The 109,806-nt window shown below is 58.2% G+C and carries 110 protein-coding genes, 3 tRNA genes, 2 pseudogenes and 1 riboswitch (2 of these 116 running past the window's edge); of the genes and pseudogenes, 64 read left to right on the top strand and 51 right to left on the bottom strand.

What is annotated here, in order from left to right:
- From miaB to trmB, 8 genes are all read left to right on the top strand, one after another.
- On the top strand, positions 1-1,180 hold the 3' portion of the coding sequence (gene miaB / locus ACTJKV_RS01100) for a tRNA (N6-isopentenyl adenosine(37)-C2)-methylthiotransferase MiaB (protein ID WP_440598391.1). Its footprint begins 218 nt before the window's first position; only the last 1,180 of its 1,398 coding nucleotides appear in the window; its start codon lies beyond the left edge, outside the window; the stop codon is at positions 1,178-1,180.
- A 47-nt stretch (positions 1,181-1,227) separates the two neighbouring features.
- A complete protein-coding gene (locus tag ACTJKV_RS01105; RefSeq protein WP_062427103.1) occupies positions 1,228-2,286 on the top strand; it encodes a PhoH family protein in 1,059 nt (352 codons plus the stop codon).
- Between the two features lie 10 nt (positions 2,287-2,296).
- On the top strand, positions 2,297-2,803 hold the full coding sequence (gene ybeY / locus ACTJKV_RS01110) for an rRNA maturation RNase YbeY (protein ID WP_062442992.1): 507 nt from the start codon (positions 2,297-2,299) through the stop codon (positions 2,801-2,803).
- 17 nt (positions 2,804-2,820) lie between these two features.
- Positions 2,821-3,957, top strand: coding sequence for a hemolysin family protein (locus ACTJKV_RS01115; protein WP_440598392.1), 1,137 nt, complete (start codon positions 2,821-2,823; stop codon positions 3,955-3,957).
- A 290-nt stretch (positions 3,958-4,247) separates the two neighbouring features.
- On the top strand, positions 4,248-5,840 hold the full coding sequence (gene lnt, locus ACTJKV_RS01120) for an apolipoprotein N-acyltransferase (protein WP_440598393.1): 1,593 nt from the start codon (positions 4,248-4,250) through the stop codon (positions 5,838-5,840).
- Positions 5,841-5,980: 140 nt separating this feature from the next.
- Complete coding sequence (locus ACTJKV_RS01125) at positions 5,981-6,400, top strand: helix-turn-helix domain-containing protein (RefSeq protein WP_062427100.1); 420 nt, start codon at positions 5,981-5,983, stop codon at positions 6,398-6,400.
- Between the two features lie 173 nt (positions 6,401-6,573).
- A complete protein-coding gene (metK, locus tag ACTJKV_RS01130) occupies positions 6,574-7,839 on the top strand; it encodes a methionine adenosyltransferase (protein WP_062427099.1) in 1,266 nt (421 codons plus the stop codon).
- A 149-nt stretch (positions 7,840-7,988) separates the two neighbouring features.
- On the top strand, positions 7,989-8,687 hold the full coding sequence (gene trmB / locus ACTJKV_RS01135; RefSeq protein WP_440598394.1) for a tRNA (guanosine(46)-N7)-methyltransferase TrmB: 699 nt from the start codon (positions 7,989-7,991) through the stop codon (positions 8,685-8,687).
- A gap of 2 nt (positions 8,688-8,689) precedes the next feature.
- Here trmB and ACTJKV_RS01140 read toward each other — a convergent pair whose 3' ends face one another.
- Positions 8,690-9,445, bottom strand: coding sequence for a DeoR/GlpR family DNA-binding transcription regulator (locus ACTJKV_RS01140; RefSeq protein ID WP_440598395.1), 756 nt, complete (start codon positions 9,443-9,445; stop codon positions 8,690-8,692).
- Between the two features lie 99 nt (positions 9,446-9,544).
- On the opposite strand from ACTJKV_RS01140, the gene ACTJKV_RS01145 reads away from it, so the two are divergent.
- Positions 9,545-10,132: an NUDIX domain-containing protein gene (locus ACTJKV_RS01145; RefSeq protein WP_274100981.1), complete on the top strand. Its 588-nt coding sequence runs from the start codon at positions 9,545-9,547 to the stop codon at positions 10,130-10,132.
- 32 nt (positions 10,133-10,164) lie between these two features.
- On the opposite strand, the gene ACTJKV_RS01150 is transcribed toward ACTJKV_RS01145, so the two are convergent.
- Positions 10,165-11,064, bottom strand: coding sequence for a ribokinase (locus ACTJKV_RS01150; protein WP_062599212.1), 900 nt, complete (start codon positions 11,062-11,064; stop codon positions 10,165-10,167).
- Positions 11,065-11,288: 224 nt separating this feature from the next.
- Positions 11,289-12,485, bottom strand: a complete 1,197-nt coding sequence (locus ACTJKV_RS01155) for a DNA recombination protein RmuC (protein WP_274100980.1) — start codon at positions 12,483-12,485, stop codon at positions 11,289-11,291.
- Between the two features lie 140 nt (positions 12,486-12,625).
- On the opposite strand from ACTJKV_RS01155, the gene def reads away from it, so the two are divergent.
- Genes def through truA form a run of 3 tightly spaced genes read left to right on the top strand, consistent with a single transcriptional unit; the run spans position 12,626 to position 14,926 of the window.
- Complete coding sequence (def, locus tag ACTJKV_RS01160) at positions 12,626-13,138, top strand: peptide deformylase (protein ID WP_112520001.1); 513 nt, start codon at positions 12,626-12,628, stop codon at positions 13,136-13,138.
- Positions 13,139-13,189: 51 nt separating this feature from the next.
- On the top strand, positions 13,190-14,122 hold the full coding sequence (gene fmt / locus ACTJKV_RS01165) for a methionyl-tRNA formyltransferase (RefSeq protein ID WP_274100979.1): 933 nt from the start codon (positions 13,190-13,192) through the stop codon (positions 14,120-14,122).
- 3 nt (positions 14,123-14,125) lie between these two features.
- Entirely contained in the window at positions 14,126-14,926 is an 801-nt protein-coding gene (truA, locus tag ACTJKV_RS01170) for a tRNA pseudouridine(38-40) synthase TruA (RefSeq protein ID WP_274100978.1), read from the top strand.
- A 17-nt stretch (positions 14,927-14,943) separates the two neighbouring features.
- Here the strand turns inward: truA and ACTJKV_RS01175 are convergent, their stop codons facing one another.
- The 3 genes from ACTJKV_RS01175 to dapD form a co-directional block, all read right to left on the bottom strand.
- The gene (locus ACTJKV_RS01175; RefSeq protein ID WP_274100977.1) at positions 14,944-15,540 is read right to left on the bottom strand and encodes a hypothetical protein; all 597 of its coding nucleotides are present in this window, start codon (positions 15,538-15,540) and stop codon (positions 14,944-14,946) included.
- Positions 15,524-16,720 carry a succinyl-diaminopimelate desuccinylase gene (dapE, locus tag ACTJKV_RS01180; protein ID WP_274100976.1) on the bottom strand — a complete coding sequence of 399 codons (1,197 nt, stop codon included), beginning with the start codon at positions 16,718-16,720 and terminating at the stop codon, positions 15,524-15,526. The genes ACTJKV_RS01175 and dapE overlap by 17 nt, the downstream gene beginning before the upstream one ends.
- A 152-nt stretch (positions 16,721-16,872) precedes the next feature.
- Positions 16,873-17,727 (bottom strand): 2,3,4,5-tetrahydropyridine-2,6-dicarboxylate N-succinyltransferase, encoded by an 855-nt coding sequence (gene dapD, locus ACTJKV_RS01185; protein ID WP_112358667.1) that lies wholly within the window; start codon positions 17,725-17,727, stop codon positions 16,873-16,875.
- A gap of 146 nt (positions 17,728-17,873) precedes the next feature.
- Between dapD and ACTJKV_RS01190 the strand changes: the two genes are divergently transcribed.
- Complete coding sequence (locus tag ACTJKV_RS01190) at positions 17,874-18,734, top strand: LOG family protein (RefSeq protein ID WP_082546507.1); 861 nt, start codon at positions 17,874-17,876, stop codon at positions 18,732-18,734.
- Between the two features lie 89 nt (positions 18,735-18,823).
- Here the strand turns inward: ACTJKV_RS01190 and ACTJKV_RS01195 are convergent, their stop codons facing one another.
- The gene (locus ACTJKV_RS01195; protein WP_112358712.1) at positions 18,824-19,768 is read right to left on the bottom strand and encodes a nucleoside hydrolase; all 945 of its coding nucleotides are present in this window, start codon (positions 19,766-19,768) and stop codon (positions 18,824-18,826) included.
- On the opposite strand from ACTJKV_RS01195, the gene ACTJKV_RS01200 reads away from it, so the two are divergent.
- The 3 genes from ACTJKV_RS01200 (at position 19,746) to ACTJKV_RS01210 (ending at position 20,930) form a co-directional block, all read left to right on the top strand.
- Positions 19,746-20,003: a hypothetical protein gene (locus tag ACTJKV_RS01200; RefSeq protein WP_440598396.1), complete on the top strand. Its 258-nt coding sequence runs from the start codon at positions 19,746-19,748 to the stop codon at positions 20,001-20,003. The two genes, ACTJKV_RS01195 and ACTJKV_RS01200, sit on opposite strands and share 23 nt — an antisense overlap.
- Before the next feature lie 76 nt (positions 20,004-20,079).
- Positions 20,080-20,505 carry an Hsp20 family protein gene (locus ACTJKV_RS01205; RefSeq protein ID WP_274100975.1) on the top strand — a complete coding sequence of 142 codons (426 nt, stop codon included), beginning with the start codon at positions 20,080-20,082 and terminating at the stop codon, positions 20,503-20,505.
- Positions 20,506-20,672: 167 nt separating this feature from the next.
- Complete coding sequence (locus ACTJKV_RS01210; protein ID WP_274100974.1) at positions 20,673-20,930, top strand: DUF1150 family protein; 258 nt, start codon at positions 20,673-20,675, stop codon at positions 20,928-20,930.
- Between the two features lie 199 nt (positions 20,931-21,129).
- Here the strand turns inward: ACTJKV_RS01210 and ACTJKV_RS01215 are convergent, their stop codons facing one another.
- Entirely contained in the window at positions 21,130-21,723 is a 594-nt protein-coding gene (locus ACTJKV_RS01215) for an EF-hand domain-containing protein (protein ID WP_274100973.1), read from the bottom strand.
- A 109-nt stretch (positions 21,724-21,832) separates the two neighbouring features.
- Positions 21,833-22,552 (bottom strand): pyrimidine 5'-nucleotidase, encoded by a 720-nt coding sequence (locus ACTJKV_RS01220; protein WP_274100972.1) that lies wholly within the window; start codon positions 22,550-22,552, stop codon positions 21,833-21,835.
- Positions 22,553-22,655: 103 nt separating this feature from the next.
- Between ACTJKV_RS01220 and ACTJKV_RS01225 the strand changes: the two genes are divergently transcribed.
- Positions 22,656-23,573 carry a DMT family transporter gene (locus tag ACTJKV_RS01225; RefSeq protein WP_062445740.1) on the top strand — a complete coding sequence of 306 codons (918 nt, stop codon included), beginning with the start codon at positions 22,656-22,658 and terminating at the stop codon, positions 23,571-23,573.
- A 21-nt stretch (positions 23,574-23,594) separates the two neighbouring features.
- On the opposite strand, the gene argB is transcribed toward ACTJKV_RS01225, so the two are convergent.
- Complete coding sequence (gene argB, locus ACTJKV_RS01230; protein ID WP_062427083.1) at positions 23,595-24,479, bottom strand: acetylglutamate kinase; 885 nt, start codon at positions 24,477-24,479, stop codon at positions 23,595-23,597.
- 239 nt (positions 24,480-24,718) lie between these two features.
- Between argB and ACTJKV_RS01235 the strand changes: the two genes are divergently transcribed.
- Positions 24,719-25,096: a hypothetical protein gene (locus ACTJKV_RS01235; RefSeq protein WP_062427082.1), complete on the top strand. Its 378-nt coding sequence runs from the start codon at positions 24,719-24,721 to the stop codon at positions 25,094-25,096.
- 19 nt (positions 25,097-25,115) lie between these two features.
- Here the strand turns inward: ACTJKV_RS01235 and yihA are convergent, their stop codons facing one another.
- The 4 genes from yihA to rpmH are packed head-to-tail and all read right to left on the bottom strand — an operon-like array spanning position 25,116 to position 28,126.
- On the bottom strand, positions 25,116-25,763 hold the full coding sequence (gene yihA / locus ACTJKV_RS01240; RefSeq protein WP_274100968.1) for a ribosome biogenesis GTP-binding protein YihA/YsxC: 648 nt from the start codon (positions 25,761-25,763) through the stop codon (positions 25,116-25,118).
- Positions 25,760-27,574 (bottom strand): membrane protein insertase YidC, encoded by a 1,815-nt coding sequence (yidC, locus tag ACTJKV_RS01245; protein WP_274100967.1) that lies wholly within the window; start codon positions 27,572-27,574, stop codon positions 25,760-25,762. Before yidC ends, yihA begins: the two co-directional genes overlap by 4 nt.
- A complete protein-coding gene (gene rnpA, locus ACTJKV_RS01250; protein WP_062427079.1) occupies positions 27,574-27,957 on the bottom strand; it encodes a ribonuclease P protein component in 384 nt (127 codons plus the stop codon). Before rnpA ends, yidC begins: the two co-directional genes overlap by 1 nt.
- 31 nt (positions 27,958-27,988) lie before the next feature.
- Positions 27,989-28,126 carry a 50S ribosomal protein L34 gene (gene rpmH, locus ACTJKV_RS01255; RefSeq protein WP_010972613.1) on the bottom strand — a complete coding sequence of 46 codons (138 nt, stop codon included), beginning with the start codon at positions 28,124-28,126 and terminating at the stop codon, positions 27,989-27,991.
- 366 nt (positions 28,127-28,492) lie between these two features.
- Here rpmH and ACTJKV_RS01260 point away from each other — a divergent pair, with 366 nt between their 5' ends.
- The 13 genes and pseudogenes from ACTJKV_RS01260 (at position 28,493) to ACTJKV_RS01320 (ending at position 43,109) form a co-directional block, all read left to right on the top strand.
- Positions 28,493-30,502: a methyl-accepting chemotaxis protein gene (locus ACTJKV_RS01260; RefSeq protein WP_274100966.1), complete on the top strand. Its 2,010-nt coding sequence runs from the start codon at positions 28,493-28,495 to the stop codon at positions 30,500-30,502.
- Positions 30,503-30,775: 273 nt separating this feature from the next.
- Positions 30,776-32,197 (top strand): sensor histidine kinase, encoded by a 1,422-nt coding sequence (locus ACTJKV_RS01265; RefSeq protein WP_274101085.1) that lies wholly within the window; start codon positions 30,776-30,778, stop codon positions 32,195-32,197.
- A 217-nt stretch (positions 32,198-32,414) separates the two neighbouring features.
- Positions 32,415-32,491 (top strand) — tRNA-Arg (locus ACTJKV_RS01270).
- A 538-nt stretch (positions 32,492-33,029) separates the two neighbouring features.
- Positions 33,030-33,797: pseudogene (locus tag ACTJKV_RS01275) on the top strand (STM4504/CBY_0614 family protein); the annotation flags it as partial.
- On the top strand, positions 33,794-34,252 hold the full coding sequence (locus ACTJKV_RS01280; RefSeq protein ID WP_274100964.1) for a hypothetical protein: 459 nt from the start codon (positions 33,794-33,796) through the stop codon (positions 34,250-34,252). The pseudogene ACTJKV_RS01275 and the gene ACTJKV_RS01280, both read left to right, overlap by 4 nt.
- Before the next feature lie 349 nt (positions 34,253-34,601).
- Complete coding sequence (locus ACTJKV_RS01285) at positions 34,602-36,143, top strand: hypothetical protein (RefSeq protein ID WP_274100963.1); 1,542 nt, start codon at positions 34,602-34,604, stop codon at positions 36,141-36,143.
- A 41-nt stretch (positions 36,144-36,184) separates the two neighbouring features.
- Positions 36,185-36,964 (top strand): class I SAM-dependent methyltransferase, encoded by a 780-nt coding sequence (locus ACTJKV_RS01290; protein ID WP_062599229.1) that lies wholly within the window; start codon positions 36,185-36,187, stop codon positions 36,962-36,964.
- Positions 36,965-37,220: 256 nt separating this feature from the next.
- Entirely contained in the window at positions 37,221-38,552 is a 1,332-nt protein-coding gene (locus tag ACTJKV_RS01295; RefSeq protein ID WP_274100962.1) for an alpha/beta hydrolase, read from the top strand.
- Between the two features lie 68 nt (positions 38,553-38,620).
- Positions 38,621-39,673, top strand: coding sequence for a 4-hydroxyproline epimerase (locus ACTJKV_RS01300; RefSeq protein ID WP_274100961.1), 1,053 nt, complete (start codon positions 38,621-38,623; stop codon positions 39,671-39,673).
- 135 nt (positions 39,674-39,808) lie between these two features.
- Positions 39,809-40,849, top strand: coding sequence for a dihydroorotase (gene pyrC, locus ACTJKV_RS01305; protein WP_440598397.1), 1,041 nt, complete (start codon positions 39,809-39,811; stop codon positions 40,847-40,849).
- Between the two features lie 65 nt (positions 40,850-40,914).
- On the top strand, positions 40,915-41,613 hold the full coding sequence (locus ACTJKV_RS01310) for an orotate phosphoribosyltransferase (protein ID WP_440598398.1): 699 nt from the start codon (positions 40,915-40,917) through the stop codon (positions 41,611-41,613).
- 85 nt (positions 41,614-41,698) lie between these two features.
- Entirely contained in the window at positions 41,699-42,625 is a 927-nt protein-coding gene (locus tag ACTJKV_RS01315) for a carbohydrate kinase family protein (protein WP_440598399.1), read from the top strand.
- A 13-nt stretch (positions 42,626-42,638) separates the two neighbouring features.
- Positions 42,639-43,109: an N-acetyltransferase family protein gene (locus ACTJKV_RS01320; protein WP_440598400.1), complete on the top strand. Its 471-nt coding sequence runs from the start codon at positions 42,639-42,641 to the stop codon at positions 43,107-43,109.
- A gap of 20 nt (positions 43,110-43,129) precedes the next feature.
- On the opposite strand, the pseudogene ACTJKV_RS01325 reads toward ACTJKV_RS01320, so the two are convergent.
- The 3 genes and pseudogenes from ACTJKV_RS01325 to ACTJKV_RS01335 all read right to left on the bottom strand — a co-directional run.
- A pseudogene (locus tag ACTJKV_RS01325) lies at positions 43,130-43,213 on the bottom strand (Lrp/AsnC family transcriptional regulator); the annotation flags it as partial.
- A gap of 39 nt (positions 43,214-43,252) precedes the next feature.
- Complete coding sequence (locus ACTJKV_RS01330; protein WP_440598401.1) at positions 43,253-43,891, bottom strand: CatB-related O-acetyltransferase; 639 nt, start codon at positions 43,889-43,891, stop codon at positions 43,253-43,255.
- A 119-nt stretch (positions 43,892-44,010) separates the two neighbouring features.
- A complete protein-coding gene (locus tag ACTJKV_RS01335) occupies positions 44,011-44,463 on the bottom strand; it encodes an Lrp/AsnC family transcriptional regulator (RefSeq protein WP_113272865.1) in 453 nt (150 codons plus the stop codon).
- 116 nt (positions 44,464-44,579) lie between these two features.
- Between ACTJKV_RS01335 and ACTJKV_RS01340 the strand changes: the two genes are divergently transcribed.
- Positions 44,580-45,548, top strand: a complete 969-nt coding sequence (locus ACTJKV_RS01340) for a nucleoside recognition domain-containing protein (protein ID WP_440598402.1) — start codon at positions 44,580-44,582, stop codon at positions 45,546-45,548.
- 140 nt (positions 45,549-45,688) lie between these two features.
- Positions 45,689-47,044, top strand: a complete 1,356-nt coding sequence (locus tag ACTJKV_RS01345) for a dicarboxylate/amino acid:cation symporter (protein WP_440598403.1) — start codon at positions 45,689-45,691, stop codon at positions 47,042-47,044.
- A gap of 66 nt (positions 47,045-47,110) precedes the next feature.
- Here ACTJKV_RS01345 and ACTJKV_RS01350 read toward each other — a convergent pair whose 3' ends face one another.
- On the bottom strand, positions 47,111-48,085 hold the full coding sequence (locus ACTJKV_RS01350; RefSeq protein WP_130977203.1) for an AraC family transcriptional regulator: 975 nt from the start codon (positions 48,083-48,085) through the stop codon (positions 47,111-47,113).
- A 77-nt stretch (positions 48,086-48,162) separates the two neighbouring features.
- Between ACTJKV_RS01350 and ACTJKV_RS01355 the strand changes: the two genes are divergently transcribed.
- Positions 48,163-49,365, top strand: coding sequence for an MFS transporter (locus ACTJKV_RS01355; protein ID WP_440598404.1), 1,203 nt, complete (start codon positions 48,163-48,165; stop codon positions 49,363-49,365).
- Between the two features lie 132 nt (positions 49,366-49,497).
- Here ACTJKV_RS01355 and ACTJKV_RS01360 read toward each other — a convergent pair whose 3' ends face one another.
- A complete protein-coding gene (locus ACTJKV_RS01360) occupies positions 49,498-50,541 on the bottom strand; it encodes a LacI family DNA-binding transcriptional regulator (protein WP_440598405.1) in 1,044 nt (347 codons plus the stop codon).
- A 164-nt stretch (positions 50,542-50,705) separates the two neighbouring features.
- Here ACTJKV_RS01360 and ACTJKV_RS01365 point away from each other — a divergent pair, with 164 nt between their 5' ends.
- A complete protein-coding gene (locus ACTJKV_RS01365) occupies positions 50,706-51,653 on the top strand; it encodes a dihydrodipicolinate synthase family protein (protein ID WP_440598406.1) in 948 nt (315 codons plus the stop codon).
- Positions 51,654-51,824: 171 nt separating this feature from the next.
- Positions 51,825-53,210 carry an MFS transporter gene (locus tag ACTJKV_RS01370; protein WP_440598407.1) on the top strand — a complete coding sequence of 462 codons (1,386 nt, stop codon included), beginning with the start codon at positions 51,825-51,827 and terminating at the stop codon, positions 53,208-53,210.
- Between the two features lie 74 nt (positions 53,211-53,284).
- On the opposite strand, the gene pgi is transcribed toward ACTJKV_RS01370, so the two are convergent.
- The gene (gene pgi, locus ACTJKV_RS01375; protein WP_440598408.1) at positions 53,285-54,913 is read right to left on the bottom strand and encodes a glucose-6-phosphate isomerase; all 1,629 of its coding nucleotides are present in this window, start codon (positions 54,911-54,913) and stop codon (positions 53,285-53,287) included.
- 98 nt (positions 54,914-55,011) lie between these two features.
- Positions 55,012-56,724, bottom strand: a complete 1,713-nt coding sequence (locus tag ACTJKV_RS01380; protein ID WP_440598409.1) for a long-chain fatty acid--CoA ligase — start codon at positions 56,722-56,724, stop codon at positions 55,012-55,014.
- Positions 56,725-56,986: 262 nt separating this feature from the next.
- On the opposite strand from ACTJKV_RS01380, the gene ACTJKV_RS01385 reads away from it, so the two are divergent.
- The 4 genes from ACTJKV_RS01385 (at position 56,987) to ACTJKV_RS01400 (ending at position 61,522) form a co-directional block, all read left to right on the top strand.
- Complete coding sequence (locus ACTJKV_RS01385) at positions 56,987-58,045, top strand: ABC transporter ATP-binding protein (protein ID WP_440598410.1); 1,059 nt, start codon at positions 56,987-56,989, stop codon at positions 58,043-58,045.
- 143 nt (positions 58,046-58,188) lie between these two features.
- A complete protein-coding gene (locus ACTJKV_RS01390) occupies positions 58,189-59,214 on the top strand; it encodes a Fe(3+) ABC transporter substrate-binding protein (RefSeq protein WP_440598411.1) in 1,026 nt (341 codons plus the stop codon).
- 118 nt (positions 59,215-59,332) lie between these two features.
- On the top strand, positions 59,333-61,024 hold the full coding sequence (locus ACTJKV_RS01395; RefSeq protein ID WP_440598412.1) for an ABC transporter permease: 1,692 nt from the start codon (positions 59,333-59,335) through the stop codon (positions 61,022-61,024).
- 105 nt (positions 61,025-61,129) lie between these two features.
- Positions 61,130-61,522, top strand: a complete 393-nt coding sequence (locus ACTJKV_RS01400) for a PRC-barrel domain-containing protein (RefSeq protein ID WP_062445660.1) — start codon at positions 61,130-61,132, stop codon at positions 61,520-61,522.
- Between the two features lie 224 nt (positions 61,523-61,746).
- Here the strand turns inward: ACTJKV_RS01400 and ACTJKV_RS01405 are convergent, their stop codons facing one another.
- The 4 genes from ACTJKV_RS01405 to ACTJKV_RS01420 all read right to left on the bottom strand — a co-directional run bounded on the left by ACTJKV_RS01405 (position 61,747) and on the right by ACTJKV_RS01420 (position 65,697).
- On the bottom strand, positions 61,747-61,992 hold the full coding sequence (locus ACTJKV_RS01405; RefSeq protein ID WP_062427057.1) for a DUF982 domain-containing protein: 246 nt from the start codon (positions 61,990-61,992) through the stop codon (positions 61,747-61,749).
- 304 nt (positions 61,993-62,296) lie between these two features.
- Positions 62,297-63,511: a class I SAM-dependent methyltransferase gene (locus ACTJKV_RS01410; RefSeq protein WP_440598413.1), complete on the bottom strand. Its 1,215-nt coding sequence runs from the start codon at positions 63,509-63,511 to the stop codon at positions 62,297-62,299.
- A gap of 3 nt (positions 63,512-63,514) precedes the next feature.
- Positions 63,515-64,324, bottom strand: a complete 810-nt coding sequence (locus tag ACTJKV_RS01415; protein ID WP_274100945.1) for a DUF1365 domain-containing protein — start codon at positions 64,322-64,324, stop codon at positions 63,515-63,517.
- Positions 64,324-65,697: an NAD(P)/FAD-dependent oxidoreductase gene (locus tag ACTJKV_RS01420; RefSeq protein WP_274101083.1), complete on the bottom strand. Its 1,374-nt coding sequence runs from the start codon at positions 65,695-65,697 to the stop codon at positions 64,324-64,326. Before ACTJKV_RS01420 ends, ACTJKV_RS01415 begins: the two co-directional genes overlap by 1 nt.
- A gap of 224 nt (positions 65,698-65,921) precedes the next feature.
- Between ACTJKV_RS01420 and ACTJKV_RS01425 the strand changes: the two genes are divergently transcribed.
- Genes ACTJKV_RS01425 through ACTJKV_RS01435 form a run of 3 tightly spaced genes read left to right on the top strand, consistent with a single transcriptional unit; the run spans position 65,922 to position 67,577 of the window.
- The gene (locus tag ACTJKV_RS01425; protein ID WP_062427054.1) at positions 65,922-66,491 is read left to right on the top strand and encodes a sigma-70 family RNA polymerase sigma factor; all 570 of its coding nucleotides are present in this window, start codon (positions 65,922-65,924) and stop codon (positions 66,489-66,491) included.
- On the top strand, positions 66,488-67,150 hold the full coding sequence (locus ACTJKV_RS01430) for a ChrR family anti-sigma-E factor (protein ID WP_274100944.1): 663 nt from the start codon (positions 66,488-66,490) through the stop codon (positions 67,148-67,150). The genes ACTJKV_RS01425 and ACTJKV_RS01430 overlap by 4 nt, the downstream gene beginning before the upstream one ends.
- Before the next feature lie 28 nt (positions 67,151-67,178).
- The gene (locus ACTJKV_RS01435) at positions 67,179-67,577 is read left to right on the top strand and encodes a DUF2177 family protein (RefSeq protein WP_062427052.1); all 399 of its coding nucleotides are present in this window, start codon (positions 67,179-67,181) and stop codon (positions 67,575-67,577) included.
- 50 nt (positions 67,578-67,627) lie between these two features.
- On the opposite strand, the gene ACTJKV_RS01440 is transcribed toward ACTJKV_RS01435, so the two are convergent.
- The gene (locus ACTJKV_RS01440; RefSeq protein WP_082447281.1) at positions 67,628-67,786 is read right to left on the bottom strand and encodes a YqaE/Pmp3 family membrane protein; all 159 of its coding nucleotides are present in this window, start codon (positions 67,784-67,786) and stop codon (positions 67,628-67,630) included.
- Between the two features lie 275 nt (positions 67,787-68,061).
- Between ACTJKV_RS01440 and ACTJKV_RS01445 the strand changes: the two genes are divergently transcribed.
- Complete coding sequence (locus tag ACTJKV_RS01445) at positions 68,062-68,244, top strand: hypothetical protein (protein WP_062427051.1); 183 nt, start codon at positions 68,062-68,064, stop codon at positions 68,242-68,244.
- A 93-nt stretch (positions 68,245-68,337) separates the two neighbouring features.
- On the opposite strand, the gene ACTJKV_RS01450 is transcribed toward ACTJKV_RS01445, so the two are convergent.
- The 6 genes from ACTJKV_RS01450 to ACTJKV_RS01475 form a co-directional block, all read right to left on the bottom strand.
- Complete coding sequence (locus tag ACTJKV_RS01450; protein ID WP_274100943.1) at positions 68,338-68,646, bottom strand: hypothetical protein; 309 nt, start codon at positions 68,644-68,646, stop codon at positions 68,338-68,340.
- 445 nt (positions 68,647-69,091) lie between these two features.
- Entirely contained in the window at positions 69,092-69,742 is a 651-nt protein-coding gene (locus ACTJKV_RS01455) for a hypothetical protein (RefSeq protein ID WP_274100942.1), read from the bottom strand.
- 3 nt (positions 69,743-69,745) lie between these two features.
- The gene (locus ACTJKV_RS01460; RefSeq protein WP_162723119.1) at positions 69,746-70,204 is read right to left on the bottom strand and encodes a hypothetical protein; all 459 of its coding nucleotides are present in this window, start codon (positions 70,202-70,204) and stop codon (positions 69,746-69,748) included.
- 42 nt (positions 70,205-70,246) lie between these two features.
- Complete coding sequence (locus tag ACTJKV_RS01465) at positions 70,247-71,062, bottom strand: hypothetical protein (protein WP_112955607.1); 816 nt, start codon at positions 71,060-71,062, stop codon at positions 70,247-70,249.
- Between the two features lie 237 nt (positions 71,063-71,299).
- Positions 71,300-71,375: transfer RNA gene (locus ACTJKV_RS01470), tRNA-Thr, on the bottom strand.
- A gap of 123 nt (positions 71,376-71,498) precedes the next feature.
- Positions 71,499-72,458 carry an NAD(P)H-dependent flavin oxidoreductase gene (locus ACTJKV_RS01475; RefSeq protein ID WP_274100940.1) on the bottom strand — a complete coding sequence of 320 codons (960 nt, stop codon included), beginning with the start codon at positions 72,456-72,458 and terminating at the stop codon, positions 71,499-71,501.
- Positions 72,459-72,766: 308 nt separating this feature from the next.
- Between ACTJKV_RS01475 and ACTJKV_RS01480 the strand changes: the two genes are divergently transcribed.
- Positions 72,767-73,981, top strand: coding sequence for a hypothetical protein (locus ACTJKV_RS01480; protein WP_274100939.1), 1,215 nt, complete (start codon positions 72,767-72,769; stop codon positions 73,979-73,981).
- Positions 73,982-74,084: 103 nt separating this feature from the next.
- Here the strand turns inward: ACTJKV_RS01480 and ppk2 are convergent, their stop codons facing one another.
- Positions 74,085-74,966, bottom strand: a complete 882-nt coding sequence (gene ppk2 / locus ACTJKV_RS01485) for a polyphosphate kinase 2 (RefSeq protein ID WP_274100938.1) — start codon at positions 74,964-74,966, stop codon at positions 74,085-74,087.
- Between the two features lie 242 nt (positions 74,967-75,208).
- Between ppk2 and phoR the strand changes: the two genes are divergently transcribed.
- From phoR to phoB, 7 genes are all read left to right on the top strand, one after another.
- The gene (gene phoR / locus ACTJKV_RS01490) at positions 75,209-76,450 is read left to right on the top strand and encodes a phosphate regulon sensor histidine kinase PhoR (protein ID WP_440598414.1); all 1,242 of its coding nucleotides are present in this window, start codon (positions 75,209-75,211) and stop codon (positions 76,448-76,450) included.
- Between the two features lie 216 nt (positions 76,451-76,666).
- A complete protein-coding gene (locus tag ACTJKV_RS01495; protein ID WP_062445559.1) occupies positions 76,667-77,701 on the top strand; it encodes a substrate-binding domain-containing protein in 1,035 nt (344 codons plus the stop codon).
- A gap of 265 nt (positions 77,702-77,966) precedes the next feature.
- Entirely contained in the window at positions 77,967-79,451 is a 1,485-nt protein-coding gene (gene pstC, locus ACTJKV_RS01500; protein WP_274100937.1) for a phosphate ABC transporter permease subunit PstC, read from the top strand.
- Positions 79,448-80,770 carry a phosphate ABC transporter permease PstA gene (gene pstA, locus ACTJKV_RS01505; RefSeq protein ID WP_274100936.1) on the top strand — a complete coding sequence of 441 codons (1,323 nt, stop codon included), beginning with the start codon at positions 79,448-79,450 and terminating at the stop codon, positions 80,768-80,770. The genes pstC and pstA overlap by 4 nt, the downstream gene beginning before the upstream one ends.
- A 71-nt stretch (positions 80,771-80,841) precedes the next feature.
- A complete protein-coding gene (gene pstB / locus ACTJKV_RS01510; RefSeq protein WP_062427043.1) occupies positions 80,842-81,657 on the top strand; it encodes a phosphate ABC transporter ATP-binding protein PstB in 816 nt (271 codons plus the stop codon).
- Between the two features lie 91 nt (positions 81,658-81,748).
- Positions 81,749-82,465, top strand: a complete 717-nt coding sequence (phoU, locus tag ACTJKV_RS01515; protein ID WP_062427042.1) for a phosphate signaling complex protein PhoU — start codon at positions 81,749-81,751, stop codon at positions 82,463-82,465.
- A 22-nt stretch (positions 82,466-82,487) separates the two neighbouring features.
- On the top strand, positions 82,488-83,171 hold the full coding sequence (phoB, locus tag ACTJKV_RS01520; RefSeq protein WP_027676016.1) for a phosphate regulon transcriptional regulator PhoB: 684 nt from the start codon (positions 82,488-82,490) through the stop codon (positions 83,169-83,171).
- A 74-nt stretch (positions 83,172-83,245) separates the two neighbouring features.
- Here the strand turns inward: phoB and ACTJKV_RS01525 are convergent, their stop codons facing one another.
- On the bottom strand, positions 83,246-83,713 hold the full coding sequence (locus tag ACTJKV_RS01525; RefSeq protein WP_274100935.1) for a hypothetical protein: 468 nt from the start codon (positions 83,711-83,713) through the stop codon (positions 83,246-83,248).
- Between the two features lie 119 nt (positions 83,714-83,832).
- Positions 83,833-84,369 (bottom strand): GcrA family cell cycle regulator, encoded by a 537-nt coding sequence (locus tag ACTJKV_RS01530; RefSeq protein WP_062427040.1) that lies wholly within the window; start codon positions 84,367-84,369, stop codon positions 83,833-83,835.
- A 452-nt stretch (positions 84,370-84,821) separates the two neighbouring features.
- Between ACTJKV_RS01530 and ACTJKV_RS01535 the strand changes: the two genes are divergently transcribed.
- The 3 genes from ACTJKV_RS01535 to ACTJKV_RS01545 all read left to right on the top strand — a co-directional run bounded on the left by ACTJKV_RS01535 (position 84,822) and on the right by ACTJKV_RS01545 (position 88,245).
- A complete protein-coding gene (locus ACTJKV_RS01535) occupies positions 84,822-86,030 on the top strand; it encodes an aspartate aminotransferase family protein (RefSeq protein ID WP_153312162.1) in 1,209 nt (402 codons plus the stop codon).
- 56 nt (positions 86,031-86,086) lie between these two features.
- Entirely contained in the window at positions 86,087-86,998 is a 912-nt protein-coding gene (gene argF, locus ACTJKV_RS01540) for an ornithine carbamoyltransferase (RefSeq protein WP_440598415.1), read from the top strand.
- Between the two features lie 260 nt (positions 86,999-87,258).
- Positions 87,259-88,245 carry an Hsp33 family molecular chaperone gene (locus ACTJKV_RS01545; protein WP_111849994.1) on the top strand — a complete coding sequence of 329 codons (987 nt, stop codon included), beginning with the start codon at positions 87,259-87,261 and terminating at the stop codon, positions 88,243-88,245.
- Positions 88,246-88,272: 27 nt separating this feature from the next.
- On the opposite strand, the gene apaG is transcribed toward ACTJKV_RS01545, so the two are convergent.
- On the bottom strand, positions 88,273-88,665 hold the full coding sequence (apaG, locus tag ACTJKV_RS01550; RefSeq protein ID WP_062427036.1) for a Co2+/Mg2+ efflux protein ApaG: 393 nt from the start codon (positions 88,663-88,665) through the stop codon (positions 88,273-88,275).
- Between the two features lie 287 nt (positions 88,666-88,952).
- A complete protein-coding gene (locus ACTJKV_RS01555) occupies positions 88,953-90,137 on the bottom strand; it encodes an O-succinylhomoserine sulfhydrylase (protein ID WP_112358895.1) in 1,185 nt (394 codons plus the stop codon).
- Between the two features lie 42 nt (positions 90,138-90,179).
- A riboswitch (SAM riboswitch) is annotated at positions 90,180-90,258 on the bottom strand.
- A 74-nt stretch (positions 90,259-90,332) separates the two neighbouring features.
- Between ACTJKV_RS01555 and ACTJKV_RS01560 the strand changes: the two genes are divergently transcribed.
- A complete protein-coding gene (locus ACTJKV_RS01560; protein ID WP_274100934.1) occupies positions 90,333-91,430 on the top strand; it encodes a 2'-deoxycytidine 5'-triphosphate deaminase in 1,098 nt (365 codons plus the stop codon).
- 84 nt (positions 91,431-91,514) lie between these two features.
- Positions 91,515-91,588: transfer RNA gene (locus ACTJKV_RS01565), tRNA-Gly, on the top strand.
- A gap of 90 nt (positions 91,589-91,678) precedes the next feature.
- On the opposite strand, the gene ACTJKV_RS01570 is transcribed toward ACTJKV_RS01565, so the two are convergent.
- From ACTJKV_RS01570 to ACTJKV_RS01610, 9 genes are all read right to left on the bottom strand, one after another.
- Entirely contained in the window at positions 91,679-91,954 is a 276-nt protein-coding gene (locus ACTJKV_RS01570) for a hypothetical protein (RefSeq protein WP_062427033.1), read from the bottom strand.
- 242 nt (positions 91,955-92,196) lie between these two features.
- The gene (locus tag ACTJKV_RS01575) at positions 92,197-92,442 is read right to left on the bottom strand and encodes a hypothetical protein (RefSeq protein WP_062445542.1); all 246 of its coding nucleotides are present in this window, start codon (positions 92,440-92,442) and stop codon (positions 92,197-92,199) included.
- A gap of 121 nt (positions 92,443-92,563) precedes the next feature.
- Complete coding sequence (locus ACTJKV_RS01580; RefSeq protein ID WP_034806062.1) at positions 92,564-92,773, bottom strand: cold-shock protein; 210 nt, start codon at positions 92,771-92,773, stop codon at positions 92,564-92,566.
- A gap of 429 nt (positions 92,774-93,202) precedes the next feature.
- Entirely contained in the window at positions 93,203-93,766 is a 564-nt protein-coding gene (locus tag ACTJKV_RS01585) for an NAD(P)H oxidoreductase (protein WP_274100933.1), read from the bottom strand.
- Between the two features lie 201 nt (positions 93,767-93,967).
- Complete coding sequence (locus tag ACTJKV_RS01590; RefSeq protein WP_274100932.1) at positions 93,968-94,873, bottom strand: sugar phosphate isomerase/epimerase family protein; 906 nt, start codon at positions 94,871-94,873, stop codon at positions 93,968-93,970.
- A gap of 39 nt (positions 94,874-94,912) precedes the next feature.
- Complete coding sequence (gene ugpC, locus ACTJKV_RS01595; protein ID WP_440598416.1) at positions 94,913-96,043, bottom strand: sn-glycerol-3-phosphate ABC transporter ATP-binding protein UgpC; 1,131 nt, start codon at positions 96,041-96,043, stop codon at positions 94,913-94,915.
- Between the two features lie 26 nt (positions 96,044-96,069).
- A complete protein-coding gene (locus ACTJKV_RS01600) occupies positions 96,070-96,957 on the bottom strand; it encodes an ABC transporter permease subunit (RefSeq protein WP_440598417.1) in 888 nt (295 codons plus the stop codon).
- A gap of 7 nt (positions 96,958-96,964) precedes the next feature.
- On the bottom strand, positions 96,965-97,855 hold the full coding sequence (locus tag ACTJKV_RS01605; RefSeq protein ID WP_112955722.1) for a carbohydrate ABC transporter permease: 891 nt from the start codon (positions 97,853-97,855) through the stop codon (positions 96,965-96,967).
- Positions 97,856-97,921: 66 nt separating this feature from the next.
- Entirely contained in the window at positions 97,922-99,265 is a 1,344-nt protein-coding gene (locus ACTJKV_RS01610) for an extracellular solute-binding protein (protein WP_111849979.1), read from the bottom strand.
- A gap of 441 nt (positions 99,266-99,706) precedes the next feature.
- Between ACTJKV_RS01610 and ACTJKV_RS01615 the strand changes: the two genes are divergently transcribed.
- The gene (locus tag ACTJKV_RS01615; RefSeq protein WP_062427295.1) at positions 99,707-100,471 is read left to right on the top strand and encodes a transporter substrate-binding domain-containing protein; all 765 of its coding nucleotides are present in this window, start codon (positions 99,707-99,709) and stop codon (positions 100,469-100,471) included.
- A 32-nt stretch (positions 100,472-100,503) separates the two neighbouring features.
- Here ACTJKV_RS01615 and ACTJKV_RS01620 read toward each other — a convergent pair whose 3' ends face one another.
- Entirely contained in the window at positions 100,504-101,154 is a 651-nt protein-coding gene (locus ACTJKV_RS01620; RefSeq protein ID WP_062445526.1) for a response regulator transcription factor, read from the bottom strand.
- A 213-nt stretch (positions 101,155-101,367) separates the two neighbouring features.
- On the opposite strand from ACTJKV_RS01620, the gene ACTJKV_RS01625 reads away from it, so the two are divergent.
- Positions 101,368-101,718: a DUF952 domain-containing protein gene (locus tag ACTJKV_RS01625; RefSeq protein ID WP_113178634.1), complete on the top strand. Its 351-nt coding sequence runs from the start codon at positions 101,368-101,370 to the stop codon at positions 101,716-101,718.
- 2 nt (positions 101,719-101,720) lie between these two features.
- Positions 101,721-102,809, top strand: a complete 1,089-nt coding sequence (locus ACTJKV_RS01630) for a quinone-dependent dihydroorotate dehydrogenase (RefSeq protein ID WP_274100928.1) — start codon at positions 101,721-101,723, stop codon at positions 102,807-102,809.
- A 103-nt stretch (positions 102,810-102,912) separates the two neighbouring features.
- Here ACTJKV_RS01630 and ACTJKV_RS01635 read toward each other — a convergent pair whose 3' ends face one another.
- The gene (locus ACTJKV_RS01635) at positions 102,913-103,410 is read right to left on the bottom strand and encodes a CAP domain-containing protein (RefSeq protein WP_274100927.1); all 498 of its coding nucleotides are present in this window, start codon (positions 103,408-103,410) and stop codon (positions 102,913-102,915) included.
- Between the two features lies 1 nt (position 103,411).
- The gene (locus ACTJKV_RS01640) at positions 103,412-103,675 is read right to left on the bottom strand and encodes a DUF6460 domain-containing protein (protein WP_274100926.1); all 264 of its coding nucleotides are present in this window, start codon (positions 103,673-103,675) and stop codon (positions 103,412-103,414) included.
- A gap of 214 nt (positions 103,676-103,889) precedes the next feature.
- Between ACTJKV_RS01640 and ACTJKV_RS01645 the strand changes: the two genes are divergently transcribed.
- From ACTJKV_RS01645 to ACTJKV_RS01655, 3 genes are all read left to right on the top strand, one after another.
- Complete coding sequence (locus tag ACTJKV_RS01645) at positions 103,890-104,834, top strand: class I SAM-dependent DNA methyltransferase (RefSeq protein WP_274100925.1); 945 nt, start codon at positions 103,890-103,892, stop codon at positions 104,832-104,834.
- Positions 104,835-105,025: 191 nt separating this feature from the next.
- The gene (locus tag ACTJKV_RS01650; protein ID WP_062427294.1) at positions 105,026-105,637 is read left to right on the top strand and encodes a YitT family protein; all 612 of its coding nucleotides are present in this window, start codon (positions 105,026-105,028) and stop codon (positions 105,635-105,637) included.
- Between the two features lie 67 nt (positions 105,638-105,704).
- Positions 105,705-106,337: a YitT family protein gene (locus ACTJKV_RS01655; RefSeq protein WP_062445513.1), complete on the top strand. Its 633-nt coding sequence runs from the start codon at positions 105,705-105,707 to the stop codon at positions 106,335-106,337.
- Positions 106,338-106,358: 21 nt separating this feature from the next.
- Here ACTJKV_RS01655 and ACTJKV_RS01660 read toward each other — a convergent pair whose 3' ends face one another.
- Together ACTJKV_RS01660 and ACTJKV_RS01665 are read right to left on the bottom strand one after the other, a co-directional pair.
- Positions 106,359-106,820 (bottom strand): carboxymuconolactone decarboxylase family protein, encoded by a 462-nt coding sequence (locus ACTJKV_RS01660; protein ID WP_062427018.1) that lies wholly within the window; start codon positions 106,818-106,820, stop codon positions 106,359-106,361.
- Positions 106,821-106,909: 89 nt separating this feature from the next.
- A complete protein-coding gene (locus tag ACTJKV_RS01665) occupies positions 106,910-107,410 on the bottom strand; it encodes an RrF2 family transcriptional regulator (RefSeq protein ID WP_274100924.1) in 501 nt (166 codons plus the stop codon).
- A gap of 41 nt (positions 107,411-107,451) precedes the next feature.
- On the opposite strand from ACTJKV_RS01665, the gene ACTJKV_RS01670 reads away from it, so the two are divergent.
- A protein-coding gene (locus tag ACTJKV_RS01670) for a ligase-associated DNA damage response DEXH box helicase (protein WP_274100923.1) crosses the window boundary here: on the top strand, positions 107,452-109,806 show its 5' portion. Its footprint extends 231 nt past the window's final position; only the first 2,355 of its 2,586 coding nucleotides appear in the window; its start codon is at positions 107,452-107,454; its stop codon lies beyond the right edge, outside the window.

Below are 109,806 nucleotides of genomic sequence, written 5' to 3' on the forward strand. Positions count from 1 at the left end.
GGCGGAAAAGGTCTATTCTGCGCTCGGTCGTCTGCGCGACATGAAGAAGCTGCGCGAGGAAGAGGGCCGCGAATTCGTCATTGGCGTCGCCGGTTGTGTGGCCCAGGCCGAAGGCGAAGAGATACTGCGCCGTGCGCCCGCCGTCGATGTCGTCATCGGCCCGCAGACCTATCACCGCCTGCCGCAGGCGCTGGCCCGCGTTCGCGATGGCGAGCGGGTGATCGAGACTGATTACGCAGTCGAAGACAAGTTCGAGCATCTGCCGGTAGCCGAAAAGGCAAAGCTGCGCTCGCGTGGCGTGACGGCCTTTCTTACTGTTCAGGAAGGCTGTGACAAGTTTTGCACCTTTTGCGTCGTGCCCTACACGCGCGGATCCGAAGTTTCCCGGCCCGTCAGCCAGATCCTCGACGAGGCGATGAAGCTCGTCGATGCCGGCGTGCGCGAGATCACGCTGCTTGGTCAGAATGTCAATGCCTGGCGCTCGACGGGTCCGAAGGGCGAAGAATGGGGGCTCGCGGAGCTTCTTTATCGCCTGGCCGAAATCCCTGGCCTCGCACGTCTCCGCTATACGACAAGCCATCCGCGCGACATGGATGATCGCCTGATCGAGGCGCATCGCGAGCTGCGCGCGCTGATGCCCTATCTGCATCTGCCGGTCCAAGCCGGCTCCGACCGCATTTTGAAAGCCATGAACCGCCGCCATACGGGCGAGGAATATTTGAGGCTTATCGAACGAATCCGTGACGCCCGCCCTGATATTGCCATGTCCGGGGATTTTATTGTCGGCTTCCCCGGCGAGACGGATCAGGACTTCGAAGACACGCTCGCAATCGTGGAAGCGGTGAAATACGCACAGGCCTTTTCGTTCAAATATTCGACGCGTCCAGGGACGCCCGGCGCCGATTTGACCGATCAGGTGCCGGAAGATGTCAAGGCCGAACGGCTGGAGAGACTGCAGGCGCTGCTGTTGAAACAGCAGAACGACTTTGCCCAGTCGCTGGTTGGAAAGACCATGGATGTGTTGCTGGAAAAGCCCGGTCGCATGCCCGGACAGCTGATTGGTCGTTCTCCTTGGCTGCAGTCTGTGAATCTTGATGCAAAGAAGATGAAAATCGGTGACATTATTCATGTACGAATCACCGCGACCGGTCCAAACAGCTTGTTTGCCGAGGTGGCATAGAGTTAGAGTTGGGAACCGGAACTGACCTCGGACAGGAGCCTGACCGCTTGAACGCACACGAATTGGTCTCACCATCATCGCGCCAGCCACGTTCACCCGCGACCGACGCCAATCACTTCGTCCTCACGTTCGAGAATAACAGAATAGCCGGAGAGCTATTCGGTCAGTTCGATCAAAACCTGAAATTGCTGGAGCAGAAGCTCAACATCGATGCCCGCCCACGCGGCAATTCGGTGGCGATCACCGGCGACATGGTTGCGACCAACCAGGCCCGCCGCGCTCTGGATTTCCTCTATCAGCGTCTGCTGAAGGGTGGCACAGCCGAACTTTCCGACGTCGAAGGCGCAATCCGCATGGCGGTCGCGGCAGATGACCAACTGACCCTGCCGACAATGGAGCGCAAAGCCAAGGTGTCGATGGCCCAGATTTCTACCCGCAAGAAGACCATTGCCGCCCGCACACCGACACAGGATGTCTATATGCGGGCGCTGGAACAGTCGGAACTCGTTTTCGGTGTCGGGCCAGCGGGTACCGGCAAGACCTATCTGGCAGTCGCCCATGCTGCCCAGCTTCTGGAGCGCGGTGCGGTGGATCGTATCGTTCTTTCTCGTCCCGCCGTCGAAGCGGGAGAGCGTCTGGGCTTCTTGCCCGGCGACATGAAGGAAAAGGTCGATCCCTATCTGCGTCCGCTCTATGATGCGCTTTACGACATGATGCCGGGCGACAAGGTGGAGCGTGCCATTCAGGCAGGCGTTATCGAGATTGCGCCACTCGCCTTTATGCGTGGCCGCACACTCGCAAACGCTGCCGTCATTCTCGACGAGGCGCAGAACACCACGACCATGCAGATGAAGATGTTCCTGACCCGCTTGGGCGAGAATGGCCGCATGATCGTGACGGGCGACCCCAGCCAGGTCGACCTTCCGCGTGGGGTGAAATCCGGTCTGGTCGAGGCCTTGCAGATCCTGGGCGACGTTGAAGGCGTTTCCGTGGTTCGCTTCAAGGACGTCGACGTCGTGCGTCACCCGATGGTGGCGCGTATCGTCAAGGCCTACGAATCCCACACGGCCGTGCCGGATGAGAGCCTTCCAAGACAAGGTTACTGAAGCCGAGACGATGACGGTTCTGGATATTCAAATCTCTGTCGAGGCCGATGACTGGTCCTCGGAGGAAGAGCTTTTGGCCTTCAGCACGAAAGTGCTGGAGGCCACTGTTTCCTATCTGAAAGACGAAGAGCAGCAGCCGTTCCCCGCCATGCCGGTGGAACTGTCGCTGGTTTTCACCGATGACGCTGCCATCAAGGAGATAAATGCGGAATGGCGTAATAAGGACAAGGCGACGAATGTCCTGTCTTTTCCGGCCTTTCCGCTGGAGCCGGGAGGCATGCCGGGTCCGATGCTGGGCGATATTGTCATTGCGCATGAAACTGTCATGCGCGAAGCTCTTGATCTCGAGAAGAGTTTCGAGGATCATTTGACCCATCTGCTGGTGCATGGATGTCTGCATCTTTTCGGTTATGACCATATGGAAACCGAAGAGGCGGAAGAAATGGAGGGGCTTGAGACTCGCATTTTGGCGACTCTTGGCCTATCTGATCCCTATGCGGGTCAGGACCCGCTTTGATCGAACTGTTTGGGACAATGAACGAACATTCTGCAAGACCGCCCCAAGAGGGCAAGGACGCCGGGGAACAATCCTCATCGGAGGAGGGCAGTAGTCCGTTACGACAGGACTATCAAGCAAAGCCCCGCTCGACCATCTGGTCGAGAATTTCCCGGATCTTGAAGCCATCGCAGGGCGAGCGCCTTCGTGAAGATCTGACCGACGCGCTGATGACCGATACGGATATCGGCGCCGCCTTCACGCCCGACGAGCGGGCGATGCTCAACAATATTCTCCGCTTCAGAGAAGTCACGGTCGAGGACATCATGATCCCTCGCGTCGATATTGACGGGCTCGATCAGGAGACCACGATTGGTGAAGCGATGATCCGCTTCGAGGCGACCGGACGCTCGCGCATGCCGGTCTATGACGAGACGCTCGACGATCCCAAGGGCATGATCCATATTCGCGACCTGTTGTCCTATGTGGGCAAGCAGGCGCGCAACAAGCGCAGAAGCGGTACACGCGCGCCGGCCAATGGCGAGGCGAAGGCGCCGCGCACACCGCGCTCGAATTTCGACCTCGCCCGCGTCGATCTCGAAACGACGCTGGCCGAAGCCGGAATCATCCGCAAGATCCTGTTTGCGCCGCCCTCCATGCTCGCATCCGATCTCTTGAAAACCATGCAGGCGCAGCGCACCCAGCTTGCGGTAATCATTGACGAATATGGCGGCACCGACGGGCTTGTGTCCCACGAGGACATCGTGGAGATGGTCATTGGCGACATCGACGATGAGCATGACAAGGACGAGGCGATGTTCGTTCGCGTGTCGTCCGACGTCCTCATCGCGGATGCGCGCATCGAACTGGCGGAACTTGCCCAGGCGATCGGTCCGGATTTCGATGTTCGAGAGCATGCCGAGGAGATCGACACGCTGGGCGGTCTCGTCTTCTTTGCGCTTGGCCGCATTCCGTCAAAGGGTGAGGTGGTCCGTGCGGTGCCGGGATTCGAATTCCAGATTCTCGATGCCGACAATCGCCGCATCAAGCGTGTCCGCATCCTTCGCGACGAGTCTTCCACGGGCGAGGATGACCAGGCGCCGGCACCCGTCGTCACCAGTGAGATGATCGCGCTTCCCGCCCCTCCCGACAGCACGGACAAGGCTGCCGTTTGATAGGCTTAAGTCCCGGGCGAAAGGGTCCGGGATTTCTTCGTTTCCAACAACCGATAGATGAGGCCGCTGCAATTGGCGGATTGCACAGACACGCCATCGCTGTCCTGTGGACGTTCTATTTTTTTTACAGTAAGTCGGAAGGGCATGCCGCATAACTATTCGGCGTTCGGCAGCCGAAACACGATCGGTGGTCTCTCCGACTGCGCGCGTTTCGATGGCAAGTCAGGTTCTGGTATCCGCTTTCCGGTTTTGCGTTGCTGAACGGTGCCCCTCAAGGAGATTGATACTGTATGGAGCGGCTCGCGGGCACGATCATGTTGAGCGGTGGCTTCAGCCGCGTTCTCATCGCATTTCTGGCCGGCGCTATCGGTGCGCTCGCGCTGCCGCCGATCGGGTTCTTCGCCAGCCTCTTCGTTTCCTTCACGCTTCTGGTCTGGTTGATCGATGGCACCACGGGAAGCCCCGATGGTGGCGTCGTGTCTCGCGCCTTCAGAGCGTTTCTGCTCGGCTGGATTTTCGGCTTTGGCTATTTCGTTGCGGGCCTCTGGTGGCTCGGAAATGCGCTGCTGCTGGAGGCTGATGAGTTTGCCTGGGCTCTGCCGCTGGCAATTCTGGGCCTGCCCGCTTTTCTCGCGCTTTTCTACGGTCTTGCCGTGATGCTGGCAAACAGCCTCTGGTCGGATGGCTGGGGCAGGCTTGCAGCCCTCTCTGCAGCCTTTGGACTGGTGGAATGGTTGCGCAGTTTCGTCGCCACCGGATTTCCCTGGAACGCGATCGGTTACGGGATGATGCCGGTTCCGTTGATGATGCAGAGCTCCAACCTGATCGGCATCTTCGGCATGTCGATGCTGGCGGTCTTCGTTTTTTCCAGCCCGGCGCTTTTTGGAACCCGCCGTGGCATGGTGCCGGGCCTGACGCTTGCTGTTCTGCTGCTGGCAGGCCATGTGGGATACGGATTTTATCGTCAGCATCGGCCGTTGCCGGAGCCAGCGGCGGATGCAATCACGGTGCGCATCGTGCAGCCCGGCATCGATCAGTCGCGCAAGATGCTGAATGCCGATCGTGCCGAGATATTCCAGGAGCATCTTCGCCTATCGGCCCTTCCGCCGACGCCAGGCAAGAAGCGGCCCGATATCATCGTCTGGCCGGAAACATCCGTTCCCTTCATTTTGACCCAGAATCCGGATGCGCTGGAAGAAATCGCCAAGACGCTGGAGGATGGTCAGATCTTGCTGACGGGGGCGGTGCGCATGGAGGATGCGGGGGCAGGGCATCCGCCGCGCTACTACAACTCAGTCTACGCCGTGGATGACCAGGGCCAGATTATTGGTGCGACCGACAAGGTGCATCTCGTGCCCTTCGGCGAGTATGTGCCTTTCGAAGACGTGCTGCGGCGTTTCGACATTGAGAATATCGTCAACCTGCCGGGAGGTTTCTCACCGGCGGCAAGCCGGACACCCATCATTCTTCCATCCGGCAAGAAGCTCTACTCCTTCATTTGCTATGAGATCATCTTCCCCGATGAAGTGCCGGCCGATATCTCCTCGTCGGAGGCGATCCTGAATGTCACCAATGATGGCTGGTTCGGCGACACACCCGGCCCCTATCAGCACTTCCAGCAGGCACGTGTGCGCGCTGTGGAAACTGGCTTGCCAGTGATTCGAGCAGCCAACACTGGCATTTCCGCCATCATTGATCCGTTAGGTGGCATTGAGGCTGGTCTTGACTATGGTCAAAAGGGTATAATCGACGCTACTCTAAGTAGTAAGGCAGGCGACGTCCTGAGCAGCGATGCCCGTAAAACGAACTTTTGGTTGTTGTTTATAACAATGTTGATCGTGGCGCTGTTTTCTAGGTATGGTTTAGTCAGCCGCAAGAATTGACCGAAAACCCCTGAAATTGCATAGTGAGATTGTAGGGTTGTACAACGCAAGTGATATGAAGGACTGTTGCACTGATCCGACCTCTACGGTTTTGCGTTAATGTGTAACAATCACCGACAACAGGATGTCAGGACTAACATATGACCGAAAATAAGAAGAAGCCGAACCCAATCGACATTCATGTCGGAAGCCGCATCCGGCTGCGCCGCACCATGCTGGGCATGAGCCAGGAAAAGCTGGGTGAAAGCCTTGGAATTACCTTCCAGCAGATCCAGAAATATGAAAAGGGCACCAACCGCGTTGGCGCCAGCCGTCTTCAGAACATCTCCGCCATTCTGAACGTTCCGGTTTCCTTCTTCTTCGAAGATGCGCCGGGCGCCGAGCCAGCCTCCGCTTCCGGCTCTGCCGAAGCGTCGAGCTCCAATTACGTCGTGGATTTTCTCTCCTCGTCGGAGGGACTGCAGCTCAACCGCGCCTTCGTCAAGATCAACGATCCCAAGGTCCGCCGCCGTATCGTTGACTTGGTAAAGGCGCTGGCTGCGGAAGGCGACGCCGAGTAGACGACCGAAAATCGGTCGAATACCCACTTGAACGGCCTTTCGGGGCCGTTTTTTGTTGCGCGCTTGCAGAAATGAAATTCCGATATAAAGATATATTTATGTCGTTCTGTCCTTGTTTTTTCCGATGAAATGAATAACAAACGCACAGACCTGTTCTTTGAGGGGAATCCCGCATGCGCGCCAACTACCTGTTCACCAGCGAATCCGTTGCTGAAGGTCATCCTGACAAGGTTTGCGACCGAATTTCCGATGAAATCGTCGATCTGATTTATCGTGAAGCGTCCAAGACCGGCGTCGACCCATGGACCGTCCGCATCGCTTGCGAAACGCTCGCAACCACCAACCGCGTGATCATTGCTGGCGAAGTGCGCGTTCCTGATACGCTGCTGAAAAAGGACAAGGACGGCAATGTCCTTAAGGATGCCGCTGGCCATCCGGTGATCAACCCATCCAAGTTCAAGTCCGCGGCGCGCAAGGCCATCCGCGACATCGGCTACGAGCAGGACGGCTTCCACTGGAAGACCGCAAAGATCGACGTGCTCTTGCACCCGCAGTCGGCCGATATCGCACAGGGCGTCGATAACGCCTCTGACAAGCAGGGCGACGAAGGGGCAGGTGACCAGGGCATCATGTTCGGTTACGCCTGCAAGGAAACGCCGGACCTGATGCCGGCGCCGATCTACTATTCTCACCGCATTCTTCAGCTGCTTGCCAATGCTCGCAAGAGCGGCGAAGGCGAAGCCGCCAAGCTCGGCCCCGATGCCAAGAGCCAGGTGACCGTTCGCTATGTTGATGGCAAGGCGTCTGAGGCCGTTTCCATCGTGCTGTCCACCCAGCATCTGGACGCAAGCTGGGATTCCAAGAAGGTTCGCGCGGTCGTCGAACCTTACATCCGCGAAGCGCTTGGCGACCTGAAGATTGCCGATGATTGCAAGTGGTACATCAACCCGACGGGCAAGTTCGTGATCGGCGGTCCTGATGGCGATGCCGGCCTGACCGGCCGCAAGATCATCGTCGACACCTATGGTGGTGCAGCTCCGCACGGCGGTGGCGCATTCTCCGGTAAGGACACCACGAAGGTGGACCGTTCCGCAGCTTACGCCGCTCGCTATCTGGCAAAGAACGTGGTTGCCGCAGGTCTTGCCGACCGTTGCACCATCCAGCTGTCCTACGCCATCGGCGTTGCACAGCCGCTGTCGGTCTATGTCGATCTGCATCAGACGGGCAAGGTCAGCGAAGACGAAGTGGAAGCCGCGATCCGCAAGGTCATGGACCTGTCGCCATCGGGCATCCGTCGTCACCTCGACCTCAACAAGCCGATCTATGCCAAGACTGCATCCTACGGCCATTTCGGCCGTAAGGCCGGCCGCGACGGATCCTTCTCCTGGGAGAAGATCGATCTCGTCAAGCCGCTGAAGGACGCGCTGAAGGCCGCTTAAGGTCATCGGCTCGAAACATAGCCCTCTCCTCCACTCCGGTCTTGCCATGGGCGACCGTTTGGGGGATAGGGTCTGAAAACATGAAACCCGCGCAATACCGATGAAACGGTAAGGTGCGGGTTCATCTATTTTGCTTGAGAGAGTTCACGATGACGGAAGAGCGGCGTTCACGATCGACGGAAGCGTTCTATGGCAGGCGCAAGGGCAAGCCTTTGCGCAACCAGCAGGTGGAAAGCATCGAGAGCCTTTTGCCGCTGTTGAAAGTCGATCTTGAAACACCGGCGCCGAAGCCCCTCGCCGCACTTTTCCCGGCCGACGTCAAATCCATCCGCCTGGAAATCGGTTTTGGCGGTGGCGAACATCTGGTTCATCGTGCCGCCGAAAATCCATCGACGGGCTTCATCGGCGTGGAGCCCTTCGTCAATTCCATGGCGAAGCTTCTTGGCGCCGTCAAAGAGCGCGAGTTGATGAATATTCGCCTCTACGACGACGACGCGACGCAATTGCTGGACTGGCTTCCCGATGAATGCATCGATCACATCGATCTGCTTTATCCGGACCCCTGGCCGAAGAAGAAGCATTGGAAGCGCCGCTTCGTGTCGGACGTCAATCTTGCCCGCTTTCACCGCGTGCTGAAGCCGGGCGGCAAGTTCTGCTTTGCTTCCGATATTGATACCTACATCAACTGGACGCTGCAGCACTGCGCCCGCCATGGCAGCTTCAAGTGGATGGCCAAGACGTCGGCCGACTGGCTGACGCCCTATGACAACTGGCCGGGGACCCGCTACGAGAACAAGGCCAAACGCGAGGGGCGGAACTCCGCCTATCTCACCTTCCTCAAAGTCTGACGTCAGACCTTCACGATTGCCGGTCCTGCTGCCCTGTAGGGCTTCAGCAGCGTGTCCGGCAGGTCGGCATCCACGACCAGAGTGGCAAGCTTGCCAAGGGGCAGGATGAGATAGGGCGAAGCAGCGCCGATCTTGTCCTCGGTCGCAACCAGGATCGTCTCGGCGCATTGGTGAGCGATCAACTTTTTGATTGCTGCTTCTTCGCGGTTCCCAGTGGTCGCGCCGGTCTCTGGATGGACGCCGGTTGCGCCAAGGAAGAACAGCTCAGCATGGATGCCCGAAATGGCCTCGACACTCACAGCACCCATCGAAACGATCGAGTGCTTGAAAAGCCGCCCGCCGATCAACTCCACCTCGACGGACGGATGATGCGCGAGTTCCACGGCGATGCTTGGACTATGGGTGATGATGGTCGCTTGTAGGGTCTGCGGCAGATGGCGGGCAAGCTGGAGATTGGTGGTGCCGCCGTCGAGGAAGACGATTTGTCCCGGCTTGATCAACGTGGCTGCTGCGCGGGCAAGCTTTTCCTTTGCCGAGGACGCCATCTGTTCGCGCACACGGTAGTCGGCAACTGCCGGCGAGGATGGCAGCGCGCCACCGTGAACCCTCTGCAACAGACCGTCCTTTGCAAGTTCGCGCAGATCGCGGCGTATCGTGTCTTCGGAGACGCCGAGTTCTTCGGCGAAGCTCTTCGCAACAATTCGTCCGTCCCTTTGCAGGACCTGCTGAATGAGCGTCTTTCTTTCCGATGTCAGCATCCACCCAATCCTCTGCACGAATTTTCTTGACTCTGAATGAAATTGCACGAAATTGCGCGTATGTCCACGACCGGTCAGCTCCAGCCACAGGGAAGTTTCATGAGTATCGCGCATCGCATCAGCATCGAGGACGTCAAGGTTCTCTCAAACGACTGGTACCTTCTGAAGAAGACCACCTTTTCCTTTCTCCGGGAGGATGGCACCTGGCAAAAGCAATCGCGCGAAACCTATGATCGCGGCAATGGCGCGACGATCCTGCTTTATGACAAGGAGCGCCGCACGGTGATCCTGACGAGACAGTTCCGCTATCCCGCATTCGTCAACGGCCATGACGACCTTCTGATCGAAACGCCGGCGGGTCTTCTGGATAATGCCGAACCGGAAGCGCGCATCCGGGCGGAGACGGAGGAGGAAACCGGCTTCAAGCTACGCGCTGTGCGCCAGGTCTTCGATGCCTTCATGAGCCCTGGTTCCGTCACCGAGAGGCTGCACTTCTTCGTCGGCGAGTATCAGCCCGACGACAGAACCTCGGCCGGAGGAGGAAATGAAGACGAGGGCGAGGATATTGCCGTCATGGAAATCGGGATCGATGAGGCGATGAGCATGATCGCCTCAGGGGTCATTCGCGACGGCAAGACGATCATGCTTTTGCAATATGCCGCCCTCAATCTGTTCAAGGGTGCTTGATCGGGTTGAGGACGGGACGAGACTTTATAGTCTCAGAGCTTTGCATCCACATCAGCAGCGGTGGGGATAGACGGCTGGGCACCCTCTCGGGTGCAGGCCAGCGAACCAGCGACAGCGGCACGGCGCAGCGCCTTCTCGAAGTCCATTCCGGCATCGAGGCTTGCGGCGAGATAGCCGCAGAAGGTGTCGCCAGCGCCCACCGTATCGACCGGCTCTATCTTCAGGCCCATGGCCTTGAAGAGCTTGCCATTGCGAATAGCGATCACGCCGTCCGCACCGAGCGTGACAATCAGTGTCTGCCCAGTCTCCGCGTGAAGCGCGCTCAACTCCTTCTCCCGATCGGAAGATGACAGCCCGTTCTTGCCGATCAACAACTCGAACTCGGTCTCATTGGCGATAACGATATTGGCAAGCTTGGAAAGGCGGGCCGCATCCGCGGTGAGGGGAGCCGTGTTGATGATCGTTGTGACACGCTTGGCTTTGGCGGCCTTCAAAGAGGCCTCGATCGCATCGGCCGGAATTTCAAATTGCAGCATCAGCGTGTCGCCCTCGGCCATCTCCGAGACGGCGCGCTCTGCATCCTGCGGCGAGACCGTGCCATTGGCCGCGGGAATAACCGAGATCATGTTCTCGCCACCCTCGCCAATCAGGATCACGGCCGTTCCAGTCGGTTCGGCCACCGTCTTCAGCAGCGACAGATCGGTCCGGGCGTCACGCAGCAGCGTGAGTGCGGGGGCTGCAAAGGTGTCGTCACCAATCGCACCTGCCATCTTGACGTCCGCTCCGGCGCGACGTGCGGCCAGCGCCTGATTGGCACCTTTGCCACCAGCCGCCGTGGAAAAGCTTTTGCCGGTCACCGTCTCGCCTGGCTTCGGAAGACGGTCAGAGGTGGCGACGAGATCCATGTTGATGGAGCCGAAAACAGTAATCATGCGAGGCTGATCCAAAAGGCAAAGACGTTAACAATGCCGATAGTGCTACAGCATCGGCCCGAAAATCGGAATCGATTTTTGGAAAGCACGATGCGTAGATTGAAAGAAGATAGAGCGTCCTTTGTGCGTCTAAAAAGACACACGGCGCTCTAGCGCATCGGGATCGAAATCGGAAATCAATTTTTGCAATGGCGGCGACGTTCGTTTGCTTTCAGCGCGACCGCCTACTCGTCATCCACCACGCGCAGCTTGGCTGCACCCGCGCGTGCATCTGCAATGCGGCGCATATGCTCCACCTCCGAATGCGGGATCTCCTTGGTGCTTGTGGAAAAATCGAGGCTTTCGATCTTGTCGCCACGCGCGAGAACCTTTTCCGACGACGTCAGCATCATCTCGACATCGCGCTGCGCCTGGCCGAAATGCGTCTGCAGCTTGCGGGTACGCTCATCCAGACGCCGCACATCGTCCATCAACAGCGCCACTTCACCCTGGATCAGATGGGCCTGCTCCCGCATTCGTTGATCCTTCAGGACCGACTGGATAACCTGGATCGAAAGCATCAATAGCGATGGTGAAACAATCACCACCCGGGAGCGGTGAGCACGCTGCACCAGAAATTCGAAATGCTGGTGAATATCGGCGAAGATCGATTCCGACGGCACGAAGATGAAGGCGGTATCCTGCGTCTCGCCAGGAATGAGATACTTCTCCGACACATCGCGAATATGCACTTCCATGTCCCGGCGGAACTGCTGGGTCGCAGTGCGCTTGGCTTCCGGAGATTCATCCGCCTTCAGGGCATTCCAGGCTTCCAGCGGAAACTTGGCGTCGATCACCAGCACCGGCGCATTGTTCGGCATCTTGATCGTGCAGTCCGGCCGAAAGCCGTTCGAAAGTGTGGGTTGAAGCTGGTAGGTGCCAGAGGGCAGCGCATCGGCAATCAGCGCTTCCATGCGGGCCTGGCCGAAGGCGCCACGGGTCTGCTTGTTCGAAAGGATCGCCTGCAGCCCGATCACATCCTTGGCAAGATCCTGGATGTTGCCTTGAGCAGCATCGATGACGGCAAGGCGCTCCTGCAGCTTGCTGAGGTTCTCATGGGTCGACCGGGTCTGTTCCGTCAGCGTCGTGCCGAGCCGCTGCGACATGCCGTCCAATCGCTCGTTCAGCGTCTGGCTCATCTCGTTCTGGCGCGCGGAAAAGGCATCCGCCATGGCGGCGATACGGCCTTGCAACTCGGTCTGGGTCTTCAGAAGTTCGGTAAGCTCTTCCCGTGGCTGATCCGGCGCTGCCGGTTTACGCAGAAGAAAGAGGACGGCCAGCAGCCCGGCAAAGGCCAGAAAGAAAAGGAGCGCGCCGACAGAAATGTTAAGCGTTCCAACGCTGAAAGCCGTTTGACCGAGGCCATTGAGATCGATGTTCATGACGCAATCTAACAGAGTTATTCTGATTCGTACAAAACAAGAACATGTCCGCGGCAAAAATGAGTCGGCTATCCAGTAGCAGCGTTGAATCGACCGTATTTTTTCATTTCCTCGGCTGATGAGATGGGTTATGGGAAGCCATGACGATCAAGCCTCTTATCATTTTGCCCGATCCACTGCTGCGCCAGCAATCCAAGCCTGTCGAGACGGTGGATTCGGAAATCCAGCGCCTGGCAGACGACATGCTGGAGACCATGTATGACGCGCCGGGCATCGGTCTGGCCGCGATCCAGATTGGCGTTGCGCGCCGTATGCTGGTGATCGACCTTTCGCGCGACGATGAGGAAAACAAGCCGCAGGTTTTCATCAATCCGGAAATCCTCAAAGTATCGGACGATGTCTCGACCTATGAAGAGGGCTGCCTCTCCATCCCCGATTACTACGCCGAAGTCGAACGTCCGGCCTCTTTGACGGTTGGATATGTGGACCGCGACGGCAAGCAGCAGACGATCGAGGCCGATGGTCTTCTTGCCACCTGCCTGCAGCATGAAATCGACCATCTGAACGGCGTGCTCTTCATCGACCACATCTCGCGGCTGAAGCGTGACATGGTCATCAAGAAATTCACCAAGCTGGCCCGCGCCAAGGTCTGATCCGGCTGGCCGATAGGCCGCCCGGTACCAGCAGCAGGGCAGGGGGCAACAATGGCTCTTCGCATCATATTCATGGGAACGCCGGAGTTTTCGGTCCCAACGCTGCGCGCGCTGAAAGAGGCGGGCCATCATGTCGTGGCGGTCTATACGCAGCCGCCGCGCCCAGGCGGTCGTCGTGGACTGGACCTGCAAAAATCCCCCGTGCATCAGGCTGCAGAGCTTTTGGGAATTCCGGTTCTGACCCCGTTGAATTTCAAGGCGAACGAAGATCGACAGCAATTTGCCGCGTTCGATGCCGATGTCGCGGTGGTCGTTGCCTATGGTCTTCTACTGCCTGAGGCCATTTTGAATGGCACACGCCTTGGCTGCTACAACGGCCACGCATCCCTTCTGCCCCGCTGGCGCGGTGCGGCGCCCATCCAGCGCGCCATCATGGCGGGCGATGCCGAAACAGGCATGATGGTGATGAAGATGGAAAAGGGGCTGGACACCGGCCCCGTGGCGCTGACAGCTCGCGTTCCCATCGATGAGAACATGACGGCCGGCGAGTTGCATGATGCGCTGATGCTGAAAGGCGCCCGGTTGATGCGTGACGCCATGGCAAAGCTCGAGAACGACGATCTGCCGCTGACGGTGCAGGCCGAGGAGGGCGTTCTCTACGCCGCCAAGATCGACAAAGCGGAGACGCGGATCGATTTCTCCCGCCCATCGCAGGACGTACACAACCACATTCGTGGGCTGGCACCCTTGCCCGGTGCCTGGTTCGAACTGGAGATCGGCGGCAAGCCGGAACGCGTCAAGGTCTTGGCAAGCGAGCGGGCCGAGGGAATGGGCGAGGCAGGCTCCGTTCTTGACGACCAATTGACGATTGCTTGCGCCAGCGGTGCAGTGCGTCTCCTAAAGTTGCAGAAGGCAGGCGGCAAGCCGATGCTGGCTGCGGACTTCCTGCGCGGAACGCCCGTTGCCATCGGAACGAGGCTGTAGCCGATGCCGCGTTTTCGCATGAGCGTCGAATATGACGGTACGTCCTATGTTGGCTGGCAGAGGCAGGACAATGGCAGGTCGGTTCAGGGCGCACTCGAAGCGGCCGTCCTGTCGCTGACGGGCGAGAAGGTCGGTATTCGTGGGGCTGGCAGAACCGACTCCGGCGTGCATGCGGTGGGTCAGGTCACCCATGTGGATCTAGCGCGCGACTGGCAGCCCTACAAGCTTCGCAATGCGCTGAATGCCCATCTGGCAATGGCAGGCGACGCAGTCTCGGTGCTCGACGTAGCAGCCGTGACGGAGGATTTCGACGCCCGCTTTTCTGCGATCCGTCGCCATTATCTCTACCGCATCATCTCGCGCAAATCACGCCTGGCGCTGGAGCACAAGCGCGCCTGGTGGGTGTCGAAAGACCTCGACCATGAGAGAATGCATGCGGCCGCGCAGATGCTGGTTGGGCGGCATGACTTCACCACTTTCCGCTCAGTGAATTGCCAGGCCAACAGTCCCGTGCGCACGCTGGACAGGCTTGATGTGACACGCACTGGCGACCTGATTGAGATCCGCGCAACGGCGCAGAGCTTCCTGCACAACCAGATCCGCTCCTTCGCCGGAACGCTGAAGCTGGCAGGCGAGGGCGCGATGACGCCCGATGATGTCCGCGCTGCACTTGAGGCGCGGGACCGCAAGGCCTGCGGCCCGGTCGCGCCGCCGGAAGGCCTCTACTTCATGCAGGTGGATTATCCCGACGTCATACCGCCGCGGCAGCCGCGGACAGGTGCGGCAGAGGGCAGCGAAGTCTGACTTTCAGCCTCCGATGATCAGGTCGGGTAAACGCCAAGAAAGCGCTGCAGCAGTTCCGACAGGATCATCCCGGGTACAAGCAGGGTCATGACCAATGCCGTTACCAGAAGCGGCTGGTCGCGCACGAAAAACCGCACGATCCTCGAGAAGGTGAAGACGAGCGTCAGCAGCAGCGCAAACCAGAGGATTGCGACAAGCCCGTGCAACGCGGGCAGGAGCAGCGCAATCAGGATCAGCAACGAATAGGCGTAGGAGAATGGCACCGACAACCAGTTTGCTACCACGATAATCGCTTGAAACTTGCCTCTCGCTCCAAAGGCATAAAGCAGCACGCCGATCAGGATCAGCGGCACCATCCAGCAGATCGCTTCGACGATGGCGAGACGGATGAAGAAGATCGCGCCCGTATGAACGCCTTCCGGCAGTCCGGATAGATAGGCTTCATGCCACCAGTACCAAGAAAGCGCCATGGAAGGCAGGCACCAGAGCGCGGCGTAGAAGGAGCGAAGCAAGCCGCGATCAGTGATGTCCAGAAGTCGCAGGCCTTCCTTGTTGCCGAGAAACAGCAACGACAACCCGCGCAGATAAATGGCGACTTCACTCAGTGGCGGCATGGCCGAACCAGCGTTCGATGAAGGTTTCATAGATGCGTGTCAGCGTTTCGAGGTCCGCTACGGCGACACTCTCATCGACCATATGCATCGTTTTCCCGACGAGACCGAACTCCACCACGGGGCAGTAATCCTTGATGAAGCGCGCATCGGAGGTGCCGCCGGTGGTCGAAAGCTTCGGCTCCAGACCCGTGACCTCGGCCACCGCGCCCGAAAGTGAGGAGATCAGCGCATTGTTGCGCGTCAGGAACACGTGGCTCGGCCGATCAGCCCAGACGATCTCGTAATTGACGGGTGTCCGATCCGGACGAAGCGCGCCGTCAGCGGCAGCCGCATCCAGACGACGGATGATCTCGGCCCGCAAAGTCTCTGCCGTCCAGGTGTCGTTGAAACGGATATTGAAGGACGCCGTCGCTCTGGCCGGAATGACGTTGGTTGCGGCGTTACCCGTATCGATGGTCGTTACTTCCAGATTGGAGGGCTGGAAATTGTCGGTGCCGTTGTCGAAAGGCGGGTCCATCAGCGCTTGCGTCAATTGCAGCACGCCGCGAATGGGGTTGTCGGCAAGATGCGGATAGGCAGCATGGCCTTGCACGCCATGCACGGTGATGCGGCCGGAGAGCGAACCCCGGCGGCCGATCTTGATCATGTCGCCGAGCTGGTCCGGGTTGGTCGGCTCGCCGACGACGCAGGCATCCCAGCGCTCTCCCTTGGCGGCGGCCCATTCCAGAAGCTTCGAGGTGCCGTTGATCGACGGACCTTCCTCATCGCCGGTAATCAGGAAGGATACCGAGCCCTGCGGCTTGCCATGCTTTTCGATGTGACGGGCAATCGCTGCGACGAAGCAGGCAATACCGCCCTTCATGTCGACAGCGCCGCGACCATACATCTCGCCGCCGGCAATCTCAGCGGCAAAGGGCGGATGGCTCCAGGAAGCTTCATCGCCCACCGGTACGACATCGGTATGACCGGCAAACATCAGAAGCGGTCCATCGGTACCAAGGCGGGCGTAGAGATTTTCCACGTCCGGCGTGCCATCTTCGGTCGCGACCATTCGGTCCACCGCAAAGCCGAGCGGCGAGAGCAGGTTATCGAGCAGGCTGAGCGCCCCGCCTTCTGCAGGCGTGACCGAAGGGCAGCGGATGAGTGCGGCAAGATTGGAGACGGGATCGGTGGCGTTCATGGGCTGTCTACTCTCTGCCGCTTCTACTCTTAAAGCGTGTCGCGATCTTTCAGATTCGCTCCCTACGCTTTAAGTCCTTGTTTTGTCGCATGTCGTTACCGCAAAACCGCTGCACACTTTTGCGCGACATGCTTTAGCGGGTCTTCTTGAGTTCAATCGCGCAGCAGTTCGTTGATACCGGTCTTGGAGCGCGTCTTTTCGTCGACGGTCTTGACGATGACGGCGCAGTAGAGGCCAGGGCCCGGCTCGCCATTCGGGAAGGGCTTGCCAGGCATGGTGCCGGCCACCACGACGGAGTAGGGCGGGACTTCGCCGTAGAAGATTTCGCCGGTCGCGCGGTTCACGATCTTGGTGGACTTTCCGATATAGACGCCCATGCCAAGCACCGAGCCCTCACGGATGATGCAGCCTTCGACGACTTCGGAGCGCGCGCCGATGAAGCAATTGTCTTCGATGATGGTGGGGCCAGCCTGGAGCGGCTCGAGCACGCCGCCAATGCCGACGCCGCCGGAAAGATGGACGTGCTTGCCGATCTGGGCGCAGGAGCCGACGGTTGCCCACGTATCGACCATGGTGCCTTCATCGACATAGGCACCGAGATTGACGAAGGACGGCATCAGCACGACGTTCTTCGCCACATAGGCGGAGCGACGAACCACGGCATTCGGCACAGCGCGGAAGCCGGCAGCGCGAAACTGGTTTTCACCCCAGTTTTCGAACTTGGAGGGCACCTTGTCCCACCAGGTGGATTCGCCTGGGCCACCGGTCACGATTTCCATGTCGTTGAGGCGGAAGGAGAGCAGGACGGCTTTCTTCAGCCACTGGTTCACCTTCCAGTTTCCATTGGCCTCACGCTCGGCCACGCGGGCCTCGCCGGCGTCGAGAAGATTGAGCGAGGTCTCGACCGCATCGCGAACTTCACCCTTCGTGGAGGTGTTCACGCCGTCGCGGTTTTCGAATGCGGTTTCGATGATGCTTTCGAGGGTGCCGAGATCCGAGCTGCTCATGAGAATTCCTTAAACTTCGCTGACTATCGTCATTTCAGGGAAACATCCGCACCGCTGGCCGGACACGGTCAATTGCTCTAAGCGAGTGTTTCAAGTGCGTCAATGCGATTTGGGCGATTTGACGCAAGCATCGGAAAGGCATGGAAATGGCGAAACTGAAAAACGGCAAGCTGCGGCGCAAAGATGGTGTTTGGGACCCGCTGAAAAACAGTTCGGACGACAAGCACCAGGCCGAAGTTATCCCTAAGACACCGCAAAGCGCCTCGCCCTCCTATCGCCTTGCCTATACCGATACCGACTTCCTATGCCGGGAAGAATTGCGCCCGATCCGCCTTCAACTCGAACTGTTGAAACCGGAGATGATCCTGTCTGAACGCGGCATCAAATCGACGGTGGTGATGTTCGGCGGTGCGCGTATTCCTGAGCCGGGAGCCGCCGCTTGGGCGGCGCGCAACGAGACCCAGAAGAAGAACCTCGAAGCAGCCTCGGTCTATTACGATGAGGCACGCAAATTCGCGCAGCTCTGTGCTGTCGAAGCGGAGAAATTCGATCACCGCGAATATGTTGTCATGACCGGAGGCGGCCCGGGTGTGATGGAAGCGGGCAACAGGGGAGCATCAGAAGCAGGCGCTCCCTCGATCGGCCTCAACATCCTGCTGCCACATGAACAGGCGCCGAACCCCTATGTGACGCCGGAGCTCAGCTTCAACTTCCACTATTTCGCCATCCGCAAGATGCACTTCCTCATGCGGGCCAAGGCCGTGGTCGTCTTCCCCGGCGGCTTCGGTACCATGGACGAACTGTTCGAAACCGTGACGCTGATCCAGACCAAGCGCATGGCACCAATCCCGCTCATCCTTTTCGGCAGGGATTTCTGGCACTCTATCATCAATTTCAAGGCATTGGCGGATTTCGGCACCATCGCGCCGGACGATATCGACCTGTTTCACTTCGCCGAGACAGCCGAAGAAGCCTGGAAGATCGTCGCCGATTTCTATGAGCTATAAAGGCTGCCGTTTCTCGACGGGATAACATCGCACAAAAATGCCCGGGCTCGATCGTCTCTGAGCCCGGGCATTTTTGTGAGAAGCGGTGATCAGAGCCTTGCGAAGCGCTCGGTGAGCAGCGCGAAAAAGCCATCGGCATCCACATCTCGGAAAACCTTGGCATTGACGGGACGCTCCGTCACCTTCCACCAATCGACCACGGTCATGCCCATGGTCAGGTCAGACGACGTCTCGATTTCCACATTGCAATCGCGTCCAGCGAAAAGCTCAGGCTTGATCAGGTAGGCAATCACGGTCGGATCATGCAGCGGCCCGCCATCGGAGCCGTACTTCTCCACGTCGAATCGCTCAAAGAACTCCAGCATTTCCGCCATGGCGATGGCCGGGTGCGTGCCGATATCACGGATGCGGGCAACGCGCGCCTTGGTCGTCAACAGCTTGTGCGTCACATCCAGCGGCATCATCACGAGCGGAATGCCGGAGCGGAAGACGATCTCGGCGGCATGCGGATCGACATAGATGTTGAACTCGGCCGCTGGCGTGATGTTGCCACCCTCGAAGAAGCCGCCGCCCATCAGCACCAGTTCTTTCACCCGCGGCGCGATATCCGGTGCTTTTTGCAGAGCGGTCGCGACATTGGTGAGCGCGCCGAGCGTGCAGAGCGTCACCGTGCCTTCCGGCTCGCGACGAAGGGTGTCGATGATGAAATCCACCGCGTGCTGGGACTGTGCAGCCAGTGTGGGTTCCGGTAGCGTCGGGCCGTCGAGGCCAGTGCTGCCATGCACATGCTCGGCCGTGATCGGTGCGCGCACTAGCGGACGTTCGCAACCCTCATAGACCGGCACTTCAGGACGGTTGCACAGTTCCAGAATGATGCGGATGTTGCGGCTTGTCAGCTTGAGCGGCACATTGCCTGCCACGGCGCACAGCCCGAGAATTTCGATCTCGTCGGGGCTTGCAAGTGCGAGCATGATCGCGGCTGCGTCATCCTGCCCGGGATCGGTGTCGATAATGATTTTTCTGCGCTCGGCCATGGTCATCCTGTCTGTCCAGAGCGCCCTGCGTTCTTTTGGACGCACAAAGGAAGCTCTTACTCTTTCAATCCACGCATCGTCCTTTTCCAAAAATCGAGTCCGATTTTCGGCCGATGCTGTAAGTCATGTCTTTTCAAGCTGGTTTGACCGGCTTGTCAATGGGCTGCCGAAGACCGGTGGTTTTGCCGATGCGGCGTTCTTGCGTTTCGGGCACCATGTTACCATATGGCAATGAGCTGCCGAAACGGGGCTGGGCGCCGCATCACCACGTGCGCCACAAGATCGTCGCTTGGATGCAAGGACACGGGACTATGAGCCGCATGACACCCTTCACAAACCCCTTGATGCTGGGATTCGATGCCATGGAAAAAACGCTGGAGCGTATGGCAAAATCGAATGACGGCTATCCGCCATACAATATCGAGCGGCTGGCGGCGGAAGACTCAAGCCCTGAGCGACTGCGCATCACCATTGCGGTTGCCGGATTTTCCGAAGACGATCTCGAGGTCACGACGGCGGATAATCAGCTGGTGATCCGTGGGCGCCAGCAGGATCAGGAAAAGCGCGACTACCTCTATCGCGGTATCGCCGCGCGGCAGTTCCAGCGCGTTTTCGTGCTGGCTGACGGTATGCAGGTGCACACTGCGCGCCTGAAGAACGGTCTGCTCTCCATCGAACTCACCCGTCCGGAAATCTACAACGTGGTGAAGAAAATTAACATTTCCGTCTCACAGTAAGACTCTGGCCCCGTAGACTGATTCCGTTCAGTCTCCTGGTCAAAGACCAACGCATCGGCGCAAGGATCCGGAGGATCTTCGCAACGGACTGCGCGTCGACTTGAAATTCTGAGCGACCGGATACGTCTTCAAAGGACGCAACAACGGCGCTCGATGGAGGCTGAAACATGCTTTTAAAAGAAGCGCATGCGCGCCTGACCAAATCCCAGCTGGCCCATCTTGGTGCCGGCGAAGTGGGCTACATCCGCAAGATGCGAGCCGAACAGGTGATGAAGTGCTTTCCCGAGGCGCCCGAGATCGATGCCGGTCTTGATCTTTGGGCTCTTTTCGGCGCCGACGGCACACCCATCCTTCTGACCGACAACCGATCCAGCACCTTCTTCAAGGCTGCCGAAGACGAGTTGCGGACCATCAGCCTGCACTAAAGCGCGTTGCGATCTTTAAGATTTGCGTCCGGCGCTTAGGTCTCGGTTTTGTCGCATGTCGTTATCGCAAAACCGGTGACCACCTTTGCGCGGCGTGATTTAGCACTAGTTCGTGAGTGACCGGTCCGGTTCTGGAGCAATTGGCCGATAAAAAAGGCCCACCCTGAAACAGGGCGGGCCTTCAGTCATCGAGATGGCCTTAGAGCCAGGGGCGATCCGGCATGTCGTCCACGCTGATAACGCCGTCATTGTTGCGGTCTAGACGCGTGAAGATCTTTTCGCCAGCGGCCATGAACTCAGGCTTGCTGAGCTGACCGTTGCCGTCCGTATCGGCTGAGGCGAACATGCCGCTCATCTTGCCTTTACGGTCCTTGCCCTTGCGCTCTTCGCGAGCTTCACGGCGCTTTTCGCGCTCACCATCCTTCTTGTCGCCCTCGGCCTTTTTCTGGTCAGCCTCGGCTGCGGCTTTTTCCGGACGCGGATTGGCTTCCCGCCAGGCTTCCATTTTCGTCCGGCGATAGTCTCGCATTTCCTTCGGCGTGATGGAGCCGTCCTTGTCGGCGTCGATCTCGGTGAAGAGTGCCTCCTGGCGGGCGTTGAACTCTTCCTTGGTGATCTTGCCGTCCTTGTTGGTATCGGCCACCTTCAAGAGGTGAACGAACATCGGCTCAGGGCGCATGCGCGGACCTTCACGGTCGGCGCCGCCACGTGGAGCCGCCATCGTCATGGACGCAGTGGTGCTGAGCATCAGGGCAGCGCCAAGCGCGGTGATGGCGATCTTCCGTTTTAGCATATCAAAACCTTTCCGTTGGTGTCCCTCGTAAGACGCTATAGGCGACGCTTCGTTCCCACCAGTTAAACATCCGTAATGCATATGAAATATCCGTAATATATGGATTGCTCTAAGCTCGGCTGTCTTGGAGTCCTACCAAAAATTCCGATAGGTTATCGGTAATGTAATCGATGTGATCATCCGTCTCGGCCGGGATTTCCCAGCGCTCCATCACGACGCCTTCGAGATTGCGCGGAACGAGAAGCACCGTCTTCATACCCATCGCTCGGGGTGCCACGAGATTACGCGGCAGGTCCTCGAACATCGCAGCCCTTTTGGTATCGAGCTGTTTCAGCGCGGCAAATTTTTCGTAGGTCTGGCCCGCGGGCTTCGGCAGGTAACCCGCAGCGACGATGTCGAAGATATCTTCGAAGTGATCGAGGATTCCCAGCGCACCGGCAGCGGCCTGAGCATGCTTGACGCTGCCATTGGTCAGAATGAATTTGCGGCCAGGCAGAGCCTTGATGGCCTCTCCCAACTCCGGATCTGGAAGCAAGGCGGAATAGTCGATCGCATGTGCCTTCTCCAGGAAGTCGTTAGGATCGATACCGTAGTGGATCATCAGTCCTTGAAGCGTCGTTCCATGCTCGTGGTAGTAGCGCTTCTGAAGAACGCGCGCATCTTCCGGATCGAGCTGCAACAGTTCCGCCACATAGGCGGTCATGTTGCGGTCGATCTGCGAGAAGAGATTGATGTGATGCGGGTAGAGCGTGTTGTCGAGATCGAAGACCCACTCCGTCACATGGGCGAAATCGGCTGGCTCTGCGGTGTTCTTGGGCTTTGTGTTCATGCAACGCTTATGCCCGTTTCGCTGGTCAAATAAAATCGAAAACGCGCCGCCAGTGACGAAAACCGTCCTTGGCGGCAAACCTGCGCCAATGCTAATCCAAGGCATGGAATTGTGGATCGGCATCACTCTGGTCAGCGCCTTCTTGCAGAATCTGCGCTCGACCTTTCAAAAACATCTGAAGAAGAGCATGGGGACCACGGGCGCCACCTTCGTGCGCTTCGGCTTCGGCATGCCCTTTGCGTTGACCTATCTCGCCATCCTGCATTTTGGACTGGCAAGGCCATTGCCATCGATCAACGGAACCTTCGCGCTATGGGCGGCGGTTGGATCGATGGCGCAGATCGGCGCCACCTTCCTGCTGGTGCATCTGTTCTCGTTCCGTAATTTCGCTGTCGGTACGGCTTACTCGCGCACGGAGCCTGCTCAGGCGGCACTCTTCGCGCTCATCTTCGTGGGCGAAAGCGTCAGCGCCGGAACGCTGCTGGCCATTGCCATCTCGGTCTCCGGTGTCATGCTGATTTCGGTGGCGAGAACGGCGCTCTCTCCCGTTTCCATCATCACCTCCATCTTCAGCAAAACCGCGGGGATTGGCCTCGCATCTGGCGCACTCTTCGGTCTCTCCTCCGTCGCTTATCGTTCCGCATCGCTCTCGATTGCCGCAAGCCTGCCGGCGCCCGACGCCATCATGCAGGCGAGCTTCACGCTCGTGGTGGTCATCGTGACGCAAACGGTAACAATGCTCATCTGGATTATTCTGCGGGAGCGGGAAGAACTGGCGCGTATCGCCAGGGCATGGAAACCGGCCATCGCTGTCGGGTTCGTCGGTGCCACCGCCTCATTTGGCTGGTTCACGGCGATGACTCTGCAGCAAGCCGCAGTCGTCAAGGCGCTGGCGCAGGTAGAAATGCTCTTTGCCTTCGCCTCGACTGTCTTTTTCTTCAAGGAAAAGATCAACAAGCTCGAACTGATCGGTTGCCTGTTGATCGTCCTGGGCGTGCTGTCACTTTTGGCCTGGGGCTGACCCAAGCCAAAATCCGACGGCTCAGGGCACGATCAGCGTGCCGGCACCTTCCGTGAAGATTTCCAGAAGGACCGAGTGGGCGGTCTTGCCGTTGAGGATCACCACGCCCTGCACACCGGCCTTGATCGCCTCGATGCAGGTTTCCACCTTCGGGATCATCCCGCCGGAGATGGTGCCGTCCTTGATCAGCGCCTTGGCCTGGGAGACGGTCAGTTCCTTGATCAGTTCCTTGTTCTTGTCGAGAACGCCCTCGACATCGGTGAGGAACAGCAGGCGGGTGGCGTGGAGCGCGCCGGCAATTGCGCCAGCGAAGGTATCGGCATTGATGTTGTATGTCGCGCCATCACGACCGGGTGCCACAGGGGCGATGACGGGGATCATCTCGGACTTTGCCAATAGATCGAGCAGCGTGCGATCGACTTCAACGACCTCGCCGACGAAGCCGAGATCGAGGACCCGCTCGATATGGCTGTCCGGATCGGTCACGGTCTTGCGCGCCTTTTCGGCAAAGACCATGTTGCCATCCTTGCCGCAAAGGCCGATGGCCCACTCACCCGTCTGGTTGATGAGGGCAACGATCTCCTTGTTGATCGAGCCTGCCAGAACCATTTCGACGATCTCGACCGTCTTGGCGTCTGTGACGCGCAGACCGCCTTCGAACTTCGATTCGATTCCCATCTTCGTCAGCATCGCGCCGATCTGCGGGCCCCCGCCATGAACGACGATGGGGTTGATGCCGGATTGCTTGAGAAGCGCGATGTCTTCGGCGAAAGCTTTTCCAAGAGCCATGTCGCCCATGGCGTGACCGCCATATTTTACGACGATTGTCTTGTTTTCATACTTCTGCATGAAGGGAAGGGCCTGAGCCAGAAGCCGGGCCTGCATTTCGCTTTCGATACTCGCCATGAGAAAAACCTCTTGCTGGAACGCGCCGCTTGTAACGCAAGTTTTTGACGGATGAAACACGGGATGGGGTCGGCGAGAAACATAATTCGCAGAGGATGGCCCATGCGCTGCCTAATCGGATTGACACGCGGGCGCATTCGGACCAGCCTTGTTCGGGGAGTCTGCGTCCGGCCGTTCGAGGTTCGAATCGGCAGGCTGTCATGATGACAGTGGCGCGAAGCAGCGGAGTTTGAAGAAGAATGGCCTTGCCGGATAAGGATATGCGCGGCGGTTTGAAGGATCAGGTGCTTGCGGGCAAATATGTGCTCGGCGCGCTGCCGGAAGACGTGAAAGCCGAGCTTGCCGAAAGGGTTCGCAAAGATCAGCAATTCGCCACCATCGTGCGGCGCTGGGAAGACAATCTTGCCGAAACGGAAGTGCGCGAACAGCGCACCTTTGCATCCTATGTGGACGCCTCTATGGATCACGCGCTTCGCCGTTCGGACGACAAGCTTCATCGCAGCATCTATGGCCGCTTCGCCATCCTTACAGCTCTGTGGAACTCCACCCGCTTCTGGCGGATGACGACACTTGCGGCCGTTCTGTGGGCTGCAGTGCTGCTCTTCACCGCCGTTTGAGCATTTCGACCGTCAACCGTCAGGGCTGCGGATAACCAACCGTTTTCAGGATTTCTGCGCGCAGTTCATCTAGACCGGCCGATTTTTCAGATGACGTTGCCAGAACTTCCGGATAGGCCGCAGGGCGCTTTTTGATCTTCTCCAGCGTCTCGCTGACGAGGCGCGGAACGGCAGGTTCCTTGATCTTGTCCGTCTTCGTCAGAACGATCTGATAGGAGACGGCCGCCTTGTCGAGAAGGCTCAAGACGTCTTCGTCATTCTTTTTGATGCCGTGACGGGAATCGATCAGCACATAGACGCGCTTCAACGTTGCGCGGCCACGCAGATAGTCGAAGACGAGCTTCGTCCAGTTATCGACCTGATCCTTGGGCGCCTGTGCGTAGCCATAGCCCGGCATATCGACCAGTGCCATCGGTGGCAGATCGTCTCCGGCACCGGAATAGCCTTCCGGCACGAAATAGTTGAGTTCCTGCGTGCGGCCCGGGGTATTCGAGGTGCGCGCCAATCCTTTATGGCCGACGAGCGCATTGATCAACGAAGACTTGCCGACATTCGAACGCCCGGCAAAAGCGATTTCTGCCGGGCCCTCGGGAGGAAGGAACTTCATGGCCGGAACGCCGCGGATGAAAATCCACGGCCTTCCGAAGAGGGGCTTGTCAGCCGTCATTTGGATTGCACCGGCTTTCGCTTGAACACCCCTTTGAGGTTGTCGAAGAGCTCGATCTTGGCGCCGTGGCGCTTCATGATCACAGCCTGCTGCGAGATCGACAGGGTGTTGTTCCATGCCCAGTAGATCACCAGACCGGCCGGGAAAGACGCCAGCATGAAGGTGAAGATCAGCGGCATCCAGGTGAAGATCATCGCCTGGGTCGGATCGGGCGGCGTCGGGTTCATGCGCATCTGCAGGAACATGGTGATGCCCATGATGATAGGCCAGACGCCAATCATCAGGAAGTGCGGCACGTCATAGGGCAGAAGACCGAACAGATTGAAGAGCGAGGTCGGATCTGGCGCAGACAGATCGTGAATCCAGCCGAAGAAAGGCGCGTGACGCATTTCGATGGTGACGTAGATGACCTTGTAGAGCGCGAAGAAGACCGGGATCTGCAAAAGCATCGGCCAGCAGCCGGCAATCGGATTGATCTTTTCTTCCTTGTAGAGCTGCATCATCGCCTGCTGCATGCCCATCCGGTCGTCGCCGAACTTGGCCTTCAGCTCCTCGATCTTGGGCTGCATGCGCTTCATATTCGCCATGGAGGCATATTGCTTGCTGGCGAGCGGGAAGAACAGGAGCTTGACGACGATGGTGGTGAGCAGGATCGCCACGCCGAAATTGCCAAAGTAACGGAAGAAGAAATCCATCAGTTTGAACATCGGCTTGGTGATGAAGTAGAACCAGCCCCAGTCGATCAAGAGATCGAACTTCGGAATGGAATACTGCTTCTCGTACCGATCGACCAGCGGCACTTCTTTCGCACCGGCGAAGATCATGTTCTTCAGCTCGGTGGATGCGCCGGGCGCAATGGTCACGGCATCGCTGCGATAATCGGCCTGATAACGCGGCTGACCATCGGTAAAGTGCGAGTAGCGGGTCTCGACGGCCTTGTCCTGTGGCGGAACGATCGCTGCCGCCCAGTACTTGTCGGTGATGCCGAGCCAGCCGCCGGTTGCCTTCGGCAGGACATAGGGCTGTTCCTCGACCTTCTTGTAGGTCTCTTCCGTCAGGCTGCCATCAGCACCGGCAACGCCCAGGAAGCCTTCGTGGATCACGAAGACGGGCGGGGTGACAGGCTTGTTGTTACGCGTGATGCGGCCATAGGCCGAAAGCGTGATCGCGTCCTGACCGGGGTTCTCGATTTTGTCGGTGACGGTGACCATGTAGTGGTCGTCGATCGAGATGGTGCGGTTGAAGACCACGCCCTTGTCGTTGGTGTAGGAAAGCGTGACCGGCGTCGTCTCGGTCAGCTTTGCGCCGGCCGGTGCGGTCCAGACCGTGGTCGGGCCAGGCACGGAGCCAACGCCCTCGTTGCCGATATAGCCGAGTTCGGTGAAGTAACCGTCATGCGTCTCGGCAGGCGAGAGGAGCGTGATGATCGGGCTCGAGTCATCCACCGTCTCATGATAGTCCTTCAGACGAACGTCATCGAGACGCGCGCCCGTCAGGTTGATGGAGCCGGCAATGGCATTCGTGTCGATTTCGACACGCTGGGTCTTCGCCAGCGCCTCGGCGCGAGACAAGGTCCCTGCCTGCTGGCTGCCGGTGGCGGGCGTCGTCGCGTTCGGCGTCGTGGCCGGTGCGGACGAGCCGTCGGCGGGTGCCGTCGTGGTCTGCGTCTGTTGCGTCGCCTGCTGCGCCTGGCGTGCCTCTTCGGCGCGGCGCTGCTGCTCGATACGCGGGTTCATGTAGAGAAACTGCCAGGCAAGTACGATGACAACCGAAAGGGCGATCGCGATAAAGTAATTGCGGTTTTTTTCCATCATTCTTTCCTGGAGCGGGTCTCCCGGGAGCGTCCGTTTTTCGCGCGTCCCTCGATCCGCTCTATGAGCAAGTTTTCCAGTACGGCGAAGTCGGTATTCAATGCGTCCCTTCGGGCGACAATCACATAGTCATGCCCGGGTTTCATTGCAAACCCGGCAGAAAGCCTCACGGCTTCCCTGAGGCGGCGACGCATACGGTTGCGCTCCACCGCGTTTCCCTGGCGTTTCGTGACGGTAAAACCGACCCTGGGTTCGGTTTCAGGAGCCTGTCGATCCAGGACCTCCAGAAGAAAAGTGCTTCCGCGCCTTTTCTCGCCCGCCTGAACGGCAAGGAAATCCGGCCGGTTTTTCAACCGACCGGGCATTTTCTTCTTATCTGTCATCTGCCGCGACTTTCATCGGGCAACCACTTGATTAAGCGGACAGACGTGCGCGACCGCGAGCGCGGCGAGCTGCAAGAACCTTGCGGCCGCCAGCTGTGGCCATGCGGGCACGGAAACCATGACGGCGCTTGCGAACAAGCTTGGACGGTTGGAAAGTACGCTTCGACATTTATTTAATACCGCGGGGTGCGGCCCTTCTTGACTTTGCCTTTAAGGGCAAGAGCGTTTCGACTAATGCCCGGAAAGCCATCATAGACTGCACAAAATGCCCGGACGTGCGGGCTTATAAGGGCTTATGGCCCGCAAAGTCAATTGCAGAACCGCATCACGCACTCAACGCGCGCGAACCCTTCAAAGCCCGGCTTTTCCTGGAGGGATCTCTCTCATCTTTCCAAGACGGCTTTTTCAAAAGATTTTGCAATATAAGTAAAATCTGAAATTGTTTCTTAATTGACCTTCAATAACGTTGTCGTGACCAGACGGCTGGGAGCCTCGCTCTCCGGTCGTGGGGGATCTGGAATACGGGGAGTTCGCAGTGAAAATTCGAAGCAAGATCAATCTACTCGTTGGCTTTTTGAGCCTTGTGGCCTGTAGTATTGGTGGCCTTTCAATCTACGCCATCAACAAATATCAGGCACACACCGTCGCTCTCGATGCCGTTGCAGATCGTGCTCGTTACGGCGAAACTCTCAACAGGCTGGTGACCGCTGTCGTTATGGAAGCCCGTGGCGTGTACGCGGCAAAGGACATGGCGGCGGCGGGAAAGTTCGCCGAGGGCATCATCACCAACCTCGATGCCATGTCCGCACTTCTTAAGGAATGGAAGCCGCGGGTTCCGGCCCATCAGGCCGCTGCCTTCGATAACATCGAAAAGCGCTTTGCTGAGTTTCGCGCCTTCCGCACCGAGACCGCCCGCCTTGGCCGCGAAGTTGGCCCTCAGGAAGCGAGCGTCCAGGGCAACAACGAAGCCAACCGAGAAAACCGCAAGGCCTATCAGGGCGAAATCGACGCAGTTGTGAAGGGCGATCTTAAAGATCTCGATGCGATCAAGTCGGAGATCGACGCCTTCGGCCAGTTTATCTTCCTGGTCGTCGCCCTTGTCACCGTCACCGGTGTCGGAGCCGGAACCATCATCGGCCTTTATGTCGGCTCCAGGCAATTGAGTGCGCCGATCCTAAACGTCTCAGAAGTAATGAAGTCTGTCGCCGACGGCAACCTGGAGGCCACAATCCCCTATCTCGACCGTAAGGATGAGATCGGCGAGATGGCGGCCGCAGTCGAAATCTTCAAGCGTAATGGCCTGGAGGTGCGGCGTATGAATGCGCAGGAAGCCGCCATGCGTACCAAGAGCGACGATCTACAGGCGGGTATGGCGGATGTGGTGGGTGCAGCGGCACAAGGTGACTTCAGCCGCCGCATCACCAAGGATTATGGTGACGACAACCTCAACCGTTTTGCAAAGACCATCAACGATCTTCTCGGCAGCGTCGATAGCGGCGTCTCCGAGGCGGGTCGCGTTATGGCCGACCTCGCGCAGGGTGATCTGACGCGCGCCATGAACGGCAACTTCCAAGGCGTCTTCGCCGAGCTTCAGGCCAACATCAACGACACGATGGCCAAGTTGAAAGCGACAATGGCGGAAGTTCAAGAAAGCACAGAAGGCATCAATGGCAATGCCAATGAGTTGCGCTCAGCGGCTGACGATCTGTCGAAACGCACCGAGCAGCAGGCGGCAGCCCTGGAAGAGACTTCTGCGGCCCTTGATGAGATCACCGCCGTTGTGAAGAACTCCACCGCGCGCGCCCAGGAAGCAAGCGCAATGGTGTCGGAGACCAAGGAAAAGACGGCCCATTCCGCCAAAGTGGTTCGCGACGCGGTCACCGCTATGGGCCGGATCGAGCAGGCATCGCGCGAAATCAGCCAGATCATCAACGTCATCGATGAGATTGCATTCCAGACAAACCTCCTGGCTCTGAACGCAGGTGTCGAAGCCGCGCGTGCAGGTGAAGCAGGCAAGGGCTTCGCAGTCGTTGCACAGGAAGTGCGCGAACTCGCGCAGCGCTCCGCCAACGCCGCAAAGGATATCAAGGCGCTCATCACCAAGTCCGGAGAAGAGGTCGGCAGTGGCGTGACGCTCGTTCGCCAGACGGGTGCAGCACTCGAAGACATCGAGACGCGCATCCTAAGCATCAACGACCACATCCATTCCATCGCCACAGCGGCGCAGGAGCAGGCGACAGGTCTGCAGGAGGTCAACACGGCCATCAACCAGATGGATCAGGTGACCCAGCGGAATGCCGCCATGGTGGAGGAAACCTCTGCTGCAACTCATAAGCTCAGCGGCGAAGCGGCAACGCTGGTCTCGCTGGTCGGCCGCTTCCGCCTTGGGAACGAGGCTTCGCAGGCTCAAAGATTTGCGGCTCCAGCCCGACCGTCCTCTACGCCAGTGGGCTCTCCGGCGCGCAGAATGATGGGCACGGTGGCACGCGCTTTCAGCAGCTCCGCCGCAGTTGCACCGAGCAAGGACGAGTGGCAGGAGTTCTGATCACCGCTTCGTTTATGCCTAAGCCGAGCGCCGCCTTCAGGGCGGCGTTTTCCGTTTTGCCCATCGAATTGTGTATCCGCCTTGCATCCGTTTGAAATTTCGCTTCGAATCCTTATGATATCTCGAAATGACGCTGTTTGCCGAATTGGACGCCGCCAAGGCTTCTGACCGCTGGCCGGCAGACCAACAGGAAAAGCCCTGGTGTTTTCAGCACTCAGAAACCGGATGAATGGCGAGCGGGAGGATGAGGCCACGAGCCGCCCCTTGCGCGAGATGCCTGGCCTGACCCAAGGGCTGTCCGGACGCCTGCTTCTGTTGACGATCATTTTCGTCATGATCGCCGAAATTCTGATCTTCGTGCCCTCCGTCGCCAATATGCGCCTTGCCTGGCTGCGCGACAGGTTGAACACCGCCGCTGCTGCGGGCGTGGTGATCGACGGTCTTCAGACAGAACTTCCCCGCAGCGTGCAGAACGATACGCTGCTTGCGACCGGCGCAAAGCTCATTGCACTGAAGAAGGATGGCACGTCCACGCTTCTCGCCGCCACCGAGGTGCCGCCGAGTGTCGACGATCAATACGACCTGTCGGACGTCTCGCAACTGCAAGCGGTGCGCGATGCCTTCTCGGTCCTGCTCTTCGGCCAGAACCGCGTCATCCGTGTCTTCGATGTGATCGGCGACAGCAACATGATCATCGAAATCGTGATGAGCGAGAACAAGCTGCGCGCCGCGATGATCGCCTATGCCCGCAACGTGTTGATGATTTCGGTGGCGCTGTCGCTGATCACCGCAAGCCTGATCTTCGTCTCCATCAACCGCATCCTGATCCGCCCGATCCGGCGCCTGACTGTTGGCATGCAGACCTTCTCGGAGCGACCGGACGATCCTGCGAGCCTATTCAAGCCGGAAGAGGGGACCGATGAGTTGGCGGTTGCCGGACGCCATCTTGCCGATATGCAGGTGCAATTGCAAAAGACGCTGCGACAGCAGAAGAACCTCGCCGATCTGGGGCTGGCCGTCTCCAAGATCAACCATGACATGCGCAACATTCTGGCGTCCGCCCAACTCATGTCGGACAGGCTGGTCGATGTGGAAGATCCGATGGTGCGCAGCTTCGCGCCAAAGCTTCTGAGAACCATCGATCGCGCCGTCGGTTACACAAGCGAAGTGCTTGCCTATGGCCAGGCAACCGAAGGCGCGCCAAGACGCCGCATGATCGAGCTTGGCGAAGTGGTCCAGGATGTAAAGGACATCCTCGCCATCGAACCGGAGAGCGGGATTGAGTTCGTCGATAGCATCCCGGATAGCCTGACGATCGATGCCGATAGCGAGCAACTGTTCCGGGTTCTCTACAATCTCTGTAAAAACAGCGTGCAGGCGCTGCAGCAGGCAAGCGGGTCCGATTACCCCACGAAGCGCCTGACAATCGCCGCCCAGCGCAACGACGATATCGTCAGCATCGTCATCGACGATAACGGCCCCGGCATGCCGCAGAAGGCGCGCGAAAACCTGTTCTCCGCCTTCCGTGGCTCCGCACGCTCCGGCGGAACCGGCCTCGGCCTCGCCATCGCCCGCGAGCTTGTGCTGTCCCACCGAGGAACGATTGCCCTTGTCGAAAAGGCCGATCGTGGCACCCAATTCCGCATCGAGATTCCTGACCGCCCACAGCCCGGATCGACGGCCGCCACGACCTAGTTTTTTGCCGTTCGTGGTTCCTCTCGAAGGCGCCAAGACGCCATCCCTTTTTTATCGAGAATTTGAAGCCGAAATCGGTATTGTCGAAAAACCCTTTATTTTCAAAGAACTGTAAAATTCATTGCAGGAAAATGACGATTTAAAAACAAAATCGCTTGCATTCGAAGGTAGGACGTTTTAGAGGATCGCCACGCCAGCAGAACAGCTTCTGCGGCACGCACCCGTAGCTCAGCTGGATAGAGCACCAGACTACGAATCTGGGGGTCAGGAGTTCGAATCTCTTCGGGTGCGCCATTTTTTACCCCTGTTACAGTGCGTTAGTATCTTGTGGATTTTTCTGTTCGTGATGGTGAGCAGGAAATGTGATAGCCTTGTAATGACAGTCCCTTTGAGCGTGGCAGATCCTTTAGTCCGCTTGAATGGCCGAGCGAAGTTCTTAAGAATCTCCTGTCGCTATGAACGATAGGTTCTCTGGCTCGTGGGGACCCCGAGGGTAGCCGGTAGCAGTGTGAACCGGATGACTGGTCCGGTAGTCTATTACACTCAAGATTTTCTCAGAAAAGTTCCTGATTTTCGGGAGATGGTAGAGATGCCGTCTTACGCTTGAATTTAAGTGAGCTAATATATCCTCTGCGATTCTATGTCGGCGGATGGCTATGGCGGTATTTGATCTTTATTCGAAGCGTCAAAAGCGAATTAGGGGCGAAGTGCCGGACGTCTACGCCTATGATGAGCTCCCTAAAACCTTAAGAGTTCAGATTGAGTACCTAATAAAGCAGGGTCTCAATCCACGTGGCGATCTAGTGGCGATCTATATGCAGGCCGTACACATAATACATTTTCGTTAATTGTGAATACTTTACGCAAGGAGTATGGAGTTCACCGGCTGGCTGGAAATGAATATAGGGAAATTGATCCCGATAAAGAGCTGTTTCAATTTTTTGAAATTGAAGAAAATATCGAGCGCTGCCTCGATGTTGTTGAAATTTCAATCCGAGCTGTTGATAAACTTACTCGTTCTTTCGATTATTGTAGCTATCGACGCTATGATGAAAATGCCGACGACGTAATTGAGGAGTTGAATGCTCGGTTCAAAGAAAACGGGGTCGGCTACCAGTTCGTGGACGGAGAAATCATCCGCATAGATTCGGAACTCGTCCACAAAGAAGCAGTTAAGCCAGCAATCCGGCTCCTGAATACAAAGGACTATGCAGGACCCCACGAGGAGTTCCTGTCAGCCTACGAGCACTACAGGCACGGTAACAACAAGGAAGCCCTGAACGATTGCCTAAAGGCGTTTGAATCGACCCTAAAGGCCATCTGCGTCAAAAGGGGCTGGACATATAAGGCGACCGACACAGCCAAGGCATTGATTGACGTATGCCTGTCCAACGGTCTTATTCCCCCATTCTGGCAACAGCAGATGACGTCACTGAGAAGCCTTCTCGAAAGCAGCATTCCGACTGGGCGGAACAAGCTGAGCGGTCATGGGCAAGGTGCCGTTCCCCAAGAAGTTCCCGACTACCTCACGGCTTACATGCTCCATATGACGGCCTCCACACTTGTCTTCCTGACGACGGCAGAGAAGGAACTGAAGTGACTGAGAATGATAAACAACGTCAGTTGGCCGTGACGATTGCAAAGCAGGTTAGTCAATCCGAAGGGGATGAGATAAGGGAATGGGCAGCAAAGCTCTTAGAAATAAGAGGGGAACCAATCCCTGCTCCGGTGAAGGCCAAGAAGGCCCTGATCTTGACGGCGAAAAGCAAGGTAGTGTTGCCTGCCCTAAAGATAATAGCCAAGCAATCAAAGAAATATGGTTGGGATAATCGCTCTGTTGCACAGCGACTAGGGATGGGTGCAGCAGCAGTGGGGATCACCTTATTTGGTGGCGCCAACGCAGGAATAGCAGCCCTCGGAGGAGCCATAAGGGTTCCACTATGGATGGTTCTTGGGGGAGGGGCGATGTTTGCGAAGTACCTCATCGATGAAATCACCCAGAAAGATACCTCTGGCGCGACATACAAAGTCATTGATGCCGAGGAAGAAGACTGATCGATCGGACTTGTTAGCCTTTTCAAAAACTGTTCCCCCGCTTTTCCCACCGCCCATGTGGTTAGTCTGAGGCAAGCTTTTGGCACTACGACCATTAGATAGTCTAATGATGGGACATCGAATGCTTAACGTATCAGAGAAAACAGCTCCCATTTCCATTGATGCTGATCAATTGCTGTCGCGAACGTTCACGTTCAAAGTCGAGCCTCAAAATGGCATCATCAGTGAAGATTTTGTATTTCATAAAAACGGATTTCTGATTGGTTACAGTCATGCCAATGAGGCGCATTGGGAAATAGACGGAAGTTTCCTCAACCTGTTCGATCAGGACGGGAGGATCACCTGCCAGATGTCTCTTTTGTCGGGGCCGGGTGAGGCGATACGTCTGGGTGGGTACTTCCATAACCCAGCGCTGGGATATGTAGAGACGGCCAATTTCCACGTACTGGAAGAGAACTCTTCCGATAGTCATACCAAAATCCAGAGCTTCGATCTTTTCGACACGCTGGTCGCCAGGCGCTGTTCCGATCCGCTTGAGATTTTCCGCATCGTCGAGCGCAAGTCTGCCGTTGCCGGCTTTGCCGACATGCGCCACAGGACGGAGATGAGCATCTTCGGGCGTCGGACCTATGGCATCGACGATATCTACCTGATCATGATCTCTGAAGGGTTCATCAGCGAAAAGCAGGCGGCCGTTCTGAAGTGGATGGAGTTGGAGGAGGAGTGGGAGCATCTCTTCCCCATCGGCGACGTCGTCGCCCGCGTCGCTGAGAACGACATCGTCATCTCCGACATGTACCTGCCACGACCCTTTATCGAGCGCGTGCTGCGTGAAAAATGCGGCTTGGAGAACAAGCTCTATCTGAGCAACTACGGCAAGCATCATCGCTTGATCTGGCCGGAAATCCTCGGCCAGCACAATCTGCGCACCCATTTCGGGGACAATATCCAGGCCGATATCATCAGCCCGTCGTCCTTCGGCATAGACGTGATGCTCGTCAACATTTCCAAATGGGACCCGAGCGAGCAAATTCTGCATGCGATTGGACTCAGTGACTATGCGCACGCTGTCCGTGAGACGCGTCTTCGCTCGTTCCACAGAAACATCAATATCCGCCATGCACAGCGGGCTCAGGCCTCGATCAACATCCCGTTGATGATCCTCGCCTCCTTCTGGATCAAGGCCTGCGCCGAAGAACGGGGTGTCGACAAGATATTGATGGCGGCGCGCGACTGTAATCTGTGGCAGGAGATGCTCGCATCTCGCCATTTTGCCCGCGCGAATATGCCGCCCTCGGAATATATCCGCATCTCGCGAGCGGTGTGCTACACGGAATCTCCCGAATACGAGGCCTATCTGCAAAACAAGCTGGGTCTTCGCAACCTTCTCGTCGATTTTGTCGGCACGGGAAGATCGCTGGGAACGATCATCGATCGGATGGACCGTCGCGCCACCATAACGCCTTGCATCCTTCTGGGGGAACCGCGCAGCGCCGAAATCGTGGAGACCCTGCCTGAGACGTTCATCCTTCGGGACTTCGGCAGCCATCGTGTGTTCTTCGAGGCGTTGAATGCGTCGCTGGACGGATCCACCGTTTTCACGATCTCAGACAATTATCGTCTGACGATCCTGTTGCAGGAAAACGAGTTCAGCGACGTCGTCAAAACGATGATCGTCGAGATGAGGAATACCTTCCAGCATTTCATGCACAATCTTGATCGGATCAATCCGCCTCAGAATGTGCCGTCGCTCGAGGTCTTGCGGCAAGCCGGCGCGGCGATCGTTGACCTTCTACCCGGCTGGAGCCCGAAACTTGCTGCTCTGGCAGCGGAGCAGAAGACCAATCTGATGCAGGGCAACGCCTTTAAAGCAGCTTACGCCGCGCGTTAACGCCCGTTTTCCGTTCACTGTTCGAACATGTAGGATCATACATGCCATTCAAGACGATCTACAATCTTTTGCCGGAAGCGATGCGCGAGAAGGTGTCGTGGGAGAGCAACAAGGTACCGCCATTTCCCAGCATCGATAACACTGTCTCAGGTCAGGTTTGGGCAACCATTCCCGGTGGGCACAAATGGCTGGGTTACTTTCAGGTTTATGACCGCGAGTTCGGACGCTATCACGGCAAGAGCCCGCGCGTTCTGGAAATCGGCGTCTATCGCGGAGCCTCGCTTCAACTCTGGCGCCGCTTCTTTGGCGACGGAGCAACCATCGTCGGTATCGACATCGATGAAAGCTGCACTGCTTTTAATGCTCCTGAACACGATATCCACGTGGAAATCGGCGATCAGAGCGACCCGGCCTTCCTGCAATCCGTTGTTGATAAATATGGCCCATTCGACATCATCATCGATGATGGCAGCCATGTTGCATCTCACCAGATCGCCTCGTTTAATGGTCTGTTTGACAAGGGTCTGAAGGAGACAGGCATTTATTTCGTTGAAGATCTGGAGTGCATGTATTGGGGGCACACAGATGCCTTCAGGGATGCGTCCGTCACGACTGTGGAATTCTTCAAGATGTTGATCGATATCCAGAACAGCATTTTCGAAGACTACACCTACAACGACTTTTCGGTCCAAATTCCAGGGTCCAGAACTCAATATGAGGTCATCGCGCTGGCAAAGTCGATTGCGTCGATCAAATTCGGGCGTGGATTGCTGCTGGTCGAGAAAGCGCCACAAATTCCGCCATTGACGCTGCATCTTTGAGTTCCGCCGCGCAAGCGCTCCAGATGAAATGCAGGCGCTTGCGACAAGACCCGTGGAGGCGTTGATGTCTCGACGGCTTTTGACGTGCTCTATCGTTAGAGGCGTGAGGGCCACACCAACTCCTAAAAGCAAGCTCTGATAACATCAGTATGACTGGTCTATCGGCGGTCCTTCTGTAATAACCGCTGGGGTTGATCGCCGGGGCGCATCTCGCATCTGTTGGGAAAATAGCCTCGCCCTATCCTGGAGTATCGGAATGGCCGCAAGGCTTGTTGCTTTGGTCATCTTGTTGGCCTTTCTCGCCAGCTGCGGCGGGCGTCCGGTCGGGGTGATGACGCCAACGGGGCAGGTGGTGCAGGGCACGACGCCGGTCAGCCTGCTGGTGGCGACGACACGCGCACCAGCAGAGGACAAGGCGGTGCTGTTCGGGGGCGAGCGCGGCACGGGCCTCAAGGTGGATGCCGTGACGGTCTCCATTCCTCCGGGTGCCAACCGCAAGGTTGGCCAGGTGCAGTGGCCGAAGAAGCTTCCGCCGGATCCGTTGAAGGACTTCACCACGATTTCGGTGGAGCCCGTCACCTCGGCGGCGGATACCCGCAGTTGGATCAAGCGCCATAGCCCGAAGGACCGGCGTGTTTTGGTCTTCGTCCATGGCTTCAACAATCGCTACGAAGAATCGGTCTACCGTTTCGCCCAGATCGTCCATGACTCCGGAACGGACGTCGTTCCCGTGGTCTTCACGTGGCCCTCGCGCGCCAGCATCTTCGATTATAATTACGACAAGGAAAGCACCAACTACTCGCGCGATGCGCTGGAGGAGATGCTGACGCGGCTTGCCAAGGATAGCTCGGTCAGTGACATCACCGTCATGGCCCACTCCATGGGCACATGGCTTGCAGTGGAAGCACTGCGCCAGATGGCAATCCGCAACGGCCATGTTCTGCCGAAGATCAACAACGTCATCCTGGCGGCACCCGATCTCGACGTGGATGTCTTCGGCCGTCAATATGCGAGCCTTGGCAAGGACAAGCCGAAATTCACCCTCTTCGTCTCGCAGGACGACCGGGCACTCAGCCTATCGCGGCGCATTTCCGGCAATGTCGACCGCCTCGGTCAGATCGATCCTGCGGCGGAACCCTATCGCAGCGAGTTGGAAAAGGCCGGCATCACGGTTCTTGATCTGACCAAGCTGCAATCGGGCGACCGCCTCAACCACGGCAAGTTTGCAGAAAGCCCAGAAGTCGTGAAGCTGATCGGCGATCGGTTGATCGCAGGCCAGACGGTGACCGACTCCGATGTCGGTCTTGGCGAAGCGATCGGCGCAGTCGGCATCGGTGCGGCACAGACGGTCGGCACGGCGGCGAGCGTCGCAATCAGTGCGCCAATTGCCGTCTTCGATCCGCGCACCCGCGAGAATTACGGGCGGCAGGTGGAGCGTCTTGGTCGTTCGGTCGAAAACACCGTTGGCTCGGTGGGCGATACGGCAACCAGCGTTGTCGATCCGCAACTCCTCGATAGCGGAAATCGAAGCCAGACGGATTGCTCGCTGCGCGCCAATCGCAACAGCGCGGCCTGCCGCAGTCGCTGATCTGCCAATATACAAACAGTATTTAATCGGCTATGACGGGGAAAAATTCCCCATCGGAGTAACGCGCCATGCGCTGGAAACGCACCCTTCAGCTTCTCGATGTCCATTGCGAAGGCGAGATTGGTCGTGTCGCCACCGGTGGCGTGCCGAAAATTCCGGGCGCCACGGTTGCCGAGCAACTGAACTGGCTGAACACCGATCCGAAGGGTGAGGAGCTTCGCCGCTTCCTGACGCTTGAGCCGCGCGGGACGCCGATCGGCTCCGTCAATCTGCTGCTGCCACCCAAGCACCCGGACGCGGATGCTGCCTTCGTCATTCTCCAGCCGGACCAGGCGCATGCAAGCTCCGGCTCCAATTCCATCTGCGCCACGACTGCTCTCCTGGAAAGCGGCATGGTGGAGATGAAGGAGCCCGAGACGATCGTGATGCTGGAAACCGCAGCCGGCCTCGTCAAGGCCACCGCCACCTGCAAGGACGGTCGCTGCGAAAAGGTCAAGCTCACCATGGTGCCGTCCTTCGTGCATGAGCTCGATGTCGAGATCGACACGCCCGACTGGGGCCGCATCCGCATGGATATCTCCTATGGAGGCATTTTTTATGCGCTGGTGGATGTGAGTCAGATCGGCCTCACCATCGACAAGGCCAACGCCGCCAAGCTCGTGGCCGCCGGGATGGTGCTGAAGGATATCGTCAACCGCGATATTCCTGTCGTGCATCCGGAAATCCCTGCCATCTCCGGTGTGGCCTATGTCATGTTCCGCGATACGGAAGAGGATGGCACCATCCGCACCTGCACCACCATGTGGCCGGGTCGAGCAGATCGCTCGCCCTGTGGCACCGGCAACTCCGCCAATCTGGCGACGCTGCACGCGCGCGGCAAGGTGAAGGTGGGTGACACCTACAAGTCTCGCTCCATCATCGGCACGGAGTTCGAGGTTGGTCTCTCCGCGCTCTCCCAGGTAGCGGGAAAGCAAGCTGTCATTCCCACCATTACCGGTCGCGGCTTCACCTTTGGTCTGCACCAGATCGCGCTCGACCCCTTCGATCCGCTGGCGGATGGCTTTGCCATGACCGATGTCTGGGGGCCGCAGGCGGGCTCGATCGGTGAGGCGAAAAAGTAGCCCGAAGTCACGCCAAGGCGCTGTTTTCTTCAGTGGAAAGGTGCTAAGCGGGCCGCACCCCATACATTGTTCTTCGCAAGGTCTTCACGCGCAAACTGCGAGACACCTTGCGCGGACCTGCTTGAGAGGCTGACAATGCAGACGATCACCCTTCGCCGCCCGGATGACTGGCACCTGCACCTGCGCGATGGCGCAATGTTGGAAGGCGTGATCGGCGATACCAGCCGCCATTTCGCCCGCGCCATCATCATGCCCAATCTCGTGCCACCCGTCGTCACCACGGCGGATGCGCGCGCCTATCGCGAGCGCATTGTCAAGGCCATTCCCGCTGGCGATCGCTTCGAGCCGCTGATGACGCTCTATCTTACCGAGCATACCAGCCCGGACGATGTGGAAGAGGGTAAGAAGAGCGGCCTCATCACGGCCGTGAAGCTCTATCCGGCTGGTGCCACCACCAATTCGCACGGTGGCGTGCGCGATATGGACAAGGCCATGCCGGTGCTGGAGCGCATGGCCAAGATCGGCCTGCCGCTTTGCGTCCATGGCGAAGTGACGACTCCGGATGTCGATATCTTCGACCGCGAGAAGGTCTTCATTGATACGGTCCTTGCACCGCTGCGTAAGCGTTTGCCGGAACTGAAGGTGACGATGGAGCATGTGACGACGCGGGACGGCGTGGACTATATCCGCGAGTCGGAGAAGAACCTTGCTGGCTCCATCACCACGCATCACCTCATCATCAACCGCAATGCCATTCTGGTCGGCGGCATCAAGCCCCATTATTACTGCCTGCCGGTGGCAAAGCGTGAGGAGCATCGTCTGGCGCTGCGCGCGGCCGCGACCTCCGGCGATGCCCGTTTCTTTCTCGGCACGGATTCCGCTCCACATGTCGATCCGCTGAAGGAATGCGCCTGTGGCTGCGCTGGTGTCTATACCTCCATCAACACCATGAGCTGCCTTGCCCATGTGTTCGAACAGGACAATGCGCTCGCAAAACTCGAAGCCTTCGCCTCACTGAATGGCCCGGCCTGGTATGGTCTTGCTCCCAATGAAGAGACGATCACCCTGGTAAAGCGCGACGAGCCAGTGGCATTTCCGGCAAAGATCGAGACGGGTGCTGGACCCGTCACCGTCTTTGATCCGATGTTCCCGCTCCATTGGGATGTTGAAAACTAACGTTCAAGCTGCCGGTTTATCCGGCAGTTTTTTTATCGATAGCTGACAAAAAGAGGAAAATGCCGATGGCCCAATTCAATTTCACCGATCGCACCGTGGTCGCCGAACTCGTCGCGAAGATGCTGTGGGAAATCAAGGCCGTCCATTTTAACTCTGAAGCGCCGTATACCTTTGCTTCGGGCATGAAGAGCCCGGTCTACATCGACATGCGCAAGCTGATCTCCTATCCACGCATCCGCTCGGCCGTCATGGATTTCGCCGCCGCCAAGATCGTCGCCGATGCCGGTTTCGAGAAGTTCGACTGCGTCGCCGGTGGCGAAACCGCAGGCATTCCTTTTGCCGCTTTCCTGGCCGAGCGCCTTGGCCTGCCAATGATCTACTGCCGTAAGAAGCCGAAGGGTCACGGCCGCAATGCGCAGATCGAGGGCCATATGCCGGAGGGTGCGCGTGTTCTGGTTATCGAGGACCTGACCACCGCAGGCGGGTCCATGTTCACCTTCATCGATGCGATCCGGGCCGCTGGCGGTATCGTCGATCACGGTATTGCGCTTTTCTACTACGGCATCTTTTCCGAAGCCGAGGCGCGCTTTGCCAACGGCAATGTGAAGCTGCATTACCTCAGCACCTGGCGCAACGTGCTGGAGGCAGCGCGCACCGAAAAGCTGTTCGACGACAAGACGTTGTCTGAAGTGGAGGCTTTCCTCGACAACCCGTTGCCGTGGTCGGCCCGTCACGGCGGCGTCAGCGAATTGCCGCAATCGTAATTTTGGCTGAACCTTGCCCGGCATATTGACCGGGACAAGGTGCTGCCGTTAAGCATCTAATCGATTTAGATTTGGAGGAAATCGGATGATCCTGTGTTGTGGCGAAGCCCTGATCGACATGCTGCCGCGTGAATCGACCAAAGGCGAGGCGGCTTTCGCCCCTTATGCAGGCGGCGCGGTCTTCAACACCGCAATCGCGCTCGGGCGCCTTGGCGTTCCATCCGCTTTCTTCTCCGGCATCGCCGACGACATGATGGGCGAAATCCTCAAAGAGACGCTGCGCGCCAGCAACGTGGATTACAGCCTCTGCGCCTTCTCCAATCGACCGTCCACCATTGCCTTTGTCAAGCTCGTCGATGGCCAAGCGACCTACGCCTTCTATGATGAAGGTACGGCAGGGCGCATGCTGTCGGAAAAGGATTTGCCGCATATTGGTGGCGAGTGCGAAGCCATGCATTTCGGTGCGATCAGCCTGATCCCCGACCCATGCGGCAGCACCTATGAAGCGCTCCTGGTGCGCGAGCACGAAAAGCGTGTCATCTCGCTCGATCCCAATATCCGTCCGGGCTTCATCCAGGACAAGCAAAAGCACATGGACCGCATCAACCGCATGGCGGCGATGTCGGATATCGTCAAATTCTCGGATGAGGATCTGGCCTGGTTCGGCCTGAAGGGCGATGAAGACACGCTCGCCCGCCACTGGCTGCACCACGGCGCAAAGCTCGTCGTCGTCACCCGCGGCGCGGAAGGCGCTGTCGGCTACACCAAGCAGCTTCGCGTCGAAGTGCCGAGCGAGCGCGTCGAGGTGGTCGACACGGTCGGCGCCGGCGACACCTTCGATGCCGGCATTCTGGCGTCCCTGAAGCTCCAGGGTCTCCTCACCAAACCCCAAGTCGCCTCGCTCACCGAAGACCAGATCGCTAAGGCCCTTGCCCTTGGCGCCAAAGCCGCTGCCGTGACGGTCTCGCGCGCAGGCGCAAATCCGCCTTGGGCGAATGAGATCGGGCTGTAAGGCCTCCGATAGAATGGGCGAGACATTGGTCCGAGCTGCGCAAAAGAGCGATCTTCCAGCGTTGCTCGACCTTTATCAGCATCTTTCGCCGGGCGATCTAGCTCCGAACTTGCCCGATGCCGAGGCGATATTCGATCAGTTTCTTGCCTATCCCGGCAGCGTTATCGTGCTGTGTGAGATGGGCAGCGTGCTCGTTGGCTCGTGCGTCTTGGTGGTGATACCAAACCTTACACGGGGTGGCTGGCCTTACGCGCTGATCGAAAATGTCGTGACCCATGGCGACTTTAGAAGGCAAGGGATCGGGAAGCGGGTTCTGGACTTTGCAACGGCTTCTGCTTGGCAGGCTGGCTGCTACAAGGCCATGCTGATGACAGGCTCCACAAGGCCGGAAACCCATGCATTTTATCGAAGCGCAGGGTTCGAACCGTCTAAAACCGGTTTTCAAAAGCGGCAACTCCCGGCAAGGGTGGAGAGAACTGAATAAGGTGCGACCAAGGCCCATGATCAAACCCGGATCGCCGTTTCCTCTTTCGCTGTCTTGATCACCACCATCGTCACGAAGCGCGCGACATTCGTCTGGTCACGAAACGGGCCAGTAAGATCGGGCTGTAATTCAACGAGCCAGAATTAATCAGCTGCGTCTCGGAGGCGACCCATGTCACCAGTGGTCAGCGCCTCCAGATTGGCTTCAATCTTCTCCAGCGACCAATCCCACCAGGCGAGTTGAAGCAACTGGGCGATGACGTCGTCGCCATATCGCATTCGAATGATCCCTGCAGGGTTTCCGCCGACGACTGCATAGGGCGGCACCTCGCGAGTGACGACGGATGCGGCAGCGATGATAGCGCCTGAGCCAATGCGAACGCCTGGCATGATTGCGGCATTCTGGCCGATCCAGACATCGTGTCCAACGACTGTGTCCTTGACCGGCAGGTCTTTATAACCAAATGTTTCTGGCTTGAAGATGCGGAAGGGGTAGGTTGTGAACCCTTCCATCGGATGGTTGGCAGAGCTGGTTACGAAGTAACTTCCACGCGCGATCTGAACAAACTTCCCGATGACGAGCCGCTCGCGCACCCCGTGCCCAAGAAAAGGCGCGAGGGTCGAAGCCGTGTCTTCCGGTTTTCCAGAGTGGGTGTAGTAGCTGTAGTCGCCAATCTCCATCCGCGGATGGTCGATGACGTTCTTTAAATAGACAGTGTCCCTGTAGACCGTTCCGTCAGGCAATGTGATCGGATGGATCACCTTCGGATCAAGTAATGCCATCAATTCTTGTCCTGTCAAAATCTAAGATTCACGATTGGTGGCAAGCTACGAAACGGGAGCTGTTGAATCCATTGCCCAACATCTATCGCCCGAATGAATGTTTTTGATGAGATGAAGGGTCAAACCCGGATCGCCGTTTCCTCTTTCGCTGTCTTGATCACCACCATCGTCACGAAGCGCGCGACATTCGTCTGGTCGCGAAACAGCCTGTCGCACAGCGCATCGAACTCCTCCATGTCGGTGAGACGCAGCATCAGCATCACGTCCATATCGCCGGTAATGGCATAGGCATGCGTTATTGCCTCCTCCGCTTTGACGAGGTCGAGAAAGCGACGCATGTGCTGTTCGCCATGCAGCTTCAGTTCTACAGACACCAGCGCCTTGATGCCTCGCCCGGCTTTTGCCGGATTGAGAATGGCAACGATGCGGTCGATAATCCCGGATTTGGTGAGACGCTGGACCCGGCGCAGGCAACTTGATGGAGACAGGCCGACCTTGTCCGCCATCTCCACATTGGTGAGCGACGCGTCACGCTGCATGAGGTTGAGGATAGTGCGGTCGATCTTGTCCATGAGACGATGATAAGCATGTAGAGACGGAGTGCAATAAAATTGCAGAAAGATGCAATATTTGACCAAAAACGCCGCGGGCCGCGGGCTATAGGATGGTGGTGCCCAAGGAGACACCAATGCCGCTCTTTCAATCCCTACTGCTAAAATCCCGCGAGACGCTTGAGATCTATTGGCTGCTGGTCAAAATTACGGTCCCGATTTCGGTGCTGACCGAGGTCCTGTCGCGATTGGGCCTTGTCGAAGCCATCGCTCCCGCTTTCTCTCCAGCCATGCACGCGGTTGACCTCCCTCCAGAACTGGGGCTTGCGTGGCTGACGGCTATGCTCGTCGGCATATGGGGTGCGGTGCCCTTGATCTTCACGCTTGTTCCTGTCTCGGAACTCAGCACGGCGGATGTCACGGTGTTCTCCGCTCTCGTTCTCTTCGCCCATGGCTTGCCTCTGGAACAGACGATCATCCAGAAGGCCGGTCCAAGCATGGTGGCAACCACGACGCTTCGTATCCTCGGTGGTTTCGTTTACGCGCTTATTCTCCATCACCTCTTCCAGGCCACCGGTTGGCTTTCAGCGCCCGTCGCTCCGGCATGGGTGCCGGGCGCCGTCACACCAGACTGGTCCGTTTATGTCTTGGGACTGGCCGAAACCATGCTGATGATGCTGGTCGTCCTGCTTCTCCTGTCATGGAGCCTTGAGGTGTTGAAGGTCACGGGGATCCTTGGCCTCATGATGAAGGGCATAGAACCTGTGCTGCGACTGGCGGGCATCAAAGGCGAGGCAGGTCATTTGACAGCCATCGGCCTTTTCTTGGGCATTTCCTACGGCGCCGGGCTTTTGATCCGAGAAGCACGATCCGGCGTCATCGCTCCACGTCAGATCTTTCTCTCCTGCGTTTTCATGGGCTTTGCTCACAGCATCATCGAGGACACGCTTTTGATGGTATCGCTCGGGGCCGATATCTACAGCGCCTTGATTGGGCGTGTCGTTTTCGCGATTGGCGCGACAGCAGCGCTGGCACTTGTGCTGGCATCCATATCGGATCGAGCCTTCTTCGCCCGGCTCTTCAAAAGCCAGCCTCAAGGAACCTAAGGCGAAACAAAATTCTCCACATTATCGATTACGGAAAATCCAATTCGTTGAAATTCTGTGCATCGTGCTGAATATAGGAGCAATCCTTTCCTTCGCGCGTTAGATGCTCTAGCATTCTCGCTTTCACGGAATTCAAAAACATGTCTGCTTTATCTTCCTCACCACGGGCGCAGAAGCCGTTCTATGCGTCCTTCGGTTTCCAGGTTTTCGCCGCCATGGTGGTGGGTCTCGTCCTTGGCTACATCGCCCGGGAGATGGGTCCGACGGAGGCCGGCCCTAACTGGCTGGTCCAAGCGCTTTCCACGGTCGGCTCCATCTTCGTGCAGCTTCTGCGCGCGCTTGTTCCCCTCCTGATCTTCACCGCCATCGTGGCCAGCATCGCCAATCTGCGAGAGTTGAACAACGCGGCGCGGCTGGTCTGGCAGACGTTGCTGTGGTTCGCCATCACGGCGCTGATCGCGGTGCTGATCGGCATCACGCTTGGCCTTCTGATCCAGCCCGGTCTCAACACCGGCGTGGAGGCCGCTGCTGCTGCGGCACCGTCCACCACCGGCTCGTGGCTTGATTTCCTCAAAGGTCTCGTCCCTTCCAACGTTCTCGGCCTGCAGGCCTCGACCAAGGTTACCCAGACGGGGGCCACCACGGCGCTGAACTTCAACGTTTTGCAGATCCTGGTCGTTTCGATTGCGGTGGGCATTGCAGCACTTCAGGTGGGTGAGAAGGCAGAAGCCTTCCTTTCCTTCAATCGGTCGCTGCTCGCCATCACCCGCAAGATGCTCTGGTGGGTCATCCGCCTGACGCCGATCGGGACGATCGGTCTGCTCGGCAATGCGGTCGCCGTTTACGGCTGGGAAGCGCTGGCTTCGCTCGGCTGGTTCTCCGCCGCAATCTATATCGGCCTCGCGATTGTTCTCTTCGTCGTCTACCCGGTGATCCTGGCAGCAAACGGCCTGAACCCGGTACGCTTTTTCGCAGGCGCATGGCCGGCGATCCAGCTCGCCTTCGTCTCCCGCTCGTCCATCGGCACGTTGCCGGTGACGGAACAGGTCACAGAGCGCAATCTCGGTGTGCCGCGGGAGTATTCCGCTTTCGCCGTTCCGCTTGGCGCCACGACCAAGATGGATGGCTGTGCTGCGATCTATCCGGCGATCTCCGCCATCTTCGTCGCGCAGTTCTATGGCCTTCCCCTCGGCATCCAGGAATATGTGCTGATCGTCTTCGTTTCCGTGCTCGGCTCGGCCGCAACGGCGGGTTTGACCGGGGCGACTGTCATGTTGACGCTCACCCTTTCCACGCTTGGCCTGCCGTTGCAGGGTGTTGGCCTGCTGCTGGCGGTCGATCCGATCCTCGATATGGGCCGCACCGCCGTCAATGTTGCCGGTCAGGCGCTGATCCCGACGATTGTTGCCAAGCGTCAAGGCATCCTCGATCAGGCGGCCTATGATCGCCATGAAGGCATCGACGCGCTCGATCCGGCAGCGACGCCCGCGGAATAGGTCCGCTCGCAAGCTTGAGAAAAAGCCCGCCCTGCAACGCAGTCGGCGGGCTTTCCTTTTGGACGCTTACGCGTGGTGACTGATCGACGATGAAAGGGCGCTCGGCGGATGGCCGACGATACGCTTGAAGGCGCGGCTGAAGGCGGCCTGGGAACCATAGCCGAGCTTCACTGCCGCCGTTTCGATCGGCATCCTCTCCTTGCCGATCCACTGCATGGCAAGGCGCATACGCAACTCGGTGAGGTAGCGCACCGGCGTCATGCCGGTCACCTCCAGAAACCGCTCGGCAAAGACGGAGCGCGATGCGCCCATCACGCCGGCCAGTTCGGCCAGCGTCCAGTCGTGACCGGGGTTGTTGTGAATGGCGAGGATCACGCGCCCAAGACGAGGGTCACGAAGTGCGGCGACCCAGCCGGAGGAATCGCCGCAGCCGCATTCCACCCAGGCGCGCACAATGAAGGCGGCGACCACATCGGCAAGTCGGGCGAGAATGCCGGCAAAGCCGGCGCGGGCCTGGCGCGTTTCCCGCTCCATCGCTTCCAGCATGGGAAGGAGTTCCGGATAGCGCGAGGTGAGCGTGTTGACGAACATCACTTCGGGCATCAGTCCGGTGATCGGGTGCATGGCCCCAAGATCGAACTCCATGCAGCCGCTGAATACCAGCACACGCTCTTCGCTGGGCACATCGGGTTCACAGGTCTTGATGGCGCTGACGGAGTTGCAGAGCGGCGCGGCATCCAGCGAACGGATGTTCTTGCAGGCAATGTCAGGATCGGAAAGCAGCGCGTGGGGACCACCCCGCGGCAACAAAACCGCATCGCCCGCATTCATCTTGTGAAGCGTACCGGAGGAGGTGCGAAGATAGACCGGGCCGCAAGCCACGAAATGAAACTGCGCGCGACCTTCCACCTCTCCAAAGGAAAACCCGAAGGGAGCGGAGGCTTCGATGCGGCGATAATCGAGGCCCACAAGCCGCATGCCCATCAACAACTCGCTGATGAGATCGGGTAAGGGGTGATTTCCGGACGTATGATCAAGCATGGCGGATTTTGTGGCATGGATCGTCCGGAAAGTCGAGTCTATGCTTCTGCCATCCTCTCCTCCCAAAGGACATACAGATGAACCCGACACCTAACTCCCTTCCCGCTGCGGATGGCCCAGAGGCGCCCGCCTGGGGCGCCGTCATATCCATGGCGCTTGGCGTCTTCGGGCTGGTCACCGCAGAGTTTCTGCCAGCAAGCCTCCTCACACCCATTGCCGCAGACCTCGGCATCACCGAGGGTGCTGCCGGTCAGGCGGTGACTGTCACCGCCGTTGTCGGCATGGTGGCGAGCCTGTTGATCACTTCCCTTGCGCGCAATATCGATCGCCGCCACCTGATGATGATCTTCTCAGGCCTCCTCGTTATCTCCAACCTGATGGTTGCCACGGCTCCAGGCCTGAGCGTACTCCTGATCGGACGCTTGCTGCTTGGCGTGGCGCTCGGTGGTTTCTGGGCCATGTCCACCGCAATCGTCATCCGGCTGGTCCCTGCGGCCAGCGTGCCCCGCGCGCTTTCGATGATCTTCAGCGGCGTGTCCGGCGCAACCATCGTCGCGGCGCCCGTTGGCAGCTATGTGGGTGAACTCGCGGGATGGCGCTTCGTCTTCGTCCTGACGGCACTGCTCGGTGTGGCCGCTTTGTTCGCGCAGTTTTTCACCCTGCCGAAGCTTGCGCCGACAGGTACCAGCAGCATCAAGACCCTTGGCACTGTGCTGAGGAGACCTGGTATTGCGCTCGGTCTTGTTGCGGCAACACTGGTTTTCGGCGGCCATTTTGCCTTCTTCACCTATCTGCGTCCCTATCTGGAAGCGGATATCGGTGCGGGCATCGGCATGGTTTCCGCCCTGCTGCTGGGCTTCGGATTGGCCAACTTCGTCGGCACCCTCGTTGCCGGATCGCTGATCAGCCGCAGCCTGAAAATGTCGCTGGCAGCACTTCCTCTTTTCATGGCGTTCATTGCAGTGATCTTGGTAACGACGGCGCCGCCTCTGCCGCTTGCCGCAGTGCTCGTCGCCTTCTGGGGCTTCCTCTTCGGTGCCGTACCGGTCGCCTGGTCCACCTGGCTGGCGCGCACCATTCCGGATGAAGCGGAAAGCGCCGGTGGCCTCCTCGTCGCCTCCATCCAATTCGCCATTGCCATGGGTGCGGCAGTTGGCGGCATCATCTTCGATCTCAGCGGCGCAATCAGCGTCTTCGGCACCAGCGGACTCATTCTCGCACTCGCCGCCATTGGCATCATGGTCGGTGTGAGGTCGAGGCCTGAAGCCAGCATGGCATAAGGCAAGCCAAAACTGACATCGCAAGCCGGGGGGAATCTTCCCGGCTTGTGCCATTGGCCAGCATGTTCACTATAGTCATGCCGGACTACCGCCCGAACTCGATGGCGCTTGAAGCTCACTGGAGAACCGAGATCATCGCGTTATGTCGGATGCTCCCAAAAATCTCGCAGTCGATTTTCGCGGGATAAGGGTCGGGGCGGATACCAAAATACGGTTTTCGCGCGGCGCGGTGGTTTGAGTGAGCAATTCCAAAGCGTGCGACGCAATCTGGTCAAAGGGAACGCGCAATGTCGTCAGAGGCGTCGAAAGATGGCTAACGATGGGAATGTCGTTATAGCCGATGAGCGAAATGTCGTCGGGAACGGATAGACCCATCTTGTTCAGCGCAGAGAGCGCGCCGATCGCCGTATTGTCATTGACGGCAAAAATCGCCGTGGGTCGACAGTCGAGCGCCATCAGCGTCTGCACCGCTTCGGCGCCTGACTGGATGCCGAATGTTGATGGGACGATGAGTGCGGGATCGACCGAAATGCATGCCTCGGCAAGCGCCTGCTTATATCCTTCGACACGTCCGGTGGCGCTGGAGGCGTAACCCGGTCCGGCAATCACGCCGATCCGTTGATGTCCGAGATCAAGCAAATGGCGTGTCGCCAGATATCCACCCAGGCGATCATCGCCAACGGCTGAGAGGCTATGATGATCCGTTCGCAAAGCCAGCACATAGGGGACGCCACGCTCGTTCAGTTCATCCGGGAAGGTGTCGTCGTCCCGTGCCGTTGAAAGAATGAGCCCGTCGACACCGCGGTTGAGCAGCGATTCCGCGGCCACGCGATCCGCCTCCGGATTATCTTCCGTCGTCGCCACGATGGCGAAACGACCGGTGCGGGCACAGGCTTTGACGATTGCCTCATAAAGCATCGCCATCACCGTATCGGTGAGCCGAGGTACGATGACGCCGATCGTCATCGTATTGCCGCGCCGCAGACTGGCCGCGGAGACATCCCTCACGTAGCCCAGTTCCGCGGCAATTTTCCGTACGCGCCGTGCCGTCTCGCTGTCGGACCGCGGAAGGCGTTCGTCCAGAATGCGCGATACGGTCGATTTCGATACGCCTGCAGCAGCCGCCACGCTGTGAACCGTGACTCGCGGCTGACGCGAACGCTCTCTTGATTCCATGTGTGTTTTTCCATTCCAGCTCTGGTGCTGAGCACTCAAACATCACATTGCACGAAAAACGCCGTTGACTCCAGAACAATAAAGATCGATAACGGGAACGTTCCCATTAACGATCCCAACTGCTGATCGATAGAGGACAGCAGCTGATAAGGAGGAGAAATCAGATGCAACCCATGGATCTTCGTGGCCTGAGCCCGGCACCCGTCACCGCTTTCACCCGTGATGGCGAAGTGGACTACGCAGCCAATGCAAAAATCGCCAAGTGGTTGGCCTCGATGGACGGCGTAAAGAGCCTCGTCATTCTCGGTCATGCCGGCGAGGGCACTTTCCTGACGGAAGACGAACGTCTCGAACTCATCCGTGTTTATGTCGACGCTGTTGATGGGGAAATCCCGATCATCGCGGGTATCACCGGTGAGGGCACACGTGTTGCCGCAGCAGAAGCCAAAAAGTGCAAGGCTGCCGGTGCTACCGGCGCACTCGTCTATCCTAATCACGGTTGGCTGCGGTTTGGTTTCCAGAAGGGCGCTCCGCAGGATCGCTACAAGGCGATCTGGGAGGAATCCGGTCTTCAGGAAATCCTCTTCCAATATCCGGATGTGACGAAAGCCTCTTACGATCTCGATACGCAGCTGGCCATTGCCACCCAGCCGGGCGTTGTCGCCACGAAGAACGGCGTGCGCAATATGAAGCGCTGGTATGTCGAAATTCCTGAACTCAAGAAGGCCAATCCGAACTTGCAGGTTTTGAGCTGCCATGACGAATGGCTGCTTCCGACCATGTTCGATGTCGACGGTCTTCTCGTCGGTTATGGCAACATAGCGCCGGAACTCCTGGTCGATCTGATCAAGGCTGGTAAAGCACAGGATTATCCGAAGGCCCGCCAGATTTTCGAGCGGCTGCTACCGGTAACGCGCGCCGTCTACCATCGCGGTTCTCACATGGAAGGTACGGTCGCGTTGAAGCTCGGTCTCGTGCATCGCGGCATTCTGGATCACGCGACAATCCGCGAGCCGCTGAAGAACCTTGGTGAGAAGGCCGAGCAGGAGATTTTCGCCGCTTTTGAAGCCGCTGGTATTGGTCGCGTCGAGCGGCTTCTTGCTGCCGAATGATCGTCACGCCGTCTCGGCATTGGTCGGGACGGCAAACACTTGGAGCCGGATCGGCAGTCCAGCCGATTCGGCTCCCCTAATTGATGTCTGACAGCAACGTCTTAGAAAGAAGCAGAAGAGCAGAAACAAGGTCGCCGTCGGGAGAGAGCGGCGAGGGTGAGGAGGAACTCAATGAACATCATGCAGCCCGTAAAGGGCAACACGAAGGCCCTTGCGGATCCGCAGGCTGATATCAGCGCCAGGTTGGAACGTCTTCCGATTACCAGAGAAGTCTTCTGGGCGCGCAACATCGTCGGAGCGGCAACGTTTTTCGACGGCTACACGGTTATCGCAATCGCCTATGCCATGCCCGTTCTCGTGCGCGAATGGGGGCTTACCCCTGCCCAGACGGGCATGATCCTGTCGATGGGATATCTCGGTCAGCTGATCGGCGCGATCTTGTTTGGCTGGCTTGCTGAAAAGGTCGGGCGCCTGAAAGTGCTGCTCTTCACCATCCTTCTCTTTGTCAGCATGGACGTGGCCTGCCTCTTTGCCGCTGGTGCCGGAATGATGATGGGCTTCCGCTTCGTGCAGGGGATTGGAACCGGCGGCGAAGTGCCGGTTGCCAGCGCCTACATCAACGAGTTGATTGGCTCGAAAGGACGTGGCCGTTTCTTTCTGCTCTACGAAGTGATGTTTCTGCTCGGCCTCGTGGGCGCCGGTCTGATCGGTTACTCCATGGTGCCGGTCTATGGTTGGAAAGCCATGTTCGTCGTCGGTCTGGTTCCTGCCATCCTGATGATCCCGCTGCGTTGGTTCTTGAAGGAATCGCCCCGCTGGCTTGCCGCGAATGGCCGCTATGATGAGGCCGACGCTATCGTCTCTCGCATGGAGGAAAGTGCACGCGCATCCGGCAAAGAGCTTCCAGAGCCGCGCATCGTGGCAACGCCTGTGAGACGCAAATCCGACTGGAAGGAACTGTTCCAGGGCATCTATCTGAAGCGGACGCTCTCGATCTGGGCGATGTGGTTCTGCGCCTACATGGTGGCAAATGGAACAATCACCTGGTTGCCGACGCTCTATCGCCAGACCTTCAACCTGCCTCTCGAAACCAGCATCCTCTATGGCTTTATGACCTCTGCTGCTGGCGTCGTCGCAGCTGTCATATGCGCCCTGCTGATCGATAAGGTCGGCCGGAAACGCTGGTATGCTGGCGCCTTGCTTCTTGCTCCGATACCGCTCGTCATTCTCGCATGGCTTGGCGCGACCTCGCCAGTGCAGGTGCTGATCCTGGCCGGACTTGCCTACGCCATCGTGCAGACGGTCACTTTCTCGCTCTACCTCTATTCGGCGGAAATCTACCCGACCCGTATGCGTGCAATCGGTACCGGCACGGGTAGCGCTTGGCTGCGTCTCGGCTCTTCCGCTGGCCCGATGCTTGTCGGCTTCGTCATGTCATCCTTTGGTATCCAATATGTGTTCGCCACCTTCGCCGCCATCCTGGTTATCGGTGCCATCGTGACGATGCTGTTTGCGGTGGAAACCAAGGGCAAGGTTCTTGAGGAACTGTCACCGTAAAACGGTTCCTCAGCCTGACGACGCAAAAAAGCCGGGATCGACGTCCCGGCTTTTTTCGTAATGGATCAGGCTCTTTAAGCGGAAGCCAGCCCCGCCAGTGCCTTGACCAACCCTTGGGTCGAGCTGTCGTGATCGGCCGCACTTTCCTTGCCTTCCACCACGGGCAGCAGGCCGGTTGCTAGTTCCTTGCCGAGCTCCACGCCCCACTGGTCGAAGGAGTTGATGCGGAAGAGCACGCCTTCGACGAAGACGCGGTGCTCGTAGAGCGCAATCAGGCGTCCGAGTGCGAAGGGTGTCAGCTTGTCGTAAACGAAGGTGATCGATGGGCGGTTGCCGGTGAAGACGCGGTGCGGCGCGATGAAGTCGGCCTTCTTGTCGTCCATGCCCTTGGATGTCAGCTGTGCTTTGGCTTCCGCCAGCGTACGCCCCTTCATCAACGCTTCGGACTGGGCAAGGCAATTGGCGATCAGCAGCTGATGCTGATGGCGCAGTTCCTTCTCGAAGCCGTTGGCCGCGATCATGAACTCGGCGGGAATGATGCTCGTGCCCTGATGGATCAGCTGGTAGAAGGCGTGCTGGCCATTGGTGCCGGGTTCGCCCCAGACCACCGGGCCGGATTGGCCGTCTACCGGTGTGCCATCGATGGTCACACCCTTGCCGTTCGATTCCATGTCGAGTTGCTGCAGATAGGCCGGGAAGCGCGACAGCCGCTGGTCATAGGGCAGGATGGCGCGCGTCGGGTAGTTCAATACGTTGCGGTGATAGAAGCCGATCAGGCCAAGCAGCATCGGCAGGTTCTGGCGGAACGGCGCCTCGCGGAAATGCTTGTCCATCGCATGCGCGCCGTCGAGGAACTCGCCGAATTTTTCCGGGCCGATGGCGATCATCAGCGGCAGGCCGATGGCGGACCAGATGGAGTAACGTCCGCCGACCCAGTCCCAGAAACCAAAAATCCGGTCGCTGTCGATACCGAAGGCGGCGACCTTGTCGAGTGCGGTGGACACCGCGCAGAAGTGATGTTTGACGGCCTCTTCACCCAGCGCATCGGCGATGAACTTGCGGGCAGTCGCCGCATTCGTCATCGTTTCGATGGTGGTGAAGGTCTTGGAGGCGACGATGAAGAGCGACGTTTCCGGGTCGATCAGCTTCAGCGTGTCGGCAATGTGGGCGCCGTCGATGTTGGACACGAAATGCGAGCGGGGACCGTCATGGAAAGGCGCAAGAGCAAGCGTCGCCATGACCGGGCCAAGATCCGAGCCACCAATGCCAATATTGATGACGTCGGTGATCTTCTTGCCGGTTGCGCCCTTGAGCGAGCCGGAGCGGATCGCATCGGCAAACTTGCCCATGGCGGAAAGAACGTCGTTCACATCCGGCATCACGTCCTTGCCGTCGACGAGTACGGGCGTGTTCGAACGGTTGCGAAGAGCGGTATGGAGAACAGCGCGGCCTTCGGTGAAATTGATCTCCTTGCCGGAGAACATCTCTTCGCGCTTTTGCGCCACGCCGCCTTCGGCTGCGAGTTTTTCGAGCAGCGCCAGGATGTCGTCATTCACGGCGCATTTGGAGTAATCCATCAAAAGGTCGTCGAAGCGGGCGCTGAACCGTTCGAAGCGCTGACCATCTGCGGCAAACGCGCCTCGAATGTCCGTCGCGTTGGTGCTGGCGGCTGTGGATTTCAGGGTCTCGACGATGGCCTGCATGGAAAGCTCCTCATGCTCCGTGGAAGGATGAGGAAACTATTCTCTTTCATCGGGCCAAATCAAGGCGTGTTCGGCTGAATTATTCCAAACGACGCCAATCAGTTAGCCAGCTTTCTCAGTTCACGGCGCAGGATCTTGCCGACATTGGTCTTCGGCATTTCGGCGATGAACTCGATATGCTTGGGCCGCTTGTAGTTGGTGAGGCCCTCGGCGCAGAAAGCTTTCAATTCCGCGGCGGTCAAAGACTGGTCTTTCTTGACCACATAGAGCTTCACCGCTTCGCCGGAATGCTCGTCCGGCACGCCGACAGCGGCACATTCCTGTACACCCGGATGGGCCGCCGCCACTTCTTCGATCTCATTCGGATAGACGTTGAAGCCGGAGACGAGGATCATGTCCTTCTTGCGGTCGACGATCTTGGTGAAGCCGCGTTCATCCATCACACCCATGTCGCCGGAGCGGAAGAAACCGTCCGGTGTCATCACCTTGGCGGTTTCGTCCGGACGCTGCCAGTAACCGGCCATCACCTGCGGGCCACGAATGCAGATTTCGCCGACTTCGCCGATCGCCAGGCTGTTGCCGTCATCGTCGCGAATATCGATATCGGTGGACGGAACGGGAAGACCAATCGTGCCGCTGAAGTCGTTCAGATCGAGGCAGTTCACCGTGGCGACCGGCGAGGTCTCCGAAAGGCCGTAACCTTCGCTGATCGCCGTGCCGGTAATCGAGAACCAGCGTTCAGCCACCGGGCGCTGCACGGCCATGCCGCCACCCAGAACCAGCACCAGTGAGGAAAAGTCGAGCTTGCGGAAATCCTCATTGTTCATCAGCGCGTTGAACAGCGTATTGATGCCCGGAAAGACATGCGCCTTGTAGCCCGACAATTCCTTGACGAAGCCGGGAATATCGCGCGGATTGGCAATCAGCAGGTTGTGTCCGCCAAGCGCAATGCCCATCAGCGAATTCACCGTCAGCGCGAAGATATGATAGAGCGGCAGGGCGCAGACGAAATTCAGCACCTCGGGCCGGTTCTTTCGGGCGAAGACCGGCTCCATCCACAGCGCGATCTGCGCCTTGTTGGCCAGAAGATTGGCATGGGTGAGAACCGCGCCCTTGGAGATGCCGGTCGTACCGCCGGTATATTGCAGAAAGGCGACATCGCTGCGGGTCAGATTGACGGGTTTCAGCGTCGTGTCGCGCGCCTGTTTCAGCACGCTCTTGTAGCTGATCGCCTGCGGAAGAGCATAGGCGGGAACGAGCTTCTTGACCTTGCGCACCACGAGATTGACGATGTGACCCTTGAAGCCCAGAAGATCGCCCATGGTCGCGACGATCACGTGCTTCACATCGGTTTTCGGCAGCGCCTGTTGCACCACATGGGCGAAGTTTTCCAGAACGAACAGCGCTTTCGCACCGGAATCCTTCAACTGGTGCTCAAGTTCACGCGGGGTGTAGAGCGGATTGACGTTCACGACCGTCAGGCCAGCGCGCAGGATCGCGTAGGTCGCAACCGGGTTCTGCAGAATATTCGGCATCATCACCGCGACGCGGTCACCCTTTTGCAGACCGATGCTTTGCAGCCAGCCGCCAATGGCGCGCGTCTGTTCTTCAAGTTCGCGATAGGTGATGGATTTTCCCATACTGGAAAAAGCCTTGCGATCGGCAAACTGCTTGCAGCTTCGTTCCAGGAGTTCAGCGAGCGATGTGTAGCCGAGATCAGGCAATTCCACCGGTATGCCTTGCGGATAAGATGCAAGCCATGGCCGCTGCACGGCACGAGGCTCCTGACGAATCGCACTTGTATCGCTCATTGCTTTCCTCCCACGCTGCTCCTCGCAACCGTCCTCGGCATCCTTATCCATCTGAAGGGTCCTCATCCATCAGATTGTCTGCCGTCCTCGGCAACGAGGGTAGATGATGCTCCCGAAGTCATCCACTCACTTCAGCGTAATTAACTCTAACGTAAACGTCAACTCTTCCGAGTCACCAGCCGCGTGCTCTCGGAAATTTGCGTTTTGACTTTAATCCTGAATTGCGCAATCAACAAACTGACGTCGATGATGGATGTTTTTGATGACAGAGGTTGCAGCGCTACAACTGAATGGAATCGGCAAGGTCTTTGCCGGCTTGCCCGTTTTGAAAGATATCGATCTTTCGGTATCGAAGGGTGAGATCATCTGCCTGGTCGGCCGCTCCGGCTGCGGCAAGTCCACGCTGCTGCGCATCATCGCCGGTGTCGAGACGCCGGACGCGGGCAGCGTGCGTATGAATGGCACCGAGATTGCCGGCCCTTCCCGGTTCGTCGAACCGGAAAAGCGCCGCATCGGCTTCGTCTTTCAGGATTATGCGCTGTTTCCCCATCTGACCGTCGAACAGAATGTTGCCTTCGGGCTAAAAGGAATGCCACGAAAAGAGGCGCGCGCCCGCACCGCAGAGATGCTGGAGCATGTTCGCCTCTCGGACCTTGCCAAACGATATCCGCACACGCTTTCCGGCGGCGAACAGCAGCGCGTGGCACTCGCCCGCGCCTTGGCCCCGAAGCCTGAAATTCTGCTGATGGATGAGCCATTCTCCAACCTTGATCGCGGCCTGCGCGACAGCGTGCGCGAAGAAACGATAGGCCTGCTGCGTGCCCTTCAGACAACCGCGATCATGGTGACGCACGATCCGGAAGAGGCGCTTTCGGCCGGCGACCGCGTCGTTCTCATGCAGTCTGGCCATATCGTCCAGTCGGGGACAGGTTATGACCTGCACGACCGCCCCGTCAGCCGCTATGCCGCAGATTTCTTCTGTGCCTTCAACAAGGTGGAAGGAACGGTCAGAAACGGACATGTGGAAACGCCCATCGGCCGGTTCTCCCATGGCGGCAACTTGAAGGAAGGGGCGCCTGCTCTCGTCTATATTCGTCCCGCTGAGATCGAGGTGCAGGGCGACAGCACGTCTCACGCCAATCTTCTCTCAGGCCAGGTGTCGGGCCGCATGTTCATGGGCGAGATTGAGCAACTGTCGATCAGCGTTCCGGGTTTGCAGCGGGATCTGCGCGTGCGCAGCATGAAGCGCACACCGATCGATGTTACGGACGTTCGTCTTGCGGTCGATCCTCGGCAGGTACTGATATTTACCCAGGATTGAAATCCAAAAAATCGCTTCGGAAAATCCGGTAATTTTCAACTCAAAGTGAACATTTCGACTGATCGCCCATCAGATTAAACTTGATTTACATTATCATGTATGGTCAGTGCCTTCGACATCATTCAAGTCCGAAGGGGAGAGAGATGGGTTTTTTCAATACCAAAAATATTGCACTTCTAGCAGGCGTCACCGGAGCGGTTTTTGCAGGCGCGGCCAATGCTGCGGAAGTCAACATCTACACCACGCGTGAACCGGCTCTCGTTCAGCCATTGCTGGATGCCTTCAGCAAGGAAAGCGGCGTTAAGGTCAACACCGTCTTCATGAAGGATGGTCTTGCCGAGCGTGTGCTGAGCGAAGGCGCAAGCTCCCCAGCTGATATTCTGATGACGGTGGATGCCGGCAATCTCGTCGACCTCGTCGAAAAGAATGTCACCCAGCCAGTCGAGTCCAAGGTTCTGACCGAGTCCGTTCCCGCAGAACTGCGGGACGCAAAGGGCAACTGGTTCGCGCTCTCCATGCGTGCTCGCGTTCTTTATGCCGCCAAGGATCTCGACCTGACGACCTTCAACTATGAAGATCTGGCCGATCCGAAGTGGAAGGGCAAGGTTTGCATTCGCTCCGGCCAGCACCCCTACAACACCGCACTCTTTGCCGATTACATTGCCCATTACGGCGCTGAAAAGACCGAAGCCTGGCTGAAAGGCGTCAAGGACAACCTCGCCCGCAAGGCCGGCGGTGGCGACCGTGACGTTGCCAAGGACATCCTCGGCGGCATTTGCGATATCGGTCTGGCTAACTCCTACTATGTCGGCCTGATGCGCTCCGGCAAGGGCGGTGAAGAGCAGGTCAAGTGGGGCGAAGCGATCAAGGTCATTCTCCCGACCTTCAAGGACGGTGGCACCCAGGTGAACATCTCCGGTGCAGCAGTTGCCAAGAACGCGCCGAACAAAGCCGATGCCGTGAAGCTTCTCGAATACCTCGTCTCCGACGAAGCGCAGAAGATCTATGCTGAAGCCAACTTCGAATATCCGGTGAAGCCAGGTGCAACACTGAATGAGGTCGTTGCATCCTTCGGCACGCTGAAGATCGATCCCAAGCCGTTGACGGAAATCGTTTCCCACCGCAAGCAGGCGAGCGAACTGGCTGATAAGGTCGGCTTCGACAACTAAGGCTTCGGCCTCGGATCAGCGGTCCGGCATATGCATGACAAGGCGCCCGTTTCCCGCGGGCGCCTTCACCTTTTTCAGTATATCGATATTTCATGCACGACAAGGCTTGAGTACCCGCATGGTTTCAGACACCGCCAGTCCCACGACGATAAAGGCCAGACCAAGATTCCATGCGAATGTCTGGTGGCTGGTGGCATCGGCGGTGATTGCAGGGCTTGCCCTTCTGCCCGTGGCTGCATTGGTGACGGAAGCCATGCAGGGCTCGACGGGGCTGTGGGCACATCTTCGCGACACGGTGCTGGCGACTGCCTTGCCGGACACGCTGATTTTGCTTCTCGGCGTCGGGATTCTTGCAGGTATTCTGGGTACGGCGTCGGCCTGGCTCGTGGCAGCGCATGATTTTCCAGGGCGCGGCATTCTCGAATGGGCGCTGCTCCTGCCGCTCGCCATGCCCACCTACATCATGGCGTATGCCTATCTCGATATTCTCCACCCGCTGGGTCCCGTCCAAGGGGCAGTGCGCTGGCTGCTTGGATATTCCAGCCCGCGCGAGTTTCGCCTTCCCGATATCCGCTCCATGACGGGTTGCATCCTGCTGCTAGGCTTCGTGCTCTATCCGTATGTCTATATTCCCGTGCGCGCCATGTTCCTGACCCAGGCCGGCAATCTGCTCGAGGCTGCGCGGCTTCTGGGCACGTCTCGCAGATCGCTCTTCCTGCGGGTGGCCGTCCCCTTGGCGCGTCCAGCAATCGCTGTCGGTATCAGCCTGACCTTGATGGAAGCCCTGAACGATATCGGCGCTTCGGAATTTCTTGGCGTCCGCACCCTGACGGTGTCGATCTACACCACCTGGGTGACGAAGTCGGATCTGCCGGGAGCAGCGCAGATCGCCCTTTGCATGCTGGTGCTGGTCGTGGGCCTTGTGGCGCTGGAGCGCTGGGCGCGGCGCAGGCAGCGCTATGCGCTCTCCGCCCAGAAAAGCAGAACGCTCGAACCGCTGCGGATCGAGGGCTTTTGGGGTTGGCTTGCTTTTGTGCTCGGCAGCCTGCCGATCCTGATCGGCTTTGCCGGACCCGCACTCTATCTCATTACGCAGGCCTGGACGCGCTATCAGTTCAGCGGTGTGTCCGCGCGCTTCCACTCCGAGGCCGTGAACACGATCGTTTTTGCCGGACTTGCCACCCTCGTCACATTGTTTCTTGGACTCGTGGTTGCTTATGCCATGCGCATCGTGCCGGGCAGGGCGTCCCTATGGTCTTTCCGGCTGGCGACGGTCGGCTATGCTGCGCCCGGAACGGTGATCGCCATCGGCGTGCTGATCGCTCTTGGCGGCTTCGACAGGTTTGTCGATCAAACCATGCAGAGCTGGTTCGGCATCTCAACCGGGCTTCTGCTGATCGGCAGCGGGGCCGCCTTGATCTTTGCCTATACAGCGCGGTTCCTGACGATCGCCGCAGGCGGGATCGACGCTGGCTTGAGCCGCATTCCTCTCTCCTTCGATCACGCATCGCGCACTTTGGGGCGTGCGCCCGGCGCAACCTTCCGCCATGTGCATCTGCCGCTATCCAAGGCTGCCATGGCGGCCGCAGGCCTGCTGGTCTTCGTCGATTGCGTCAAGGAGCTACCGGCAACGCTGCTTCTGCGACCCTTGAACTTCGAGACCTTCTCGACGCAGCTTTATGGCGAGGCGGCGAGGGGGACCTATGAGGAAGCTTCGATTGCCGCCCTCGCCATCGTGCTGATCGGTATTCTCCCCGTTATCCTGCTGGCCCGCGTCGGCAAGCCGAAGACGGCCTCGGGCGTGATCTGACATCACCAACTCACGCAAATGCGATTGGGCGACCCGATGCGCTGTGGGAACGATTTTTCCACGGTTGGGTTAATTTGTCATAACGCACTCGAGAGGAGATCTATCATGCTTCACCATGAACCCCGTGCCGGTCAGGACCCATATGTCAAGGATACCCCAAGCTTCATCGCCAGCGATAAGGTTGAAGGTACGAACGTCTATGGCGCAGACGGCAAGAAGATCGGCTCGATCGAGCGTATCATTCTCGAAAAGCGCGGTGGCCGCGTTGCCTACGCTGTCTTGAGCTTCGGTGGCTTCCTAGGGATCGGCGACGAGTACTATCCGCTGCCTTGGGAAAAGCTCCACTATGATGAAGAACTTGATGGCTATCGCGTCGATCTGACCAAGGAACAGATCGAAAATGCGCCACGCTTCGCCGAACGCGAAGACGACAGCTGGTATGGCCGCGAGGACCGCAAGGTCTACGATTACTACGGCGTTCCGCCATATTGGATGTAAGAACACCACACGTTAAACGGCTCCGAAAGGGGCCGTTTTTCTGTGCGTACTAAGCGCAAAGAGGCAGCTGCTGTCGAATGGCTTCGGTGTGGTCACCAAAGTCCCTATTTCCAGAAAGGGACGCCCTTAAGCCCTGAGTCTTAGCCGTAGTACACATTGTCCTCGGGCGGCGCCCGGGGACGGCAGAAGCGGGATGACGGCATCTCCGACAGCATAAATGCCGCTCAGTGCGGCCTTCGTGTGGTTGCTTCCGACACTGCGTCTTCAAAGCAGCGGCGTGCTTCTTCAGGCGTCTTGCGTCCGTCGAGTGCTGCGCGGCATGCGCTGCGTGCTCGGACAAAGTTCAGCCCACGGGCGTGCGGCCAATTTTCGGTAAGTAGCGTCAGCGCATCGAAGGGGCCGGAGATCACGTTCCGGCTATTCTTGTCAAAGATGACTTCGACAGGTTCTGTCCATATGGTCTGCTTCATTGAACACCTCCCTAACAACCCAAGCTAACGCGTCATGCATTGGCTCGGTTCCCGTTAGGTAGACTATTCCGATGCGCCCGATTTTACAACCGGGAGCTTAGCATCAACGAAAGCCGAAGAAAGACAGGATAGCAAGAACGATAACGACCAGGCCGACGATATAGATGATCTGATTCATGGGTTGCCTCCGCTGGGAGCCGGCTGTACCGGCGCTTCAAATCTGTCACCATAACGTGAAGAAAGGCCGCAAGTTCCCGAGGAAGGCGTATTTTCGATTGTGGGCGAGCAAATCGCGCGCGTTGTTTTACGTCTCCAGCGTGAACTGAACGACGTCGATCCGGCCGCCTCTGAAGCCCGCCGCGCAGTAATGAAGATAATATTGCCACATGCGACGGAAGCGCTCGTCAAAGCCCATCGGCTGGATTCGTTCCCAATTAGCAATGAAAGCACGATCCCAAAGCATCAGCGTCCGGTCGTAGTCCTTGCCGAAGCGCAGCTCGTCGGTGACTGAAACGCCCTCGCGTGCTGCCGCCTGGCGGAATGCGGTGATGGAGGGGAGCATACCACCGGGGAAGATGTAGGTCTGGATGAAATCGGCGTTGCGGCGGTACTGGTCGAAGAAAGGCTCGTCGATGGTGATGACCTGTACGACTGCCTTGCCACCTGGCGCCAGCAGTTCCCGCACCCGCTTGAAGTACACCGGCCAGTTCTCCTCGCCGACGGCTTCGAACATCTCGATGGAGACGATCTTGGAGTAGGTGCCTTGGCAATCGCGGTAATCCTCCAGCCGGATGTCGCTGCGCTCTGACAAGCCTGCCTTGGCAAGCCGGTTGCGCGCATAGGCGGCCTGCTCCTGAGAGAGCGTCAGTCCGGTGACACGGCAGCCTGTCTTTGCCATGGCATATTCGGCAAAGCCGCCCCAACCGCAACCGATCTCCAGCACGTGGTCGTCGGGCCCGATCTGCAACTCTTCAACGATCCGGTCGTATTTGGCGTTCTGCGCGTCAGCCAGCGTCTGGCCGGGTTGTGTAAAGAGCGCGGAAGAATAGGTCATGGTCTCATCGAGCCATGCGCCGTAGAAGCGATTGCCGAGATCATAGTGGAACGCGATGTTGCGGCGGCTTCCAGACTTGGAGTTGCGGCGCAGACGATGGCGCAGATAGTCGATGGTTGCCGTCAGCCGTGACGGCTGCGAAAGCGACAGCCAGCTTTTTTCGTTGGCAACAGCGAGTTCCAGCAGTGAGGAGATATCCGGGCTGTCCCAGTCACCATCCATGTAGGCGCGTGCAAAACCCATATCGCCACCAGTTACCAGGCGACGAACCAACCGACCTCGGTTCAGGCAAATGACCCCATGCGGTCCGGACTCCTTGCCTTGCAACACATATTCCTGCCCGCCGGGAAAAACGAGCGTCAGACGTCCATGCGTCAATCCGCTCAGTCTCCGGCAGATCATCCTTTGCCAGAAAGGGGCTGCGTGAAGGAGAAGCGGGCGCGTTTCCTGTTCAGCGTGGCTCATTTTTCATGCCTCCCATGATTGCGGCGTTTTGGCGGGGACGGAGCTCGCAATGCGGCTCTCAGCGGCCTTGTGACGATAAAGTGGATTGCCCTTGGCCCAGAGGAGAAGGGCTTCCCAGTGGATGGCGCCCATGATCTTGAGCGTCATCAGCGGATGGGACAGAAAACATCTGGCAAGCGCGCCATCCGTCAAAGGACGGCGTTTGCCGGCGAAGGAGGCAAACAGCAATTCGCCCTCGGCATCGCGCTCGTTGATGGCAACCCGCACCATCTCCTGTGGCGGATCGATGCGGAAATCATAGGTGCACTCCATCGGCACGAAGGGCGACACATACATTTCCTTGTCGCAGGCATGCCGGACGGTGCCGTCAGCGCCTTGCGGAGTGGGAATGATATAGGTGTGGCGCTCGTGGAAGGTGTTGCAGACCTCATAGAGAATGGCGACCAGCCGGTCGTTCTCACGCCGGTCACGGCAGAAATAGACCGTCAGCGGATTGAAGACATAGCCGAAGATGCGCGGATAGCAGAGCATTTCGACACGCAGCTCTTCAAGCGGCACATCGATATCAGCCTCGCCAAGCCTCGTCCGGCACCAGTCCTTCAGCGCGCCCTTTTCACCGATGCCGTGGTCCTTGTCGTGAAAGCTGAAGATCGAAAAGCGATTATGGGCAAAGAGCCGCATCGTCTGATCGACAAGCGGCAATTCATCCAGGTCGAGAAGCAGCGAAAAAACGCGGTAACGCAGCTTGTGCGGGCGCGGACGATGGCGCGCATGCACAACATCGCCGGCGTAGATCGCGGAGCGCAACGTCATCAGACGCGCTCCTCGACGGGCGACATGAAGATTCGACCGGATTCGTTTTCCACCGTCCAAGGTCGTTTGACGCCGCCCAACGCTTCTGCGACCGCAAGGCCGGACTGAATGCCATCCTCATGGAAGCCGCTGCCGAAATGCGCGCCGCAGAACCAGGTGTTGCGACGGCCCTGTAGCGACCACAGGCTCTTCTGTGCCGCCATCGCCTTGGTATCAAAAAGTGGGTGGGTATAATCGAAGCTCTGGATCACCTTGGCCGGATCGACGGCGCGGGAGGGGTTGAGCGTGACGAAGAGCGGTGTTGCAGGATCGATAGGCTGGAGCTTGTTCATCCAGTAGGTGACGCAAAGCGCCTCCGTACCGCGCGATCCCGGCTCGCTGAGATAGTTCCAGCTCGACCAGACGGCCTTGCGCTTCGGCATCAGGCGCTCATCGCTGTGAAGGACGGCCGTGTTGTTCGTATATTCGAATGCCCCGAGGAGGGCCTGCTCATGATCGTCAGCGTCGGCCAGAAGCGACAAGGCATCATCCGCATGCGTGGCGATCACCACATCATCGAAAACCGAGACATCGCCTGCGCGGTCGACGACGGTCACGCCCTCGGGCGTGCGACGGATGGCGGCCACCGGGCTTGAAAGGCGCACCGTTCCGCGAAACTCGGCAAGCACGCGCGACACATATTCCCGGCTTCCGCCTTTGACAGTCCGCCATTGCGGGCGGCCGGAAAGCTGGACGAGGCCATGATTGACGAAAAAGCGAATGAAGGCGTGCAGCGGATAATCGCGCATGTCGTTGGCGGTCATCGACCAGATCGCAGCCCCCATCGGCAGCAGATGATCGTCGATGAAGCCTGCCGAATAGTTGTTTCGATCGAGATAGGCGCCGAGACTGACGCCGCGCAGGCTCTCGTCTTTCAGAAGATCCGGCGCGACCTTGTAGAAGCGCATGATGTCCCGCACCATTTTCCAGAAGCGCGGGCGAAAGAGATTGGACTTCTGGCCAATCAGACCGGCAAGGTCGGAGCCCGAATACTCAAGCGCTCCACCGCCAAGCGATGCTGCAAAGGACATGTCGGAGGCAGCCGTCTGCACGCCGAGATGCGCAAACAGAGCCACAAGATTGGGGTAGTTCTTCTCGTTGTAGACGATAAATCCCGTATCGACGGCAATGGGAGCCTTGCCCGCAGGTTCGGCATCGACCGTATTGGCATGGCCGCCTGGTCGGTGGTTACTCTCATAGAGCGTGACGTCGCAGGACTTGTCCAGGAGCCACGCAGCCGAGAGGCCAGAGATACCGGAACCAATAACGGCAACCTTACGCTGTGCCCGTCCGTCTCTTGACCGCGACGATATATTCATGACTTCCAGGTCCATCTTCTTCATGTCGAACGTTACGCATGGCGATGCCCAATGGATTTCCGAAACGTTAAATTTTGTCTTCTGCCCTACCTTGAGTGATCCACTGAAATAGACGTGCCGTAGTCGCCATCATGACGATAAATGTTTCCATAGCGTCGGCGCCATGCCACTATATGAGCAACAATAGGAAGAGGCCTGTTGCTCAGAAAACGCGTGGGAGCGAGGTAAAGCCTATTCGCATGGGTGAAACGGTCCAGAACAATATCGAGGACGAGCTTCCCGGACTGCTGAGAGCGATTGCATCGGAACGCAGTGTGGAGGCCTTCGAAGCCGTATTCCGTTATTTCGGGCCCCGCGTGCGGATCTATATGTTACGGCAGGTGCGTGACGCGCAGGCCGCCGAGGAACTGATGCAGGAAACAATGATGACGGTCTGGAACAAGGCCGCCCTCTTCGATCCGGCAAGAGGCAACGTCTCCGCCTGGATATTCAGAATTGCCCGAAATCTCAGAATCGATGCGCACCGCCGCGATCGCCGTCCCGAATTCGATTTGAACGATCCGGCCTTCGTCGCCGATGATGCGCCGGCCGCCGATACCCAGATGGAAGAGTTGCAGGATGCAGAGCGTCTGCATCGGGCGCTGGCCGACCTGCCGCAGGAGCAGCGTGATCTTCTGAAGCGTTCCTTCTTCGAGGAAATGTCGCATAGCGTCATCGCCCAACAGCTTGGCTTGCCGATCGGAACCGTCAAGTCGCGCATCCGGCTTGCCTTTGCCAAACTGAGAACAGCACTGGAGTCGCGCACATGAGTGTTCGGCACCACATCAGCGATGAATTGCTTCTGGATTATGCGTCGGGCAGTCTGGCGGAAAGCTGGAGCCTTGCGGTCGCCACTCATCTTGCGCTGTGTCCCGAATGCCGCAAGCGGTTGCACGCCATGGAAATGACGGCGGGTGCCCTTTTGCGTGACGTTGAACCTGCCCAGGGAATTTCCGAGGGTCAATGGAGCGCCATCAAGGCCCGCCTGCGCGCCGAGGCGCCTGCAACGCGACCTTCTGCAACAGCCTCAGCCGCGACCAAGGCGTCGGTCTTGCCAGAACCTCTGCGCTCCTATGCCGGCGGAGATATCGACAGGCTGAAGTGGAAGCCGCTTGGCCCTGGCGCCTATCATTTTCCTATTCCCACGCGTGATGGTGAAGCCCAGGTTCGCTTGCTGAGGATTCCGGCTGGAAAGCCTGTTCCCGAACACACCCATGGCGGGCGTGAGTTGACCGTGGTTCTCGCCGGATGCTTTCGCGATGGCGACGACGTTTTCCATCGCGGCGATTTTGAAGAGGCGGACGAAGACCTCACCCACCAGCCGATAGCCGGCGAGGGGGAGGATTGTATTTGCCTCGCCGTCACCGATGCACCGCTGAAGTTCAAAAGCTGGATCGTCAGGCTGGTTCAGCCGGTTTTGGGAATTTGACGCCCGCTCATAAAAGGAAGCTCGCCGTATGCAACTGATCATCGCCTATGTCGCAACGGCCATCGTCTTCTTCGGGCTGGATTTCGTCTGGCTCTCAAAGCTCGCCGTCGGCTTTTATAAGCGGGAAATCGGGCAGCTGATGCTGCCCAAACCCAATTTCGTAGCAGCAGGCGTCTTTTATCTCTTTTACATCGCAGGCATCGTCTACTTCGCCGTCGCGCCGTCCTTTACAGGCGGCTCGATCGGTGAAGCGCTACTCTCCGGTGCGATCTTCGGCTTCCTGGCCTATGGCACCTATGACATGACGAACCTGTCCACCCTCAAGGGTTGGACGTGGCGTTTATGTGTGGTGGATATCATCTGGGGAACGCTGCTCACGGGCCTCGCCGCCGCAGCGGGAGCTTGGGCAACGCAGGCTTTTGCGTGAGCTCGTCTATACGAAGAGCGCCTGCGCCGCTTGCGGCAAGCGGATAGTGATCACTTACGCAGGATGACCCAGATCGCATGGATGATGCCGGGCAGGTAGCCGCACAGCGTGAGCAGGATGTTCAGCCAGAACTGAAGGCCGAGACCCACCTGCAGGAAAACGCCGACGGGCGGCAGGATGATGGCGAGCAAAATGCGAATGACGTCCACGATCTAAAATCCCATGTCCATTGTTATCGGGCCAGTAACGTGATTTGACACCAATTGGTTCAACGCCAGTTTCCACCGAGCGCATGCAGTCCGTCCATTCGTTACGGACGCGCTTGCCGCCACAGGGCACTTCCTCAGTGTCGCGCCCTAAAATAGTTTTGCAATAAAACGGCTATGGTGTTGTCTCTTTACGGTTTGATAACCAAATATGTCGGACGGTAAGAAAGGGTGTTCATCGCCTCACCATATCCAAATTAGCGCCTATGGTAGGATCCATGAAAAAGCCGATAGACAAAGCCGGACTGATTTTCGTCGCTCTCCTCTGCGTCCTGATCGGTCTTGTCCTCAGCATCGCCCTTTTTCGCGGCAACGTCCACATTGCCCCGCAGGGTATCGCTCCACAGGGCCAGGATGGGTCTCTAATTCCCCGCACAGCACCACATCAACAGACCAATTAAGCTCGGTCAGAAGCCAATCTGACCGCTTGGCTCGCGTGAGAGCGTGACTGGACGCAAAGCCTCCTTGTGGCCATGGGTGTGCATCGACGAAGATCAAATTCCGCTGAGCGCAACGTCGCGAGAGGCGTGATCAATGCGCTCCTGCAGCGCCACGGTGACGGCCTGTAGAAATTCCTGGCGCCGCGGCTCGTCGTCTGCTGCTAGTGCGGATTTCAATCGCCCGAGAATTTTGTTCATGAACCCTACATGGTTGAAGCTGTCGGCTGCGATATTGACTTCAACCTCTTCCATGTAATGGGCGAGGTGCGGCTCCAACTCCAGGTTCTCATCCATCTGGTACCGATTGGCCATCTGCTCCCCAAGCGTCGCCATTTGCGCGTAAGGGCCAAATTCGTCGATCATTCAATCTCCTCTTGTGTTGAGAGACTAAGATAGGCGAGGCGATGAAGAAGCACGAGAGGCAGAAAATCCACATCGCGAAAACGTGAGATTGTGTTGAAAGGGATGCGGTGGAGAGCTTCGAGCGCTCCTTCGTGCCTCGGTTATTGCAACAGCCTCGATTGACAGCAATATGCCGGCGTTAGTTTAACAACCGACCCCTGAAACGTTCCAATATGCGTTTGCACTCACCATTGAAGCCCTTGTGAGCGTCGGATGGGCTGTAGATTGGGTTCGCTACTCAAATGGCCGGTACAACGGTTATCAGGCTCTCGCCCAATCTGCTGGCCGTGGTATCTGGTCCGGTGCGTTCGAAATGCGGTGTGCATTCAGAGCGATTAAGACCGGCAAGGCAGCATCTTGTTGACTATACGTAAAACGAGTTGTGATGCGGCTGCATGCCAAACTATCATTCAACTAGTATGTACCGGCCTTGGCGAGCTTCCTCATTCAAGTCACCAAAAAGATTTCCGCGAAAGTTTTCGACCTTTATAGTGTTTTCGGAAAAGAGCTTGTAAAGTTCATAAGCCATATCCCTGTTCAGTCGTTTGGCGTCATCCACATTAGATAAAATTTCTCGTTGGAAGATACCTGCATGAGTGGGGACGGGGGTTCCTGCCGATCTGTTTAGAGGCACGACTTGATCGTAAATGCAAAATTTGCGCTTCCCGTCTCTAGTCTCCATCTGCCGGATATCAACCGTTCTTGCAGAAGAGAGTTCTTGCACTTCCCGAGTTGGATCATCTGGCTTTGACCATAAACCGTCTTTTGCGATCTCTAAAAAATCGTCGCCCGTACCGACGCTTCTCATTACGCTCAAACCTGAAGAAAACAGTTTCTCGAAGGGCTTTTGCGCCATCCGGTTGCTTACTTTGTCATAATCTCGCGGGGATATCATTACCCGATATAGCTCTTCGCTATCATCGACGCGACCGGGCGACCCTTCGCCAATTTTTATATTTTCACACTGGCAATCCGGACAAATGGCCTCCAGCTTTCTTGCTAGATCTTTGTCTTCGTAGTTTTCTTTGAGAAGTTTAGCAAATTCCTCGGCGGCCACGAATTATCTCACGCCAAACTTCTCAAATAGATCACTTATCTTAGCATCTTGCCAATGGCCCCGGCACATCACTGATTCAGCGTTGGCAATTCTTACGTAGCACTCAACTTGATCGCCGTCGAAAAAAGTGATGTCAGCGAAGGTGTTGCGATCAGCGCTCTCAATCTCGATAACGGCAAATCCTTCGTCATCTAACGTCGCGAGTATTGGATGTGCGAACGAGTGCGCGTCGATAAAAGCGATGGCTGAATCGATGCTGTCACGGTTCGCGGCTTTTGCGCCGTCGTTATCGTGGTTGTCAGGGAGACGCCGTAACATCCTAAACCGCGCCTTTGTGTGCTCTTTACCTTGATGTAGGCGTAGTACGTTCCGACTGGGAAGACGAGGGGTTACAGCAGCGGAAGCCGTTCCCACCTTTTCACTTGAAGAAAAGGTCAGAAATTCGTTGAAATTGCTTTCCATGCCAGTCTCGTACAACGAGCCAGTTCCACGAAAACCCATGCGTTAATCCTTCAGATAAATCCGTTTTGCCATATCTTTTGTAAGCAGTTCCGACATTGTCGAAATAAGCTCATCATGAGCAGAATTCATGTCATTAAATACTGCTTCGGCATTAATTTCAACATTTGGTTGATACCGGTTTTCCCGTGCTGTCATCACATCCGTGCGTCTTTTTGTCGATTTTTGATCGTCTTGCTCATCAACAGCATTAATAGCGATCTGTAGAAGCTTCTTTGAAACGTCATTTTCTTCCACAAAGTTCCCTGTGTGGCTATGCCATTCGTATTGATGATTGAACGCATTTGGAACAATGAAACGGCTCTGCTTCTGAAACAGAAGTCCATTATCAATGTCAGCCGTCGAACCATCAAAATAAAACACATCCCGATACTCAAGCCGCGCATTCGCCAGTCCAACAACGGGAATGATATTAGAGAGGACCGGTCCAACTAACGTTTGCACACGTTTGCGGTGGTAGTTCCAAGACACGTATCTCCATGTCCGGTAGACGATGGCGTTTTGATCAATTTGAATTTGCTCGGCAACAGTGTCGGGGACCGCGCTGTCGCTCTGTGGCTCAAAATAAGCATTAAACAAAGCGCCTGACTTAGCGATGGGAGTGACGTCGTTTCGATTAAGAGTAAATTCGTACGAGGTATGAGGTTGAGCGGTGCCCAATCCTCCAGCTTTTGCTTGCTGCTCAGCGTCTCGTAATACTTGCCGCAACATTTGAGTAGGTAACGGTTCGCGGAAAACCAGCGCGAGAGCCATTACATCAATGGCATGGTTCTCATGTAGCGGTCTCCATGAAGTTATCATGTTTTCTCCCAAGGGCAGTTTGCCAAACAGCATTGATGCAAGGATTAAGCTGTGAAGATCAGTCGTGCAAGGCGTTAGCGCAAATGGTGGCTGTGAGTTGCGTGGTAGGAGAAGCGGCGCTTAATCCCATCCGAGATGACGGTAGCTATTTCGTCGCACAAGGAGAAAAAGGCGCAGCATAAATGAGCCGATAAAAAACAGAAGAATAGTATGTGTCTGATTTACCTTGGGAAAAAATGGTGCCGCTTACGTGACTCGAACACGTGACCCCGTCATTACGAATGACGTGCTCTACCGACTGAGCTAAAGCGGCCTGCGCAAGCGCCGAAAATCTCTCGGCGCGGCGTATGGCGGGCTGATACAGCCATTGGGGCAGGATTTCAAGCGCTGAATGTCAGCTTGTTGAAATTTTCCCGCCGGCGATGAGCTTCTTCGCCTATGACGCGCAGACGCGCTGCTTCGCCGCAGCATACTCCTGGGCGAGCCGGTTGACGAGTGCGGAGACGGGTTCGATGGCTTTCACAGCACCCACACCTTGCCCTGCGCCCCAGATGTCCTTCCAGGCTTTGGCGCCTGTGGAGGCGGCGGCGAAATCCATTTTTGAGGGATCGGCGACGGGCAGATTTTCGGGATCGAGACCAGAGGCGACGATCGAGGCTTTCAGATAGTTGCCATGCACGCCGGTGAAGTAGTTGGAATAGACGATGTCATTGGCATGCGCCTCGACGATCGCCTGCTTGTAGGCTTCCGTTGCGCGCGCTTCGCGGGTGGCGATGAAGGGCGAGCCGATATAGGCCATATCCGCCCCCATGGCCTGGGCCGCCAGAATGGAGCCGCCATTGGCGATGGCGCCAGCCAGAAGCAGAGGGCCATCGAACCATTCGCGGATTTCCTGAACAAGCGCGAAGGGGGACAGGGTACCCGCATGGCCACCGGCACCAGTGGCAACTGCAATCAGGCCATCCGCACCCTTTCGGATCGCCGAGTTGGCGTGGCGGTTGTTGATCACGTCGTGCAGCACGATCCCGCCATAGGAGTGGATCGCGGCGTTGACCTCCGGGACAGCGCCCAAGGACGAGATCACGATCGGCACCTTGTATTTCACGCAAAGCCCAAGATCATGTTCCAGCCGTTTGTTGGACATATGCACGATCTGGTTCACCGCAAAAGGTGCGGCAGGCCGGTCCGGGTTGGCGGCATTGTGTGCGGCAAGCTCTTCCGTCATCATCGCCAGCCACTCATCCAACTGGCTTTCGGGACGTGCGTTCAAAGCGGGAAATGCCCCCACCACACCTGCCTTACATTGTGCCAGCGTCAATTCCGGATGAGAGATGATGAAAAGCGGCGAGGCAATCACCGGCAGTCGGAGATTGTCCTTGAGAATGGACGGTAGCATGGTTCCTCCCACGGAATGATACTTGGCGATTTACGTTTACGCGCACGTAAGATTTAGCCGAGGTGAGCGCCGTTGAAAAGCGAAAAGCGCAGGCAGGAAGTAAGGCGGTCGGGACGTGCGGTGAGGATTGTGATCGGCGCTTGCCGGTAACCTTATGGCCCAACTGCCATAGTGGCGACGTTTTCCCCAAGCCAATCTCCGCTTTGCGCGTGAGGTGGCTTGCGGTTGGGGACGCGAGTCGTTACCGAATCGTAAACGTGATGCCGAAGCGTTGATCTTTCACGTATGGCGAGGAAGAAGGACCGAGAGTGAGCGGACTGGAAACGGCAATCAGAAATGCCCTGGAAAAATCGGATCGGTCGAATGCCGAAGTGCGCGCGCGCATCTACCAATCGTCGCGCCAGGCCTTGGAAGCCGGTCTGCGTAAGCAGGGCATAGATGACCAGACTGTCGTGGCGCAGCAGCGTCAGCGTCTGGAAAATCTCATTCACGCCATCGAGACGGAAGAGCGCAACCGCCTGCTGGATGTGGTCGAGGATCATGTGCGTCGGGAAACGCAACGTGCGGCGCCGCCTGTTGTCGAGCCTCCTGCCGTCGCGCAGTCTGCTCCCGCTGTCGCGGCACCGTCCGTTGCGCCCGCGCGGCGGCATGAAGACGAGGACGAGGGTGCCGCGATGCCTGTCGAGGCGCCGGTGCGTGCTGAGCCGCGCAGCGAGCCCGCATCTGAGCCGCCGGAGATGAGCGATTTTCGCGCCGAGCGCTCCGACGAGGACTTGGGCCGCATGACCTCTGCGGCCGGTCCGTCCTTCGAGGCCTCTTCGCTTGCCTTCAAGCCGGAGCGTGCGGCCAAGGGCCGTCGCAAGAAGGGCATCATCACACGCCTTTTCATCTGGTTTACGTTTTTAACCTTTATCGGCCTTGGTGGCTGGTGGGTCTACAGTTCCGGCTTGCTGCTGAGCCCGGCCCAGCGGGACACCAGCGTTCCAAACCCGCCGCCTTCGGTGGAATCGGAAGATTTCGACGGTCAGCAGAGCCCCCAGGAGCCGACGCTTGCCGCCGGCCGAGGTTTCTCCGACGCCTGGCAGGAAGTTTTCAACGCGGATCGCGGAAATGCGGGGCTCCAGCCTGGTTCGCTTTCCAAGGTGGAAAACGTGGCAACCGGCGGCGGAAAGGCCGTTCGCGTCACGTCTCAGTCGGCGGATGCCGCAGGCAACATTGCCATCACCGTTCCGGCCGAGGTGCTGCGGGAGATGGCAGGCAAGTCCTCGACGATTTCCATCACGCTGCAATCTGGCAGCAATGGTCAGAGTCAGGTGTCGGTATCCTGCGACTTTGGCACACTTGGCGATTGCTCGCGCCACCGCTTTACAGCCACGCAGGAGCGGGCGGATATGCTGATCAATGTGAGTTTCGATCGAACCATGGCGCCGAATGCGCCTGGCCGTATCTTCATCAACAGCGATATCGACGGCACCGCCCGCCCCATCAACCTCTATTCGGTTCGCATCCTGCCAGGTCAGTGAAACCATAAATGAAAAGAGGCAGGCAGCTGTGGGTCTGCCTCTTCTCCTTGGGTGTGCCAATCACCTCGGCCTGAAACCGGAGCGACGACGATCGTCGCTCAAGCTATTTTGAGAACTTCGGTCCGCTTCCCAAGATCTTCTCATCGATCTTGCCGATCGCCTTCTCATCCTTGCCGTCATAATTGAGCGACGTGAGAATATGACGGATGAGGTTGAGCCTCAGCCTGCGCTTGTCATTGGCGCGGATCACCGTCCACGGCGCGTCGTCTATGTGGGTCTTGTCCAGCATCTCGTTGCGCGCTGCGGTGTAGTCGTCCCACTTGGTCAGGGCGGCGATATCCATGTCGGAAAGCTTCCAGGATTTCAGCGGGCTGTGGCGCCGATCATGGAAGCGCTCGAGCTGGGTCTCGCGTCCGATATCCAGATAGAACTTGAAAAGGTTCACGCCCTCATGCACCAGCATTTTTTCCAAACGCGGTACTTCTTTCAGGAAGCGTTTGTGCTCTTCCGGCGTGCAGAAGCCCATGACCGGTTCGACACCGGCGCGGTTGTACCATGAACGGTCGAACAGCACGAACTCTCCGGCTGTCGGGAAATGGGCGATGTAGCGCTGGAAATACCATTGGCCGCGTTCGGTTTCTGTCGGCTTCGTCAGCGCCACCACGCGTGCATAGCGCGGGTTGAGATATTCACGAACGGCAGCAATCGAACCACCCTTTCCGGCAGCGTCACGGCCCTCGAACAGCGCCATGATGCGTTGGCCCGTGGCCTGCTGCCAGAACTGCACCTTCACCAGTTCGATCTGGAGCGCTTCGATCTCCGCCTCGTATTCTTCCCGGCCGAGCTTCTTGTCATAGGGAAAATCCCCGGATGTCAGCTTCTTGTCCTCGACCCAGTCGGGCAGCACGGGAGCGTCAATATTGAAGACACGCTCCTTGCCGTCGATCGTCAATGTCACGGATCTGTCCTTGACGGTTTCGCTCATGCTCACTCCCTTTTCAGCCTATGGCATTTTGTCTTCTTAAGGTCAGCCTGACACTCAACGAATTCAAGAGCAAAGAGATTCCGGCATCGAAGCCCATCCACATAAATTTTGCCGGCTAAGGCTTGCAAAAGGACAGGGCGAAGAATCTCTGTCATGAAAGGCGATTATGACGGTCGGATCGGGAGCGAGACGAATGGACAAGATTCGCGATGGCAATGGCAGCGATGGACGGGGAGGGTGCGTTGTTTAAACAGATGCGCCGCATGCGGAGAAACTGGCTTGCGCTTTTCGTCGTCACGATGCTGGCAGGCTTGGCGCTTGTCGAATGGCGTTCACCTTACGTCGTCGTCGCATTGTGGCTTGCCGCCGTCCTTGCCATCCTCTTCGTCGCGCCATCCAATGTCATCAAGAAGGACGAGAAGAAACCCAAGGTGGAAGCGCAGCCTCAGGGCGCGGTTGATCAAGGGTTGATCGCAGGCGTGCGGGCCGGCATTGCCGCTCTCGATACGCCCGTTTTCATCCTTGACCAAGACGCCGGCGTGCTCTTCGAAAACGCCGCCGCCGAACGCGCCTTCGGTACTCTCCCGGTTGGTTCGCATATTTCCGGAAGGCTGCGCTCGCCGGGCCTGCTCGACGTTATTCGCGAAACCATCGCCACCGGTCAGCCGAACCAGGTGGAGCATTCCGAGCGATTGCCATCCGAACGCGTCTTCATCGTCCGCATCGCGCCTGCCGACATGCCGCAGACGTCGGGTGCACCCTTTTACATATTGTCCTTCCGCGACATCTCGGATTTGCGTCGGATCGACCGCATGCGCAGCGATTTCGTCGCCAATGCCAGCCATGAGCTGAGAACGCCGCTCGCTTCCCTGCGCGGCTTCATCGAAACCATGCAGGGACCGGCACGCAACGACCCGAAGGCGCAAGAGCGCTTTCTCGGCATCATGCTCGATCAGGCCACCCGCATGAGCCGCCTGGTCGATGACCTGATGTCGCTGTCGAGGCTTGAGCTTCGTGCCAATATCGCGCCGGATCAGACAGTCGATCTCGTGCCGCTTCTTGGCCATGTGCGTGATTCCCTGCTGCCGCTGGCTGGCGATCTGGATGTCGAGATCAAGCTGCACATGCCGGAAAGACCCGTAGAGGTGAATGGTGACCGGGACGAGTTGGTGCAGGTGTTCCAGAACCTTGTCGAAAACGCCTGCAAATATGGCCAGGATGGCAGGGCCGTCGATGTGTTTTTGCGTGCGGATGCGGGCAAGCCCGTCGAAGTCAGTGTCGTAGACAAGGGTCCGGGTATTCCCGCCGAGCATGTTCCACGCCTCACCGAGCGGTTCTACCGCGTCAGTGTCGCAGACAGTCGCTCAAAAAAAGGCACCGGTCTCGGCCTTGCCATCGTCAAGCATATTCTGACCCGCCACCGCGCCCGGCTCATTATCCGCTCCGAGATTGGCGTCGGAACGGACTTTACTGTGAGGTTTTGACACAGAAGCGAGGTCGTTTTCGCCTGCCTTTTAAAATGTCATATTAAATCAATAATTTAACGTGTCACAAATCTTTCACCGAAGTGACATAAAAGGGTGTGGCAAGACTGGTTATGAAGAGGCCGCCGGGACAGCCCAGACGGGCTTAAGGATCAAGCCTCTTGCCGGCACAGTTCACGAAAGCCCGAAAAAGGGCCCCACGACGGGAGAGTCATAATGAACTTCTTTAAATTGTCTGCAGCAGCTCTGGTGGCGTCCGTTGCCTTCGCGGGTGCCGCTTCTGCTCGCGACCAGATCCAGGTTGCTGGTTCCTCCACGGTTCTGCCTTACGCAAAGATCGTTGCTGAAAGCTTCGCCGAAGCTTTCCCGAACTTCAAGGCACCGGTTGTTGAGTCCGGCGGCACGGGCGGTGGTCTGAAGGCATTCTGCTCCGGCGTGGGCGAAGGCACGATCGACATTGCCAATGCATCGCGCAAGATCAAGGCTGACGAGCTGGCAGCCTGCAAGTCCGCTGGCGTTGCTGACGTTCAGGAAGTGAAGATCGGTTACGACGGTATCGTCTTCGCCATGGACAAGTCCAACAAGGACGTCAAGTTCGAGCCGAAGGATCTGTACCTCGCTCTCGCCGCTGAAGTCGTCAAGGATGGCAAGCTGGTTGCCAACCCCTACACCAAGTGGTCCGAAATCAACAAGGAACTGCCTGACGTAGAGATCGCTGCCTACATCCCTGGCTCCAAGCACGGCACGCGCGAAGTCTTCGAAGAGAAGATCATGGCTGACGGCTGCAAGGAAGCTGGCGCGACGGACGTGATCAAGGGTCTGGTTTCCGACGCCAAGCAGGCTGCTGCCAAGTGTGTTGCCATCCGTAAGGACGGCAAGGCTGTCGATATCGACGGCGACTACACCGAGACGCTCGCTCGTATCGATGCCAACAAGTCCGGCGTCGGCGTCTTCGGCCTCGCTTTCTACGACAACAACAAGGACAAGCTGAAGGTCGCGACCGTCGGTGGCGTTGTTCCGTCCACGGAAACCGTTGCTTCCGGCAAGTACCCTGTCTCGCGTCCGCTGTTCTTCTACGTCAAGAAGGCTCACCTCGGCGTGATCCCTGGCCTGAAGGAATATGTCGAGTTCTTCACCTCTGACGAGATGATCGGCCCTGACTCTCCGCTCGCCAACTACGGTCTGGTTGCTGCCCCAGAAGCAGAGCGCAAGGAAATCCGCGCTCAGTTCGAATCCGGCAAGACCATGTAATAAAGCTCGAGAAAGCGCAGCGCTGAAACGCTGCGCTTTCTCAACCCTTCCTGTTGGCAAAGTCGGTTTGTCGGGCCTTGCGACATCTCGAAGGGTTGACAGTTCCTATTTATCGTAAGACGACCCCGCCGATAAATATGATGTATCAACCCGGAATGCGTGAACTGAATACAGATCCGGTATCGTGCGGTGATCAGCCGTCGGTGCTGCGCTCTTGGTGAAATGATGCCGCATCGTGCCGCGTGGCGCGCCGAGGAAACTCTCCATGAACATATCCATCCTTCTGCTGATATTGGCGCTGATCGGCGTCTCCAGCTACGTGCTTGGCAAACGTCGGGCCATGGCGCTTGCGGGCGGACGCCCCTCCAGCATGCATTCCCGTTCGGGCTATCACGGTTCCTACGTCCTCATCTGGGCACTTATTCCTTCCGCGCTGATCCTGGCGGCGTGGCTGATCATCAGCCCGATCATCGTCAACTCCGCGGTGCATGAAAGCTTCCCGGATGACATCAAGGCACAGCCGGAAGCCCAGCAGAGCCTCACCTATGGCATGGTCGTTTCCATTGCCCGCGGCCTTACCCAGGTTTCGCCGCAGGAATATGACGCGCTGAAAGCCGATCCCGCGACGGCACGCGCGGTCCTCGCCTCTAAAGGTGTGGCCATCGCCGGCGATCCGCAGCCCTTCATGATCGAGTCCGCAGAAAAGCTCAATAACATGTCGGCAGTCAGCCGTATCGCCATGGTATTCGTAGTGCTTGCCACGGCCATCGCTGGGGCCTTCCGGGCGCTCCGCGGCCTGGCACCGCGCTTTCGTGCCCGTAATAAGGTGGAAAAGGTCATCCTCGGCGCGCTCGTTCTTGCATCGTCGATCGCGATCTTGACCACGATCGGCATCGTTATGTCGATGCTGACGGAAGCCACGCAATTTTTCCGGATGGTTCCGGCGCATCAGTTCTTCTTCGGCACGGTGTGGGATCCGCGTTTTGCTGCGGCTGGTTCGACAGACAGCTCCGGTCAGTTCGGCCTCATTCCGCTCTTGGCGGGTACGCTCTATATTGGCTTCGTCGCCATGCTGGTCGCGGTACCGGTCGGTCTGTTCTCGGCGATCTACATGGCCGAATACGCAAGCCCCCGTTTGCGCTCGATTGCCAAGCCGCTGCTGGAAGTACTGGCCGGTATCCCGACCATCGTCTACGGCTTCTTTGCGCTGACGACGGTGGGGCCATTCCTGCGTGACATCTCTGCCCAGATCAATGGTCTGACAACGGGCGACTATGCCAGCTTCATCCAGGCGCAGAGCGTCATCACCGCCGGCTTCGTCATGGGCATCATGCTGATCCCATACGTCTCCTCGCTGTCGGATGATATTATCACCGCCGTGCCGCGCTCGCTTCGCGACGGATCGCTCGGTCTTGGCGCGACGCGCTCCGAGACGGTCAAGAAGGTCATCCTTCCGGCCGCTCTTCCGGGCATCGTTGGCGCGATCCTGATGACTGCTTCACGCGCCATTGGTGAAACCATGATCGTGGTTCTGGCCGCCGGTGTCGCCGCACGCCTGCAGCTCAACCCTTTCGAGCCGATGACGACAGTGACCGTCAAGATCGTCAGCCAGCTGACCGGCGACCTTGAGTTTACCTCGCCGCAGACGCTCGTTGCCTTCGCGCTTGGCATCACGCTCTTTGCCATCACGCTTTGCCTCAATATCTACGCGCTCTACATCGTGCGCAAATACCGGGAGCAGTATGAATGACCGACGTCGTTACTCCGGGCATCTCCGCCCCTGCCGCAACGAAGAAGGTCCGTCGCGATATCGGCATCAAGCGCCGTTACGCTGCAGAGCGCCGCTTCCGCGCCTATGGTGTCGCCGCGATCTCCTTCGGCCTGCTGTTTCTCTTCCTGCTTCTCTGGTCCGTCATCGGCAAGGGCTATACGGCCTTTCAGCAGACGATGATCACGATCCCGGTCGAGTTTTCGCAGCAGATCATCGATCCGGACAATGTGCGCACACAGAACCCGTCAAAGCTGATGACGGCGAATTACCCGGTCGTCGCCCGCAACTCGCTTGCCAAGGTGCTCGGCGTTTCGCTGGAGGATCGCACGGCGTTGCGCGCCGTCAACGCACTGATTTCTGACAGTGTCCGCACCCAGCTTCGCGACATCGTCACCTCCGATCCGAACGTCATCGGCACGACGCGGACCGTGTCGCTCCTGGCATCCGGCGATGTCGACAGCGCCTTCAAGGGCCAGGTGGATATGTCGGGCGAGGAGCAGAACCGCCGCATCTCCGACCAGCAGGTCGGTTGGATGAACGAACTGGTTGGCAAGGGTGCGCTGGAAAAGAAATTCAACACCGGCATCTTCTTCAATGGTGCATCCAGCCGTCCTGAAGCCTCCGGTGTCGGCGTTGCGCTCATCGGCTCCTTCTACATGATGCTGATCGTGCTCGTGCTGTCGCTGCCGATCGGGGTTGCCGCTTCCATCTACCTGGAAGAGTTTGCGCCGAAGAACCGCCTGACGGACCTCATCGAGGTCAACATCAACAACCTGGCAGCGGTGCCGTCCATCGTTTACGGTCTGCTTGGTCTCTCGGTCTTCATCAACTTCATGGGCCTTCCGCGCTCGGCCTCGCTGGTCGGTGGTCTGGTGCTGACGCTGATGACGCTACCGACCATCATCATCGCCACACGCGCTGCCTTGAAAGCCGTGCCACCTTCGATCCGCGCCGCAGCGCTCGGTCTCGGTGCCTCGAAGATGCAGACCATATTCCACCACGTGCTGCCGCTTGCCATGCCAGGCATCCTGACCGGCACCATCATCGGCCTTGCACACGCGCTTGGCGAAACCGCGCCGCTCCTTCTCATCGGCATGGTGGCCTTCGTGGCGAATTACCCGACGACCCCGCTTGATCCTGCAACGGCCCTGCCGGTTCAGATCTACATGTGGGCGAACGAAGCCGAACGCGCCTTTGTCGAAAGAACATCTGGCGCTATCATCATCCTGCTTATGTTCCTCCTGGTGATGAATGTGGGCGCAATCCTGCTGCGTCGCCGCTTCGAACGGCGCTGGTAAAGCATTTCGAGAAAAAGTGGATACCGGTTTTCCGCCCGGAAATGCGACAAGAAGCAAGGGAGAACGGAACAATGAACATGTTGTCGGAAGCAGCAGTTGAAAAGGCGCTGGACAAGAAAATGAATGAAGTTTCCTATAAGATGATCGGCAAGGACGTCTCCGTATATTACGGCGAGAAGCGCGCCCTTTACGATGTGAAGCTCAACGTTCGCGAAAACACGGTGACGGCTCTCATCGGCCCCTCGGGCTGTGGCAAATCCACCTTCCTGCGCACGCTGAACCGCATGAACGACACGATCGATGGCTGCCGCGTCACCGGTGAGATTACGCTCGATGGTGAGGATATCTACGATTCAGCAATCGATGTCGTCGAGCTTCGCGCTCGCGTCGGCATGGTGTTCCAGAAGCCGAACCCATTCCCGAAGTCGATCTACGAAAACATTGCCTACGGCCCGCGCATCCACGGTCTTGCCCGCAACAAGGCGGATATGGACCAGATCGTTGAGTCCGCCCTGCAGAAGGCAGGCCTCTGGAACGAAGCGAAGGACCGCCTGCAAGAATCTGGCACGGGTCTGTCCGGCGGCCAGCAGCAGCGCCTGTGCATCGCACGTGCCATCGCCGTTTCACCGGAAGTCATTCTCATGGACGAGCCATGCTCGGCGCTTGACCCGATTGCGACCGCCAAGGTGGAAGAGTTGATCCACGAGCTTCGTGCCAACTACACCATCGTCATCGTGACGCACTCGATGCAGCAGGCCGCTCGCGTTTCGCAGCGTACCGCCATGTTCCACCTCGGCCACCTGGTTGAGGAGAACGATACGGACAAGATGTTCACCAACCCGGATGACCAGCGCACCCAGGACTATATCATGGGTCGTTTCGGCTGATCCTGCTGCTGTTTGCGCATCCCACCGCGCCTGTCGCTTGAGCCACCAAAAAGGCTTGCGACAGGGCGTTTCGAAACTGGAGACTACGAAGATGTCGACACATTCCCACATCATGTCCGCCTATGATGAGGAGCTGAAGTTCCTCAGCCGCCGGATCGCCGAAATGGGCGGCCTGGCCGAGCAGATGTGCGCCGATGCCGTGCGCGCGCTCGTCAATTCCGATGCGGCTCTGGCACAAAAGGTCATCTCGGACGATACGATCCTCGATCACGCCGAGCGCGAAATCGGCGACAAGGCGATCGTCACCATTGCCAAGCGCCAGCCGATGGCAGCAGACCTTCGCGAAATCATCGGTTCGCTGCGCATTGCCGCAGACCTGGAGCGCGTCGGCGATCTGGGCAAGAACACCGCCAAGCGCGTCATCGCTGTTGCCGGCACCGGCGTTCCGCGCAAACTGGCGCGCGGCCTTGAGCATCTTTCGGAACTGGCCCTGGTGCAGTTGAAGGAAGTGCTGGACGTCTACTCCACGCGATCGGCGGAAAAGGCCCAGGCCATCCGCGAGCGCGACGAGGAAATCGACGCCATGTACACCTCGCTCTTCCGCGAGCTTCTGACCTACATGATGGAAGATCCGCGCAACATCACCACCTGCACGCATCTTCTGTTCTGCGCCAAGAATATCGAGCGCGTTGGCGACCACGCCACCAACATCGCCGAGACCATCTACTACATGACCACTGGCAGCCAGCCGGAAGGTGAGCGTCCGAAGGACGATAGTTCCAACACGCTCGGCGCTGTGACCGAGTAAGCGACAGATAGGATCTGGAGCCATGGTGCCAAAAATCGCCGTTGTCGAAGATGAGGAGGCGCTGAGCGTACTCCTCCGTTACAATCTCGAATCCGAAGGCTATGACGTGGACACCATTCCGCGTGGCGACGAGGCGGAAATCCGCCTTCAGGAGCGCACGCCGGATCTTTTGATCCTGGACTGGATGCTGCCGGGCGTCTCCGGCATCGAGCTTTGCCGTCGCCTGCGCATGCGTCCGGAAACCGAACGTCTGCCGATCATCATGCTGACGGCGCGCGGCGAGGAAAGCGAACGGGTTCGCGGCCTGGCGACGGGCGCGGACGACTATGTCGTGAAGCCCTTCTCGACGCCGGAGCTGATGGCACGCGTCAAGGCGATGCTGCGCCGCGCCAAGCCGGAGGTTCTGTCCTCCGTGCTGAAATGCGGCGATATCGAGCTCGATCGTGAGACGCACCGCGTCCATCGCAAGAGCCGCGAAGTCCGTCTCGGGCCGACCGAATTCCGCCTGCTGGAGTTCCTCATGACCTCGCCTGGTCGTGTGTTTTCCCGTTCCCAGCTTCTCGACGGTGTCTGGGGTCACGATATCTATGTGGATGAGCGCACGGTGGACGTCCATGTCGGTCGTCTGCGTAAGGCGCTGAATTTCTCCAGCATGCAGGATGTCATTCGTACCGTTCGAGGCGCTGGCTATTCCATGGAAGCCTGATCGGCCTCGGGAGCGCTTTGCTTAGCGCTCCTATTTCCATCTCGTCAGAGAAGGTAGCCCGTGGCTTCCCGGCGTCAGGTCAATGTTGACGGAATGGGATATCGCGCGGCGTTTATCTCGTCCTTCGACAACGGGCTGCGGGTCAACACCTCGGCATAATTGGCTCGGGTTCGAGCGCCATAGCTCTCCTTGATCGCGCTCATCAGTTCGATCTCCTGGTACATCCAGTTCCAGCGCGAATAGTCGTCCGAGCCGGTCGACTGGCGGCTCGCTTTTTCCCGAACCACAAGCTCGCGATCGCGCACCACTTCTCCCGTCACGATCGACATCAACTGGAAGGCGGCATCATCCATGTCCTTGGCTTCCCGACGCCAATATTCCTCTCCGCGCTCCTCGCAGATCAGCCAGTAGCTGCCGCGTCGCCATTCGACGTAAACGGTTCCGTCGCCACGGGCGCGGCGCGGGATTGGCGGGAAGGGCGTGTCGACGGCCCTGGCCCATAGCGCCGAGATATAGTCGTGCAGTGTGTCGATCGCGTCCATGATGATAGTCTGGGCGCGATTATTGCTGCAGGCAAGCTTGGATTATTTGGCAAAGCTGGAGACTGCCCAATAAAAAAGCGGACCGAAGCCCGCTTTCTGAATTGGTTCTGAGACAGACCTTACGCCTTGCGGCGTTCGCTGACCGGCTGGTAGGCCATCTTCGCGTGGAACTTGCAGTAGGGCGAGGCTTCAGACGCCTCGCAGCCGCAGAAATGGAAGTCGTCCTTGAGCGGGTCGCCGACCGGCCATTTGCAGGTACGCTCGGTCAGTTCCGTCAGCGTCAGGCGACGTGAGATCGGGATAACGACATTGTTGGAAGAACGAACATATTCCATGGGCTCGACGGTGTCGATGTCCATGTCTTCCTTGAAAGCGAGGGCACCAGAGCTACGGGCCGGTGCTGGACGGCTGGTCGCAGCGCGGGCCGGAGCCGCATAGCTTGCCGGACGCGGCGCTGCTGCGGGACGCTTGGGTGCAGGACGCGACGTGGCGACCGTGCCGCCGGCCTTGGCGCGACCTGGCAGGTTGAGGCGGTGAACCTTGCCGATGACGGCATTGCGGCTCACACCGCCTAGTTGTGCTGCGATCTGGCTTGCGCTAAGCCCTTCGGACCATAATCTCTTGAGCTTTTCTACTCGTTCGTCCGTCCAGTTCATGCCGCTTCTCCGCTCGTCGCGTTGTTTTCGGGCAGAATCCACCTACTATGCCATGGAGTGAACCACGCGCAGGCCATTCGCCAGATTGTAGGTGACTAGTTCCGCCGCATTGCAGTCTAGTAATTGACGGTTAACCTAATCGTCGGTTGACTCCGTGACAAGAGTCGCAGGAATCATCTGGAATCGATTTTCCGGTTTTCCCCAACTTGCTTCCCCTGTGAGTCAGAAAGGCAACACCTCGGGCCTGCGCGGCAAGCACCTACCAAGGCTTGTAACTGCCCGGAAGTGCCGAGATTTGTTGACATTCGGCGGGGAAGTGACAATAGTGCTCTCGCAATGAAGACAGCATGCAGGCCGCCGCGAGGCGGCATTTTTGATTTTCAGGGCAGGGATAACCCGCGAGCCCTATTGACAGTCGTCTGTCCCGACTTGACGTAAGGAGTGATGTCGCCATGGCCGAAACTGCCCCCAAATCCGGGCCGTTGTTCGATACGTTTTCCAGAGCCCCCCTGCGCTTCGAACGAGGCGAGGGCGTTTGGCTGATCACGGAAAGCGGCGAGCGATATCTCGATTTCGGTGCGGGCGTTGCGGTGACCTCGGTCGGCCACAGCCATCCCCATATGGTTGAATCCCTCAAGGCACAGGTCGAGAAGGTCTGGCACCTGTCCAATCTCTACGAGGTTGCAGGCCAGGAAGTGCTGGCAAAGCGGCTGACGGATGCAACATTCGCCGACAAGGTGTTCTTCACCAACTCCGGTGCGGAGGCGCTGGAATGCGCCATCAAGACGGCGCGCCGTTATCAGTACACGCACGGCCATCCGGAAAAATTCCGCATCATCACCTTCGAAGGTGCATTCCATGGCCGCACACTCGCCACCATCGCGGCTGGCGGCCAGGCCAAATATCTCGAGGGCTTCGGCCCCAAGGTGGAAGGCTTCGACCAGGTGCCATTCGGCGATCTCGAAGCGCTGAAGGCGGCGATCGTTCCGGAAACGGCTGCCCTTCTGATCGAGCCGATTCAGGGTGAGGGCGGTATCCGTGTCGTTCAGCCCGAATTCCTGCGCACGCTGCGTGCACTCTGCGAAGAGCACGGCCTGCTATTGATCTTCGACGAGGTGCAGACCGGTGTTGGCCGTACCGGCAAGTTCTTCGCCCATGAGCGCTCGGGCGTCACGCCTGATATCATGGCCGTTGCAAAGGGCATTGGCGGTGGCTTCCCCTTCGGGGCATGCCTTGCAACGGCAGAAGCCGCGTCCGGCATGACGGCAGGCTCGCATGGCACGACCTATGGCGGCAATCCGCTGGCCATGGCGGCCGGCAACGCCGTGCTGGATATCGTTCTGGCCGATGGCTTTATCGAGCATGTGCGCGATGTCGCGCTGATCTTCCGCCAGGGACTGGCTTCGCTGAAGGACCGTTATCCGGATGTGATCGAGGAAATCCGTGGCGAAGGTTTGCTGCTCGGCATCAAGGCGCGGGTTCCATCCGGCGATCTGCTCCAGGCCATGCGCGCGGAGCATCTTCTTGGCGTTCCGGCAGGCGATAACGTCATCCGCCTGCTGCCGCCGCTCGTGGTTACGGCAGAAGAAGCGCGTGATGGGCTTGCGCGCATCGAGAAGGCTGCCGAAGCACTCACCACCAAACTGGCAAAGAGCGCCTGACGAGGCGCATCAGGGCCGGCGTAAAGGGTGGCCCGCATTGATGGGACTGAATTAAAATGGCAAAGCATTTCCTCGATCTTTCGGCCGTCGGCTCGGAAGACCTGCGGCTCATTCTTGAAGACGCCAAGAGCCGCAAGATCGCAACGAAGAACGGAACGGCGGAAAAGCCGCTGGCTGGCAAGATGCTGGCGATGATCTTCGAAAAGCCGTCGACGCGCACACGCGTGTCCTTCGATGTCGGCATGCGCCAGCTTGGCGGTGAAACGCTGTTTCTCTCCGGCACCGAAATGCAGCTTGGCCGCGCCGAAACCATTGGCGATACCGCCAAGGTCCTGTCGCGCTACGTCGACGCTATCATGATCCGCACGACCGGTCATTCCCGCCTGCTGGAACTTGCCGAACACGCCACCGTTCCTGTCATCAACGGCCTGACGGACGAGACGCACCCGTGCCAGATCATGGCCGATATCATGACCTTCGAAGAGCATCGCGGCCCGGTAAAGGGCAAGACCATCGCCTGGACGGGCGACGGCAACAATGTGCTGCATTCGCTGGTCGAAGGCTCCGCCCGCTTCGGCTACAAGATGAACATGGCTGTACCCATGGGTTCGGAGCCGCTCGACAAGTACCTCAACTGGGCCCGCAACAATGGCGGCGAGATCATGCTCTGCCACGACGCAGAACGTGCTGTCGTCGGCTCGGACTGCATCGTCACTGACACCTGGGTTTCCATGAACCAGGAGCACAAGGCACGCGGCCACAACATCTTTCAGCCTTATCAGGTGAATGAAGCGCTGATGAAGAAGGCCAACAACGAGGCGCTCTTCATGCACTGCCTGCCCGCGCACCGCGGCGAGGAAGTCACCGATGCGGTGATCGACGGTCCGCAGTCGGTTGTGTTCGATGAGGCGGAGAACCGCCTGCACGCGCAAAAGGCCGTGATCGCCTGGTGCATGGGCGTTATCTGATAGCAGGGCCGAGCTGAGGATTGGGGCCATGCCGGGAACTTGAATTTCAAGCGCGGCGCCCCATCTTTACGCCAACCAGTGCTGCCGGTTCACGGCGGCGTTTCATCAATCGTTTATCGCGACATTTGGGCCGGGGATGGTTTCGTTTTGCCATTCTCCGCTCTATCTTTGCGAAAACCGGACAAGAGACCTGCTGGTCGCGGCCAAAAGCGTGGCGATCATTTCCAAATTTCGGAAGGCGGGTTCGAAGGAGCAGAACCATGGCGGACGTAACCGTAGAACTGGACGATATGAACTTTGCCGGCGACGACAAGGTCGTTCCCTTTCAGGTGGAAGGGCTCGACGTTCGCGGCCGCGCCGTGCAGGTCGGTCCGTTGCTGAATGCCATTTTGCAGCGCCATGATTATCCGCCTGTCGTCGCCCGGCTTCTGGCTGAAGCTTTGGTGCTGACCGCACTGATCGGCACGTCACTCAAATTCTCCGGCAAGCTCACGGTGCAGACGAAGGGCGATGGTCCGGTGGATCTCCTGGTAGCGGATTTTACGGCACCTGAGAACATGCGCGCATATGCCCGCTTCGACGATGAGCGTCTGGCACAGGCGATTGCTGCTGGGCAGACCTCGCCCGAAGAGCTTCTCGGCACCGGCATCCTCGCCTTCACCATCGATCAGGGTGTGGGCATGCAGCCCTATCAGGGCATCGTGCCGTTGGATGGCTCTTCGCTGGAGGAAATCGCCAGCGTGTATTTCCGCCAGTCTGAGCAGTTGCCCACGCGGGTGCGCCTTGGCGTGGCGGAGTTCTTCGACCGCGACAGCGAAGGCAAGCCTCGTCGCGGCTGGCGTGCGGGCGGCATTATTGCGCAGTTTCTGCCGCAGGCACCGGAGCGTCTACGCACCCGTGACCTTCATGGCGGCGATGGCGATGAAAGCTCGTTCGGTGAAGCCGAAGACGATGCCTGGACCGAAGCGGTGGCGCTGATCGACACGGTGGACACGGATGAACTGACCGATCCGCAGGTCCCGGTGGAACGCTTGCTGTTCCGGCTCTTCCATGAGCAGGGCGTGCGCGTCTACGAGCCTCAGTCGATCATCGACAAATGCAGCTGCTCGCGGGAGAAGATCAAGGGCGTGCTGTCCGGATTTTCGGCAGAGGAGATCGAGGACAGCCAAGAAGACGGCGTGGTGTCGGTGAGCTGCGAGTTCTGCTCGACGACCTACCGCTACCCGGTCGAAGAACTGTCGGCATAAGGATAAGGAGCGGGGTGAGAGCCCCGCTCAGTTCAGCACGCGGGCAAGCCCAGGGCTGTCCAGCGAGAAGGCGGGAATGTCTACCGTGAAGACCTCGCCCGTGTCCGTTTCCATTTCGTAATGGCCAAACATCATGCCTGACGGGGTGTCCAGCGGGCATCCGGAGGAATATTCGTAGCTGTCGCCTGGTCGCAGATGCGGTTGCTCTCCGACGACACCCGGGCCTGAGACCTCGTCCACCACGCCATTCTGATCGGTGATGTGCCAGTAGCGATTGACCAGCGTTACGGCCTGCTTGGAGTTGTTCGTGATCACGACCGTATACCCCCAGACGTAACGGCTATCGTCCGGGTCCGATTGCTCATCGAGATAATATGGGTCGACGGTGACCTCTATCTCTTTTGTCGATGCACGATACATGTTCGCGACCTTGGCTGTCTCTGCCTCTAGCATTTTATTCTACTACACCGAATGAAGGACGGGAATGTCCGTTGATTGGAGTTGAGTTGTTTGAATGCGTTACGAGGCTAAAGCGTTGCGTATCAGGTTTGTTTCTCCATTCAATACGCACAAAATCGTGAAGAGACAGTAGATAAATCGCGGTTTGTCTAAAATAATGTAGAACGGGCGCTCTACGCGTGTCGCGAGCAGAAGATCTGGAAATCGAGAAAGAAATTGCCCGGTGATCGCTCACCGGGCCTTTAATATCAGGCAGAAACCTTCGAAAGCGCCGCGGCGAAATCTTCCAGCAAGTCGTCGGTGTCTTCGATTCCGCAGGACAGACGAAGCGTGCCGCCGGAGATGCCGAGTTCGGCGCGTGCCTCATCCGTCAGGTTCTTGTGGGTCGTGGTAGCGGGATGAGTGATTAGGCTCTTGGCATCACCGAGATTGTTGGAAATCTTGACGACGTCCAGCGCATTCTGCAGCTTGAACGCCGCTTCCTTGCCGCCCTTCAACTCGAAGCAGACGAGCGTCGAACCGCCCGACATCTGCCGCGCGATGATGTCGGCCTGCGGATGGTCGGCGCGACCCGGATAGATGACCTTCGCGACCTTGCTTTGATCCGCCAGGAAATCGGCGATCTTGCCGGCATTCGCCGTCTGCTGCTTGACGCGTAGCGGCATGGTCTCGATGCCCTTCAGCAGTGTCCACGCGTTGAAGGGAGACAGTGCGGGGCCGGTGTGGCGGAAGTAATCCTGAAGTTCTTCCTCGATCCACTTTTTGTCCGACAGCACCACGCCGCCAAGGCAGCGGCCCTGACCATCGATATGCTTGGTGGCGGAATAGACGACGATATGCGCACCAAGTTCCAGAGGCTTCTGGAAGAGCGGCGTCGCAAACACGTTGTCGACAACGACCTTCGCGCCAATCTGGTTGGCAAGCTTGGCAACGCCTGCAATATCAACCACTTCCAGTGTCGGATTGGTCGGGCTTTCGAGGAAGAACAGCTTGGTGTTCGGCTTGATCGCCTTTTCCCAATTGGCAAGATCGCGGCCATCGACCAGCGTGCATTCGATGCCGTATTTCGGCGCCAGCGTCTCGACCACCCAGCGGCATGAGCCGAAAAGCGCGCGGGCCGCAACGATGTGATCGCCGGCCTTCAGCTGGCAGAGAATGGCAGCGCTGACAGCGGCCATGCCGGATGCCGTGGCGCGCGCATCTTCGGCACCTTCCAGCAGGCACATGCGCTTTTCGAACATGTCATTGGTGGGGCTCGCATAGCGCGCATAGATGAAACCGTCGGTCTCTCCCTTGAAGCGCGCTTCTGCCGCTTCCGAGCTTTCATAGACAAAGCCCTGGGTCAGGTAGAGTGCTTCGGACGTTTCACCGTAGGGGGAGCGCAGCGTGCCGCCATGTACGAGTTGAGTTGCCGGGCGCCATTTCTTGCTCATTTGATCACCTTCAAACAAAAAAACCGGTCGCAAAAGCAGACCGGTTCCAAGCACCCGGTCTTTTTAGCCACTTGTTTAACGTGGCTGCAAGCCGACCGGCCAAATCACCACGGGATAAGATTGCCTTACTGCCGTTAACAACTTGCGTCAATGGCTTGCTTTTGATTTTGTCGGCGCGGAACAGGGGCACTGACGATGACGAGAACCACGGGTATTCTGGCCGACGGCGCGATACGGGCGCTGTTTTCTTCCGGCCACCTGAAGAGCGAGCGAGCGCTGGATGGAGACCAGGTGCAGCCGGCAAGCCTTGATCTGCGTCTCGGTGCTAAGGCTTACCGTGTGCGCGCAAGCTTCATGCCCGGCCCGGGCACCAAGGTCATCGAAAAGCTGGACCGCCTGCGTCTGCACGAGATTGATCTCAGCGAAGGCGCCGTGCTGGAAACCGGCTGCGTCTATATTGTGCCGCTGATGGAAACGCTGGCGCTGCCCGCCGAGATGTCCGCCTCGGCCAACCCGAAGAGCTCCACCGGCCGTCTCGATATCTTCACCCGCGTCATCACCGACCACGCGCAGGAGTTCGACAAGATCCCTGCAGGTTATCAGGGGCCGCTTTATCTGGAAGTCAGCCCGCGCACTTTCCCGATCGTCGTGCGCCAGGGTTCGCGCCTGTCCCAGATCCGCTTCCGCATCGGTCATTCGCTGTTGAACGAAGGCGAGTTGCAGGCGCTTCACGAAAGCGAAATCCTCGTTGCCAGCGACACGCCCAACGTATCCGGCGGCGGTATTGCGCTCTCCATCGACCTCAAAGGCTTCGGTGACAGCGGCCTCATCGGTTATCGCGGCAAGCACCACACGGCGGTTGTCGATGTGGACCAGAAGGCAGCCCACGACGTTTTGGATTTCTGGGAGCCGCTCTACGCGCGCGGCCGCGCCGAACTGATCCTCGATCCGGATGAATTCTACATCCTCGTCTCGCGCGAAGCCGTGCACGTGCCACCGCTTTACGCTGCCGAGATGACACCGTTCGATCCGCTGGTCGGCGAGTTCCGCGTCCACTATGCCGGCTTCTTCGATCCCGGCTTCGGCCACGCCAGCGCCGGCGGCACCGGCAGCCGCGCGGTCCTCGAAGTCAGAAGCCACGAGGTACCCTTCATCCTGGAGCACGGCCAGATCGTCGGCCGCCTTGTCTATGAACATATGCTGGCCAAACCCGAAGGTCTCTACGGCACGGGCCTCGGCTCCAACTATCAGGCCCAGGGCCTGAAGCTCTCCAAGCATTTCCGCGCCGAGTGATCGGCCGAACACCGAGGCGCGATAGTGGAATGCCTTGCGGCGCGGCTTGACAGCCGCATCGTTCTATCGGAAGTTTTTAAGCGCGCGGGTGTAGCTCAATGGTAGAGCAGCAGCTTCCCAAGCTGAATACGAGGGTTCGATTCCCTTCACCCGCTCCAGCTGTCTTGCAAAGACTATTGTTTTTATTGCGTATTTTTTATCGCACCTAAGGTCAGCGTACGGGTGTACCGCGCTGAGCGAGCTGCCATTCAGGCACGATCGTACGTAAACGATGTCAGCAAAGACGTGACGAAGTTGCTGGCTTTTTCCTTGACGAGGACTTCCGTCCATTCGTCCGTTCCGCGAAACCTGAGATCCGTCTGGATACTGTCGACCGCTGCCATTTCGATGCGCTCGATATGTTGTTTGAAATGCGCTTCGCCCTTGGCCTGGTAAAGATCGCGGATGACCACCCGCAGGATTTCCTGCATCGCGATCTGCCAGGCAGTGTTGGTCGCATTGAGTTCGTTGGTTGTCGTTGACATGCATCCCACCTGTGTTGCTGGATTTCTTGGCTCTCATCGGCGATGTCGCGCAAATGCGCGATGCGGTTTTGCAAAAGCGACATGCGATAAAACGAAGGCGTGAAGTGCAAGGAGCGAGTCTGAACGATCGCGACGCAATTTTACAGCATGGTCCGCGCAAAATTGTGCAGCGGTTCTGCGATAACGACATGCGAGAACAAGGACTTAAAACGTATGAGCGGATATAAAGATCGCAACACGCTTTAAGACGTCGGACAAGCCGACGGCGTCTTCTTGGTGCGTTTGGTCACCAGAGCAGCCACCGCGGATTTGCGATCGGCCAGTTCTTTTGCAAGGCGGGCCGCCTTTAGTCTGGCTGTTTTCGCGTCCCGCGCATCGACGGCAGCTTGCAGTTCATCGACAGCGTGATTTTTTGCGAAGAATGGCGTCTGAAGCTTGCCGAAGGCAAGCTCCGCCTGCTGGCGGGATTTGCTGTGTGTTTGTGTCATGGGGTATTTGCCTCTCCGGCCATATGCCGAAACGAAAAAGGCCAGGCGCAATGCCTGGCCTCGAATGAAATTGCTCCCGGCAGTGCCAGTACATCCGTGGTCAAAGGGAAGCGGATCTCAATTATGCGGACTGCAGATTGGTCGCAGACATCTTGCCCGACTTGTTGTCGCGCTCGAGTTCGAAGCCAATCTTCTGGCCTTCGACGAGTTCGCGCATTCCTGCGCGCTCGACAGCCGAAATGTGAACGAACGCGTCAGCGCCGCCATTGTCAGGCTGAATGAAGCCGAAGCCTTTTGTGGAATTAAACCATTTAACTGTGCCGGTGGTCATAATGAACCCTTTCAAAGCATAGAGTGAAGGACCGCGTAACGGATGCCACGCGGATAAAAACCGACTATTTTTGAAAGAGAAGTTCGCTTAGAGCGCGGTGCCAATCGCGCGGTAGACAAAGCTCGGCAAGCAAAAGATCGATGACCTATCTATAGGGGAGTTCATCACCGTAGTCAACGAAAAGTTTTCACTTTTATCGATGTTCGTCTTTTGGTTGTGCGTTCGGGGGATTGCGTCACTTTTCTTTCCCACGGCTCGAGCGGTCTTGGCGCGGGGTCCTCTTCCGATACGCACCGCCGTTTCACCTTCAGTGATGGGAGCGGAGTTGTCGCGTTCATATGCTTGTAGTTCTTCACCAACCATGTGCCTCATGACGCGAAACCAGCAAACGTTTCGACCGGAAGATTGGCGATGAACGTTCCTGGCGCGCTAGAACCTGGCTCCTAGGTCTTTCGCGTTTGATATAATCGCAGCCGCCTGGGCCTCGCCTTCCAGCGATCCATATAAAAGCTCGACCTTGCCTTCTTTCACACTGCAATAATCAAGGATCCCCACCTTCAGCTGTGTGCGCATGGCGATGTCATAGCCGCGCTTGCGGTAGTCATCCTCCGTTGCACCCGCGATGCCGACCATCGAGACCTTGGCATGCGGATAGGTCTGGTTCCCGAAGGCCCAGTTCTGAGCCCACACACGGTCGATCCAGCCTTTCAGGATCGCCGGCATGGACCACCACCACACGGGAAAGAAGAGCACAGTGGCATCGTTGCGTTCCACACGCTCCATCTCTCTCCGAACATCTTCAGCGAAGTCTATATCTCGCCCGCTCCAATCCGGCTCGTCTTCGGCTTTGAGCACCGGGTCGAAATTCTCCGCCACCAGATCGGCGAACTCGACCTCGTGGCCGTTGGCTCGCGCTGCTTCGGCAAAAGCGCGCCCCGCTTGATGTGTCAGGGAGTTCTCACGCGGATGGGCGATGACCACCAAAATCTGCATAAGGCGATGTCCTTCATAGTGACCAGACGGCCGCAGGCGATGCGGTAGCGTTCAAGGACCGTGCCGTTAAGGCGCTGTCCAGGCGGTCTAGGTATGAAGGGAAGGTCGGCACTTCAATCCTGTCACGACATCGTGCCTTAGCAGAAATCGTTGGAGCAGGGGGGCCAGCGGGTGCGGCCCTTCTGCTCCATTGATTGGCCGTTACCGCTTGTTCACCGCATCAGCCAGCTTCAAGGCCCGCTCCAGGCAGGCCGGCTGCTGGTCTGCAAAGCGTTCTGCGCCAATTTCCATGATGAGGGTGGTGTCGGGCAGGAAGGTGAGTTCGGAGAAAATGTCCTCCCAGTCGATATCGCCCCAGCCGATCGGCAGGTGAAGGTCGCCGATGCCGAGTGCGGTGGCTTCTGCGGGGTGGTAGAACTTCTTCATCGTGTAGGGCAGGCCGAAGCTGTCATGCACATGCAGATGGCCGGTGACGGGCGCCATGGCGCGCAGTTCTTCGCGGAAATCCAGACCCTTGAAGGTGGATTCGATATAGGCGTGGCTGAAATCGATCAGGGCTGCGAGATTGTCGTGGCCGACGGCCTTCACGGTTTCTGCCACTTGCGATGGCGTCTGGCGGTACTGGCCGTCTTCCGTGGTGAAGATGTTTTCCAGAACGATGCGCACGCCATAGGTCTTGGCAATCTCGGCCATTTCGAAAAGAGCCTCACGCTCCATCTGGTCGAGATCGCTGCCACTCATGCCATCGGAGAGGATCGCATTGCCGCTATGGTGGACGAGCACGCCAGCGCCCAGCCGGTCACAGAGTTCGAGCATGGCACGCACGACCTTCTTCTGCAGATGCAGGTGCTCGCGATCCATGAAGTTGGAGACAATCTGGCCATGCAGGGAGAGTTTCTTGAACGCATACTGCTTGACGATATCGCGGACGCGCTGTGCGCGGTCCTCGATGATGCGACCGCCGGAGATGATCTCCTCGCCATAGATGCCGATTTCGCAGGCGGTCGCGCCGGTATCGGCAATGATCTTCAGGGACGAGTCCAGGGTGGAAAGATCGCCGCGCCCGGTGGCATTGCAAAAGCCGACGGCGGAAATGATGGAGGTCATGTGCGTTTCCTTGATGCAGTCAATGAAGGCGGTAGATCTTCAGGCACTATGGGCCAGAACATCCAGGTTGGTGAAGCCGGCTTGATCGGCTGATACGAGGCTTGAGTCGATCCGCCGTTCCGTGATGGGATCGAAAAAGTGCAGGTGCGCTGCGGGGAACTGTAGCATGACCCTGTCGCCGGGGCGGACAGTGAGATCCTCACCAATCGCGGCAGCAAAGATCTGGCCGCGAATGTCCGCATAGACGATGCGACCGGAGCCGAGTTCCTCGACAAAATCCACCACGGCGGAAATACCGTCGCCCTGACGGGAGACGACGCACTGCTCTGGCCGGATGCCAGCAATCACGTCTTCACCCGATAGGGCACGCGCGATCTCCGCCGGCATTGGACTGGACCAGTTGCCGAAGCTGACCGTAGCGCTCTCACGATCCACCTTGGCATTGAAGAGGTTCATGGCAGGAGAGCCGATGAAGGATGCGACAAAGGTGCTGGCCGGTCGGTTATAGATGTCGAGCGGCTGCCCCACCTGTTCGACATTGCCCTTGTTCATGATCACCAGCCGATCCGCCAGCGTCATCGCCTCAACCTGATCATGGGTGACGAAGACCGATGTCGCGGACAGGCGTTGATGCAGCCTGCGGATTTCCGCACGCATGGTGACGCGGAGCTTGGCATCGAGGTTGGAGAGCGGCTCGTCGAAGAGAAAGACATCCGGCTCGCGAATGATGGCGCGCGCCATGGCAACGCGCTGACGCTGGCCACCGGACAGCGCCGCAGGCTTGCGCTCCAGATAGTCCGAAAGGCCGACAATCTTCGCCGTTTCCTCGATCCTGCGGCGGCGCTCTGCCTTGGCCACGCCGGCGACCTTCAGCGCATAGCCAATATTGTCGGCAACCGTCATATGCGGATAGAGCGCATAGTTCTGGAACACCATGGCGCAACCCCGCTCACGCGGCTCCAGGCGGTTCACCACCTTGCCGGCGATGGCGATTTCGCCGGCGGTGATGTCTTCCAGTCCAGCAATCATTCGCAGCAGGGTGGATTTGCCGCAGCCGGAAGGGCCGAGGATCACGACGAATTCTCCGGACGGAAAGATGAGGTCGACACCATGCAGCGTCTTGGTCTTGCCGTAGGATTTATGCACCTGACGAATGTCGATCTGCGCCATGGTTTGGCACTCCTGTTCTATAACTGTCATTTCTCGGTGGAGACGAGGCCACGCACGAACCAGCGCTGCAAAAGCCCGACGACGAGAAGTGGCGGCAACATGATGATGAGGGAACCGGCAAGCGTGACATTCCAGTCAGGCGTGCCGTTTTCGGAAGGGAGGAGGCTGGAGAGCGACATCATCACCGTCTTGTAGGACGGGTCGGTCACCATCAGGAGCGGCCACAGATACTGGTTCCAGCCATAGACGAACATGATTGTCGTCAGCGCCAGCATGTTGGTGCGTGATAGGGGCAGGATCATATCGACGAAGAAGCGCATCGGTCCGGAGCCATCCATGCGCGCCGCCTCGGCCAGCTCGTCCGGCAACGTCATGAAGAACTGCCGGTAGAGAAATGTGCCGGTGGCCGTGGCAATCAGCGGCAAGGTCAGGCCCGCATAGGAGTTCAACAGGTTCCATTCGATCTTGATGTCGATGCCGGAGACGGCGTTGATCAGGAGCGCGAAGGGATGGAACATGTCGGCGGCCACCGCATAGGTCGGCACCACGCGCACTTCCAGCGGCAGCATCAGCGTAATGAACACCGTCCAGAAGAACAGGTGCCGCAGCGGCGAGCGGAAGAAGACGATGGCAAAGGCCGTGCAGGCCGACAGCGCCACCTTCCCGACGGTAACAAGCGAGGCCATGATGAAGCTGTTGAGCATGGCATTGCCAAGATTGGCGCGGTTCCAGGCCGCGTGCATGTTCTCGAACAGGCGATCGCTTGGCATGAAGCTGAAGGGCACGCTGTTGATCTGCTGCAGCGATTGGCTGGCACCGGAAATGATGACCATGAAGGGGCCGATCAGCAGCAGGAAGCCGATGATCATCAGGACGTAGGTAAAGGCGTCTGCGTAAGGGGTGCGCTGGATCATCGCCGTCTCACTTGTAATGCACGCGCCGCTCGATGAAGCGGAACTGGATGAAGGTGAAGACCATGATCAGGCCGATCAGAATGATGCTCTGCGCCGAGGCGCCGGAATAGTTGAGCCCCTGGAACGCTTCCTGCACGATGCGGAACACCATGACTTCGGTCGCATGGTTCGGGCCGCCGCCGGTCGTGTGGTGGACGATGCCGAAGGTATCGGAGCCGACAAAGCCTTCGGTCATCATGGTCACGGTCAGGAAGAACAGCGTGGGCGCAAGCAGCGGCACCTGAATATCGATTGCGCGGCGGATCGGACCGGATCCATCCATCGCAGCCGCTTCCGTCAGGCTGCGCGGTACCGATTGCAGTCCGGCCAGCAGGAAGATGAAGGTGTAGCCCGCCCATTTCCAGATGAAGATGATGATGACCAGCGCCAGCGCATGGCTGCCGAATTTGGCCGGATTCCAGATATCGGGATAAATCGCGTTCAGCGAGGCGGCGAGGCCGCGTTCGGGCGAGAGGATGAAGCGAAACGCCATGCCCGCTGCCGGACCGGCAATGGCAAAGGGCAGGATGTAGAGGACGCGGAAGAAACCGGAGCCCGGCAGTTGCCGATCGACCGCCAGCGCGAGCGTGAGGCCGATGAGAATGGCAAAGAACGGGCCGACGATTGCAAAGATCAGGCTGACGGTCACCGAGTTCCAGTAAAGCGGATCGGCGAAGGTCTCGTAGAAATTGGCAAGTCCGACAAATTCCGCGGCCCCGCCGAACGGCGGCTCCAGCGTGAATGCCCAGTTCACCACCGCCACGGCAGGCCAATAGAAGAACAGGGCAATGAGAGCGAACTGCGGCAGGGCAAAAAGCAGGGGTAGCCAGGTGCTCTTGAAGACGGAGCGCTTTTCCATGGAAATTCCAATAGACAGTCTGGATGATCGTGCCACCCGTGTTCACGGGTGGCACTGTATGAGCGCTTAGTTGATGGAGACGCCCGAGAAGGTCTTTTCGAAGCGGCGCAGGCCGACATTGGAGCGCTCGACGGCCTTGTCGAGTTCCTGCTGAACGTCGCCGTTCTGCATGTAGATCGCCTCAAGTGCCGTGGAGAGTTCCTTGCGGATCTGCGTGAAATTGCCGAGGCGGATACCGCGTGTGGTATCGGTCGGCTCGGTCAGCGTCAGGCTTTCGATGGCGACTTCACGGCCCTTGTACGGCGCCTTGTCGTAGAAGCCGTTCTTCTTCATGCTCTCGAAACCGGTCTTGGTGACCGGGATGTAGCCGGTGACGGTGGACCACCATTCGACCATGTCCGGCTGGGCAATGAAGTTGAGGAACGCCGCAGCGCCCTTGTATTCAGCATCCGGACGGCCAGCCATGACCCACAGCGAAGCGCCGCCAACTAGCGACTTCTTGCGCTCGGTGCCCTTGAAGACTGGCAGCATGGCAACATCCCACTTCACGCCTTCCGGCAGCGTCTTGCCGACGGTGCCGTGGTCGGCAATCGAGCTCATCGCCATCTGGCAGGTCTGCGAGGTGAAGGAAGGAACCGTGTCCATGCCGAGCGTCTTGGTCTTGACGACGAAGAGCTTCTCGTCCTGCATCTTCTTGAAGAACTTCAATTCGTCGACGACCTTGGTCTTGTTGACGACGAGTTCCGCATTCAGGCCCTTATAGCCATTGCCTTCCGTGGCAATCGGCTGGTCATGGATGGCGGAGAACTGTTCGATCAGCGGCCAGGTATCGAAATTGAATGCCAGCGGGCATTCGTAACCGGCAGCCTTCAGCTTCTTGGCGGCCTCGGCAACATCTTCCCAGGTTTCCGGCTTGCCGGTCACGCCAGCCTTTTCGAAGGCGCTGACATTGTAATAGAAAACGGCGGTGGAAGAGTTGAACGGGAAGGAGTTCAGCTCACCAGCGGCCGTTGCGTAGTAGTTGGCAATGCCGGGGAAATAGTTGCTCCAGTCGATCTTGTAGCCATTGTCGGCCATCAGCTGCTTGGCCGGAACGAAGGCCTTGGACAACATCATGTCCAGCGTGCCTGCATCATAAATCTGCGCGATGGCGGGGTGCTTCTTGGCGCGGTAGGCGGCAATCGTGTTCTGCAGCGTCGCGTCATAGCTGTTTTGCGAGGTGCAGACGATTTCATAATCCGGCTGCGACGCGTTGAACTTCTTGCAGGCGTCCTGCACACGCTCGCCGAGATCGCCGGAGAGGCCGTACCAGAATTCGAATTTTGTCTTTTCAGCATGAGCGGCCGTGGTGCCGAGCGCGGCGACGACAGCAAGCGATGCCACGAAGGAAGAAAGGGTCGACGTTTTCATGAGGGGAGCCTCGTTGGAAAGAAACGATGGCCTGGTCGCGGAATTTTTCGGCCCGGCGAGCAAAACCGGCGCCGTCCTAACAATGCTGTATGACAGGTCGCGGACGTTTTCTTGAATATTGGATGACGGGTATTTGTGGTCTGACCGTCATCGACCATCGAAGGGATCATCACCGAGCTGTTACGAGAAGCGCTTCGATGCTCTGCAATTTCTTGCCCCAAGGCATGGATTTGCGCGAATCTTATGTATAATCACACGTGTAAGCACTGACCTGCACCATCGTGCCAGCCCTTGAGCGATGGCGTTTTTCATTTCATACCGGGCCGGATCATCTGAATGCGCTCTTTGATGGCACGATTGAAAAATCTCGGTCTTCGAACTTCCATTGTGTGCATGACAGCACTTGCGTTAAGTGGCGTCGCGCGTGCCGAAAGCGGGAACTTGCCGGTGCTCTTCGACAAGCAGGAACGTCTTCCGGGTGCCGACCTGTCGTCTATCCCCCGCGTCCGGTTCCTGATGTCGGTCGATTTCCCGCCCTTCAATTTCACCGATCAGGACGGCAGGCTGGTGGGTTTCCATGTCGATCTCGCCCGCGAGATCTGCGCCCAGCTGAAGATCGAAAGCAAATGCCAGGTCCAGGCGCTCCCTTTCGATGAGTTGGAGGCGGCGCTGGAGCTCGGCGAGGGAGAGGCCGTGATGTCGGGCGTTGCCTCGACGTCGGATCTGCGCAAGAGCTTCAGCTTTACGCGACCTTATCTGCTGCTGCCCGCGCGTTTCGCAGTGTCGAAAGCTGCCAAGCTGGAGGGACAATCGGCTGCCACTGCTCTGACCGGCAAGAAGGTCGGCGTCGTCAGCAATTCGCGCCATGAAGCGATGCTGAAATCATTCTTCCCGAACGTCGTTCCTACCGGTTTTGCCGGCTACGAGCCGATGTACGAGGCTCTGAAAACCGGCAAGGTCGATGCGGTCTTTGCCGACAGCCTGCGTCTGCCCTTCTGGGTCGCCGGCACGGCGTCGGAAAATTGCTGCGCCATGTTCGATGGCCCCTATATGTCGGACAAATTCCTGGGCGAGGGGCTCTCGATCATGACGGTCGATCCCGAAAACAAGCTCGTACCCGCCTTCGATCAGGCGCTAGCAGCCCTTTCGCGCAACGGGCGCCTCGAGGAAATCTACCGCCGCTATTTCCCTTACGGACTTTTCTGACGTCAGACAGTCAATAAGGTGGTGTCAGCCACTTACGCCACAAGAGCAGGTTGGTTCAGCTTGGATAGCTGAATCACCGCCTGCGTCCGACTATCCACATTGAGCTTCAGCAGAATGGCCGAGACATGCGCCTTGATCGTCGCTTCGGAGACGTTCAGCTCATAGGCGATCTGCTTATTCAGCAAGCCTTCCCCAAGCATGCCGAGCACGCGGCTTTGCTGTGGCGTCAGGGTCCTCAGCCTGTTGATCAGGTCCGCCATGTCGGCATCCTGATCGCGACTGGACTGACAGGAGGCTGGGATCCAGACGTCGCCTTCCAGCACGGTGCGGATGGCTGTACGGATATCATCTATGCCGGACGACTTGGAAATGAAGCCGGACGCGCCAAGCTCGATCGCACGGCGCATGGTGGCCGGGTCGTCGGTGGCCGACACGATGATGATCGGCAGGCTGGAAAATTCCGCCCGCAGTGCCATCAGGCCGGAAAAGCCGCTGACACCCGGCATAGCGAGATCAAGCAGCATGAGATCGGCATCCGGCTGCTCTTCCGCGCAGCGTCTCGCATCGTCGAAATCGCCCGCTTCGATGAAACTATTGTTGCCTTCGAGACCACCCACTGCCTGACGCAGAGCGCCGCGAAACAGCGGATGGTCATCCGCAATGATAATCGTGAGTTCTGCCATGCCGCGCCCCCTCCCAAGAGCATTTCATGCGACTCTTCCTCCCGCAGGCCGACAGGCGACTGCGCTGATAAGATTGCGCCAAATCGTGAGCAACACAAGTCTTCAATTGCAGCCAAGCCTCACTACCTCCCGGTCGAGGATAAAAATCTGTGTGAAGCGATGGACAACAGATACCATTTGCGGCAAACCGCCCTGACATGAAGGAGATGCCCGATGAGCCAGACACCCCCTGTCATCTACAAGATCGTGCCGGATGCCCTGTGGCAGACAGCAAAGCACGAGGGTGTTTTCAAAGGGGCGGCAATCGATCTGACCGATGGCTACATCCATTTCTCCACGGCCGATCAGGTGAAGGAAACGGCAGCCCGCCACTTCGCCGATCAGCAGGACTTGCTTCTCATCGCGGTTGATGGTGGCGCTCTCGGCGACAAGCTGGTGTTCGAGCCCTCCCGTGGCGGCGACCTCTTTCCGCATCTCTATGGCGAGCTTCCGCTCAATGCCGTGCTATGGGAAACGCCCTTGACGCTGGGCGACGATGGCGCCCACCAGTTTCCGGAGGTCTGAGCATGAGCGGATTGTTCTCTTCTCTTGGACGCAAGGGTCTTTTCCTGCTCGATCCCGAAGTCGCGCATGGCATGTCGATTGCAGCTTTGCGCAGCGGCTTTATCCCCACCTGCCACGTGCCGCATGATCCGCGCCTGCAGCAGACGGTGGCGGGACTGATCTTCCCCAATCCGCTCGGTATGGCCGCGGGCTACGACAAGAATGCCGAAGTTCCAGGCCCACTCCTCAAGCTCGGTTTCGGATTTACCGAGATCGGCACTGTGACGCCGCGCGCGCAGGCGGGCAACCCAAAGCCGCGCATCTTCCGACTGGTGGAAAACGAGGCCGTTATCAACCGCCTTGGCTTCAACAATGAAGGACATGCGGCGGCACTTTCGCGCCTCATTGCCGCTGGCCTGCGCGGCATCGTCGGTGTGAACATCGGCGCCAACAAGGATAGCGATGATCGCATCGCCGATTACGTGAAGGGCATCGAAACCTTCTCCTCCGTGGCCTCTTATTTCACGGCCAACATCTCTTCTCCCAACACGCCAGGCCTTCGCGATCTTCAGGCGCGCGAAAGCCTTTCGGCACTTCTTTCCGCGGTGCTGGCGCAGCGCGATCGCGAGGCGGAAAAGCTGTCGCGCCACGTCCCCGTCTTCCTGAAGATCGCCCCTGATCTGACAGAGGAAGGGCTCGACGACATTGCCGCCGAGGTCCTGTCGCACCGGCTGGACGGCCTGATCGTCTCCAACACCACGCTTTCCCGAGACGGACTGGTGCCGGGCAGCAACAACCAGGAAACCGGCGGCCTCTCCGGCAAGCCGCTCTTCGAACGCTCAACCGCGGTGCTGGCAAAGATGCGCAAACGCGTCGGACCGGACCTGCCGATCATCGGCGTCGGCGGTGTGTCCTCTGCAGAGACTGCTTTGGAAAAAATCAGGGCAGGGGCCGACCTGGTCCAACTCTATTCCTGCATGGTCTACGAAGGGCCGGGCCTGCCGGGCAATATCATTCGCGGCCTGTCGGAGAGACTGCAGCGTGACGGTATCAGGAATATCCGTGATTTGCGCGACAGTTCAGTGGAAAGCTGGGCGGCGCGGTCGATTTAAACGGCCCGCTCCCTTTCGCTGTGGCCATCCTCGCATCAAGCGCGAGGATCACGACAGAGACTGTGATGAATGTCAGCTCGCATAGTGCGCGAACACGCCTCTATCAGGCGCAAAGCACCATCGCCCAATAGGGCCGGTTCTTTGCCGCGCTGTCATAGGCGACAGCAACACCAAGCCCGCCATAATTGCCGAGCATGTTTTCCAGGTGATGCGGCGAGCCGATCCAGGCTTTGACCACCCGCTCGACCGTGTCTTGACCTGCGGCGACGTTTTCTGCTGCAGGCAGGGGCACGTTGCCGTTTTTCATGCGAATGAGGAAACTGTCGGTGATGCCGATGAGATGCGCCATCTTCTGCGCCTTCACCATGCGGTTGGCCTGATAAATGGCCGCCTGCTGTGCCGCCGGGTTGGCAGAAAGCGTCGAGAGACCTTTCGAGCAGCGAAGTTCGTTGACCATGGGCAACGCCGCCGCCGTCTCGTCGCGGGTGCCGGATGGCAGGCCCTTATTGGTGGGAACGGAAACGCAGGCCGATAGAACGGAGCCAGCGGACAGCAGCACGAAGCCGCGCCGGGAAAAATTCGTCAGGGAATGGTCGGTCATATCAACGCAAGCTTAGAAGTCTGAGGACGATGAAGACGGGGATGACGATGACCGCGCCCGCCAGAAGATAGTCGCCGATGCTGCCAAGCGCGTGGAAGCCCGAATACCAGATGTTCATAACGAAGTCGCGCACACCATAGATGATGCTCCACGGCGTCAGCCCGAAGACGGCCATCAGAAATCCGACGACCAGCGATATCACCAGCAGCTTGACGATCGTGCGCCCAACGCTGTCACCCAGCACCTTGTTGACCTCACCGGCCATCAGCAAATCTCCTACAGCCTGTCATCGAACAAACCCGTATCCGCGGGATGATGACAAACACCTTCAAACCTTGATCAAGACATATGAAGCGCGGCGCTTCGATGCAAGCATCGCGGTGTTTACACCGTCGATCCGGGCTTTGCGATGAAATAGGACTTGAGTTTTTTTATGGCTTGATGAAAGAGAGCCCACCTCTTTCAGGAAAAATTCGTGAATGGCCCAGAACCAGCATTCTTCCGGCGACGTCATTGCTGATCGTCGTGCCGATTACGCCCGCATGCTGGCAGAAAGCGGCGACCACCAGGCTGCCGCGGAATTGATCGAACAGGCGCTGGAACTTGCCCCACTTTGGACAGCAGGCTGGTTTCGACTGGGCGAGTACAGCGAAAAGGCGGGTCGGCAGGACGATGCAGTGAAGGCTTATGAAAAGGTCGCCGAGCTTGACGAGGAGGGAATATTCGCAGCCCCTCTGAAGCTTGCAGTACTGGGCGCAGCCGAAACGCCCGAGCAGCCACCGAGCCGCTATGTGGAGGGCCTTTTCGACGACTATGCTGATCGGTTCGAAACCTCGCTGGTGAAGAAGCTCGATTACAGCGTGCCGGAGAAGTTGGCGGCTCTCATCGAAACGGCGCGCCCAAGTGGCGAGCGCTTTCGCTGCATGGTCGATATCGGCTGTGGCACAGGATTGCTGGGTGTTGAAATCCGCGACTGGACCGAACGCCTGGAAGGCTTCGACATTTCCACCAACATGTTGGCAAAGGCGGAAGAGAAGGGCATCTACCACCATCTCTCGCAGGCCGATCTTTCTCTTGATGAGGAGACATCCGGCCTCTTTGCCGATGGCCTTCAAAAAGGCCGGGCCGATCTCGTCGCCGCTGCCGACGTGATGATGTATCTCGGCAGCCTTGAGACGGTCATGCCGCTGGTTCTGGCCCTGCTTGAGCGGGGAGGCCTCTTCGCCTTTTCGGTCGAAGATGCGGGTGAGGAGGAGGGTTTCGTCCTTCAGCCCTCGCTCCGCTACGCGCACTCGCAAACCTATGTGAGCAATCTTCTTGCCACCTTTGGCATGGAGATCCTGCAAATCCAAAAAACAACCATTCGCAAGGATGCCGGAAAACCACTTTCCGGCATTCTGTTTCTTGCCGCAAAACCCGCCTGATCTTTTCGTTTCTTGCCATTTTATCGATTGGTCAGGAAGGCTGACATATAGCGGTTGTCGAGCGCCATTTTGCAGTGCAAAATAACCGCATCTCCGCCGCTGGTAGCTTGTGATGACGACGCGGAGACCATCAACAAAATCAGGTCCTGTCGAGGGGATTTCGCATGGCATTCACCAGAAGCGTCTATGGCATGTGGAGTGTGGACCCGGCCAAGCATTCACCGATCGAGGACGTGCAGGGTATCGTCACCGGGAGCATTGTCTCGGCGCTTGGCTTTTACATCCTGAACAAGGTCGGCCTCCTGACCGGTGGCACAGCAGGCGTCGCGTTTCTTATCCATTACGCCTTCGGCATCAGCTTTGGCCTGTTGTTCTTCCTCGTCAATCTGCCGTTCTACTACCTCTCCTTCCGTCGCCTCGGCCTTGCTTTCTCGGTGAAAACGTTCATCTCGATCGGGCTGGTATCGGTCCTGACGGAACTGGAATCGCGCTGGATGGTGATTGACAGCGTCAATCCGCTTTGGGCTGCCATTCTCGGCGGACTTCTCCTCGGTTACGGTCTTCTTGCGCTTTACCGCCACCGTGCCAGCCTGGGGGGCATCGGCATTCTGGCCATCTATATCCAGGATCGTTTCGGCATCCGTGCCGGTCTGATCCAGCTTGCCTTCGACACCTGTGTGATGATCGCCGCCTTTGCGGTCATCGAACCGAAGACGGTGCTCTACTCCATCGTTGGTGCCTTCTTCCTAAACATGTTCCTGGCCATCAATCACCGCTCCGACCGCTACATCGTGGTGCGCTGACGCTTGAAATCTGGCCCGGCGTGGCGCAAGGAAAGCTGTCGAAATCGTGGGGATGGCAATGCGCGATATGATCTGGAAAAACCGTGCAAGGCTGTGGGCCACGACACCCGACCGGCATTCTCTGCTGGAAGATGTTCAGGGTGTTCTTGCCGGAGCCATGTTGGCTTCTCTCGGCGTCACCCTGTTTTCCGCCGCCGGTCTGCTGACAGGCGGAACCGTAGGCCTCGCTTTCCTGGTTCACTATGCAACGGACATGCGTTTTGGTCTTGTCTTCTTCCTGGTCAACCTGCCCTTTTACTACCTTGCCTTTCGTCGCCTTGGACCCGCATTCACGGTCAAGACCTTTAGCGCCATCGCCTTGACGGCGGTGCTGTCCGACATGATGCCGCGACTGTTCGCCTTCCAATCGATCAATCCCATCGCCGCTGCGCTATTCGGCGGATTGACGGTCGCAGCAGGCATGCTGGCGCTCTTCCGCCACCGCGCCAGCCTCGGCGGTTTCGGTATTCTGGCGCTCTATCTGCAGGATCGTTTCGGTTGGCGGGCAGGCTTCATTCAGCTGGCCTTCGATGGCATGGTGCTGCTGGCCTCCTTCTTCATCGCCACGCCCTTCGTCATTCTTTGCTCGGTTCTTGGCGCATTGGTAATGAACCTGGTCATCGCCATCAATCACAGAAACGACCGCTACATCGCCATGTAACGGTCGCTTCGATTGAGAGTGTCAGGCAGCCTTGGCGGCGGCATCGACCGGATGCTGCATTCTGAAGCCGACGGCAATGCGGTTCCAGGTGTTGATCGTACCGATGGCAAGCGTGATCTTGACGATCTCCTCTTCGCTGAAATGCGCTTTCAACGCGTCGAAATCACCATCCGGCGCGCCGGTCTCGGCAATCTTCGTCACCGCATCCACCCAGCCGAGCAGGGCTCTTTCCTGCGCCGTGTAGACGGTCGATTCCCGCCATACGCTCATCAGGTTGATCCATTGCTCCGAAAGCCCGTCGCGGCGGCTCTCCTTCACATGCATGTCCACGCAATAGGCGCAGCCATTGATGATGGATGCGCGTAGTTTGATGAGGTGAATGAAGCGGCGCTCCAGCCCGGAATTTTGCACGAATGTTTCGAGCGCCAGAAGGGCTTTGTAGGATTCGGGCGATGCTTTGGTGTGATTCAGTCTCATTTCCATAGTCGTTTCTCCTTGGTTGCTTGTGGTCATGCGTCATCGTTCGGACAGGCGGTGGCCTGTCCGTCATGGAATTGAAAGAAGTCCTTGTTTCAGCGCGTCGTCTTGCGCTCGTTCAGCTCCAGAAAGGCGCAGCCGCGTGCGGCAATGCCGCCATCGTCTGCGCGGGCGAGGTCAGTACGAATATCCGCAACGGTGGTCTTGGCAAGCTCTGCCCGGTAGGCTCTCTCCGCTTTCAGCATGGCGGCATTGATGCCGCATGGCTTGCTGAAATAGCGGTCAGGCAGCGGGTTTGGACCTCGTTGCCGGATTTCGGCGCAGCGAAAAGCCGGTGCCGGGCCTTCCACCGCAAGCACGATATCGAGAAGCGTTATCTCCTCGGGCTCTTTCGCCAGCCTGTAGCCACCTTTCGGCCCGGGCACTGTCGAAAGAATACCAGCACCTGAGAGCGACTGAAGGTGCTTCAGCAGGTAGCTGGTCGAGACGCCATGAAACTCTGCCAATGCCGCCGCTGACAGTACGCCGTCGGGCGAAAGCGAGGCAAGCATTGCAACGCTGTGGATGGCCTGTTCGACGCCATCGCTCATCTTCATCGGGTCACCTCCATAATCATGGATATTATTTATCCGCGATTATGTGGCTCTGTCAAGCGGCGTCTAAAGGCTCTTCTTTTTTGGAAGAGTTTCACTACCTTAGAGGGGTGAAACACATCGATCCGCCAATCTTAGCGAAAAGCGCCGGAACACTGCCTTTGCCCTTCCAGAAATGGTTTGCGGAGAAGGGCTGGAGTCCGCGTGCGCATCAGCTGGAATTGTCCGCCCAGGCACGGGGCGGGGAAAACATGCTGTTGATTGCGCCGACCGGTGCCGGCAAGACGCTTGGCGGTTTCATGGCATCGCTGACCGATCTGGCCGAGCGTGGCAAGGTGCCACCGGGCTCTGCCTTTGTCGGCGTCCACACGCTCTATATCTCGCCACTGAAAGCGCTCGCCGTCGATATCGAGCGCAACTTGATGAAGCCGGTCTCGGAAATGGGCCTGCCGATTACGGTGGAAACCCGGACCGGTGATACCCCTCAGGGCAAGCGCCAGCGACAGAAGCTCAAACCCCCGGATATTCTTCTGACCACGCCCGAACAGGTCTCGCTGCTGCTCGCCAACAAAGAGGCAGAGCGCTTCTTCAAGGATCTGAAATATGTGGTGCTGGACGAGTTGCACTCGCTCGTCACCTCCAAGCGCGGCCATCTCTTGTCGCTGGCGCTCGCCCGCATCCGCCGCCATGCGCCTGCCATGCGCACCATTGGTCTTTCGGCAACGGTGGCAGATCCGATGGATTTACAGCGCTATCTCGCACCACAGGTGGAAGGCGAACCACCGGCGGGGCTGATCACCGTCGAGGGCGGCGCGAAACCGAATATTGCGATTTTGCAGACGGAGGAGCGTATTCCATGGTCGGGCCATTCGGCCCGCTACGCCATGCAGGATTTGTATCCTGAAATCAAAGACCATCAGACGACGCTGATCTTCGTCAATACCCGCTCGCAGGCCGAGCGAATCTTCCAGGAACTCTGGACGATCAACGACGACAACCTGCCGATTGCGCTCCATCACGGCTCGCTGGATGCCGGGCAGCGGCGCAAGGTGGAACAGGCGATGGCCGAAAACAAGCTGCGCGCCGTCGTCGCCACCTCCACGCTCGATCTCGGCATCGACTGGGGCGATGTCGATCTCGTCGTGCATGTCGGCGCTCCGAAGGGCGCAAGCCGCCTTGCACAGCGTATCGGCCGCGCCAACCACCGCATGGATGAGCCCTCCAAGGCGATCCTCGTTCCTGCCAATCGCTTCGAGGTGATGGAATGCCGCGCGGCGCTCGATGCGAATTACATCGGCGCGCAGGATACTCCCCCGATTGCAGAAGGCGCGCTGGATGTGCTGGCGCAGCACGTGCTCGGCATGGCCTGCGCCGAGCCTTTCGATGCGGATGAGCTTTATCGCGAGGTCACCAGCGCCTCGCCCTACGCCGACCTGTCACGCGAGATGTTCGACCGCGTGGTCGACTTCACCGCAACCGGCGGTTATGCGCTGCGCACCTATGAACGCTACGCCCGCATTCGCCAGATGAAGGACGGGCGCTGGCGTGTCTCCAATCCGCAAGTCGCGCAACAATATCGCCTGAACCTCGGCACCATCGTCGAGGCGGCAGAGCTGAACGTGCGGATGGTGAAGCGCAACGCCAAGGGCACGGTCGGCCGTGGCGGCATGTCGCTGGGCAAGGTGGAAGAGCATTTCCTCGAGCAACTGGTCCAAGGTGATACGTTTCTCTTTGCCGGCAAGGTGCTGCGCTTCGAAGGTATCCGAGAAAATGAATGCCTTGTCAGCCAGGCATTTTCGATGGACCCGAAGATCCCCTCCTATGCCGGGGGCAAGTTTCCGCTCTCCACCTATCTGGCAGATCAGGTGCGCTCCATGCTCGCCGACCCCTCGCGTTGGCATACGCTGCCCGATCAGGTGCGCGACTGGCTGGCGATCCAGAAGGAGAAGTCGATCATCCCGAAGCGGGACGAGTTGCTGGTCGAGACCTTTCCGTTTCGCAAGCGCTTCTTCATGGTCATGTATCCGTTCGAGGGGCGGCTTGCGCATCAAACGCTTGGCATGCTTCTGACCCGCCGGCTGGAGCGGGCAGGGGCAAAGCCCATGGGATTTGTGGCGACCGACTATTCACTCGCCGTCTGGGCGATGGAGGATATGGGCAAACGCCTGCAATCGCGCCGGCTGTCGCTTGCCGACCTGCTGGATGAGGATATGCTGGGCGACGACCTCGAAGCCTGGCTGGATGAATCCTATCTTTTGAAACGCACCTTCCGCAATTGTGCGGTCATCGCAGGACTGATCGAACGCCGTCATCCTGGCAAGGAGAAAACCGGACGGCAGGTCACGGTGTCGGCCGATCTTATTTATGACGTTCTTCGCAGCCATGAGCCGGACCATATC

Origin of the sequence: Agrobacterium sp. 22117, from assembly GCF_052045735.1 — a bacterium.
Classification (GTDB): Bacteria; Pseudomonadota; Alphaproteobacteria; order Rhizobiales; family Rhizobiaceae; genus Agrobacterium; species Agrobacterium cavarae.

What these genes read in the sequence shown, in the direction of transcription:
- ACTJKV_RS01415 (WP_274100945.1), bottom strand. Translation starts at nt 64,324, where the DNA reads ATGACGTTGCGCTCCGCGATCTACGCCGGCGATGTTGTGCATGCGCGC.
- dapE (WP_274100976.1), bottom strand. Translation starts at nt 16,720, where the DNA reads ATGAACGCCACCGATCCCGTCTCCAATCTTGCCGCACTCATCCGCTGC.
- ACTJKV_RS01155 (WP_274100980.1), bottom strand. Translation starts at nt 12,485, where the DNA reads ATGAACATCGATCTCAATGGCCTCGGTCAAACGGCTTTCAGCGTTGGA.
- ACTJKV_RS01585 (WP_274100933.1), bottom strand. Translation starts at nt 93,766, where the DNA reads ATGCAGATTTTGGTGGTCATCGCCCATCCGCGTGAGAACTCCCTGACA.
- ACTJKV_RS01300 (WP_274100961.1), top strand. Translation starts at nt 38,621, where the DNA reads ATGCGCTGGAAACGCACCCTTCAGCTTCTCGATGTCCATTGCGAAGGC.
- ACTJKV_RS01140 (WP_440598395.1), bottom strand. Translation starts at nt 9,445, where the DNA reads ATGCTGACATCGGAAAGAAAGACGCTCATTCAGCAGGTCCTGCAAAGG.
- ACTJKV_RS01385 (WP_440598410.1), top strand. Translation starts at nt 56,987, where the DNA reads ATGACAGAGGTTGCAGCGCTACAACTGAATGGAATCGGCAAGGTCTTT.
- ACTJKV_RS01290 (WP_062599229.1), top strand. Translation starts at nt 36,185, where the DNA reads ATGCCATTCAAGACGATCTACAATCTTTTGCCGGAAGCGATGCGCGAG.
- ACTJKV_RS01605 (WP_112955722.1), bottom strand. Translation starts at nt 97,855, where the DNA reads ATGGAAAAGCGCTCCGTCTTCAAGAGCACCTGGCTACCCCTGCTTTTT.
- argB (WP_062427083.1), bottom strand. Translation starts at nt 24,479, where the DNA reads ATGGCGAGTATCGAAAGCGAAATGCAGGCCCGGCTTCTGGCTCAGGCC.
- ACTJKV_RS01645 (WP_274100925.1), top strand. Translation starts at nt 103,890, where the DNA reads ATGGCCCAGAACCAGCATTCTTCCGGCGACGTCATTGCTGATCGTCGT.
- trmB (WP_440598394.1), top strand. Translation starts at nt 7,989, where the DNA reads ATGACGGAAGAGCGGCGTTCACGATCGACGGAAGCGTTCTATGGCAGG.
- ACTJKV_RS01465 (WP_112955607.1), bottom strand. Translation starts at nt 71,062, where the DNA reads ATGATAACTTCATGGAGACCGCTACATGAGAACCATGCCATTGATGTA.
- ACTJKV_RS01320 (WP_440598400.1), top strand. Translation starts at nt 42,639, where the DNA reads ATGGGCGAGACATTGGTCCGAGCTGCGCAAAAGAGCGATCTTCCAGCG.
- ACTJKV_RS01545 (WP_111849994.1), top strand. Translation starts at nt 87,259, where the DNA reads ATGGCGGACGTAACCGTAGAACTGGACGATATGAACTTTGCCGGCGAC.
- ACTJKV_RS01235 (WP_062427082.1), top strand. Translation starts at nt 24,719, where the DNA reads ATGGCCTTGCCGGATAAGGATATGCGCGGCGGTTTGAAGGATCAGGTG.
- ACTJKV_RS01665 (WP_274100924.1), bottom strand. Translation starts at nt 107,410, where the DNA reads ATGAAGATGAGCGATGGCGTCGAACAGGCCATCCACAGCGTTGCAATG.
- ACTJKV_RS01425 (WP_062427054.1), top strand. Translation starts at nt 65,922, where the DNA reads ATGGGTGAAACGGTCCAGAACAATATCGAGGACGAGCTTCCCGGACTG.
- ACTJKV_RS01580 (WP_034806062.1), bottom strand. Translation starts at nt 92,773, where the DNA reads ATGACCACCGGCACAGTTAAATGGTTTAATTCCACAAAAGGCTTCGGC.
- ACTJKV_RS01310 (WP_440598398.1), top strand. Translation starts at nt 40,915, where the DNA reads ATGGCCCAATTCAATTTCACCGATCGCACCGTGGTCGCCGAACTCGTC.
- ACTJKV_RS01430 (WP_274100944.1), top strand. Translation starts at nt 66,488, where the DNA reads ATGAGTGTTCGGCACCACATCAGCGATGAATTGCTTCTGGATTATGCG.
- ACTJKV_RS01400 (WP_062445660.1), top strand. Translation starts at nt 61,130, where the DNA reads ATGCTTCACCATGAACCCCGTGCCGGTCAGGACCCATATGTCAAGGAT.
- ACTJKV_RS01530 (WP_062427040.1), bottom strand. Translation starts at nt 84,369, where the DNA reads ATGAACTGGACGGACGAACGAGTAGAAAAGCTCAAGAGATTATGGTCC.
- ACTJKV_RS01410 (WP_440598413.1), bottom strand. Translation starts at nt 63,511, where the DNA reads ATGAGCCACGCTGAACAGGAAACGCGCCCGCTTCTCCTTCACGCAGCC.
- phoB (WP_027676016.1), top strand. Translation starts at nt 82,488, where the DNA reads ATGGTGCCAAAAATCGCCGTTGTCGAAGATGAGGAGGCGCTGAGCGTA.
- ppk2 (WP_274100938.1), bottom strand. Translation starts at nt 74,966, where the DNA reads ATGAGCGAAACCGTCAAGGACAGATCCGTGACATTGACGATCGACGGC.
- ACTJKV_RS01360 (WP_440598405.1), bottom strand. Translation starts at nt 50,541, where the DNA reads ATGGAATCAAGAGAGCGTTCGCGTCAGCCGCGAGTCACGGTTCACAGC.
- pstB (WP_062427043.1), top strand. Translation starts at nt 80,842, where the DNA reads ATGAACATGTTGTCGGAAGCAGCAGTTGAAAAGGCGCTGGACAAGAAA.
- ACTJKV_RS01295 (WP_274100962.1), top strand. Translation starts at nt 37,221, where the DNA reads ATGGCCGCAAGGCTTGTTGCTTTGGTCATCTTGTTGGCCTTTCTCGCC.
- ACTJKV_RS01640 (WP_274100926.1), bottom strand. Translation starts at nt 103,675, where the DNA reads ATGGCCGGTGAGGTCAACAAGGTGCTGGGTGACAGCGTTGGGCGCACG.
- ACTJKV_RS01370 (WP_440598407.1), top strand. Translation starts at nt 51,825, where the DNA reads ATGAACATCATGCAGCCCGTAAAGGGCAACACGAAGGCCCTTGCGGAT.
- ACTJKV_RS01380 (WP_440598409.1), bottom strand. Translation starts at nt 56,724, where the DNA reads ATGAGCGATACAAGTGCGATTCGTCAGGAGCCTCGTGCCGTGCAGCGG.
- apaG (WP_062427036.1), bottom strand. Translation starts at nt 88,665, where the DNA reads ATGTATCGTGCATCGACAAAAGAGATAGAGGTCACCGTCGACCCATAT.
- lnt (WP_440598393.1), top strand. Translation starts at nt 4,248, where the DNA reads ATGGAGCGGCTCGCGGGCACGATCATGTTGAGCGGTGGCTTCAGCCGC.
- rpmH (WP_010972613.1), bottom strand. Translation starts at nt 28,126, where the DNA reads ATGTCGAAGCGTACTTTCCAACCGTCCAAGCTTGTTCGCAAGCGCCGT.
- ACTJKV_RS01650 (WP_062427294.1), top strand. Translation starts at nt 105,026, where the DNA reads ATGTGGAGTGTGGACCCGGCCAAGCATTCACCGATCGAGGACGTGCAG.
- ACTJKV_RS01575 (WP_062445542.1), bottom strand. Translation starts at nt 92,442, where the DNA reads ATGACACAAACACACAGCAAATCCCGCCAGCAGGCGGAGCTTGCCTTC.
- ACTJKV_RS01635 (WP_274100927.1), bottom strand. Translation starts at nt 103,410, where the DNA reads ATGACCGACCATTCCCTGACGAATTTTTCCCGGCGCGGCTTCGTGCTG.
- ACTJKV_RS01350 (WP_130977203.1), bottom strand. Translation starts at nt 48,085, where the DNA reads ATGCTTGATCATACGTCCGGAAATCACCCCTTACCCGATCTCATCAGC.
- ACTJKV_RS01285 (WP_274100963.1), top strand. Translation starts at nt 34,602, where the DNA reads ATGTCTCTTTTGTCGGGGCCGGGTGAGGCGATACGTCTGGGTGGGTAC.
- ACTJKV_RS01190 (WP_082546507.1), top strand. Translation starts at nt 17,874, where the DNA reads ATGGCGAAACTGAAAAACGGCAAGCTGCGGCGCAAAGATGGTGTTTGG.
- ACTJKV_RS01205 (WP_274100975.1), top strand. Translation starts at nt 20,080, where the DNA reads ATGAGCCGCATGACACCCTTCACAAACCCCTTGATGCTGGGATTCGAT.
- metK (WP_062427099.1), top strand. Translation starts at nt 6,574, where the DNA reads ATGCGCGCCAACTACCTGTTCACCAGCGAATCCGTTGCTGAAGGTCAT.
- ACTJKV_RS01315 (WP_440598399.1), top strand. Translation starts at nt 41,699, where the DNA reads ATGATCCTGTGTTGTGGCGAAGCCCTGATCGACATGCTGCCGCGTGAA.
- ACTJKV_RS01660 (WP_062427018.1), bottom strand. Translation starts at nt 106,820, where the DNA reads ATGGAAATGAGACTGAATCACACCAAAGCATCGCCCGAATCCTACAAA.
- ybeY (WP_062442992.1), top strand. Translation starts at nt 2,297, where the DNA reads ATGACGGTTCTGGATATTCAAATCTCTGTCGAGGCCGATGACTGGTCC.
- ACTJKV_RS01175 (WP_274100977.1), bottom strand. Translation starts at nt 15,540, where the DNA reads ATGCCGCCACTGAGTGAAGTCGCCATTTATCTGCGCGGGTTGTCGTTG.
- ACTJKV_RS01475 (WP_274100940.1), bottom strand. Translation starts at nt 72,458, where the DNA reads ATGCTACCGTCCATTCTCAAGGACAATCTCCGACTGCCGGTGATTGCC.
- ACTJKV_RS01340 (WP_440598402.1), top strand. Translation starts at nt 44,580, where the DNA reads ATGCCGCTCTTTCAATCCCTACTGCTAAAATCCCGCGAGACGCTTGAG.
- ACTJKV_RS01335 (WP_113272865.1), bottom strand. Translation starts at nt 44,463, where the DNA reads ATGGACAAGATCGACCGCACTATCCTCAACCTCATGCAGCGTGACGCG.
- ACTJKV_RS01395 (WP_440598412.1), top strand. Translation starts at nt 59,333, where the DNA reads ATGGTTTCAGACACCGCCAGTCCCACGACGATAAAGGCCAGACCAAGA.
- yihA (WP_274100968.1), bottom strand. Translation starts at nt 25,763, where the DNA reads ATGACGGCTGACAAGCCCCTCTTCGGAAGGCCGTGGATTTTCATCCGC.
- fmt (WP_274100979.1), top strand. Translation starts at nt 13,190, where the DNA reads ATGGCTCTTCGCATCATATTCATGGGAACGCCGGAGTTTTCGGTCCCA.
- truA (WP_274100978.1), top strand. Translation starts at nt 14,126, where the DNA reads ATGCCGCGTTTTCGCATGAGCGTCGAATATGACGGTACGTCCTATGTT.
- ACTJKV_RS01625 (WP_113178634.1), top strand. Translation starts at nt 101,368, where the DNA reads ATGAGCCAGACACCCCCTGTCATCTACAAGATCGTGCCGGATGCCCTG.
- ACTJKV_RS01115 (WP_440598392.1), top strand. Translation starts at nt 2,821, where the DNA reads ATGAACGAACATTCTGCAAGACCGCCCCAAGAGGGCAAGGACGCCGGG.
- phoU (WP_062427042.1), top strand. Translation starts at nt 81,749, where the DNA reads ATGTCGACACATTCCCACATCATGTCCGCCTATGATGAGGAGCTGAAG.
- pgi (WP_440598408.1), bottom strand. Translation starts at nt 54,913, where the DNA reads ATGCAGGCCATCGTCGAGACCCTGAAATCCACAGCCGCCAGCACCAAC.
- ACTJKV_RS01390 (WP_440598411.1), top strand. Translation starts at nt 58,189, where the DNA reads ATGGGTTTTTTCAATACCAAAAATATTGCACTTCTAGCAGGCGTCACC.
- pstC (WP_274100937.1), top strand. Translation starts at nt 77,967, where the DNA reads ATGAACATATCCATCCTTCTGCTGATATTGGCGCTGATCGGCGTCTCC.
- dapD (WP_112358667.1), bottom strand. Translation starts at nt 17,727, where the DNA reads ATGAGCAGCTCGGATCTCGGCACCCTCGAAAGCATCATCGAAACCGCA.
- ACTJKV_RS01345 (WP_440598403.1), top strand. Translation starts at nt 45,689, where the DNA reads ATGTCTGCTTTATCTTCCTCACCACGGGCGCAGAAGCCGTTCTATGCG.
- ACTJKV_RS01365 (WP_440598406.1), top strand. Translation starts at nt 50,706, where the DNA reads ATGCAACCCATGGATCTTCGTGGCCTGAGCCCGGCACCCGTCACCGCT.
- ACTJKV_RS01435 (WP_062427052.1), top strand. Translation starts at nt 67,179, where the DNA reads ATGCAACTGATCATCGCCTATGTCGCAACGGCCATCGTCTTCTTCGGG.
- ACTJKV_RS01445 (WP_062427051.1), top strand. Translation starts at nt 68,062, where the DNA reads ATGAAAAAGCCGATAGACAAAGCCGGACTGATTTTCGTCGCTCTCCTC.
- ACTJKV_RS01145 (WP_274100981.1), top strand. Translation starts at nt 9,545, where the DNA reads ATGAGTATCGCGCATCGCATCAGCATCGAGGACGTCAAGGTTCTCTCA.
- yidC (WP_274100967.1), bottom strand. Translation starts at nt 27,574, where the DNA reads ATGGAAAAAAACCGCAATTACTTTATCGCGATCGCCCTTTCGGTTGTC.
- ACTJKV_RS01330 (WP_440598401.1), bottom strand. Translation starts at nt 43,891, where the DNA reads ATGGCATTACTTGATCCGAAGGTGATCCATCCGATCACATTGCCTGAC.
- ACTJKV_RS01265 (WP_274101085.1), top strand. Translation starts at nt 30,776, where the DNA reads ATGCCTGGCCTGACCCAAGGGCTGTCCGGACGCCTGCTTCTGTTGACG.
- ACTJKV_RS01460 (WP_162723119.1), bottom strand. Translation starts at nt 70,204, where the DNA reads ATGGAAAGCAATTTCAACGAATTTCTGACCTTTTCTTCAAGTGAAAAG.
- ACTJKV_RS01590 (WP_274100932.1), bottom strand. Translation starts at nt 94,873, where the DNA reads ATGACCTCCATCATTTCCGCCGTCGGCTTTTGCAATGCCACCGGGCGC.
- def (WP_112520001.1), top strand. Translation starts at nt 12,626, where the DNA reads ATGACGATCAAGCCTCTTATCATTTTGCCCGATCCACTGCTGCGCCAG.
- argF (WP_440598415.1), top strand. Translation starts at nt 86,087, where the DNA reads ATGGCAAAGCATTTCCTCGATCTTTCGGCCGTCGGCTCGGAAGACCTG.
- ACTJKV_RS01600 (WP_440598417.1), bottom strand. Translation starts at nt 96,957, where the DNA reads ATGATCCAGCGCACCCCTTACGCAGACGCCTTTACCTACGTCCTGATG.
- ACTJKV_RS01200 (WP_440598396.1), top strand. Translation starts at nt 19,746, where the DNA reads ATGATTTTTCTGCGCTCGGCCATGGTCATCCTGTCTGTCCAGAGCGCC.
- ACTJKV_RS01125 (WP_062427100.1), top strand. Translation starts at nt 5,981, where the DNA reads ATGACCGAAAATAAGAAGAAGCCGAACCCAATCGACATTCATGTCGGA.
- ACTJKV_RS01555 (WP_112358895.1), bottom strand. Translation starts at nt 90,137, where the DNA reads ATGAGCAAGAAATGGCGCCCGGCAACTCAACTCGTACATGGCGGCACG.
- ACTJKV_RS01450 (WP_274100943.1), bottom strand. Translation starts at nt 68,646, where the DNA reads ATGATCGACGAATTTGGCCCTTACGCGCAAATGGCGACGCTTGGGGAG.
- ACTJKV_RS01535 (WP_153312162.1), top strand. Translation starts at nt 84,822, where the DNA reads ATGGCCGAAACTGCCCCCAAATCCGGGCCGTTGTTCGATACGTTTTCC.
- rnpA (WP_062427079.1), bottom strand. Translation starts at nt 27,957, where the DNA reads ATGACAGATAAGAAGAAAATGCCCGGTCGGTTGAAAAACCGGCCGGAT.
- ACTJKV_RS01225 (WP_062445740.1), top strand. Translation starts at nt 22,656, where the DNA reads ATGGAATTGTGGATCGGCATCACTCTGGTCAGCGCCTTCTTGCAGAAT.
- ACTJKV_RS01560 (WP_274100934.1), top strand. Translation starts at nt 90,333, where the DNA reads ATGACGAGAACCACGGGTATTCTGGCCGACGGCGCGATACGGGCGCTG.
- ACTJKV_RS01195 (WP_112358712.1), bottom strand. Translation starts at nt 19,768, where the DNA reads ATGGCCGAGCGCAGAAAAATCATTATCGACACCGATCCCGGGCAGGAT.
- ACTJKV_RS01420 (WP_274101083.1), bottom strand. Translation starts at nt 65,697, where the DNA reads ATGGACCTGGAAGTCATGAATATATCGTCGCGGTCAAGAGACGGACGG.
- ACTJKV_RS01655 (WP_062445513.1), top strand. Translation starts at nt 105,705, where the DNA reads ATGATCTGGAAAAACCGTGCAAGGCTGTGGGCCACGACACCCGACCGG.
- ACTJKV_RS01355 (WP_440598404.1), top strand. Translation starts at nt 48,163, where the DNA reads ATGAACCCGACACCTAACTCCCTTCCCGCTGCGGATGGCCCAGAGGCG.
- ugpC (WP_440598416.1), bottom strand. Translation starts at nt 96,043, where the DNA reads ATGGCGCAGATCGACATTCGTCAGGTGCATAAATCCTACGGCAAGACC.
- ACTJKV_RS01570 (WP_062427033.1), bottom strand. Translation starts at nt 91,954, where the DNA reads ATGTCAACGACAACCAACGAACTCAATGCGACCAACACTGCCTGGCAG.
- ACTJKV_RS01525 (WP_274100935.1), bottom strand. Translation starts at nt 83,713, where the DNA reads ATGGACGCGATCGACACACTGCACGACTATATCTCGGCGCTATGGGCC.
- ACTJKV_RS01405 (WP_062427057.1), bottom strand. Translation starts at nt 61,992, where the DNA reads ATGAAGCAGACCATATGGACAGAACCTGTCGAAGTCATCTTTGACAAG.
- ACTJKV_RS01215 (WP_274100973.1), bottom strand. Translation starts at nt 21,723, where the DNA reads ATGCTAAAACGGAAGATCGCCATCACCGCGCTTGGCGCTGCCCTGATG.
- ACTJKV_RS01220 (WP_274100972.1), bottom strand. Translation starts at nt 22,552, where the DNA reads ATGAACACAAAGCCCAAGAACACCGCAGAGCCAGCCGATTTCGCCCAT.
- ACTJKV_RS01150 (WP_062599212.1), bottom strand. Translation starts at nt 11,064, where the DNA reads ATGATTACTGTTTTCGGCTCCATCAACATGGATCTCGTCGCCACCTCT.
- ACTJKV_RS01495 (WP_062445559.1), top strand. Translation starts at nt 76,667, where the DNA reads ATGAACTTCTTTAAATTGTCTGCAGCAGCTCTGGTGGCGTCCGTTGCC.
- ACTJKV_RS01620 (WP_062445526.1), bottom strand. Translation starts at nt 101,154, where the DNA reads ATGGCAGAACTCACGATTATCATTGCGGATGACCATCCGCTGTTTCGC.
- ACTJKV_RS01210 (WP_274100974.1), top strand. Translation starts at nt 20,673, where the DNA reads ATGCTTTTAAAAGAAGCGCATGCGCGCCTGACCAAATCCCAGCTGGCC.
- pyrC (WP_440598397.1), top strand. Translation starts at nt 39,809, where the DNA reads ATGCAGACGATCACCCTTCGCCGCCCGGATGACTGGCACCTGCACCTG.
- ACTJKV_RS01610 (WP_111849979.1), bottom strand. Translation starts at nt 99,265, where the DNA reads ATGAAAACGTCGACCCTTTCTTCCTTCGTGGCATCGCTTGCTGTCGTC.
- ACTJKV_RS01630 (WP_274100928.1), top strand. Translation starts at nt 101,721, where the DNA reads ATGAGCGGATTGTTCTCTTCTCTTGGACGCAAGGGTCTTTTCCTGCTC.
- pstA (WP_274100936.1), top strand. Translation starts at nt 79,448, where the DNA reads ATGACCGACGTCGTTACTCCGGGCATCTCCGCCCCTGCCGCAACGAAG.